77 protein-coding genes, 1 pseudogene and 1 riboswitch are annotated in these 87,623 nt (G+C 69.0%); of the genes and pseudogenes, 20 read left to right on the top strand and 58 right to left on the bottom strand.

Translation table 11 applies throughout. From position 1 onward, the window contains the following. Positions 1–118: 118 nt before the first annotated feature. The 6 genes from I4U41_RS13760 to I4U41_RS13735 all read right to left on the bottom strand — a co-directional run bounded on the left by I4U41_RS13760 (position 119) and on the right by I4U41_RS13735 (position 5,438). On the bottom strand, positions 119–2,062 hold the full coding sequence (locus tag I4U41_RS13760) for an acetyl-CoA hydrolase/transferase C-terminal domain-containing protein (RefSeq protein WP_206861743.1): 1,944 nt from the start codon (positions 2,060–2,062) through the stop codon (positions 119–121). A 28-nt stretch (positions 2,063–2,090) separates the two neighbouring features. Next, entirely contained in the window at positions 2,091–2,507 is a 417-nt protein-coding gene (locus I4U41_RS13755) for a DUF6691 family protein (RefSeq protein ID WP_206861742.1), read from the bottom strand. Then, positions 2,504–2,929, bottom strand: a complete 426-nt coding sequence (locus I4U41_RS13750; protein ID WP_206861741.1) for a YeeE/YedE family protein — start codon at positions 2,927–2,929, stop codon at positions 2,504–2,506. The genes I4U41_RS13755 and I4U41_RS13750 overlap by 4 nt, the downstream gene beginning before the upstream one ends. Before the next feature lie 12 nt (positions 2,930–2,941). Continuing rightward, positions 2,942–3,808, bottom strand: a complete 867-nt coding sequence (locus I4U41_RS13745; protein ID WP_206861740.1) for an MBL fold metallo-hydrolase — start codon at positions 3,806–3,808, stop codon at positions 2,942–2,944. A gap of 112 nt (positions 3,809–3,920) precedes the next feature. Beyond that, positions 3,921–4,721 (bottom strand): S1/P1 nuclease, encoded by an 801-nt coding sequence (locus I4U41_RS13740; RefSeq protein WP_206861739.1) that lies wholly within the window; start codon positions 4,719–4,721, stop codon positions 3,921–3,923. Between the two features lie 93 nt (positions 4,722–4,814). After that, on the bottom strand, positions 4,815–5,438 hold the full coding sequence (locus I4U41_RS13735; RefSeq protein ID WP_206861738.1) for an OmpW/AlkL family protein: 624 nt from the start codon (positions 5,436–5,438) through the stop codon (positions 4,815–4,817). 201 nt (positions 5,439–5,639) lie between these two features. On the opposite strand from I4U41_RS13735, the gene gap reads away from it, so the two are divergent. Both gap and I4U41_RS13725 read left to right on the top strand, forming a co-directional pair. Next, a complete protein-coding gene (gap, locus tag I4U41_RS13730; protein ID WP_206861737.1) occupies positions 5,640–6,641 on the top strand; it encodes a type I glyceraldehyde-3-phosphate dehydrogenase in 1,002 nt (333 codons plus the stop codon). A 127-nt stretch (positions 6,642–6,768) separates the two neighbouring features. After that, the gene (locus tag I4U41_RS13725) at positions 6,769–7,221 is read left to right on the top strand and encodes a group III truncated hemoglobin (RefSeq protein ID WP_206861736.1); all 453 of its coding nucleotides are present in this window, start codon (positions 6,769–6,771) and stop codon (positions 7,219–7,221) included. Positions 7,222–7,245: 24 nt separating this feature from the next. Here I4U41_RS13725 and I4U41_RS13720 read toward each other — a convergent pair whose 3' ends face one another. The 3 genes from I4U41_RS13720 to I4U41_RS13710 form a co-directional block, all read right to left on the bottom strand. Further along, positions 7,246–7,734, bottom strand: coding sequence for a DUF4019 domain-containing protein (locus I4U41_RS13720; RefSeq protein WP_206861735.1), 489 nt, complete (start codon positions 7,732–7,734; stop codon positions 7,246–7,248). A 127-nt stretch (positions 7,735–7,861) separates the two neighbouring features. After that, a complete protein-coding gene (locus I4U41_RS13715) occupies positions 7,862–8,881 on the bottom strand; it encodes a ribonucleotide-diphosphate reductase subunit beta (RefSeq protein ID WP_425492588.1) in 1,020 nt (339 codons plus the stop codon). 194 nt (positions 8,882–9,075) lie between these two features. Then, positions 9,076–11,439: a ribonucleoside-diphosphate reductase subunit alpha gene (locus tag I4U41_RS13710; protein ID WP_242525252.1), complete on the bottom strand. Its 2,364-nt coding sequence runs from the start codon at positions 11,437–11,439 to the stop codon at positions 9,076–9,078. A 318-nt stretch (positions 11,440–11,757) separates the two neighbouring features. Further along, a riboswitch (cobalamin riboswitch) is annotated at positions 11,758–12,047 on the bottom strand. 188 nt (positions 12,048–12,235) lie between these two features. On the opposite strand from I4U41_RS13710, the gene I4U41_RS13705 reads away from it, so the two are divergent. From I4U41_RS13705 to I4U41_RS13655, 11 genes are all read left to right on the top strand, one after another. Further along, entirely contained in the window at positions 12,236–13,408 is a 1,173-nt protein-coding gene (locus tag I4U41_RS13705) for a phosphoglycerate kinase (RefSeq protein ID WP_206861732.1), read from the top strand. 230 nt (positions 13,409–13,638) lie between these two features. Beyond that, positions 13,639–14,277, top strand: coding sequence for an HAD hydrolase-like protein (locus I4U41_RS13700; protein WP_206861731.1), 639 nt, complete (start codon positions 13,639–13,641; stop codon positions 14,275–14,277). Positions 14,278–14,558: 281 nt separating this feature from the next. Further along, on the top strand, positions 14,559–16,040 hold the full coding sequence (gene pyk, locus I4U41_RS13695; protein ID WP_206861730.1) for a pyruvate kinase: 1,482 nt from the start codon (positions 14,559–14,561) through the stop codon (positions 16,038–16,040). Between the two features lie 366 nt (positions 16,041–16,406). After that, positions 16,407–17,108: a hypothetical protein gene (locus I4U41_RS13690; RefSeq protein WP_206861729.1), complete on the top strand. Its 702-nt coding sequence runs from the start codon at positions 16,407–16,409 to the stop codon at positions 17,106–17,108. 136 nt (positions 17,109–17,244) lie between these two features. Beyond that, positions 17,245–18,255, top strand: coding sequence for a class I fructose-bisphosphate aldolase (locus tag I4U41_RS13685; protein WP_206861728.1), 1,011 nt, complete (start codon positions 17,245–17,247; stop codon positions 18,253–18,255). Positions 18,256–18,527: 272 nt separating this feature from the next. Further along, positions 18,528–18,692: a periplasmic nitrate reductase, NapE protein gene (locus I4U41_RS13680; protein ID WP_206861727.1), complete on the top strand. Its 165-nt coding sequence runs from the start codon at positions 18,528–18,530 to the stop codon at positions 18,690–18,692. A gap of 1 nt (position 18,693) precedes the next feature. Further along, positions 18,694–19,197 carry a ferredoxin-type protein NapF gene (gene napF, locus I4U41_RS13675; protein ID WP_206861726.1) on the top strand — a complete coding sequence of 168 codons (504 nt, stop codon included), beginning with the start codon at positions 18,694–18,696 and terminating at the stop codon, positions 19,195–19,197. Beyond that, positions 19,194–19,502: a chaperone NapD gene (locus I4U41_RS13670; RefSeq protein ID WP_206861725.1), complete on the top strand. Its 309-nt coding sequence runs from the start codon at positions 19,194–19,196 to the stop codon at positions 19,500–19,502. Before napF ends, I4U41_RS13670 begins: the two co-directional genes overlap by 4 nt. A 22-nt stretch (positions 19,503–19,524) precedes the next feature. Further along, the gene (gene napA / locus I4U41_RS13665; RefSeq protein WP_206861724.1) at positions 19,525–22,017 is read left to right on the top strand and encodes a periplasmic nitrate reductase subunit alpha; all 2,493 of its coding nucleotides are present in this window, start codon (positions 19,525–19,527) and stop codon (positions 22,015–22,017) included. A 10-nt stretch (positions 22,018–22,027) separates the two neighbouring features. Further along, complete coding sequence (locus I4U41_RS13660; protein WP_206861723.1) at positions 22,028–22,645, top strand: nitrate reductase cytochrome c-type subunit; 618 nt, start codon at positions 22,028–22,030, stop codon at positions 22,643–22,645. Continuing rightward, entirely contained in the window at positions 22,645–23,253 is a 609-nt protein-coding gene (locus I4U41_RS13655; protein WP_206861722.1) for a cytochrome c3 family protein, read from the top strand. Before I4U41_RS13660 ends, I4U41_RS13655 begins: the two co-directional genes overlap by 1 nt. A 105-nt stretch (positions 23,254–23,358) precedes the next feature. On the opposite strand, the gene I4U41_RS13650 is transcribed toward I4U41_RS13655, so the two are convergent. Together I4U41_RS13650 and cysK are read right to left on the bottom strand one after the other, a co-directional pair. After that, a complete protein-coding gene (locus I4U41_RS13650; RefSeq protein WP_206861721.1) occupies positions 23,359–23,880 on the bottom strand; it encodes an O-acetyl-ADP-ribose deacetylase in 522 nt (173 codons plus the stop codon). 51 nt (positions 23,881–23,931) lie between these two features. Continuing rightward, the gene (gene cysK / locus I4U41_RS13645; RefSeq protein ID WP_206861720.1) at positions 23,932–24,888 is read right to left on the bottom strand and encodes a cysteine synthase A; all 957 of its coding nucleotides are present in this window, start codon (positions 24,886–24,888) and stop codon (positions 23,932–23,934) included. A gap of 336 nt (positions 24,889–25,224) precedes the next feature. Here cysK and I4U41_RS13640 point away from each other — a divergent pair, with 336 nt between their 5' ends. The 6 genes and pseudogenes from I4U41_RS13640 to I4U41_RS13615 all read left to right on the top strand — a co-directional run bounded on the left by I4U41_RS13640 (position 25,225) and on the right by I4U41_RS13615 (position 33,776). Continuing rightward, positions 25,225–26,346 (top strand): efflux RND transporter periplasmic adaptor subunit, encoded by a 1,122-nt coding sequence (locus I4U41_RS13640; protein WP_425492587.1) that lies wholly within the window; start codon positions 25,225–25,227, stop codon positions 26,344–26,346. A 100-nt stretch (positions 26,347–26,446) separates the two neighbouring features. Continuing rightward, positions 26,447–29,587 carry an efflux RND transporter permease subunit gene (locus tag I4U41_RS13635; RefSeq protein WP_206861718.1) on the top strand — a complete coding sequence of 1,047 codons (3,141 nt, stop codon included), beginning with the start codon at positions 26,447–26,449 and terminating at the stop codon, positions 29,585–29,587. A gap of 153 nt (positions 29,588–29,740) precedes the next feature. Continuing rightward, entirely contained in the window at positions 29,741–31,297 is a 1,557-nt protein-coding gene (locus I4U41_RS13630) for an amino acid carrier protein (RefSeq protein ID WP_206861717.1), read from the top strand. A 103-nt stretch (positions 31,298–31,400) separates the two neighbouring features. Then, positions 31,401–31,970, top strand: a complete 570-nt coding sequence (locus tag I4U41_RS13625; protein ID WP_206861716.1) for a GNAT family N-acetyltransferase — start codon at positions 31,401–31,403, stop codon at positions 31,968–31,970. 66 nt (positions 31,971–32,036) lie between these two features. Next, positions 32,037–32,970 (top strand): annotated as a pseudogene (locus I4U41_RS13620) (TrmH family RNA methyltransferase). Next, on the top strand, positions 32,967–33,776 hold the full coding sequence (locus tag I4U41_RS13615) for a class I SAM-dependent methyltransferase (RefSeq protein ID WP_206861714.1): 810 nt from the start codon (positions 32,967–32,969) through the stop codon (positions 33,774–33,776). Before I4U41_RS13620 ends, I4U41_RS13615 begins: the two are co-directional and overlap by 4 nt. A 45-nt stretch (positions 33,777–33,821) precedes the next feature. Here the strand turns inward: I4U41_RS13615 and I4U41_RS13610 are convergent, their stop codons facing one another. From I4U41_RS13610 to I4U41_RS13585, 6 genes are all read right to left on the bottom strand, one after another. Beyond that, complete coding sequence (locus I4U41_RS13610; RefSeq protein WP_206861713.1) at positions 33,822–34,856, bottom strand: sensor histidine kinase; 1,035 nt, start codon at positions 34,854–34,856, stop codon at positions 33,822–33,824. A 14-nt stretch (positions 34,857–34,870) separates the two neighbouring features. After that, positions 34,871–36,043 carry a methyl-accepting chemotaxis protein gene (locus I4U41_RS13605; protein ID WP_206861712.1) on the bottom strand — a complete coding sequence of 391 codons (1,173 nt, stop codon included), beginning with the start codon at positions 36,041–36,043 and terminating at the stop codon, positions 34,871–34,873. 366 nt (positions 36,044–36,409) lie between these two features. After that, positions 36,410–37,477, bottom strand: coding sequence for a protein-glutamate methylesterase/protein-glutamine glutaminase (locus I4U41_RS13600; RefSeq protein ID WP_206861711.1), 1,068 nt, complete (start codon positions 37,475–37,477; stop codon positions 36,410–36,412). Further along, a complete protein-coding gene (gene cheD / locus I4U41_RS13595; protein ID WP_206861710.1) occupies positions 37,477–38,079 on the bottom strand; it encodes a chemoreceptor glutamine deamidase CheD in 603 nt (200 codons plus the stop codon). Before cheD ends, I4U41_RS13600 begins: the two co-directional genes overlap by 1 nt. Positions 38,080–38,090: 11 nt before the next feature. Continuing rightward, positions 38,091–38,945 (bottom strand): CheR family methyltransferase, encoded by an 855-nt coding sequence (locus tag I4U41_RS13590; protein ID WP_206861709.1) that lies wholly within the window; start codon positions 38,943–38,945, stop codon positions 38,091–38,093. Between the two features lie 260 nt (positions 38,946–39,205). Next, the gene (locus tag I4U41_RS13585) at positions 39,206–41,905 is read right to left on the bottom strand and encodes a methyl-accepting chemotaxis protein (RefSeq protein ID WP_305062455.1); all 2,700 of its coding nucleotides are present in this window, start codon (positions 41,903–41,905) and stop codon (positions 39,206–39,208) included. Positions 41,906–42,199: 294 nt separating this feature from the next. On the opposite strand from I4U41_RS13585, the gene I4U41_RS13580 reads away from it, so the two are divergent. Continuing rightward, complete coding sequence (locus I4U41_RS13580) at positions 42,200–42,511, top strand: energy transducer TonB (RefSeq protein WP_206861708.1); 312 nt, start codon at positions 42,200–42,202, stop codon at positions 42,509–42,511. 300 nt (positions 42,512–42,811) lie between these two features. On the opposite strand, the gene I4U41_RS18540 is transcribed toward I4U41_RS13580, so the two are convergent. From I4U41_RS18540 to I4U41_RS13375, 41 genes are all read right to left on the bottom strand, one after another. Beyond that, entirely contained in the window at positions 42,812–44,983 is a 2,172-nt protein-coding gene (locus I4U41_RS18540; RefSeq protein WP_305062454.1) for a methyl-accepting chemotaxis protein, read from the bottom strand. Between the two features lie 296 nt (positions 44,984–45,279). Next, on the bottom strand, positions 45,280–47,175 hold the full coding sequence (locus tag I4U41_RS13570; RefSeq protein WP_206861707.1) for a methyl-accepting chemotaxis protein: 1,896 nt from the start codon (positions 47,173–47,175) through the stop codon (positions 45,280–45,282). A gap of 230 nt (positions 47,176–47,405) precedes the next feature. Then, a complete protein-coding gene (locus I4U41_RS13565) occupies positions 47,406–47,888 on the bottom strand; it encodes a chemotaxis protein CheW (RefSeq protein WP_206861706.1) in 483 nt (160 codons plus the stop codon). A gap of 121 nt (positions 47,889–48,009) precedes the next feature. Then, entirely contained in the window at positions 48,010–50,016 is a 2,007-nt protein-coding gene (locus tag I4U41_RS13560) for a chemotaxis protein CheA (protein ID WP_206861705.1), read from the bottom strand. Between the two features lie 116 nt (positions 50,017–50,132). After that, a complete protein-coding gene (locus I4U41_RS13555) occupies positions 50,133–50,498 on the bottom strand; it encodes a response regulator (protein WP_115844924.1) in 366 nt (121 codons plus the stop codon). Between the two features lie 45 nt (positions 50,499–50,543). Continuing rightward, positions 50,544–50,825 carry an STAS domain-containing protein gene (locus I4U41_RS13550; RefSeq protein WP_206861704.1) on the bottom strand — a complete coding sequence of 94 codons (282 nt, stop codon included), beginning with the start codon at positions 50,823–50,825 and terminating at the stop codon, positions 50,544–50,546. Positions 50,826–51,124: 299 nt separating this feature from the next. Beyond that, positions 51,125–52,252: a chemotaxis protein CheW gene (locus I4U41_RS18535; RefSeq protein ID WP_206861703.1), complete on the bottom strand. Its 1,128-nt coding sequence runs from the start codon at positions 52,250–52,252 to the stop codon at positions 51,125–51,127. Between the two features lie 157 nt (positions 52,253–52,409). Then, positions 52,410–53,189 carry a ParA family protein gene (locus I4U41_RS13540; protein WP_206861702.1) on the bottom strand — a complete coding sequence of 260 codons (780 nt, stop codon included), beginning with the start codon at positions 53,187–53,189 and terminating at the stop codon, positions 52,410–52,412. Further along, a complete protein-coding gene (motD, locus tag I4U41_RS13535) occupies positions 53,189–54,301 on the bottom strand; it encodes a flagellar motor protein MotD (RefSeq protein ID WP_206861701.1) in 1,113 nt (370 codons plus the stop codon). Before motD ends, I4U41_RS13540 begins: the two co-directional genes overlap by 1 nt. 16 nt (positions 54,302–54,317) lie before the next feature. Next, positions 54,318–55,058 carry a flagellar motor protein gene (locus I4U41_RS13530; protein WP_206861700.1) on the bottom strand — a complete coding sequence of 247 codons (741 nt, stop codon included), beginning with the start codon at positions 55,056–55,058 and terminating at the stop codon, positions 54,318–54,320. Between the two features lie 141 nt (positions 55,059–55,199). After that, positions 55,200–56,918: a chemotaxis protein CheA gene (locus I4U41_RS13525; protein ID WP_206861699.1), complete on the bottom strand. Its 1,719-nt coding sequence runs from the start codon at positions 56,916–56,918 to the stop codon at positions 55,200–55,202. A 211-nt stretch (positions 56,919–57,129) separates the two neighbouring features. Next, the gene (locus I4U41_RS18580) at positions 57,130–57,768 is read right to left on the bottom strand and encodes a protein phosphatase CheZ (RefSeq protein WP_206861698.1); all 639 of its coding nucleotides are present in this window, start codon (positions 57,766–57,768) and stop codon (positions 57,130–57,132) included. Continuing rightward, a complete protein-coding gene (cheY, locus tag I4U41_RS13515; RefSeq protein WP_206861697.1) occupies positions 57,765–58,157 on the bottom strand; it encodes a chemotaxis response regulator CheY in 393 nt (130 codons plus the stop codon). Before cheY ends, I4U41_RS18580 begins: the two co-directional genes overlap by 4 nt. 120 nt (positions 58,158–58,277) lie before the next feature. Continuing rightward, positions 58,278–59,045, bottom strand: a complete 768-nt coding sequence (locus tag I4U41_RS13510) for an RNA polymerase sigma factor FliA (protein WP_206861696.1) — start codon at positions 59,043–59,045, stop codon at positions 58,278–58,280. After that, entirely contained in the window at positions 59,042–59,944 is a 903-nt protein-coding gene (locus I4U41_RS13505) for a MinD/ParA family protein (protein WP_206861695.1), read from the bottom strand. The genes I4U41_RS13510 and I4U41_RS13505 overlap by 4 nt, the downstream gene beginning before the upstream one ends. Continuing rightward, positions 59,928–62,168, bottom strand: coding sequence for a flagellar biosynthesis GTPase FlhF (gene flhF / locus I4U41_RS18700; protein ID WP_206861694.1), 2,241 nt, complete (start codon positions 62,166–62,168; stop codon positions 59,928–59,930). The genes I4U41_RS13505 and flhF overlap by 17 nt, the downstream gene beginning before the upstream one ends. Positions 62,169–62,312: 144 nt before the next feature. Beyond that, the gene (gene flhA / locus I4U41_RS13495; RefSeq protein WP_206861693.1) at positions 62,313–64,391 is read right to left on the bottom strand and encodes a flagellar biosynthesis protein FlhA; all 2,079 of its coding nucleotides are present in this window, start codon (positions 64,389–64,391) and stop codon (positions 62,313–62,315) included. Then, a complete protein-coding gene (gene flhB / locus I4U41_RS13490; protein WP_206861692.1) occupies positions 64,388–65,542 on the bottom strand; it encodes a flagellar biosynthesis protein FlhB in 1,155 nt (384 codons plus the stop codon). Before flhB ends, flhA begins: the two co-directional genes overlap by 4 nt. 116 nt (positions 65,543–65,658) lie before the next feature. Beyond that, positions 65,659–66,447, bottom strand: a complete 789-nt coding sequence (gene fliR / locus I4U41_RS13485; protein WP_206861691.1) for a flagellar biosynthetic protein FliR — start codon at positions 66,445–66,447, stop codon at positions 65,659–65,661. Positions 66,448–66,585: 138 nt separating this feature from the next. Then, positions 66,586–66,855 (bottom strand): flagellar biosynthetic protein FliQ, encoded by a 270-nt coding sequence (locus tag I4U41_RS13480; RefSeq protein ID WP_206861690.1) that lies wholly within the window; start codon positions 66,853–66,855, stop codon positions 66,586–66,588. Positions 66,856–66,859: 4 nt separating this feature from the next. Beyond that, on the bottom strand, positions 66,860–67,675 hold the full coding sequence (fliP, locus tag I4U41_RS13475) for a flagellar type III secretion system pore protein FliP (protein WP_206861747.1): 816 nt from the start codon (positions 67,673–67,675) through the stop codon (positions 66,860–66,862). Positions 67,676–67,851: 176 nt separating this feature from the next. After that, on the bottom strand, positions 67,852–68,646 hold the full coding sequence (fliO, locus tag I4U41_RS18695) for a flagellar biosynthetic protein FliO (RefSeq protein ID WP_206861689.1): 795 nt from the start codon (positions 68,644–68,646) through the stop codon (positions 67,852–67,854). Beyond that, positions 68,643–68,972, bottom strand: coding sequence for a flagellar motor switch protein FliN (fliN, locus tag I4U41_RS13465; RefSeq protein ID WP_206861688.1), 330 nt, complete (start codon positions 68,970–68,972; stop codon positions 68,643–68,645). The genes fliO and fliN overlap by 4 nt, the downstream gene beginning before the upstream one ends. Before the next feature lie 3 nt (positions 68,973–68,975). Next, on the bottom strand, positions 68,976–70,013 hold the full coding sequence (gene fliM / locus I4U41_RS13460; RefSeq protein ID WP_206861746.1) for a flagellar motor switch protein FliM: 1,038 nt from the start codon (positions 70,011–70,013) through the stop codon (positions 68,976–68,978). A 24-nt stretch (positions 70,014–70,037) separates the two neighbouring features. Continuing rightward, the gene (locus I4U41_RS13455) at positions 70,038–70,532 is read right to left on the bottom strand and encodes a flagellar basal body-associated FliL family protein (RefSeq protein ID WP_206861687.1); all 495 of its coding nucleotides are present in this window, start codon (positions 70,530–70,532) and stop codon (positions 70,038–70,040) included. 286 nt (positions 70,533–70,818) lie between these two features. Next, complete coding sequence (locus I4U41_RS13450; protein WP_206861686.1) at positions 70,819–72,129, bottom strand: flagellar hook-length control protein FliK; 1,311 nt, start codon at positions 72,127–72,129, stop codon at positions 70,819–70,821. Next, positions 72,129–72,572: a flagellar export protein FliJ gene (locus I4U41_RS13445; protein WP_206861685.1), complete on the bottom strand. Its 444-nt coding sequence runs from the start codon at positions 72,570–72,572 to the stop codon at positions 72,129–72,131. The genes I4U41_RS13450 and I4U41_RS13445 overlap by 1 nt, the downstream gene beginning before the upstream one ends. Next, positions 72,569–73,966, bottom strand: coding sequence for a flagellar protein export ATPase FliI (gene fliI / locus I4U41_RS13440; RefSeq protein ID WP_206861684.1), 1,398 nt, complete (start codon positions 73,964–73,966; stop codon positions 72,569–72,571). The genes I4U41_RS13445 and fliI overlap by 4 nt, the downstream gene beginning before the upstream one ends. 154 nt (positions 73,967–74,120) lie before the next feature. Then, positions 74,121–74,726 carry a FliH/SctL family protein gene (locus I4U41_RS13435; RefSeq protein ID WP_206861745.1) on the bottom strand — a complete coding sequence of 202 codons (606 nt, stop codon included), beginning with the start codon at positions 74,724–74,726 and terminating at the stop codon, positions 74,121–74,123. A 26-nt stretch (positions 74,727–74,752) separates the two neighbouring features. Beyond that, positions 74,753–75,739, bottom strand: coding sequence for a flagellar motor switch protein FliG (gene fliG, locus I4U41_RS13430; RefSeq protein ID WP_206861744.1), 987 nt, complete (start codon positions 75,737–75,739; stop codon positions 74,753–74,755). 10 nt (positions 75,740–75,749) lie between these two features. Further along, the gene (gene fliF, locus I4U41_RS13425) at positions 75,750–77,450 is read right to left on the bottom strand and encodes a flagellar basal-body MS-ring/collar protein FliF (RefSeq protein ID WP_206861683.1); all 1,701 of its coding nucleotides are present in this window, start codon (positions 77,448–77,450) and stop codon (positions 75,750–75,752) included. 122 nt (positions 77,451–77,572) lie between these two features. Continuing rightward, a complete protein-coding gene (fliE, locus tag I4U41_RS13420; RefSeq protein ID WP_206861682.1) occupies positions 77,573–77,941 on the bottom strand; it encodes a flagellar hook-basal body complex protein FliE in 369 nt (122 codons plus the stop codon). Between the two features lie 646 nt (positions 77,942–78,587). After that, a complete protein-coding gene (locus I4U41_RS13415; RefSeq protein ID WP_206861681.1) occupies positions 78,588–80,063 on the bottom strand; it encodes a sigma-54 dependent transcriptional regulator in 1,476 nt (491 codons plus the stop codon). Beyond that, the gene (locus I4U41_RS13410) at positions 80,060–80,443 is read right to left on the bottom strand and encodes a response regulator (RefSeq protein WP_206861680.1); all 384 of its coding nucleotides are present in this window, start codon (positions 80,441–80,443) and stop codon (positions 80,060–80,062) included. Before I4U41_RS13410 ends, I4U41_RS13415 begins: the two co-directional genes overlap by 4 nt. A gap of 7 nt (positions 80,444–80,450) precedes the next feature. Further along, complete coding sequence (gene rpoN, locus I4U41_RS13405; protein WP_206861679.1) at positions 80,451–81,833, bottom strand: RNA polymerase factor sigma-54; 1,383 nt, start codon at positions 81,831–81,833, stop codon at positions 80,451–80,453. Positions 81,834–82,334: 501 nt separating this feature from the next. Continuing rightward, positions 82,335–82,964 carry a response regulator transcription factor gene (locus tag I4U41_RS13400; RefSeq protein ID WP_206861678.1) on the bottom strand — a complete coding sequence of 210 codons (630 nt, stop codon included), beginning with the start codon at positions 82,962–82,964 and terminating at the stop codon, positions 82,335–82,337. Between the two features lie 214 nt (positions 82,965–83,178). Next, complete coding sequence (locus I4U41_RS13395; RefSeq protein ID WP_206861677.1) at positions 83,179–83,745, bottom strand: PilZ domain-containing protein; 567 nt, start codon at positions 83,743–83,745, stop codon at positions 83,179–83,181. Next, positions 83,742–84,044, bottom strand: a complete 303-nt coding sequence (locus tag I4U41_RS13390) for a hypothetical protein (RefSeq protein WP_206861676.1) — start codon at positions 84,042–84,044, stop codon at positions 83,742–83,744. Before I4U41_RS13390 ends, I4U41_RS13395 begins: the two co-directional genes overlap by 4 nt. After that, entirely contained in the window at positions 84,044–84,439 is a 396-nt protein-coding gene (fliS, locus tag I4U41_RS13385; RefSeq protein WP_206861675.1) for a flagellar export chaperone FliS, read from the bottom strand. Before fliS ends, I4U41_RS13390 begins: the two co-directional genes overlap by 1 nt. 18 nt (positions 84,440–84,457) lie before the next feature. Beyond that, positions 84,458–85,792, bottom strand: a complete 1,335-nt coding sequence (gene fliD, locus I4U41_RS13380) for a flagellar filament capping protein FliD (protein ID WP_206861674.1) — start codon at positions 85,790–85,792, stop codon at positions 84,458–84,460. Positions 85,793–85,958: 166 nt separating this feature from the next. Continuing rightward, the gene (locus I4U41_RS13375) at positions 85,959–87,167 is read right to left on the bottom strand and encodes a flagellin (protein ID WP_206861673.1); all 1,209 of its coding nucleotides are present in this window, start codon (positions 87,165–87,167) and stop codon (positions 85,959–85,961) included. Positions 87,168–87,623: the final 456 nt, after the last annotated feature.

The raw sequence follows: 87,623 nt of genomic DNA, 5'->3' as shown, positions 1-87,623 counted from the left end.
TGATTCGTGATTCGTGATTCGTGATTCGTGATTCGTGATTCGTGATTCGTGATTCGTGATTCGTGATTCGTGATTCGAAAGAAGCGGCTTCGGCCGCTTCTTTCGTTTGGGCTTCGCGCTACGACCCGCGCCCGCTCTCCACCAGCGCCAACGACACCAGCCGCGCTTCCAATCGCTCGCCAAAGCCCTGCGGCGACGCAAGGTCCATGCGTTCCAGCGCTTCGCGATCAAGCGCCTTCGCGCCCAATGCGCGCCATACCGTGCGCAGCTTCGCGCCACGCGTCGCGGTGTTCGACTTCAACCACGCCAACGCCTTCACCAGCCGCTGCTCGACCGGCGTGAAATCGCTCCCCAGCGGGTAGTCCGGCAGCGCGCCGCTCTTGTGGAACGGGCGCAGCGCCGCGGCGAGGCGTTCTGGCGTATTGCGCGCCGCGGAAGCCGGCAACGCGAAGTCCGCGCGCAGCTTGCCTTCGCGCTTGGCGACATCGATCAGGCCCTGCTGGAAACGCGCATCGGCGATGGCCGCCATCGCCATCACGCAATCCTCGTCGCAACGTCCGCGGATGTCGGCGATCCCGTACTCGCTGATGTACACGTCGCGCAGGTGGCGCGGGATCGTCGTGTGCCCGTAATTCCATACGACATTCGACGTGACCCGTCCACCCGATTCGCGCGCGGCGCGCAGCATCAGCACCGAGCGCGCATCCGGCAGCGCGTGCGCCATCGCCACGAAGTTGTACTGGCCGCCGACACCCGAGACGACGCGACCGTCCTCAAGCGCGTCGGATACCGCCGCACCCAGCGCGGTCGCCATCATGCAGGTGTTGAAGAAACGCGCATCGCGACGCTGCAGGCGTTCCAGTTCGATGTCGCCGACCAGATCGTTCACTTCGCCGACACGACGCATGCCGATCGCGCGGCGCGCGTCCGGCGGCAGGTCGCGCAGCCACTCGTAGAACTCGGGCGAACCAAGATAGAACGCGCCGTGCAGGAACTCGCCCTCCCGTTCGAGCAAGGCAAGGTCGTGCGCGCTCGGGCCGCCGCGTTCGATGCGCTGCATCGCGGCGAGATCGTCCACCACGCGCCGCTTGATCACGCCCACTTCCACCAGCCGGCGGAAGCCTTCGTTGATCATCTCGCTGCAACCATAGAGGCCGCGCCCGAACGGCGCGAGCGCGGCATCGTCGGCGTGCGCGGAGCCGAGCGCGCGCAACACCTCGCGATACGCATCGTTGTCGACGTGACGCAGCACCAGCGCATGGCACAGCGCATCGGCGAGCGCGCCGATGCCGATCTGCAGGGTTCCGCCGTCGCGCACGAACGTGCTGGCGTGGAAGCCGATCGCGTAGTCGGCGTCGGTCACCGGTTGGCGCGGCAGGCCGAAGAGCTTCGGATACGGGCCTGGCGGAGTCACGATCGCATCGAAGAATTCAGGCGCGACCGCCGCGCTGCCGCCGAGCCATGGCAGGCGTGGATCGATCTCGGCGATCAGCACCGGACGCGGCAGGCCGCGCGCGGCGAGGGCGTCGATCGCATCGAAGGTGAGGTCGGTGTTGCACGACAGCGACAGGCGCGTGCCGTCGGGCGATCGCGCGACTTTCTGCACGATCGCGTTGAGTCCGCGGTCGGCGAGCGCGCGGGCGACGTGCGTGTAGTTCAGGCTCGCGTAGCGGCGCTGCACCGGCGCGGAGTTCAGCATCGCGCCGGATTGCAGGTAGAACTCCTCGATCTCGACGTGCGCCGGCAGTGCGTTGCGCTTGAGCGCCTGCACATACGCCAGGCGCGGGAAATCCGCGCCGAAGTGGCGTTCGACGAACGGCTTCACGAAGCGCGCTTCGAGCCCCTTACCGCCGCCGGGTGGATCGAGCGAGAGCGCGGTGTACAGATGCAGCGGGCGCGAGGCGTCGTTCTCGACGCGTGCATACAGGGCATTGAGCAGCCGGTGCGGTTTGCCCAGACCGAGCGGCGCGCCGACGTGCAGCGGGCCGCGGACGCGCGCGAGCAGGAACTCGACGGCGGCGTCGAGCGAGTCGAAGGAAAGGGGAGCGGGTCGGGGTTCCATGGCGCAAAGCCTAACCGCTGGCGACGGCTCAGCGCGCGGGGAGGAGCGTTCGCGCCAGGCGCGAACCGGCGAGCATCGCGACGACGAACACCACGGCCTCCAGGCTGCCGTGCGCCAGGTTCGCCAGCGCCGGTCCCGGGCAGTAGCCGGCCAGTCCCCAGCCGATGCCGAACAGCACGCTGCCAAGCAGCAGGCGACGATCCACTCCGCCCGACGGCTGCGGCGGAAGGGCCGAACCGTCCAGCGTGCAGCCGCGCCGGCGCAGCCACGCGAATCCCGGCACGGCGACGGCGAGCGCCGCGCCCATCACCAGCGCGAGCGAAGGGTCCCAGCGTCCGCCGACGTCCAGGAAGTTGAGCACCTTGTCCGGATCGGTCATCGCGGACACGGCCAGTCCGAGGCCGAAGATCGCTCCGGCGATGAGCGCGTGCGCGACCTGCCTCATGGCCCGGCCCCGAGCACATGGCGCATCACGTAGACCGTCGCGATGGCCGTGCCCATGAACACCATCACCGCCCACAGCGAGCGCTTCGAGAAGCGTGCCAGTCCGCAGATGCCGTGACCGCTGGTGCAGCCGTTGCCGAGCCGCGTGCCGAAGCCCACGAGTGCGCCGCCGATGACGAGCCAGGTCCAGGAGAAGCCGACGCGCGGGGCCGCGCCGGACCAGGCGAACCACGCGCCGGCGGCGATCACCATGCCGGCGAGAAAGGCCAGCCGCCAGCCGCGTCCCTCGCGCGAATCGATCGCGGCGTTAGCGATGCCGCTGATACCGGCGATGCGGCCCAGCGTTGCCAGCAGCCAGACGGCGGCGAAGCCGATGAGTGCGCCGCCGAGCAGCGCGGAAACCGGTGTGAAGGAAGTAGGCATGCCGGAGTGGAATCAGATGCGGTCGAGCGGGATCCGGAGGTAGCGCACGCCGTTGGATTCAGGCGGCGGCAGCGCGCCGGCGCGGATGTTGGTCTGCACCGCCGGCAGGATCAGCGCCGGCATCGGCAGCGTCGCGTCGCGCGCGGTGCGCTGCGCGACGTAGTCGTCCTCGGTCGCGCCGTCGCGCACGTGGATGTTGTCGCGACGCTGTGCGCCGATCGTGGTCTCGCACGCGACCTCGCGTCCGCCCGGACCGTAGTCGTGGCAGACGAACACGCGCGTGTCGTCGGGCAGCGTTTCGAACAGGCGGCGGATCGAACGGAACAGCGTGCGCGCATCGCCACCGGGGAAGTCGCAGCGCGCCGTGCCGCCGTCGGGCATGAACAACGAGTCGCCGGTGAACAGCGCATCGCCGATCAGGTAGGCGCAGCTGTCGCTGGTGTGGCCCGGCACCGCGATGACGCGCGCGTCGAGCGTTCCGATGCGGAAGGTGTCGCCGTCGGTGAACAGGCGATCGAACTGCGAGCCGTCGGTGCGGAATCCGTCTTCCAGGTTGAACACCGGCGCGAAGGACTTCTGCACATCGCGGATGCCTTCGCCGATGGCGACCGCCGCGTCCGGCCATTGGGACTTGAGCCATTGCGCCGCGCTCAGGTGATCGGCGTGCGCATGTGTTTCCAGGATCCACTGCACGTCGAGGCCGCGTTCGCGCGCGGCATCGGCGACCTTCCGCGCCGACGTCGTCGACGTGCGTGCCGCCTTCGCGTCGAAATCGAGGACGGGGTCGATGATCGCCGCCGCGCTGCCGGCCGGATCGCGGACGAGGTACGTCCACGTGTTGCTGTCGGCGTGGAAGAAGGGATCGACGTCGGGCTTCATCGCGGTCCTCCACGCGGGGCGGGGAGCCCGCACGGGCCCAATCTAGCGGATCGGCGCGAGCGGCGTGATCGCGGCGCGTTAAACCGCAGTGGTTTCCGGCTTCGACCGGAACTCAGCGCGACAACGCGGCGTTCAGCGTGGCGGCCAGTTCGGCGCCGCCGCGTCGCAGCTGTTCCTCGGCCAGCGGGCGCCAGGTCTGCACGTAGGCGTCGCCGATCTTCGCCCTGGGCGGATAGAAGCCCGGCTGCAGCACGATGCGGCACGAGGCTTCCGCCCACAGCGCCGATGGCGGCGGCAACGCCGGGCCCGACCGTTCGACGGCCAGCGGCATCGCGCGAAGGCGCTGCAGCCAGGCGGCTTCCTCGAGGTCGGCGGCGTTGAGCATGCCGCTGTCCCACAGCGAGTGCAGGTTGGTGCCACGACCGTCGAACTGGACCTGGAAATCGTTGCCGCCCTTGTCGTGCCCGAAGCCCGCGTGCAGCGGCTGGTGCACGTCGCCGACGAAGTGCACGACGAACTTCAGCGCCTGCAGGCGTTCGGCGCGGCTGCGCGACGCGTCGGCGAGGATCGCGGTCTGCGCGCGGATCGCCTCGACCACGCAGTCGCCGCCCTTGCAGTGCTTCGCCGCGTCGTAATGGCAGTCGTCCTCGGCGATGTTGACGTAGTGCCAGCGGCTGCTGCGCTTGCCCAGGTCCGGATCGTGTTCGCGCAGCTCGTCCGCCCAGCTGGCGATGCCGGGCAGGGTCGGGTCGGCTTCGCCTTCGAGCAGTTCCGTAATGCGAGCGCGAACCTGCGGCGTGAGCTCGTCCCACGCCAGCGCGGCAACGAGGCGATGACCAAGGCGGCCCCACGCGTGCGCCGGTTGCGGCACGAGGAGGAAGGCGAGAACGAGGGTGATGAGAACGCGGGCCATGCCGGCATTCTAGCCGGCACGGCCTGTTCGCAGGATTGCGGTCCGAGCGCATTCGCGGGTCGGAAAACACCGCGGCGTGCACCGGAAGTCGGCTCAGAACTTCATCACGTACGCCGCGCCGTAAACGATCGGGTCGATGTCCACGGTGCCGACCCCGGCGCCGTCCAGCGTCACGTCGGTGTCGATGTCGATCCAGCGCGCATCCACGCGGATCGCACTGCGCTCGTTCAGCGCAAAATCGATGCCGGCGTGCGCGGCGAGGCCCCAGGAGTCGTCCAGCTTGAGCTTGGAACCCGCCAGCGCGCCGCGCGTGTCCTCGCTGAAGAAGGCGGTGTAGTTCATGCCGGCGCCGAGGAACGGCGAGACCTTGCCGCGGCTGTTGAAGTGGTACTGCAGCGACACGGTCGGCGGCAGCTGCTTGGTGCTGCCGACCGTGCCCAGGCCGTCGATCGAGATGTCGTGTTCGAACGGCCACGCGGCGATGACTTCCACGCCCAGGTTGTCGCGGACGAAGTACTCGAAGGTGAGGGTCGGCTTCACGTCGGAGTCGACGTGGGTCGGCAGGCTGCCGTCGACCAGGCGGCCGTTGCCGGACTTGGGGTCGACCGCATGGACGCCGACGCCGAGGGTCCAGTCGCCCTTGGACTGGGCGAGGGCGGGCAGGGCGGCGCCGCCCAGGGCGACGGCAAGAGCGCAGGCGATGAGGGGTTTTTGCATGGAAGTGCCTCGTTTGGGAACGCTTCCAGTCTCCTCGGCGGTTCAAACGCGCGCTTGATCATGATCAATTCAGTTCCTGCCGCCTTGGTGGAGCCTGTGGCCGGGGCGGTCGCGGTAGAATGGGCATTCGCGGTTTTCCCCTTGTCCGGGCTCGTCCCGTCCACCCGCCGCGCGCGACGCGGCCGCAGGAGCTTGCAACTCATGACCATCAAGGTTGGCATCAACGGCTTTGGCCGCATCGGGCGCAACGTGCTGCGCTCGGCCGTGCAGAACTTCGCTGGCGAGATCGAGATCGTCGCCATCAACGACCTGCTGGAGCCGGAGTACCTGGCCTACATGCTGCGTTACGACTCGGTGCACGGCCGCTTCAAGGGCGATGTGTCGGTCGAGGGCAACACGCTGATCGTCAACGGCAAGAAGATCCGCCTGACGCAGGAGAAGGACCCGGCGGCGCTGAAGTGGGACGAGGTCGGCGCCGAAGTCGTCATCGAATCCACCGGCCTGTTCCTGACCAAGGAAACCTGCCAGAAGCACCTCGACGCGGGCGCGAAGAAGGTCATCCAGTCGGCGCCGTCGAAGGACGACACGCCGATGTTCGTCTACGGCGTGAACCACACGACCTACAAGGGCGAGGCGATCATCTCCAACGCTTCGTGCACGACCAACTGCCTCGCGCCGCTGGCGAAGGTGCTCAACGACAAGTGGGGCATCAAGCGCGGCCTGATGACCACCGTGCACGCCGCCACCGCGACGCAGAAGACCGTCGATGGTCCGTCGAACAAGGACTGGCGCGGCGGTCGCGGCATCCTGGAGAACATCATTCCGTCGAGCACCGGCGCGGCGAAGGCCGTGGGCGTGGTGATCCCGGAACTGAACAAGAAGCTCACCGGCATGTCGTTCCGCGTGCCGACCTCGGACGTGTCGGTGGTCGATCTCACCGTCGAGCTGGAAAAGTCCGCCACCTATGCCGAGATCTGCGCGGAGATGAAGGCGCAGTCGGAAGGCGCGCTGAAGGGCATCCTGGGCTACACCGAGGACAAGGTCGTCGCCACCGATTTCCGCGGCGATGCGCGCACCTCGATCTTCGACGCCGAAGCCGGCATCGCGCTCGACGGCACGTTCATCAAGCTCGTCAGCTGGTACGACAACGAGTGGGGCTATTCGAACAAGTGCCTGGAAATGGTCAAGGTCGTCGCGGAGTAAGCCGCGACGCACGCGAACCGACAGGGGCCGGCGCAAGCCGGCCTCTGCCTTTCCGGGCTCCGGCCAGCATCCATCGATCGGGCCGGAAGCCCTTGTTTTCCCGGCGTTCCGGCCGCACTACACCGCCATGAACGACACGCGCGACACGCCGCCAGGCGACCTCCCGGATCCGGCCGCCGCCGAAACCCTGACCGAACAGCACCTGGCCGAACTGGTCGACCGCTTCTACGAGAAGGTCCGCGCCGACGCCGAGCTCGGCCCGGTCTTCAACGCCGCCATCGACGACTGGCCCGAGCACAAGCGAATGCTCACCGCGTTCTGGTCGTCGGTCGCGCTCGGTACGAAGCGTTATCGCGGCAACCCGATGGCCGCGCACCGGCCGCACCCGATCCGCGTCGAACATTTCGACCGCTGGCTGTCGCTGTGGCGCGAGACCGCGCGCGAAGTGCTGCCCGCCCCGCACGTGGACACCGTGTGCGCATATGCGGAGAAGATCGGCTACAGCCTGCGTTACGGACTCGGGCTGATGGAGCGCAAGGGGGCGTTGCCGCTGGGATTGCCGATCGCGCCGGAGCGCTGATGCAGCGCCACGTTCCGTGCCCAGTCAATTGACCGTATAACCCGCCAGCCGCCAGGTGTTGTCGTCGTCGTAGTGGAGCGAGACCAGCTCCTCGGCAACACGGTTGGCGAAGCGTGTCTGGAAGCGCGCGCTGACGTACATCCCGGCCGGCACGTTGTCGCCGGCGGGAACGACGTTCCTCGACACCGACATCCATTCGCGCGACACCGGCGCGCCCAGCGCGTTGCGCTTGGCGGCGATGCCGTCGACGAACTGCTTCTCGGTGGTCGTGCCGCGTGCGACGGGCGAGGCGCCCTTCCAGACGTCGGCGGCCTGGCCGCGATCGATCACCTGTGCGATCGCGAGCGCCGCCTGCACGACGCTGTTGGGATCGACCTGCGGCGCCACGGCGCGGGATGCGGCCGGAGCCTGCTGCGCGGGCGCGGCCTGCGGCTGCGCCGGGCGTGTCTGTGCGGAAACGGTCATCGCGGCGCAGGACAACAACGCGATGGCGAGCGGGGTGCGTGCGTTCATGGCCGTGACTCCAACGTCGGTGGCGCGCGGAACTGGAGTCTGGACCTTGCGATGTAAAGGCGCCGCGACAGGCGACGCGGTTGCATCGCCGTCGGTCGCACGAGCCATCCCGTCGCCACGTCAATGATCAGAACGCCGCGTCGAACGCCACCTCGCCTTCCACGCCGACCTGGTACGCCGATACGCGGCGTTCGAAGAAATTCGTCACTTCCTGCACGTCCTGCAGGTCCATGAAGGCGAACGGGTTGCTTGCATTGAAGTGCTTCGGAAGCCCCAGCTGCGCAAGTCGCTGGTCGGCGCAGTACTGCAGGTACTGGCGCATGTCCTTGGGCGACAGTCCCGCAACGCCGCCGGAGAGCACGTCCTGCGCGAACTGCATCTCGCACTCGACCGCGTCCTCCAGCATGCGCACGACCTGCGCCTTCAGTTCGTCGTCGAACAGATGCGGATCCTCGCTGCGCGCGGTGCGGATCACCTCGAACGCGAAGGCCATGTGGCAGCTCTCGTCGCGGAATACCCAATTCGTGCCCGACGCCAACCCGTGCAACAGCCCGCGCGAACGCAGGTAGTAGACATAGGCGAACGCGGCGAAGAAGAACAGGCCTTCGATGCAGCACGCGAAGCAGATCAGGTTGAGCAGGAACTGCCGGCGCTGTTCGACGGTTTCGATGCGCTTGAGGTCCTGGACCGAATCGATCCACTTGAAGCAGAACTCCGCCTTCGCGCGGATCGACGGGATGTTCTCCACCGCCGCGAACGCCTTCGCGCGCGCGACCGGATCGGGCAGATAGGTGTCCAGCAGCGTGAGGTAGAACTGCACGTGCAGCGCTTCCTCGTACAACTGGCGCGAGAGGTACATGCGTGCTTCTGGCGCGTTGATGTGCTGGTAGAGGTTCAGCACGAGGTTGTTGGCGACGATCGAATCGCCCGTCGCGAAGAACGCGACGAGGCGTTCGATGAGGTGGCGCTCGGCCGGCCCGAGCTTGTGCTTGAGGTCGTTGACGTCGAGCGAGAAGTCGACTTCCTCGACGGTCCATGTGTTGCGGATGGCGTCGCGGTACATCTCGTAGAACTGCGGATAGCGCATCGGTCGCAGCGTGAGGTCGAAGCCGGGATCGAGCAGGCGGGGCGTGTGCGACATGGTCATTCTCGTCTGGGACCTTGCCCTTCAGCGGCAGCCGTTCCGCGACCCTGCGGAAGGGGAGGGAGGCAGGCCACGCATCGGCTGCCGGCTGAAGGGAAGGTTGGGGTTTCGTCATTCCCGCGGAGTCGGGAATCCAGTGCCTTGAGGCTTTCGTTCGAAGTCGCTGGATCCCCGCGTTCGCGGGGATGACGATGGGATCACTGGCACGCCTCGCACGCTTCCGGATTCTCGAGCGAGCACGCCACCGCTTCGGTAGGCGTGACTTCCGGCTTCGGCGCCTGCGTGGTGGCGCCACTCACCGTCGCCTTCGCGATCTTCGTCGCCGGTCGCGAGCGCAGGTAGTACGTCGTCTTCAGGCCCTTCTTCCACGCGTACATGTACATCGACGACAACTGGCCGATGTTGGGGCTCTCGATGAACAGGTTGAGCGACTGGCTCTGATCGATGAAGGCGCCGCGGTCGGCGGCCATGTCGATGAGCGAACGCATCGGCAGTTCCCACGACGTGCGATAGACCGCGCGCAGCGATTCGGGAATCGCGTCGATGCCCTGGATCGAGCCTTCCGACATCTTGATGCGGTCGCGCAGTTCCGGCGTCCACAAGCCGAGCGCCTTCAGTTCTTCCACGAGGTAACGGTTCACCACGAGGAAATCGCCCGACAGCGTCTCGCGCTTGAACAGGTTCGACACCTGCGGCTCGATGCATTCGTAGCAGCCGGCGATCGACGCGATCGTCGCCGTCGGCGCGATCGCGACCAGCAGCGAATTGCGCAGGCCGTGTTCGCGGATGCGCGCCCGCAGCGCCTCCCAGCGTTCGCCGTCTTCGGGTACCACGCCCCACGCATCGAACTGCAATTCGCCCTGCGCCGCGCGCGTATCGTCGAAGCCCGGATGACGACCGCGTTCAAGAGCGAGTTCGTTGGATGCGGACAGCGCGTGGAAGTAGATGTTCTCGGCGATCGCCCGCGACAACGCGCGTGCTGCTTCCGAATCGAACGGCAGGCGCAGTTTGAAAAACACGTCCTGCAGGCCCATCACGCCGAGGCCCACCGGCCGCCACTTCAGATTCGCGCGGCGCGCGGTTTCGATCGGATAGAAGTTCAGGTCGATCACGCGATCGAGCTGGCGAACGGCCAGTCGCACGGTTTCGGCGAGCTTGTCGAAATCGAAGCGTCCGGCCTCGCCGTGCAGCGGGCCGTCGTCGAACACCTCCACATGATGCGACAGGTTGATCGAGCCCAGGTTGCACACCGCGGTTTCGTCCTGCGAGGTGACTTCGAGGATCTCGGTGCACAGGTTCGACAGGTGCACGACGTTGCCGTCGCGCAGGGTCTGGTTGCAGGCGCGGTTGGATTTGTCCTTGAAATTCATCCAGCCGTTGCCGGTCTGCGCGAGCGTGCGCATCATCCGCGCGTAGATGTCGCGCGCCTTCACCTGCTTGGTCGCCAGTCCGGCGACTTCCGCCGCGCGATACGCGCGATCGAACGCCTCGCCCCACAGGTCGGTCAGTTGCGGCACCTTCGCCGGATCGAACAGCGACCATTCGCCATCGTTCTCCACGCGACGCATGAATTCGTCGGGAATCCAGTTCGCCAGGTTGAGGTTGTGCGTGCGGCGCGCCTCGTCGCCGGTGTTGTCGCGCAGTTCGAGGAATTCCTCCACGTCCGCATGCCACGGCTCCAGGTACACGCACGCGGCGCCCTTGCGCTTGCCGCCCTGGTTCACCGCGGCCACCGACGCATCGAGCGTCTTCAGCCACGGCACGATGCCGTTGGACAAACCGTTCGTCGAACGGATCAGCGAACCGCGCGAACGGATACGCGTGTACGACAGGCCGATGCCGCCGCTGAACTTCGACAGTTTCGCCACGTCCATGTAGCGCCTGTAGATGCCTTCGAGCGAATCGTCCGGCGAATCGAGCAGGAAGCAGCTGGAGAGCTGTTCGTGCGTGGTACCGGAGTTGAACAGCGTCGGCGAGGACGGGATGTAATCCAGCTGCGCCATGCGACGGTACAGCGCGAGTGCTTCGCCGACGTCCTCGCTCAGCGCGCAGGCGATGCGCAGGAAAAACTGCTGCGGCGTTTCGATCACGGTGCGCGCGGTCGGATGGCGCAGCAGGTAGCGGTCGTAGAGCGTGCGCAGGCCGAAGTAGTCGAAGCGCTGGTTGTGCGCGTTGTCGATCGCGTCGTTGAGCTTGCGCGCGTGCGCCTGCACGAAGGCGAGCAGGCGGTCGTTGATCAGGCCCAGCTCGTGGCCGCGCTGCACCGACTGCGAGAACGCGTGGATCTCGATGCCGGCGACTTCCTTCTCGATCACGCCCGCGAGCAGGCGCGCGGCCAGGCGGCCGTACTCGGGCTCCTCGGCGGTGAGCAGCGCGGCGGTGCGGATCGACAGTTCGTCGAGTTCGCGCGTGCTGGCGCCGTCGTAGAGGCCGGAGATGGTGCGCGTCGCCACGCGCATCGGGTCGATCGCGAAGAGGCCTTCGCTCGCGCGCGTCACGGCGCGCACGATCTTGTTGAGGTCCACCGGTTCGCGATGGCCGCTGCGCTTGGTCACCGTCATGGTGAGGTTGGCGGCGGGCGGCGTGAGCGCGAATCCGGACTCGTGGTCGGACGGACGCGCTTCGGGCGCGCGTGCGGCGGGCTCGCGGACGGGCGTGGCGACGGGGGCTTGCGTGGTGGTGGTCATCGGCGACTCCGGTGCGTGGGCGCACGTCTGGCCGTCCTCTCCCTCGAAGGACGACGCGGGCGCGGGAGTCAGAGCGTGAATCCGGGGTGTCGCTCAGCCCGAGACGGCGGGCGGGCGACGGCGCGAACCGTCGCGTGCAGCGACACCGACCGTCTTCCCTCCGAAGACTCCGTGGCCGGTCACCGCGCGGTGTGCGACGCGCGGCTGTCGGCAGGTCTTCGGACTCGGGACCTGGAGCCGGAAACGAGCGGGGCAGGAACGAGAACCTGGAGAAAAGCGCTGCGAGCGCTCACTCGTTTCCCGTTCCTCGTCCTCGTGACTCGTTTCCCGTCTCCACCTACCAGCAGCCGCTTCCCAGGCGCGACGCCCAGTGCCATGGCCACCTTCGTTTCCCATACCGCTGCGGGGCAGTGCTGGATTCCCACCAGCTTCCCGTTTTAAGCCAGCCCGCGAGGGCCGGCACCGACGGGCCACAACATATGCGGGCTCACCGGATCCGTCAACGCAAAATGTTGTGGATAACCGCAGAACCGCAATCGCGTTCGATTTGCCCGCGCCCGTGTCGGGGAGGACAATGCACGGCTTCGCGGCGGCGATCGCACGCCGGCCCGCGCCTTCCCGTCACTCCCATCCCACCCCTTCCGCAGGAAGGGCAGCAGAGGAAGCACCCATGTCCATCGTCCGCATGTCCGACCTCGATCTCACCGGCAAGCGCGTGCTCATCCGCGAAGACCTGAACGTGCCCATCGAGGGCGGCCGGATCACCTCCGAGCAGCGCATCACCGCCGCGCTGCCGACGATGAAACTGGCGCTGGAGAAGGGCGCCGCCGTGATGGTCACCTCGCACCTGGGTCGCCCGAAGGAAGGCACGTGGACGCAGGAGGACTCGCTGGCGCCGGTGGCCAAGCGTCTTTCCGAGCTGCTCGGCATCGACGTGCCGCTGGTGAAGGACTGGGTCGATGGCGTCGACGTGAAGCCCGGCCAGCTCGTGCTGCTCGAGAACTGCCGCATGAACGTCGGCGAGGGCAAGGACGACGAGGCCCTGTCGAAGAAGTACGCCGCGCTGTGCGACGTGTACATCATGGACGCGTTCGGCACCGCGCATCGCGCGCAGGCGTCCACGCACGGCGCCATCAAGTTCGCGAAGGTCGCCGCCGGCGGCCCGCTGCTGATGGCCGAACTCGACGCGCTCGCCAAGGCGCTCGACAACCCGGCGCGCCCGCTGCTCGCGATCGTCGCCGGTTCGAAGGTCTCGACCAAGCTCGAACTGCTGTCGTCGCTGGTGTCGAAGGTCGACCAGCTGATTGTCGGCGGCGGCATCGCCAACACCTTCATCGCGGCGATGGGACACGGTGTGGGCAAGTCGCTGGTGGAGATGGACCTCATCGACACGGCCAAGAAGATCATGGCCGACGCGAAGGCACGCGGTGCCGACATTCCGGTGCCGGTCGACGTGGTCGTCGCGCCGGCGTTCGCCGCCGATGCGCCGGCGACCGTGAAGGCCGTCGATGCGGTGGGCGCGGACGACATGATCCTCGACATCGGTCCGCAGACCGCGGCGCGTTACGCGGAGCTGATCAAGGCCGCCGGAACGGTGGTGTGGAACGGCCCGGTCGGCGTGTTCGAATTCGATGCGTTCGGCAAGGGCACCGAAACCCTGGCGCGCGCGATCGCCGCGTCCAAGGCGTTCTCGATCGCAGGCGGCGGCGACACGCTGGCGGCGGTGGACAAGTACGGCATCGAGGACGACGTTTCGTACATCTCCACCGGGGGCGGTGCGTTCCTGGAATTCCTGGAAGGCAAGGAGCTGCCGGCAGTGGCGGCGCTGAAGGCGCGCGCGTAAGCACCGCCGTTGTGGCCCGGGTATGCGAAGCGCACCCGGGCCAAATGCACCATCACGCATCACCCCGGGTGCGCTTCGCTTACCCGGGCTACACAAGCCGAAAGCATTCGCGTAACCACCGCGTCTGTAGCCCGGGTAAGGTCGAAGACCGCACCCGGGTGGCCCGCACCATCACGCATCACCCGGGTGCGCCTCGCTTACCCGAGCTGCAACAGCAATCGAGTACCCGCATGACCACGCTCTTCTTCGACATGGACGGCACCCTCATCGATTCCGCCGTCGGCATCACGCGCTGCGTCGAGCATGCGATGGTGCAGATGGGCCTGCCGGTCCCGCCGCAGGAGGAACTGCGTCGCTGGATCGGTCCCGCGCTGCGCACCAGTTTCGGCCCCCTGCTCAACGACGAGGCGAAGGTCGAGCAGGCCGTGCTGCATTATCGCGACCGTTTCGAAACGCACGGCTGGGCCGAGCACGAGATCTATCCCGGCATCGGCGAGACGATCGAGGCGCTGCACGCCGCCGGCCATCGCCTGGCCGTGGTCACCGCGAAGAACGAGCCGCACGCGCGCAAGATCGTCGACCATCTGCCGTTCGGCCATCGCTTCGACGACGTCGTCGGCGCCACGCTCGACGGCCGCATCAGCCACAAGGACCAGCTCATCGCCGAGGCGCTGCGCCGTTTCGAACTCGACGCCGATGCGTGCTGGATGATCGGTGATCGCCGCATGGACATCGAAGGGGCGCGCCATCACGGCATGCGCAACATCGGCGTGCTGTGGGGCTTCGGCGGCGAAGTCGAGCTGCGCGAGGCCGGCGCGCTTCACCTGGCGTCCACGCCGGGCGACTTGCCGGCGCTGCTGGCCGCGTGATCCGCTTTCCGCGCGTGTAGCGCGGCGGCCGGTGCTTCACGAACGGCTTCATCCGTGTTCATCCGTGTCGGAGGCACCCGCGCCGACCGCCCACACTCCGCGCGCGACCCGCCACGCGAGCCTCTCCACACGGTCTTGCGCCTCGCGGTGGTCTGCTTTCGGGTAGGTGTTTGCAGACCACTTGGAGGAATGCGATGCGGTATGGCGGCGCGGCAGGAGTGCTCGAACCGAAACGGCGGACGTCTGTGCTAGCGTCGCGGGGTTCCAGGGACCCGCACTCGATGACGACGCACTCGATCACTGCCGCAAAACGCCGCACCAAGATCCTCGCCACCCTCGGCCCGGCCACCGATCCGCCGGGCGTCCTCGACGCACTGCTCTCCGCGGGCGTCGACGTGGTCCGCCTCAATTTTTCCCACGGCGATCCGTCCTCGCAGATCGCCCGCGCGCAGGCCGTGCGCGACGCCGCGCAGCGCGTCGGCGTGGAAGTCGGCATCCTCGCCGACCTGCCCGGCCCGAAGATCCGCATCGAACGCTTCGCCGAAGGCCGCGTGCTGCTCAAGACCGGCGACCGCTTCGATCTGGTCGCCAGCGCCGACGCGCCGCCCGGCAACCTGCGCGAAGTCGGCGTGAGCTACCTCGGCTTGCCCAATGACGTGCGTCCCGGCGACGTGCTGCTGCTCGACGACGGCCTGCTGCAGCTGCGCGTGGGCGCGGTCGAAGGCGAGCGCATCGTCACCACCGTGCTCAACGACGGCGCGCTGTCCGATCGCAAGGGCCTGAACAAGCAGGGCGGCGGCCTGTCGCTGGGCGCGCTGACCGAGCGCGACAAGGAGCTGATCAAGGTCGCCGCCGAACTCGGCGCGGATTTCATCGCCGTGTCCTTCTGCCGCAACGCGCAGGACATGAACGATGCGCGCGCCATCGCACGCGCGCACGGCAGCGATGCCGCGCTGGTGTCGAAGATCGAACGCGCCGAGGCGATCGAGAACCTCGCCGAGATCGTCGACGCCAGCGACGTGGTGATGGTCGCGCGCGGCGACCTCGGCGTGGAAATCGGCGATGCCGAACTGCCGGGCCTGCAGAAGAAGATCATCCGCGAGGCGCTGGAGCGCAACAAGGTCGTCATCACCGCCACGCAGATGCTGCAGTCGATGGTCGACAGTCCGATCCCGACGCGCGCGGAAGTGCTCGACGTCGCCAACGCGGTGATCGACGGCACGGACGCGGTGATGCTGTCGCAGGAATCGGCGGCCGGGCGCTATCCGATCAAGGCGGTCGAGGCGATGGCGCGCATCTGCCTGGGCGCCGAACGCCAGTTCGTGCACGACACCGATTTCGAGGCCGCGCCGCGCAACCTCGAACGCGCCGACCAGGCCATCGCGATGGCGGCGATGTTCCTGTCCGAGCACATCGGCGTGCGCGCGATCGTCGCGATGACCGAGTCCGGCGGCACGGCGCGCTTCCTGTCGCGTTTCCGCGCGCAGGTGCCGATCTACGCGATGTCGCGCCACGACGACGCACGTCGCCGCATGGCGCTGATGCGCGACGTCGTTCCGTACAACTTCGACAGTCGCGGCCTGACGTCGCGCGACGCCGCTCGCAAGGCGGTGAAGCAGCTGTTCGAACAGGACCTGCTGAGCGTGGGCGACCGCGTGATGTTCACCAGCGGCGACCACATGGAACGTCACGGCGCCACCAACACGCTGCGTCTGCTGGTGGTGGGCGAGGACGGCGTCGCCGAGGGCCTGGGCGAGCTTTAACGGCCGTTGATGTTGCTTGAGCCCCTCTCCCAGCGGGAGAGGGGTTGTGGGGAGGGGCAACGAAGCTGAAGCGGCGAATCGCCGTTGCCGTACAGTGCTGCGCTGTTGCCTGAGCGCGCCTTGAAACAATTTCAAACTCGAAATGGATTCCAGCTTTCGCTGGAATGACGGTGACGCCCGTTGATCGCGTGACAGACTGGCTCCCGGCCTTCGCCGGGATGACGGACTCCGGGATAACAGACTGCCGAATGACGGCCTCTCGCGTTCCCGCACAGCCCCACGCACGAGCGCACCGCCTCCGACCCTGGCCGGACACCTCCTCCCGCACCGTTCATGCCATGGCCATCCCAACGCAAGGGGATCGTCATGGCACACCATCCTGCCGGCGGCATCGCCGCGCGGTGTTTCGCGATCGCATTGGGATGTCTCGCGCTGTCCGGCTGCACCAGCGTCGGCGTGCAGACCGGCATGCGGCACGCGCTCGACTACGGCCCGCGGATGCAGCTGCGCGTATGCGTGCTGCACACGCCGGACGTGAAGCCCGCGCGCGTCGATGCACTGATCCGCGCCGTCAACGACGAATTCGCGGACTACGGAATCGAGGTCGTGGTGCCGTGGTCGCGCCCCTGGCAACGCGCCGGATTCAGCCATGAGCGCCTGTTCGACGACATCGCGCGGCGCGAGCTCGAAGCGCCGTGCGACCGCCTCGTCGCCTTCGTCGACCGCAATGCCGGCGACGCGCTGTGGGGCCTGCTGATGCCGGAAGTGCTGGGCATGGTCGACGAGGCCACGCACACGCGCGGGTACGTCGTGGCCACGCGCGCTTCGCTCAACCAGTTGTTCGTGTCGCCGGCGAAGGCCACCGTGCACGAGTTCTACCACCTGCTCGGCTGCCCGCATGCGGAGTCGATGGACGCGTGCTACCAGCGCATCGCCGCACTGAAACAGGCACGCGCGGAAGGCGCGGACTTCGTGCCGGGCGTCGACGGGGAGGGCGAATTCGTGATGACCCGCGAAATGGCCAACCGCACGCTCCATCTCGCCTTGGCCGGACAGCCGGGCATGTAACCGCATACATGCGAAGTGGTATTGGATTCGGGGGTGTCCGGTCTGCAAGTGGTTGATTTTCTTTCGCGTTGACCGGCCCTTTGCACACCTGCGCGGCTATAATGTCGGGCTTCCCACCGCTCCCGCAGGACGACCCATGAGCATCGAACAGCTTGCCGAAACCGCCCAGGCCATGGTGGCCCCGGGCAAGGGCATCATCGCCATCGATGAGTCCACCAGCACCATTGCCAAGCGCTTCGCCGGTGTCGGCATCGAGAACACCGAGGAAAACCGCCGCCGCTACCGCGAGCTGCTGCTCACCACGCCGAAGCTGAGCGACTACATCTCCGGCGCGATCCTGTTCGACGAGACCATCCGGCAGTCCACCAGGGACGGCGTGCCGTTCGCCAGGTACATGAGCGAGAACGGCATGATCCCGGGCATCAAGGTCGACAAGGGCACGCACAATCTCGCCGGCTTCCCGGGCGAAGTGGTGACCGAGGGCCTGGACGGCCTGCGCGCGCGCCTGGAGGAGTACTACAAGCTCGGCGCCCGCTTCGCCAAGTGGCGCGCGGTGATCAACATCGGCGACGACATCCCGTCGGGCACCTGCATCGACGCCAACGCCCATGCGCTGGCCCGCTACGCCGCGCTGTGCCAGGAGCAGGGCCTGGTGCCGATGGTCGAGCCGGAAGTGATCATGGACGGCAGCCACGACATCGAGACCTGCTATGAGGTCACCGAAGTCACGCTGCGTTCGCTGTTCGCCTCGCTGTACGAGCACAGCGTCATGCTGGAAGGCACGATCCTGAAGGCTTCGATGGTCGTTCCGGGCACCACCTGCGCCGATCAGGCCTCGTACGAGGAAGTCGCCGCCGCCACGTTGCAGTGCCTGAAGTCCACCGTGCCGGCGACGCTGCCGGGCATCGTGTTCCTGTCGGGCGGCCAGTCGGACGAAGCCGCCACCGCGCACCTCAACGCGATGAACCAGATGGGCCCGAACCCGTGGCCGCTGTCGTTCTCCTACGGCCGCGCGATGCAGGCCGCCGCGCTGAAGCTGTGGTCGCAGGACCTGGTGAACAACTTCGCCAAGGCGCAGCAGACCGTGTACGACCGCGCCCGCGACAACGGCCTGGCCGCGCTGGGCCAGTGGAAGCAGGCCGCGTAAGCGTCGCTTCCATCGCAAGCGGAAACGGAAAGCCGGCCTCGTGCCGGCTTTCTTTTTGTGCGCCGCCGCGCTGGAGTACGGTCGGCCGCGTGTCCACATCGCGTCCACGCAGCGTGCACACGGCGCAGACGAGGATGCGGGCGGGTGGGGAACACGGGGCGCCGGGACAGGTTGATCCGGATCAAGTCCCGCTCCGGTCCCGCCAGCAGACTGGACGTGAGGGCCGCCATCGCGGCGGCCCGCACGAGCGACTGCAGCCACGGGAGCCGGCCATGGACCAGCCAGACGACACCGTCGTCAAGCGAAGAGAACGCACGGCCTTCCTGCTTCTCACGGCGGTGGTGTTCCCGCTGCTCGCGGTGCTGATCGTCGCCAGTTACGGTTTCATCGTGTGGTTCTGGCAGATGTTCGTGTCCGGTCCGCCGACGGGGCACTGAGATGGCCGTCGCGCCGGATCCATCGCGACGCGCCCTGCTGTTCGGCCGCCGGGCCGCGGCCACGCCGCTGCGCCCGCCGTGGGCGCTGGGCGAGGACGATTTCCTCAACGCCTGCACCGCCTGCGGCGCCTGCATCGAACGCTGTCCCGAACGCGTGCTCGTGCGCGGCGCGGGCGGGCATCCGGTGTTCGATCCACGCCTGGGGGAATGCACCTTCTGCGGCGAATGCGACACCGCCTGCGCGCCGCGCGCGCTGGATCGTTCGGCTTCGGACGAACCCTGGACCCTGCGCGCCCTCGTCGGCGACGCCTGCCTGCCGCGCCACGGCGTGGTGTGTTCCAGCTGCCGCGATGCGTGCCCCGAACGCGCCATCGCCTTCCCCCTGAACGCGCGCGTGCCGACGCCAACCATCGACGCCGCGCGCTGCACCGGCTGCGGCGCGTGTGTGGGCGTATGCCCGGCGCAGGCGATCGCGCTCTCCGCGCGGGCCACGGAGGCCGCATGAACCCCGAAGCCAGCCCGAACGCCGACATCCACATCGCCAGCCTCGTCGTGCAGCACCGCGCCGAGGCGGGCGAGGCGCTGGCCGCGCACGTCGCCGCCGACGACGCCCTCGAACTCGCGTTGCAGGGCGGCACGCGCAGCGTCGTCGTGTGCGAATGCGCCGACCAGTACGCGGTGCTAGACCGCATCGACGCGTTGCGCGCGCTGCCCGGCGTGCTGAACGTCGCGCTCGTCTACCACCATGCCGAACCGCGCGAGGCGCTCGATGCGCCGGCGCGGCCGGCGTCCGATCTTCCCGTCCTTTGACCGTACGACCTGGAGTCGCGCCATGACCACGCGCCGCGAATTCATCCGCAACACCGCCGTCGCCACCGCCGCGGCCGCCGCCGGCCTGCCGTTGCCGGGCGGCACCGCCAACGTGACGACCGAAGGCGACCTCACCGCGCTGAAGTGGGACAAGGCGCCATGCCGCTTCTGCGGCACCGGTTGCGGCGTCAACGTCGCGGTGAAGAACGGCCGCGTCGTCGCCACGCACGGCGATGTGCATGCCGAAGTCAATCGCGGCATCAACTGCGTGAAGGGCTATTTCCTCTCGAAGATCATGTACGGCGCCGACCGCCTCACGCTGCCGCTGCTGCGCAAGAAAAATGGCGTCTACGCGAAGCACGGCGAGTTCACCGAAGTGTCGTGGGACGAGGCCTTCGACGTGATGGCCGCGCAGTTCAAGCGCGTACTGAAGGAGAAGGGCGCCGACCACATCGGCATGTTCGGCTCGGGCCAGTGGACGGTGTGGGAAGGCTACGCCGCCAACAAGCTGATGAAGGCCGGCTTCCGCAGCAACCACATCGATCCCAACGCGCGCCACTGCATGGCCTCGGCGGTGATGGGCTTCATGCGCACCTTCGGCATGGACGAGCCGATGGGCTGCTACGACGACATCGAGGCGGCCGACGCGTTCGTGCTGTGGGGTTCGAACATGGCCGAGATGCATCCGATCCTGTGGACGCGCGTCACCGACCGCCGCCTCACGCATCCGCACGTGAAGGTCGCGGTGATGTCCACGTTCGAGCACCGCAGCTTCGAGCTGGCGGACATCCCGATCGTCTTCAAGCCGCAGACCGATCTGGTGATCCTCAACTACATCGCCAACCACATCATCAGCACCGGCAGGGTCAATCGCGATTTCGTCGACCGGCACACCAGCTTCAAGCGCGGCAACGACGACATCGGCTACGGCCTGCGTCCCGACAATCCGCTGGAGATGAAGGCCAGGAACGCGAAGGACGCGAACGGCGGCCAGGTTATCGACTTCGAGCAGTTCGCCGCGTTCGTGAAGCCGTACACGCTGGACAAGGCGGTCGAGATGACCGGCGTGGAGCGCGGCTGGCTGGAGAAGCTCGCCGAGCTGTACGCCGATCCGAAGATCAAGGTGATGTCGTTCTGGACCATGGGCTTCAACCAGCACACGCGTGGCGTGTGGGCCAACAACATGGTCTACAACATCCATCTGCTGACGGGAAAGATAGCAACGCCCGGCAACAGCCCGTTCTCGCTCACCGGCCAGCCGTCCGCATGCGGCACCGCGCGCGAAGTCGGCACGTTCAGCCATCGCCTGCCGGCGGACATGCTGGTGGCCAATCCGGAGCATCGCAGGCACGCCGAGGAGATCTGGAAGATCCCGCACGGCATCATCAATCCCAAGCCCGGTTACCACGCGGTCGAACAGAACCGCATGCTCAAGGACGGCAAGCTCAACGCGTACTGGGTGCAGGTCAACAACAACATGCAGGCCGCGGCGAACCTCTACGAGGAAACGTGGCCGGGGTATCGCAATCCGGAAAACTTCATCGTCGTCTCCGACGCGTATCCGACGGTGACCGCGCAGGCCGCCGACCTGATCCTGCCCGCCGCGATGTGGGTGGAAAAGGAAGGCGCCTACGGCAACGCCGAGCGTCGCACGCAGTTCTGGCACCAGCTGGTGAACGCGCCGGCACAGGCGCGTTCGGACCTGTGGCAGCTGATGGAATTCTCCAGGCGCTTCACCACCGACGAATGCTGGCCGGCGGAGATCCTCGCGGCGAATCCGCAGTTCAAGGGCAAGACGCTGTTCGACGTGCTGTATCGCAACGGCAACGTCGACCGCTATCCGCTGTCCGACATCCAGGAAGGCTACGCGAACGACGAATCGCAGCACTTCGGCTTCTACGTGCAGAAGGGATTGTTCGAGGAATACGCGGCCTTCGGGCGCGGCCACGGCCACGACCTCGCGCCGTTCGACGCCTACCACCAGGCGCGCGGCCTGCGCTGGCCGGTGGTGGAAGGACGCGAGACGCGCTGGCGTTATCGCGAAGGATCCGATCCGTACGTGAAGGCCGGAAGCGGCTTCCGGTTCTATGGAAATCCCGACGGCCGCGCGGTGATCTGGGCGTTGCCGTACGAACCGCCGGCCGAGTCGCCCGACGAGGAATTCGACCTGTGGCTGGTCACCGGGCGCGTGCTGGAGCACTGGCATTCGGGTTCGATGACGATGCGCGTGCCGGAGCTGTTCCGCAGCTTCCCCACCGCGGTGGTGTTCATGAATCCCGAGGACGCGCGCAGGCGCGGCTTGAAGCGCGGCGACGACGTGCGCGTGGTGTCGCGTCGCGGCGAGATGCACACGCGCGTGGAAACGCGCGGTCGCAACCACATGCCGCCGGGCGTGGTGTTCGTGCCGTGGTTCGACGCGGGGCAGCTGATCAACAAGGTCACGCTGGACGCGACCGATCCGATTTCCAAGCAGACCGACTACAAGAAGTGCGCGGTCAAGGTGCTGGGCGCATAGGAGGCCGGCCATGAGCAACGCATTCACGCGAAATCGCCCGTTGTGGATCGCCGGCGCGCTCACCGTCGGGCTGCTGGTCCTGGTGTTCGTCGCCGGCTGGCTGTTCGGGCGCGGCAGCGAGCGGAAGCATGAAGCGCAACGCGAAGTCGCCGCAGTGACGACGCCGGTCGTGCGTGCGGATTCGGCGCTCGGCCGCACCGATCTCCGGCAGGTCGATGCGCTGCGCCGCGGTATTCCGGTCGACCAGGAAGCCGCGCCGCAGCCGCTGTGGCACGTGCAGAACATGGACGTGAAGCGCGAGCGCGCGTATCCGATGCAGCCGCCGACGATCCCGCACGCGATCGATGGCTACCAGGTCGACATGAACAGCAACCGCTGCATGCTCTGCCACGCGCGCGCGAACGCCGAGAAGTTCCAGGCGCCGCCGGTGAGCGTCACGCACTACATGGACCGCGACGACCAGTTCCTCGCGACGATTTCCTCCCGGCGCTACTTCTGCAACCAGTGCCACGTCGTGCAGACCGATGCGCCGCTGCTGGTGAACAACACCTTCCAGACCATCGACGCGGTGCTCGCGGCGGCCGAAGCCGGCACGGCCACTGCGGAAACCGCGCAGGGGAGGCCGTGATGCGTCGTCTCCGGGAACGCGTGTGGTCGTGGTTGCGGCCGATATGGCTCACGCTGCGCCGCCCCAGCGTGCATTACAGCCTGGGGTTCCTGGTGGCGGCGGGCTTCGTCGCGGGCATCGTGTTCTGGGGCGGCTTCAACACCGCGCTGGAAGCGACCAACACCGAGGCGTTCTGCACGAGCTGCCACGAGATGCGCGACAACGTGTACCAGGAGCTGCAGACGACGATCCACTACACCAACCGTTCCGGCGTGCGCGCGACGTGCCCGGACTGCCACGTGCCGCATCGCTGGACCGACAAGATCGCGCGCAAGATGCAGGCATCGAAGGAAGTGTGGGGCAAGGTGTTCGGCACGGTGAACACGCGCGAGAAGTTCCTCGATCACCGCCTGGAACTGGCGATGCACGAATGGGCGCGGCTGAAGGCGAACGATTCGCTGGAATGCCGGAACTGCCATCAGTACGACTCGATGGACCTCACCCGCCAGGGTTCGCGCGCCGCGCAGATCCACAAGCGCTGGCTCGGCACGGGGGAGAAGACGTGCATCGATTGCCATAAGGGCATTGCGCATCGGCTGCCGGACATGGCGGGGGTTCCTCAAGGATGAGGGCCCCGTGCGGCCTTCGGCCTTACCCGGGCTACCAGCGCCCGGCATAGTTCGCCTTTGTAGCCCGGCCAGGCGCAGCGCACCCGGGAGGACGCGCAGAACGCCTCAACCTCCCAGCTCCGCGCGATACAACCGCGCCATCGTCTCCCCGAAGCACGCGAACACCACGCGCATCGGCGCTTCGTGTTGCGCCAGCCAGTCGCGCACTTCGCGCACCGCGACCGGCACCGCCGACTCCGGCGGGTAGCCGTAGATCCCGCAACTGATCGCCGGAAACGCCATCGACGCGACGCGCTGCTCCAGCGCCAGCCGCAGCGACCGGCGATAACACGACGCCAGCAGCGCCGGCTCGCCCGAAGCGCCGCCGCGCCACACCGGCCCCACCGTGTGGATCACGACACGCACCGGCAACCGATGCCCGCCGGTGGCGCGCGCCTCGCCCGTCGGGCAGCGCACGCCGGGGCGCACTTCGGGCAGCGAACGGCATTCGGCGAGCAACCCCGGCCCCGCCGCGCGGTGGATCGCGCCATCCACGCCGCCGCCGCCGAGCAGGCTCTCGTTGGCGGCGTTGACGATGGCGTCGACGTCGAGCGTGGTGATGTCGGTCTGGATGACTTCGATGGGCATGTGGAGCCACTTCGATCGCCCTCTCCCGACGGCAGAGGGGCTGAACGCGCGTCACCCCAGCGACGCCAGCCACTCGTCATCCGACCCTTCGTTGACCCCTTCGAACAGGAACGTCGAGAGGTAACGCTCGCCGGTGTCTGGGAGCATCGCCAGGATCACCGAGCCTTCCTCGGCATTGCGCGCGACTTCCAGCGCGGCGGCGGCGGTGGCGCCGGCGGAAATGCCGACGAACAGGCCTTCCTCCTGCGCCAGGCGACGCGCGGTGTCGCGCGCGAGCACGTCGTCGACCGGCAGGATCGCATCGGCGACGTCGCGATTGAGCACTTCCGGCACGAAGTCCGGGGTCCAGCCCTGGATCTTGTGCGGCTGCCATTCCTTGCCGGCCAGCAGCGAGGCTCCCGCCGGTTCGCACGTGGTCACGCGCACTTCCGGGCGCGCGACCTTGAGCACTTCGCCCACGCCGGTCAGCGTGCCGCCCGTGCCCCAGCCGGTGACGAAGTGGTCGAGCCGGCGGCCGGCGAAATCGCGCAGGATCTCCGCCGCCGTGGTCTGCCGGTGGTACGCGGGATTGGCCGGGTTGGTGAACTGGCGCGCGAGGAACCAGCCGTGCTTCTCCGCCAGTTCGGCGGCGCGGCGCACCATGCCGCTCCCGCGTTCGGCGGCGGGCGTGAGGATGAGTTTCGCCCCGTAGGCGCGCATGAGCTTGCGGCGCTCCATCGAGAACGAATCGCTCATGACCGCCACGAACCTGTAGCCGCGCGCGGCGCAGACCATCGCCAGCGCCACGCCGGTGTTGCCGGACGTGGCCTCGACCACGGTGTCGCCCGGCTTGAGCTGGCCGCGCGCTTCGGCGTCGAGGACGATCGCCAGCGCCAGGCGGTCCTTGACCGAGCCGCCGGGGTTGAAGGCCTCGACCTTGGCGTAGAGCGTGACGTGTTCCGGCGCGAGGCGGTGCAGGCGCACCACCGGGGTACGGCCGATGGTGTCGAGGATGCTGTCGTGGATCATGGGGGGAACTCCTGCGCGAGTGGGCTTGGAGCGGGACGGACGGAGCCGCCGGAAGCGGCCAGCCGCGGGCGCCGGACAGGTGCGTGGCGGGCCCCTGGCGCCTGTCGCGGCCCTGCACGAGACCGTCATCGGAGAGTGCCACAGTCGGGTGTCAGATCCCGTTCGGCCCCGGCCAGGCGCCGGCCGACCGACGGCCTTGCGCGATCTGGCGCGTGAAGGCGTTTGCGCAATCGGTTGTCAACCAATGGGCTAGGCGACCGTTGAAGATCGGCCGCTAGAATCCCCGGGCTTCACAGCGCGTCCGCTCCACCTTCGTCGTTTCCTTCCAGGCCCCGCATGCGACCTCGCTCCAGCTTCAGTTTTCGCGTCCTCCGAGCCGGCCTCGTGCTGGCCCTCGCCGGCGCGACCGTCGCATGCGGCAGCAATGGCGCCGAGCAGCGCCAGGACGGCGGCGAGCGCCCGATCCCGGTCACCACGCAGCGCGTGCGCCTGCAGCCGTTCAGCGACACGGTGCTGGCGCTGGGCAACGTGAAGGCGCGCGAATCCATCACCGTAACCGCCAAGGTCAGCGAGACGGTGCAGCAGGTGCATTTCGAAAGCGGCGACGTGGTGGCCGCGGGCGCGCCGCTGGTCACGCTCACCGGCCGCCAGCAGGAGGCCGCGCTGAAGCAGGCCGAAGCCACCGCCAACGAAGCCGAACGCCTCTACCAGCGCCAGCGCGAACTCGCCGACCAGCAGCTCGTCGCGCGTTCCACCCTCGACACCCAGCTCGCCCTGCGCGATGCCGCGCGGGCCCGTGTCGCGCAGATGCGCGCCGACATCGGCGACCGCGTGATCCGCGCGCCGTTCTCCGGCGTGCTCGGCATCCGCCAGGTCAGCCCCGGCGCGCTGGTCCAGCCGGGCACGGCGATCGCCACGCTCGACGACACCGCCCGCGTCTACGTCGATTTCCCGGTGCCCGAGGCGCTGATCGCCGCGCTCGGCGTCGGCCAGCAGGTCGCCGGGACCAGCGCGGCGTATCCCGGCCGCACGTTCGAAGGCCAGGTCAGCACGATCGACGCGCGCGTGGACGAAGCCACGCGTTCGGTCGTGGTGCGCGGCGATTTCGCCAACCCCGACCGCGCGCTGCGCCCGGGCATGCTGATGCAGGTCACGCTGTCGCGCCCGCAGCGCGAGGCGCTGCTGGTGCCGGAAATCTCCATCGTGCAGGTCGGCACCGATTCGTTCGTCTACCGCGTCAAGCCCGACTCCTCGGTCGAACGCGTGGACATCAAGGTCGGCAGCCGTCGTGACGGCCTCGCCGAAGTGGCGCAGGGCCTGAACGTCGGCGACCGCATCGTCGTGGACGGCACCGGCAAGCTGCGCGTGGGCGCGCGCATCGTCGACGCGGCGGGCGACAAGGCGCCGGCGGGCGAAGTCGGCGCCGCCACGAAGAACGGCACGGCCAAGGCCGGCTGAGCATCGCAAGCGAGCGAGGAGGAGTGGGAAGTGAGCGGAAGCGCTTCATCGCCGGTCCCACGCCCCGCTTCTCGTTCCTCACTCCTCCACGGGTGACGTCATGAATCTGTCCGACCTCTCGATCCGCCGTCCCGTGTTCGCCACGGTGATGAGCCTGCTCATCATCGTGCTGGGCGTGATGGCGTTCTCGCGCCTCACCCTGCGCGAACTGCCGGCGATCGATCCGCCGATCGTCTCGGTGGACGTGAACTATCCCGGCGCCTCGGCGGCGGTGGTGGAAACGCGCATCACCCAGATCCTGGAAGACGCGCTGGCGGGCATCGAAGGCATCGAGACGATCGAATCGCGCAGCGTCAACGGACGCGCGGCGATCAGCATCGAATTCACGCTCAACCGCGAGATCGAAGCCGCCGCCAACGACGTGCGCGACGCGGTCAGCCGCGTGCTCGACCGCATGCCGGAAGAGGCCGATCCGCCGGAAATCGAGAAGGTCGAGTCCGACGCCGACCCGATCCTGTGGCTCAACATGAGCTCCACGCGCATGGACACGCTGCAGCTGTCCGATTACGCCGAACGCTACGTGGTCGATCGCCTGTCCTCCGTGGACGGCGTGGCGCAGGTGCGCATCGGCGGCCAGCAGCGCTATGCGATGCGCATCTGGCTGGACCGCGACGCGCTCGCCGCGCGCGGCATCACCGTCAACGACGTGGAGAACGCGCTGGAAGCGGAGAACGTCGAGCTTCCCGCCGGCCGCATCGAATCCAACGCGCGCGACTTCACCCTGCGCGTGGCGCGCAGTTACCAGCGGCCGGAAGACTTCGCGCAGATCCCGCTGGGCAAGGGCGTGGACGGCTACGTGGTGCGCATGGGCGATGTGTCGCGCATCGAGCTCGCGTCCGCCGAACGCCGCGCGTACTACCGCAGCAACGGCGAGCCGAACATCGGCCTGGGCATCGTCAAGACCTCCACCGCCAACAGCCTCGACGTCGCGCGCGCGGTGCGCGCCGAAGCGGAGAAGGTGCAGAAGACGCTGCCGGAAGGCACCAAGATCTTCGTCGCCTTCGATACCACGATCTTCATCGAATCGGCGGTGGAACGCGTGTACCACACGCTGATCGAGGCGATCGTGCTGGTGCTGGTGGTGATCTGGCTGTTCCTGGGCAGCTTCCGCGCCGCGCTGATCCCGGCGGTGACGGTGCCGGTGTGCCTGATCGCCGCGTTCATCCCGCTGTACCTGTTCGGCTTCTCGATCAACCTGCTGACGCTGCTCGCACTGGTGCTGGCGATCGGCCTGGTGGTGGACGACGCCATCGTCGTGCTGGAAAACATCCAGCGACGCACCGACCTGGGCGAGCCGCGCCTGGTCGCGGCCAAGCGCGGCACGGCGCAGGTGGCGTTCGCGGTGATCGCGACCACCGCCGTGCTGGTCGCGGTGTTCCTGCCGGTGGGCTTCATGGAAGGCAACACCGGTCGCCTGTTCCGCGAGTTGTCGGTCGCGCTGGCCGGCGCGGTGGCGATCTCGGCCTTCGTCGCGCTGACGCTCACGCCGATGATGTCCTCCAAGCTCGTGCGCCCGCACAGCCAGGAGAAATCCAACGTCGTCCACCGCTGGGTGAACGCGCGCCTGGACGGCGTCACCTCGCGCTATCGCGGGCTGCTCTCGCGCGTGACCGACCACAAGCCGTCGAAGCTGTGGATGCTCGTCGTCGGCGTGATGCTCGCGACGATGGTGGTGAGCGGCTTGCTGCTGAAGCTGGTTCCGTCGGAACTGGCGCCGGCGGAGGATCGCGGCTTCTTCTCGATCTCCATCCAGGGGCCGGAAGGCGCCGGTTTCGACTACACCGTCGGCCAGGTGCAGCAGGTCGAGAAGATCGTCGCCGCACACACCGGCGAGGGCGAGACCATCCAGCGCTACAACCCGCGCGTGCCGGGCGGCTTCGGCGCCAGCGAGGAGATGCACACCGGTCGCATCTCGGTGTTCCTGCAGGACTGGAAGAACCGCACCACCTCCACCGCCGACGTCGCCGAATCGTTGCGGTCCGAACTGGGCAAGCTGCCCGGCGTGCGCGCGATGCCGCAGGTGTCCGGCGGCCTGGTGCGCTCGCGCGGCCAGCCGATCAACATCGTGCTGGGCGGCCCGGAATACGCCGAACTGGCGCAGTGGCGCGACAAGCTGATCGCGAAGATGGAAACCAACCCGGGTTTCTTCTCGGTCGATTCGGACTACAAGGAAACGCGCCCGCAGATGCGCGTGGAGATCGACCGTCAGCGCGCCGCCGACCTGGGCGTGCCGGTGACCGACATCGGCCACGCGCTGGAAACCATGATGGGCAGCCGCCGCGTCACCACCTTCGTGCAGAACGGCGAGGAGTACGACGTGGTCGTGCAGTCCGACCGCGAACTGCGCGCTTCGCCTGAAGACCTCGCGGCGATCCAGGTGCGCGCGCGCGACGGCGCGCTGATCCCGCTGTCGAACCTGGTGACGCTGCGCGAACTCGCCGAGCCCGGCAGCCTCAACCGCTTCAACCGACTGCGCGCCATCACGATCAGCGCCGGCCTCACGCCGGGCTATCCGATGGGCGATGCGATCACCTGGTTGCAGGACACCGTGCGCGCGGAGCTTCCGGATCATGCGCAGATCGACTGGAAGGGCGAGTCGCGCGAGTACATCCAGGCCGGCGGTGCGGTGCTGCTGACCTTCACCCTGGCGCTGCTCGTCGTGTACCTGGTGCTCGCCGCGCAGTTCGAAAGCTTCATCCATCCGTTCGTGATCATGCTCACCGTGCCGCTGGGCGTGCTCGGCGCGCTGATCGGCCTCGCCGCGACGGGCGGCACGCTCAACCTGTTCAGCCAGATCGGCATCGTGATGCTGGTGGGCCTGGCGGCGAAGAACGGCATCCTGATCGTCGAGTTCGCCAACCAGCTGCGCGACGAAGGCCGCAGCATCCGCGAGGCGATCGTCGAGGCCTCCTCGGTCCGTTTGCGCCCGATCCTGATGACCTCGATCGCGACGGTCGTCGGCGCGATCCCGCTGGTGCTCGCCGGCGGCCCGGGTTCGGCAAGCCGCGCGACCATCGGCATCGTGGTGATCTTCGGCGTCTCGTTCTCGACGTTGCTGTCGCTGTTCGTGGTGCCGGCGTTCTACATGCTGCTGGCGAAGTACACGCGATCGCCCGAAGCGGTGGGCCAGGAGCTGGAGAAGCTGGAGGCCACGACGCCGTCGGTGGGCGGGCACGCGTAACGCGTGCCCTTCGTGCCGGGGCGAGCATGACGGCGCAGGTTCGAACCTGTCTGCGCGGATCGCCGGCAGGCACGCACGGCGCCGCGCTTTCATGCAGAATCGGGCGGTTCCCCCACGACGGGGCGACGCCCTTTCCTCCGTCCGGGAGCCTGCGTGGAAAACATCCTTAGCGCCGTCAACGGCATCGTCTGGAGCCAGGCACTGATCTTCATGTGCCTCGGCGCCGGCCTGTACTTCAGCATCCGCACCCGCTTCATGCAGGTGCGCGGCTTCGTCGAGATGTTCCGCCTCACCGTCGCCGGGCAGAAGTCAGAGGCGGGCGTGTCGTCGTTCCAGGCGCTGGCGATGTCGATGGCCGGGCGCATCGGCATCGGCAACATCGCCGGCGTGGCCACGGCGATCGCGTTCGGCGGGCCGGGCGCGATCTTCTGGATGTGGGTGATGGGCTTCCTCGGCGCGTCGACGTCGTACGTGGAATCCACGCTCGCGCAGATCTACAAGACCAAGGACGCCGAAGGTCGCTACCGCGGCGGTCCGGCGTACTACATCGAGAAGGCGATGGGCCTGAAGTGGTACGCGATGGCCTTCGCGATCGCGACGATCGCCGCCGCCGGCTTCCTGATGCCCGGCGTGCAGGCCAACGCCATCGCCGACAGCGCCGCCAACGTGTGCCACGGCTCGGCGCTGTGCGGTTCGCTCGACGGCCAGTGGTTCGGGCTGGATGCGCGCGTCGCGTTCAAGCTCGGCATCGGCGCGGCGGTGTCGGTGCTGCTGGCGATCATCATCTTCGGCGGCGTGAAGCGCATCGCGAACTTCGCCGAGATCGTCGTGCCGTTCATGGCGATGGGCTACATCCTGATGGCCGTGGTCGTGATGGCGATGAACGCCGGGCAGGTGCCGGAGATGTTCGGCATGATCTTCTCCAGCGCGTTCGGCGGCCACGCGGCGTACGGCGCACTGCTCGGCCTGGCGGTGGAGTGGGGCGTCAAGCGCGGCATCTACGCCAACGAGGCAGGCCAGGGCACCGGTCCGCACGCGGCGGCCGCGGCGGAGGTCTCGCATCCGGCCAAGCAGGGTTACGTGCAGGCGTTCGCGATCTACTTCGACACGATGATGGTGTGCACCGCCACCGCCTTCCTGATCCTCTCCACCGGCCGTTACAACGTGGTCGCCGCCGACGGTGCGGCGCTGTATTCGGGGCTGGCGGGCATCGAGGCGGGACCGGGCTTCGCGCAGGCGGCGGTGGAATCGGTGCTGCCGGGCTGGGGCGCGGGCTTCGTCGCGGTGGCGCTGTTCTTCTTCGCCTTCACCACGATCATGGCCTATTACTACATGGCCGAAACCAACCTGGCCTACGTCAACGGCGGCCGTCGCCGCCCGCTGACCGTGCTGCTGCTGCGGCTGGGCATCATCGCCATGGTGATCTTCGGCGCCTCGCACAACGCGACCGTGGCCTGGGCGCTGGGCGACATCGGCGTGGGCCTGATGGCGTGGCTCAACATCATCGCGATCCTGATCCTCGCCAAGCCGGCGATGATCGCGCTGCGCGATTACGAACGGCAGAAGAAGCTGGGCCTGGACCCGGTGTTCGATCCGGACGCGCTGGGCATCCGCAACGCCGATTTCTGGCGTGGCCGTCGCGGCGCGCAGCCGGCGGACGAGTCCGCCGCCGCCGCGTCCGCGCAGCCCTCGCTGCAGGGCGAAGGCTGAATCCGCCGGTTCCGCCGCCTTCGTCCCGGCAACGGGCAGGCGGCGGGGCCCGACTGAACACGCCGTTCGGATTCCCGCGCCCTCGCGCGGGTACCCTGTGCGCATGCTCGCCAGCCCGCCCGTCCGCGATCCACGTTCCGTCCGCCTGCAGGGCGACGGCTTCGTGCTGCGGGCGTGGCGCGCGGACGATCTCGAACCGCTGCTGCGCCACGCCAACGACGCGGAGGTCGTGCGCGGCCTGAGCAGCCGCTTCCCGCATCCGTACACGCGTGAGGACGGCGAACGCTTCCTCGCCGGCGAGGTCGTCGATTTCGACGATCCGGTGTTCGCCATCGAAGTGGACGGACAGGCGTGCGGCGGCATCGCCGCGCGGCCGGGGCAGGCGGAACGCGGTCAGTCGGCGGAGCTGGGGTACTGGCTCGGCCGGTCGATGTGGGGTCGCGGACTGATGACGCGCGCGGTCGCGTTGTACGTGCCGTGGGCGATGCAGGCGCTTTCGCTGCATCGGCTGCAGGCGAATGTGCTCACGTTCAACGAGGCGTCCGCGCGCGTGCTGCTGAAGAACGGTTTCATCGAGGAGGGCGTCGCGCGCTGCGCCCTCGTGAAGGACGGCCATGCGCACGACCTGCGCGTGTTCGCCAAAGTACGAAGGAGTCTGTGTGACGCACCGTGATCCGCCCAATCGTCCGCCCCGTGGTCCGCGCCCGCCCGGCCCGCCTTCGCGCGACGCAGCGTCGCCGTGGGGTGGCACGCACGTGCGCAGCCGCAAGGAGCGGTTCGAGGAGCACACCGCGCGCTTCCGCCGCGACCGCGATGCGCACGACGCACAGGCGCGCGGCAGCCGTGCCCAAGACGCCCGTCCGCACGAAGCCCGCGTGCACGATGCAGCCCACGACGCGACCGGCCACGAAGGCGAGCACGTCGCGCATCCCGCGCGCGAACGCCGCAGCGCCGAGCTGCGCCTGTACGGCCTCAACGCGATCCACGCGGTGTTCTCGCGCCGGCCGCAGGCGATCCGCAAGCTGTACCTCGCCGAAGCGCGCATTCCCGCGTTGCAGCCGCTGCTGAAGTGGTGCGTCGCCAACCGCGTGGGTTATCGCGTGGTGGACGAACTCGACCTGCACAAGCTCGCCGCCAGCAGCCATCACGAAGGCGTGGTCGCCGACGTGCTGCGCGAGGAACCGCTGCCGTTGTCGACGTGGCTGCGCGATCTGCCGTCCGGTCCGCAGTGCGCGATCTGGCTCGACGGCGTCGGCAATCCGCACAACTTCGGCGCGATCCTGCGTTCGGCGGCGCACTTCGGCGTGTCGGCGATCCTGCTGCCGAAGCATTCGAACCTGTCGTTGTCCGGCGCCGCCGCGCGCGTGGCCGAAGGCGGCGCCGAAGCGGTCCCGCTGGTGCGCCTGGGCCGCGAGGACAACGCCATCGCCCAGCTGCGTGGCGCCGGCTTCACCCTCGCGGCCACGGTGGTGAACGGCGGTACCGACGTGTTCGCCACGCCACTGCCCGATCGCACGATCTACGTGCTGGGCGCGGAAGGCGAGGGCATGGACCGTGAACTGGCGGCGGCCTGCGACCTGCGATTGTCGATTCCGGGGACGGGGCTGGTGGAAAGCCTGAACGTGGCATCGGCTGCGGCGGTGCTGCTGGCGGCATGGCGCGCGAAGCGATGAGCGGGTCTGCGTTGCAGTGGTCCACCGCCGCCGCCTGGAGGGCGGACGCGGGCTCGCCCGAGCCGCTGCCGCACGACTTCGTCGTCGATGGGCGCTGTCCCCTGTGCGGAGACGCCATCCGCGTGGAAACCACCGGCCGGAAGATCTGCTTCCGCGAGGGACTGGCATGCCCGCGTTGCAGGACCAACGCGCGCCATCGTGCGGCCGTCGTTACGCTGCTGGAGGAACTGCATGGCCGCGACGACGCGCGCGTCTACGCGACCGAGCAGGCCACGCCGTTCTACGTCGCGCTGAAGCGCCGTTTGTCCAACCTGAGCGGTAGCGAGTACGTGCGCGACCTTCGCCGGCGTCTTCGGCTGACCGGCTGGCTGTGGTGGCACGGCGTGCGGGAATGCCTTCACTTCGCCGACCTGACCGCGCTGAAGCGGCGCGATGCGTCGCTCGATGCGATCGTGTCGCTGGACGTGCTCGAACACGTCTCCGAGCACCGCCTCGCCCTGCGCGAGTGCGCGCGCGTGCTTCGACCGGGCGGCACGCTGGTGCTGACCGTGCCGTTCCAGGAATCGATGCTGCAGTCCCGTCGCCTCGCACGCGTCCGCGGCGACGGGACGATCGAACACCTGATCCCCGAGCCCGAGTACCACGGAGATCCCGTCTCCGGCGGCGTGCTGTGCTTCCACCACTTCGGCTGGGACCTGCTGGACGACATGCGCGAGGCCGGGTTCGCCGAAGCGTGCGCAAGGCGCGTGCACGCGCCGGGCGCCGCGATACCGCAGCCGCTGTGGGTGCTGGTCGCCACGCGCTGACGGACGCCCGCATTCCGCATCGCCTCGTGGGCCGTGGCGGCTGCGTCAGGGCCGCGCAATGCGCATCGGCAAGCACGCACGAACGCACGTCCCCGCATCCGCCACCGTCTCCACGTCGAACGTGCCGCCCAGGTGCGTCGCGCGTTCGCGCATCGCGATCAGGCCCAGGCCGTGGACGTTTTCGGGATCGAAGCCGCGCCCGTCGTCGATGATCGACAGCAGCAGCTGGTCGCCACGCGGTGCGAGCAGCACCGTCACCTGCGTCGCGCCGGAATGGCGCAGCACGTTGGTCAGCGCTTCCTGCGCGATGCGGAAGCATGCCAGTTCCACCGGAGCGTCCGGGCGTTCGGCCAGCGGCGACAGATCGAGTTCCAGCGCCGGCGCGCCGCCGCGGAACAGCCGCTCGCATTGCCAGCGCAATGCCGCGACCAGGCCCAGCGCATCCAGCTGCGGCGGGCGCAGCAGGATCGAGATGTCGCGCAGCTTGGCGATGGTCGCGTCCGCGATGCCGACGATCTCCTCGACGATCTCGCGCCGCCCGGCTTCGTTCTCGCCTTCTATCGAAGTGGCCGACATCTTCATCGCCGAGATCGCCTGGCCGATGTCGTCGTGCAGTTCGCGCGACAGCGTGCGGCGTTCGGCTTCCTGCACGTCGATCAGGCGGCCGGTGAGCGCGTGCAGTTCCTGCTGCTGGCGATGCAGGTGTGCGGTCAGTTCGACCTCGCGCGCGTCCGAACAGGTGCGGCGCAGCATCAGGAACATCAGCACCGCGACCAGTGGCAGCGAGAGCGCGTTGGCGATCCAGTGCGCGGCGTCGCCGAAGAAGCGGCGCAGTTCCAGCGCGAGGGCGGGGGCGATCAGCGCCATCCACGCGATCGCCAGCGCGGCCATCGCCAGCGAGAGCAGGAAACCCCGGCGTCCGCGCAGCCGCGCGCGCAGGCCGCCGCCGTCCAGCCGATCCGCCGGTCCGTCCACATCGGGCGAAGCGGGCTCGACACGCGCACGGGCGCGCTCTTCAGCGCGCCCGTGGGCGGGGTCCTGGCCGGTGGAGCCGGCCGGCGATGGAGGGATCGCGTTCATCCCGTCATGGAAGGTCAGAAGAGTTCGACGCTACCAGCATCCATCGACTGCTGCATCACGGCCTTGTGAGGCGGACGCTCCCACTCGGACTTCATCTGCGCGATGCGCTGGCCGAGCTGCTGCAGGGCCTGGCGTACTTCGGCGTCGGCGCGGTCGGCGTTGTGCAGCAGCTGGTGCAGGGCGGTGGCCTCGCGGTTGATCGCGCTCAGGCGGTCCAGGTGCGTGGTGGCCGCGCCCAGGGCCTGGGTGGCGATGTCCTCGAACTGCAGCGAACGCACGGCTTCGGCGACGGAGCCGTCGATGGCGCGGCCGCAGTCGGCGATCTCGCGCATGCCGTTGCCTAGGCCGCGGTTGATGCCGTCCACGCGTTCCAGCATCGCGGCGGCTTCGGCGCGGGCGCCGCGGGAGCGGTCCATGTCGCGGGACGCCATCGTGGTGACGGTGTCGCGGACGCGGGCGATGGCGTCCTTGGAGCTGTGCGCGAGCTTGCGGATCTGTTCGTTGAAAGCGGTGGAGCGCTCGGACAGGTTGCGCACCTCGTCGGCGACGACCGCGAAGCCGCGGCCCGCCTCGCCGGCACGCGCCGCTTCGATCGCGGCATTCAGCGCGAGCAGGTTGGTCTGGTCGGCGATCGACTTCACGTCTTCCAGCAGCGCGAAGATGCCGTCCAGGTGATCGGCCATCGCGTCGATGTGCGTGACCGTCGTGGTGCTCTGGCCGCTGACGGCTTCCAGCGCTTCCACCAGCTGTTCCATCTGCTGGCTGGCCTGCAGCGCGAAGCGCGAGACGTCCACGCCGCCGTGTTCGCCGTCGGTGCGGTCGATGATGCGCGAGACCACTTCGCTCTGTTCGCGCGACTTGCGGTTCACCGCCTCGAAGCTGGTGCCGAGCTTGGCGACCGACTCGCGGATCAGCGTGCGGGTGCGCTCGATCTCGCCGCGCGAACCCTGCACTTCGGAATTGACGAAGTTGCGCAGGTCGTCGAGCAGGCGCGTCTGTTCGCGCAGCATCGCCGCATCGTTGTGGCTGGGACGCTGCATCGTCCAGGCAAAGCCCAGCCACGCGAGCGTCATGGCGACCAGCGCGCCCCATTGCACGGCGGAGGGCCAGCCCATCGCTTCGGCGGCGATGAGCAGGGTCGTCAGCGCCACGGGCGCTGCAAGGCGAATCAGTACGCGGGAATCCATCTTCGATCTCACCGAATGGGGCAACTTAGATAACGGCGGGGGTTGCGGGTGCTTTAGAGCGAGGAACGAGGGCAGAGGAGCCAGAAGTGAGTAAAAGCGTCAGTGCGTCACGGTTTTGGTTGGGGCGAAGGTGCGGGCGGTCACTGGGTTCTCGTTTCCCTTCACTCACTCCTCGCCGCGACGTGCGGGCTCCCTCCCCTGCGTGCAGGGGAGGGTCGGGGAGGGGTGACGTGCACGGCGCCGCATCAGTCGGTTGTCGGCTCCTGCAACCCGGGTAAGCGAAGCACACCCGGGGTCGAACGTCGCGGCGACCTGTTTCCCGGGTGCGGCCTGCGGCCTTACCCGGGCTACAAACGCAGGCGTTCGTTACTCGTGCGCGGTGCCCGACAACAACTTCTGCGCGACCAGCGACAGCGGCACGGTTTCCTGCGCCGCGCCGAGTGCGACCGCCGCGCCGGGCATGCCCCAGACGACGCTGCTGGCCTCGTCCTGCGCGATCGTCGCCGCGCCGGCCTTGCGCAAGGCGAGCAGGCCACGCGCGCCGTCGTCGCCCATGCCGGTCAGCAGGGCGGCGCTGGCGTTGGCGCCGACGTGTTCGGCCACCGAATCGAACAGCGCGTCCACGCTGGGACGATGACGGCGCACCGGATCGTCGTCGCCGAGCCGGCAATGCCAGCGCGCACCGCTGCGGAACACGCGCAGGTGACGACCGCCCGGTGCGACGTACGCATGCCCCGGCAGCAGTTCCTGGTCGCGTTCGACGTGGATCACCGTCATGCGGCTGTGCCGATCAAGCCGATCGGCGAAGGGCGCGCTGAATGCGCCCGGGATGTGCTGCGCGATCACCGTCGCCGGCGCATCGGCCGGCATCTGCGAGAGCACTTCGCGGATCGCCTCGGTGCCGCCGGTGGAGGCGCCGATCGCGATCAGCCGGTGCGTCGTGCGATACGCCACCGCCGGCATCGCCGACGCCTCGGCGACGCGGGCCGGCGAGGGCGGCACCACGCGCGCCTTCGCGGCCTGCTTGACCTTCTCGATCAGCAGCCCGGCGTATTCGGTCAGCCCGCGCGCGACGTCGAGCTTGGGCTTGGCGATGAAATCCACCGCGCCCAGCGCGAGCGCGTCCAGCGTCACCTGCGCGCCGCGCTCGGTCAGCGTGGAGACCATCACCACCGGCATGGGCCTGAGGCGCATCAGGTTGCGCAGGAAGGTCAGGCCGTCCATGCGCGGCATCTCGACGTCGAGCGTGAGCACGTCGGGTTCGAGCTGCTTGATCTTGTCGCGCGCGATGTACGGATCGGCCGCGCTGCCGACGACCTGGATGCCCGGATCGGCCTCCAGCAATTGCGTCATCAACTGGCGCACCAGCGCCGAGTCGTCGACCACGAGCACGCGGATGGGACCGCGTGCGGGAGTACGTACGGCCGCGTTCATCAGAACAACTCCACGCTGCCGCTGGCGACCGGCTCGCGGGCGAGGCGACCGTAGTAGGCGCGTTCGGCGTCGACGATCACGTCGTTGCGTGCCGACGGCAGGCGCTTGACCAGCGTGCGCCCGGTCTGCGCGAAGAAGCAGACCTTGCGCGGGTGGATGTCGCCCAGGTCCTGCGCCATCACCGGGATGCGCTCGGCGGTGAGGTATTCCAGCACGAAGCTCGCGTTGCGCGTGCCGATCGGATCGCTGTAGAAGCCCGACAGCACGTTGCCGCCGCCGAACACCTTCGCCATCAGCCGCGCACGGCGCGCGCCTCGCTTGAGCAGGTCGTTGATCAGCAGTTCCATCGCGTGCGCGCCGTAGCGCGAGGACACCGAGCCCGCTTCGCCGCCGGGCAGCATGAAGTGGTTCATGCCGCCGACCTGCAGCATCGGGTCGTACAGGCACGCGGCCACGCACGAGCCCAGCAGCGTGACCAGCGCGATCGGGCGATCGGTGACGCGGTAATCGGCCGGAAGCAGCTTGATCGCCTCGGTCTGCAGCACCGGATCGAAATAGCTGCCCGGCTCGATCGCGGGACGGGCGGGAATGGCGGCGTTCATGGTCGCTGCGTCTATCGGCGGGGGTCGGTGCGGGAGGCGGGGCGGTAGGTGGTCCGGCCGCAGGGCGTGATCAGGTCGTGCGCGTGGCCGAAGCTTTCCGAATGCCCGGCGAAGAGCAGGCCATCGGACGCGATCAGCGGTGCGATGCGCGTGAGCACCTGGTACTGCGTGGCCTTGTCGAAATAGATCATCACGTTGCGGCAGAACACCGCGTCGAAACCGCCGCGTAGGCCGTAGTCGGCATCGAGCAGGTTGAGCGGGCGGAATTCGATCAGCGCCTGCAGCTCCGGCTTGACCCGGCACAGCCCCGCGTTGGGCCCGTCGCCGCGCTGGAAGAACTGGCGGCGCCGTTGCAGCGACAGCGCGTTGATGCGCTCCACCGGATACACGCCGCGCGCGGCGGTCTGCAGCACGTTGGTGTCGATGTCGGTGGCCAGGATGCGCACCGGCGGCGTCATCGTGCCGTACGCCTCGCAGGCGGTGATCGCCAGCGTGTACGGCTCCTCGCCGGTGGAGGCGGCGTTGCACCAGATCGACGCGCCGTCGCGGCAATGCGCGCGCAGGTGGTCGGCGAGCAGGTCGAAGTGGTGCGACTCGCGGAAGAACGAGGTGAGGTTGGTGGTGAGCGCGTTGATGAAGCCCTGCAGCTCGGCGTCGGGATCGGCCTCGACGTAGTCGAGGTAATCGCCGAAGCGTTCCATGTCCAGCGCACGCACGCGCCGCGCGAGGCGGCTGTAGACCATGTCGCGCTTGTGCGGGTGCAGGTGGATGCCGGCGTGGTCGCGGATCATCCGGCAGACGCGGCGGAAGTCGCGTTCGTCGAAGGTGAACTCGCGGTCGTCGGAGGTGCGCGGGGAAGGACGCATGGGGCCAGGGGCGAGTGAGGAGGAACGAGGGTGAGGAGTGAGAAGCGAGTGCTTCGGTTCGCTGGGCGCCCGCCTTGGCTTCTTGCTCCCTCCCCTGCTTGCAGGGGAGGGTTGGGGAGGGGTGAAGTGCACAGCGCGGTTACGCCAGTGCACTTGCATTGAGCTCGGCGCTCTCGCGCCTCACGACCCCCTCCCAACCTCCCCCTGCAAGCAGGGAGAGGAGCTCACCCCGAAGGGAGAGGGCTTCACGGCAATACGGCTCAGAACTCCTGCCAATCCCCATCCGCATTCGCCGCCGCCGTGGCGCGCACCTTGCGCGTTGCGGGCTTGGCGGGCGATGCGGAAGCGGCCGGCGCGGCGGGCTTGGCGCGCGGCGGCTTGGCCGCCGGCATCTCCACCACCGTCGCCTGCGCGGCGCGTGCGGCCTGCGTGGCACTGGCCTGCGCGAGGCGGAACACCGCGACGGTCTGCACCAGCTGCTCGGACTGCTGTTCCAGGCTGCGCGCGGCGGCCGACGCCTGTTCGACCAGCGCCGCGTTCTGCTGCGTGCCCTCGTCCATCTGCGTGATCGCGTTGTTGACCTGCTCGATGCCCGAGCTCTGTTCCTGCGACGCCGCCGAGATGTCGGCGATGATGTCGGTGACCTTCTTCACGCTGGTCACGATCTCGTGCATCGTGCGGCCGGCCTGGTCGACCAGCTGGCTGCCTTCCTCGACCTTGCCGACCGAGTCGGTGATCAGCTGCTTGATCTCCTTCGCCGCATTCGCCGAACGCTGCGCGAGCGAGCGCACTTCGGCGGCCACCACCGCGAAACCACGGCCCTGTTCGCCGGCGCGTGCGGCTTCCACCGCCGCGTTCAGCGCCAGGATGTTGGTCTGGAAGGCGATGCCGTCGATCACGCCGATGATGTCGGCGATCTTCTTCGACGACTGGTTGATCGCGTTCATCGTCTCGACCACTTCGCCCACCACCGTGCCGCCCTGGCCGGCGACTTCGGCCGCGCTCTGCGCCAGCTGGTTGGCCTGGCGCGCGTTGTCGGCGTTCTGGCGCACCGTGCTGGTGAGCTCTTCCATCGACGAGGCGGTTTCTTCCAGCGACGCCGCCTGCTGCTCGGTGCGCTGCGACAGGTCGTTGTTGCCGGCGGCGATTTCCGCCGCGGCCGAGCTGATCGCATCCGAACCCTGGCGGATCTGGCCGACGATCTGCGCGAGCTGGTCGACGGTGCGGTTCGCATCGCCGGCGAGGCGGCCGAACTGGCCCGGCAGTTCCACTTCGACGCGGCGGTTCAGGTCGCCGTCGGCGACCGCCGACAGCAGCGTGCCGACTTCGTGCAGGCCTTCCTCGGCGGTGGCCATCAGCTGGTTCAGCGACTGCACCACGTCGTGGTAGACGAACTCGAACGCCGACGCATCGCCGCGACGGCTGAAATCGCCCGCGACGGCGGCGTCGACCAGCGTCTTGATCTCGGCGTTGATCGCGTTCATGCCGCTCTTCACCGAATCCACGGCGTCGGTGATGCGCGCCTTCTGGCCCGGCAGGCGGTCCATGTCGCGCGACAGGTCGCCGCGCGCGTAGGCGGCGACGATCTCGATCGCGCGGGTATTCACCTGGATGTGCGAATCCACCAGCGTGTTCACTTCGCCGGCCATCTGGCCGTAGGCGCCGGGGAAGTCGTCGCTTTGCAGGCGGCGGTCGATCTCGCCGGCCTGGTGCGCTTCGAACAGTTCACGCTGCGCGCCCGCGAAGTTGCGCAGCGTGTTGATGGCGCGTTCCAGCCCGCGCGCGATGTCGCGCACTTCGTCGCGGCTGTCCACGCGCACCGCGTCGGGGAATTCGCCGCGTGCGAGCAGATCGGAGGCGTCCTGCACTTCCTTCAGCGCGGCGCGCGTGCTGCGGCTGAAGCCGAGGAACAGGTAGGTCGCCAGCGCGAGGATCAGGATGCACGAGCCCAGCGTCCACGCGGTGCGCTGTTGCAGGCGCGAGATTTCCGTCGAGGCGGCGTGGTCGAGCGAGGCGTTCGCGGCCGACAGCGCGGAGGCGAGCGCAAGGCGCGTGGCCTCGGTGCGCGCGGCCATGATCTTCACCGGCAGCACCGGCGTTTCGGCGTCGAGGATGTGCTTCTGGATGTCGGCGTTCTGCTTGGCGACCGCATCGAGCGCCTTGCGGAACGGCGCGCCGATGGTCGCGGCCAGCTCGGCCATTTCCTCTTCGGCGTCCTTGATCTCGATTTCCGAACGCGTGCGCACGTAGTCCTGCATGTTGCGCGAGACAGCCAGGCCGGTGCGGTCGTCGACCCAGATCGCGCCGTCGCCCAGCACGCGCAACGCGGTGGCGCTCTGCTGCTGGGTGTATTCGGCCAGCGTCGGCACCCACACGGTCGCGGCGCGGCCCATGTAGAGCACGGCGGGGTTCTGGGCCTGCGCCAGGCCGGTTTCGTCGGCGATCAGGCCGTGCACTTCGCCCAGCTTGCGCACCGCGACACCGTGGTCGGTCGCGGCGGCGGCCGAATCGCCGTGTTCGCCGTTGGCCTTGTCCCACGCGGCGCGGGCGTCCTTCAGCGCGGCCGGCAGGGCCGACGCGGGCAGGTTGCGCGCCTGCCAGGCAGTGAGCGCGTCGAGTTCGCGCGCGACCTGCGCGGCCGATTCCTGCAGCGCCTGGTCGGACACCTCGTCCTTGGCGAACTTGCGCACGACCTGCAGCTCGTGCTGCTGGATCGCCAGCATCGCGCGATGCAGGTGGCCCAGGCCCACGACCGCGTCGCGTTGCTTCGTCGCGGCGCTGACCTCGGCGTTGGAACGCACCACGAGGATGCCGGCCAGTACGCCGCAGGTGAGCATGAAGGCCGCGCCGATGACGATGGCCTTCTGGTTGAAGCGCAACTGCGACATCAGGCGGGTGGCCGGACCCAGGAAGCGGTCCAGCAGGGTGGCCGACGGCCGACGGTGTGCAAGGGTGGACATGGATCCTCTCGTGCGGAACGGACCCTTTCGGGTCGACATCCGTTGCATCGGCGCGGGGGAGGGAAACTTTAGGTGAGGGACTTTGCGGGTCCGGCCCTTACCCGGTGCGAGGGCGCACGGCTCCTGTAGCGGGTAAGCGAAGCGCACCCGGGGGCGCGTCTGCGGTGGCGTTGCCCCGGGTGCGGCCTGCGGCCTTGCCCGGGCTGCAACCGCCCGGAATTCGAGGGCTAAAGATTCCGCGGAACCGGCCGATGACCCCGGTGTCGCCAGACACCATCCCCAAGGAGCCATCCCATGCGCCGTTCCCTCCTCACCGCCGCCGGCATCGCCGTGCTGGCCCTGTCCTTCGCCGCCCCGGCCTCGGCCGACCTCAAGCCGATCAAGCGCGTCGAGCCGCAGTACCCGGCCGAAGCGGCCCGTGCCGGCACCCAGGGCTTCGTCGAAGTCGAATTCACCGTGGACCCGGCCGGCAAGGTCGCCAGCGTCTCGGTCGTCAACGCCAAGCCGGCCCGCGTGTTCGAGCAGTCGGCCGTGCGCGCCGTGAAGCAGTGGGAGTTCGCTCCGGGCGGCGGCAAGGGCAAGGTGCGCCTGGACTTCTCGCTGTAAGCACCGCTGCATCCGCCATCGCGGGGAGGAAGACGCGCCGGAGACGGCGCGTTTTTCTTTTGTGGGGCGCAGGGAGGCCGATGTTGCTCTTGTAGCCCGGGTAAGCGAAGCGCACCCGGGGATCGCCAAGAGAATGGCCGCTTTATCGATGCAACGCGCTGCGGCGCGGTCATCGCAACCACAACTGAATTACACAATGGCGCGGTGCGCTTCGCTTACCCGGGCTACAACAGCGCGACGGCGTCGTCGCACCGCTTGCCCCGACCCTCACCCACAACCCTCTCCCGGAGGGAGAGGGGCTTACCGCCGCCGCGCGATCCGCGCCAGCTCCGTATCTACCGTCGCACCCGCTGCTGCACCCGATCGCGACAGCCGGAACACCGCCACCGTTTCCACCAGCTCGGCGGCCTGCTGCTCCAGGCTGCGCGCCGCGGCGGAGGCCTGCTCGACCAGCGCGGCGTTCTGCTGCGTGCCCTCGTCCATCTGCGTGATCGCGCCGTTGACCTGCTCGATGCCCGCGCTCTGCTCGCGCGAGGCGGCGGAGATGTCGGCGATGATGTCGCTGACCTTCTTCACGCTGGTCACGATGTCCTCCATCGTGCGCCCCGCCTGGTCGACCAGCTGCGTGCCCTGCTGCACTTCCACCACCGAATCGGTGATCAGCTGCTTGATTTCCTTGGCCGCATTCGCCGAACGCTGCGCGAGCGAACGCACTTCGCCGGCGACCACCGCGAAGCCGCGGCCCTGTTCGCCGGCGCGCGCGGCTTCCACCGCGGCGTTCAGCGCCAGGATGTTGGTCTGGAACGCGATGCCGTCGATCACGCCGATGATGTCGCCGATGCGGCGCGAGGATTCGCTGATCGCGCTCATCGTGCGCACCACGCGGTGCACGATCGCGCCGCCCTGCGAGGCCACTTCCGCCGCATCGCGCGCCAGGCCGTCCGCCTGCAGCGCGTTGTCGGCGTTCTGGCGCACGGTGGAGGTGAGTTCCTCCATCGACGAGGCGGTTTCCTCCAGCGACGCCGCCTGCGACTCGGTGCGCTGCGAGAGGTCGTGGTTGCCCGCGGCGATTTCCGCCGCCGCGCTGCCGACCGCGTCCGAACCTTCGCGGATGCGGCCGACGATCTGCTCGAGGCGGTCGACCGTCTCGTTCGCGTCCACGCTCATGCGCGCGAACACGCCGCGGAAATCGCCGTGCATGCGCTGGGCGAGATCGCCCTTCGCCACGCCCTGCAGCAGCGTGGACAGCGCGGAGAGGTTCTCGTCGGCGGTGGCCATCAGGCGGTTGAGCGTGTCGACCATCGCGCGGAAATCGTGGTCGAAGCGCGACGCGTCGCCGCGCGCGGCGAAATCGCCGTCGGCCGCGGCGGCGGCGAGGCGGCGGATCTCGCCGTTGATCGCGCGCAGGTTCGCCTTCACCGAATCCATCGTCCGCGTCAGCACGGCCTTCTCGCCGGGCAGGCGGTCCATGTCCTGCGAGAGGTCGCCGATCGCGTAGCGTTCCATGATCTGCAACGCGCGCTGGATCGAATCGATGTGCGAGGCGACCAGCCCGTTAGTCTCGCGCACCATGCGGCCGTACGCACCGGGGAAGGCGGATTCGTCGATGCGGAAGCTGATCTGGCCTTCGTCGTGTCGGCGCGCCATTTCGCCCTGCGCGCTGGAATAGTCCTCCAGCCGGCGGCACATGCGCTCCAGCGCCTGCTGCAGCTGGCCGATCTCGTCGCGCTGTTCGGTGTGGATGACCAGGTCGAAGCGGCCGTCGGCCACCGCCTGCGCGGCCTCCGTCGCGCCGCGCACCGAGGCGGCGATGCTGCGCGCGATCACCAGGCACAGCACGATCACCGCGGCCAGCGCGATCGCCGCCGCCACCAGCAGCATGCCGGCGAAGCGCCACGCGCGCGCGGCGATGTCGTCGGTGTATTCGCCGCTGCCGACCACCCAGCCCCAGCGCGGCAGGTGCTCGACGTAGGAGATCTTCAGCACCGGTCCTTCGACGCCCGGCTTGGCCCACTGGTAATCGACGAAGCCGCCGCCGTCGCGCGCGACCTTCACCATCTCCACGAAGATGTGCTTGCCGTCGGGGCTGACGTAATCGGTGAGGTCCTTGCCGACGAGCTGCTTCTGGTGCGGGTGCATGAGCATGCGCGGATGCTCGTCGTTGACCCACAGGTAATCGGTGCCGTCGCGGCTGCGCAGCGTGGAGAGCACCAGCAGCGCCTCGCGCCGCGCGACGTCGTCGGCGAGCTTTCCGGCCTGCGCCAGGTCGGCGTAGCGCCGCACCACGGTCATGGCGGCGGCGACGCGCGTGTGCAGGCGGGCGCGCTCGTCGGCGATCTGGCCGGTGTAGTTGCGCTGCACCGCGATGCCGGTGAGCACGACCAGCCCGAGCGCGAGCACCGCGATCATCCACGCGAAGCGCGCGCGCAGGGAGAGGGAGGAGAAACGGAAAATCGAAAGGACGTTCGGCATGGGGCACCGCGACAGGGACTCGACGCGGAAGCGCGTCTTGCCGTCGTTATCGGCGCCGCGCGTTTTTGATTCAGATCGAAGTTGCGGTATTTGCCGGGATTTATTGCTGAATGGGGGAAGTGGGATGTCGGTCACTTGTGGCGAGGTGATGCGGCTTTCGTAGCGGCTTTCGTAGCCCGGGTAAGCGAAGCGCACCCGGGGTCACGCGTCTCCGGCGGCGTTGCCCCGGGTGCGGCCTGCGGCCTTACCCGGGCTACAAGAGCTGCAGTCGCATCGCTGCATTGATCGGGAGGGGCTCAATCGTTCGCCGGCAACCGCGACGGCACCTGCCGCAGCGTCCCCATCGTCCGCGCGTCATCGCGCACACCGCCCGACCCCTCGTTCGCAGCCACCCGCCGCGCATCGCTCGACCCCAGCCGGAACGCCGCCACCGTCTGCATCAGCCGCGCGGCCTGTTCCTCCATGCTGCGCGCGGCGGCGGAGGCCTCCTCGACCAGCGCGGCGTTGCGTTGCGTGCTCTCGTCCATCTGCGCGACGGCCTGGTTGACCTGCTCGATGCCCGCGCTCTGTTCCTGCGAGGCCGCGCTGATCCGCGCGACGATCTCGCCCACGCGCTTCACGCTGCCGACGATCTCGTCCATCGTGCCGCCCGCGCCGCGCACCAGCCGCGTGCCGGTGTCCACGCGCTCGCTCGAATCGCCGATGAGGTGCTTGATCTCCTTCGCCGCGTTCGCCGAACGCTGCGCGAGCGAACGCACTTCGCTGGCGACAACCGCGAAGCCGCGGCCCTGTTCGCCTGCGCGCGCCGCTTCCACCGCGGCGTTCAGCGCGAGGATGTTGGTCTGGAACGCGATGCCGTCGATCACGCCGATGATGTCGGCGATCTTCTTCGACGAGTCGCTGATCTGCGACATGGTGGCGATCACCTCGCGCACCGCCTCGCCGCCGCGCGCGGCGATCTGGGTGGCGCCGATCGCCAGCTGGTTGGCCTGGCGCGCGTTGTCGGCGTTCTGGCGCACGGTGTGGGTCAGCTCGTCCATCGACGAGGCGGTTTCCTCCAGCGACGCCGCCTGCGATTCGGTGCGCTGCGACAGGTCGCTGTTGCCCGACGCGATCTCGCGCGCGCCCAGGCCGATCGTGTCGGCGGCGAGCCTGATCTGCCCGAGGATGCCGGCCATCGTGTCCACCAGCGCGTTGATGCCTTCGCACAGCTGCGCGATCGAGCCGGACTTGTCGGCCATGTCGATGCGGCGGGTGAGGTCGCCCGCCTGCGCGGCGCCGACCACTTCGTGCGTCTGTTCGACCGCGCGCTGCAGCGCCTGGGTGTCGCGCACCTGCGTGGTGATGTCGGTGGCGTACTTCACGACCTTCACGACCCGGCCGTTCATGTCGAGGATCGGGTTGTACGACGCCTGGATCCACACCTCGCGCCCGCCCTTGCCCAGGCGGCGGTACACGCCGGCGTCGTATTCGCCGCGGCCGAGCTTGTCCCAGAAGCCGCGATATTCCGCGCTGTGGCGATACGCCTCCTCGGCGAACATCGAGTGATGCCGGCCGCGCACGTCGTCCAGCGCATAGCCCATCACCGCGAGGAAGTTGTCGTTCGCCGCGAGGATGGTGCCGGTGAGGTCGAACTCGATCACCGCCTGCGACTTGCCGATCGCCGCCAGCTGGCCGGCGGAATCGGCCGCCTGCATCTTCTGCGCGGTGATGTCGGTGGCGAACTTCACCACCTTGCGCGCACGTCCCGCGCGGTCGAACACGGGGTTGTACGACGCCTGGATCCAGATTTCGCGGCCGTCCCTGCCGAGGCGCCGGTACTGGCCGGCATCGAACTCGCCGCGCGCGAGCCGCGCCCAGAACGCGCGGTACTCCTCGCTCTTCGCATGCGCCGGATCGACGAACATCGAATGGTGGCGGCCCCGGATCTCGTCGAGCCGATACCCCAGCGTGCCCAGGAAGTTCTCGTTGGCGTGGACGATGGTGCCGTCGAGATCGAACTCGATCACCGCCTGCACGCGGTCGATCGCGGCGATGCGGCCCTCCAGGTCGGCGACGTGCGCGTCCTGGATGCGGTCGTCGGCGGCGGGGGAGAAGAGGGCAGCCAGGCGGCGCCAGAACGGCGCGGGCGTGGCGGCGCGGCGCGACAGGGGACGGTCGGCGAAGGCGGCCGGGGTCCTTGCGGTGTCCATCGATGTGGTCCTCGGGTGTCGTCAAATCGAAGACGCCGCGTGCGATGCGGCGTCCATCACTACGCTGATTCGTGACTCACGAAAGATCGCCCGGGGGGACGGCGGACCTTGGGTGCGACTACAACTGCGCTGGCTTGGCGGATGCGCTCCGCCTGGCGTGCGTTTGCGGAAACCCCGATGCCGCGCGCGATGTGCGCCCGCGGCGACCGGTTACTGCTTCGATGTTGCGATCAGGCGGCGTCCGCGTGAGAGACCAGGCCCATTTCCGCGCTGGTCATCAGCCTCTCGATCTCCAGCAGGATCAGCATGCGCTCGCCGTGCGTGCCGATGCCGGTGATGAACTGGCGGTCGATCGTCGCGCCGATTTCCGGCACCGGGCGGATCTGCTCGGCCTCCAGGCGGACCACGTCGGAGACGCTGTCCACGACCATGCCCACGACGCGGTCGGCGACGTTGAGCACGATCATCACCGTGAGCGCGTTGTATTCGGCCTTCGCGAGGCGGAACTTCAGGCGCATGTCGATGACCGGCACGATGGTGCCGCGCAGGTTGATCACGCCCTTGATGTAGTCGGGCGCGTCGGGCAGGCGGGTGACGGTGTCGTAGCCGCGGATTTCCTGGACTTTCAGGATCTCCACGCCGTACTCCTCCTCGCCCAGGGCGAAGGTGAGGTACTCGTCGGCCGATTCGATGGTGGCGGTGATGTCGTTCATGTCGGGCTCTCGCTGGTTCTTTTGTAGCCCGGGTAAGCGCAGCGCACCCGGGTATTGCGTTTGTTGGGGCGTGCACCCCGGGTGCGGCCTGCGGCCTTGCCCGGGCTGCAACATCGGGCGGTCAAGCCGCCTGCGGCATCCGCTGCGCCTGCACCAGCCCGCCGACATCGACGATCAGCGCGACGCGCCCGTCGCCGAGGATCGTCGCGCCGGAAATGCCCTGCACGCGGCGGTAGTTCGCTTCCAGGTTCTTCACCACCACCTGCTGCTGGCCGAGCAGTTCGTCGACTTCCAGCGACAGGCGCTGGCCGTCGGCTTCGACCACCACCGCGATTCCGTTGCCCGGATTCGCGCCGGCATGCGCGTGGGCGGACGCGCCGGCGGACAGGCCGTACTGCGAGGCCAGGTCGATCAGCGGCAGGTAGTCCTCGCGCACGCGCAGCACGCGCGCCTCGCCGGCGATGGTGCGTACATCCCCCGCGGCCGGCTGCAGCGATTCGATCACCGAATTCAGCGGCAGGATGAAGACTTCGCCTCCGACCGCGACGGTCATGCCGTCGAGGATCGCCAGCGTCAGCGGCAGGCGGATCGACACCGTGGTGCCGGCGCCCTTCTTCGACCGGATCTCGACCTGGCCGCCGAGCGCGGCGATGTTCTTCTTCACCACGTCCATGCCGACGCCGCGACCGGACAGGTCGGTGAGCTGTTCGGCGGTGGAGAAGCCCGGATGGAATACGAGGTCCCACACCTGCGCGTCGGTCGGGTTGTCGCCGATGGGCAGGTTGCGTTCGGCGGCCTTGCGCAGGATGCGCTCGCGATCCAGGCCGCGGCCGTCGTCGCTGATCTCGATGACGATGTGCCCGCCCTGGTGCTGCGCGTTGAGCGAGATCGTGCCGGTCTCGTCCTTGCCGGCCGCGCGGCGCTCGGCAGGCAGCTCCAGGCCGTGGTCGATGGCGTTGCGCACCAGGTGCACGAGCGGATCGACGATCTTCTCGATCACGCCCTTGTCCAGCTCGGTGGCTTCACCGCTGGTGCGCAGGCGCACCTTCTTGTCCAGGCGCGCGGCGAGGTCGCGGACCATGCGCGGGAAGCGGCTGAAGGCGAATTCCACCGGCAGCATGCGCACGCCCATCACCGCTTCCTGCAGGTCGCGGGTGTTGCGGTCGAGCTGTTCCAGGCCCGACAGCAGCAGTTCGTTGGCGACCGGGTCCAGCTGCGTGGAGCGCTGGCGCAGCATCGCCTGGGTGATGACGAGCTCGCCCACCAGGTTGATCAGCGCGTCGACCTTGTTGACGGCGACGCGGATGGACGAGTCGGCGGCGTCGCCCGCGCCGGCCTTGCGCGCGTCGTTGCCGCCGTTGCGCGTGTCGATCGCGACGACGTTGTCGGGCGTTTCCGGCAGCGGCGACGGCGGCGGCGCGACGGCGGACGTGGCCGGAATGCCTTCGATGGCGAGTTCGCACTGGTCCTCGACCCACGCGAACGCGTCGTCGATCGCGCTGCGCGGCACGCTGCCGGGCAGCATCAGGTCCCAGGCGAGGTAGGCCTCGTACGGATCGAGTTCGGAGAACTTCGGCAGCGTGTTGTCGAGCGCGGTGACGCCCAGTTCGCCGTGGCTGGACAGCTCGCGCAGGATGCGCAGCGGATCGTTGCCGGACAGGAACATCGACGGCGCCGGCTTGAAGCCGATGCGCCATTCGGCGATTTCCGGCGCCTTCGCTTCGGTCTTCGCGGCGGACGCGACTTCGCGGCCCATCATCTTCGCCAGGCCGTCGTGCGCGCGCTTGAGATTCGCCTCGTCGATCGCATCGCCGTGTTCGGCCGCGCCGAGCAGGCCGCGCAGCGCATCGCCGGCGACCAGCAGCGCGCCGATCGCATCGGCGTCGAGCTGGCGGCGGCCGCTGCGCGCTTCGTCCAGCAGCGTTTCAAGCTGGTGGGTCAGTTCGCTGATCGCGGTGAAGCCGAACGTCGCCGCGCCGCCCTTGATCGAATGCGCGGCGCGGAAGACGACGTTGATGGTCTCGCCGTCTGCCGAACCGGACTCCATCGCGAGCAGGCCCGCTTCCATGGCGTCCAGGTTTTCGCGGCTTTCCTCGAAGAAGGCGGCGTGGAAGCGGGTGATGTCCATGGGCGAGTGATGAGTGAGTAGGAACGGGAAACGAGAGGGAAGGGCGCGGCGGTGGTGGGTCGAATCAACTAGCGCAACTGGCCAGGTTCTGGGTCCTCACCACTCGTTCCTCGCTTTCAGCCCAGGACCTTGCGGACCGTCGCCAGCAGCTGTTCCGGATCGAACGGCTTGACCAGCCAGCCGGTCGCGCCGGCGGCCTTGCCTTCGGCCTTCTTGTCGCCGCCGGATTCCGTGGTGAGCATCAGCAGCGGGGTGAAGCGGTAGTCGGGCAGCTGGCGCAGCTGGCGGATCAGTTCGATGCCGTCCATGCGCGGCATGTTCACGTCGGTCACCACGGCGTCGAAACGCTGGGTCTTGGCGACGTCGAGCGCGGCCTGGCCGTCCTCGGCTTCGCGCACGTTGAAGCCGCCGCCGGTGAGGGCGAAGGCGACCATCTGCCGCATGGAGGTGGAGTCGTCGACGATCAGCAGGTTCTTGGACATCGTGGCCGGCTTCTGTTGGAAGTGAAAGGAGAGGTGGGGATGGGGTCAGGCGGTCGGCGCGTCGACGCCGAGGCTCTTGGCGAGCGCGAGCTGGCGCGCGGCGTCGGCGAGCACCGGCGATGCGCCGGTCACGACGGTGGCGAGGCCAAGCGCGGCGCGTTCGCGCACGAAGGCATGGAGCATCTGCAGCCCGGCCGTGTGCACGCGCTCGACGGCGTCGCCGGTGAGCGAAAGCGGTTCGGCGTCCTCCAGGTGCGGGCGCAGCGCGGCCTGCAGGTCGGCGACGTGTTCGATGCCGAGGTCGGAGGGAAGGGGCAGTGCGTTCATGGCTGTGTGCGGTTCGCCGTGGTCATTCGAATGGGATAACGGCGGGGGTTGGGAGGACTTGAGTGCGTGGCGTGGCGGGCGTTTGTAGCCCGGGTAAGCGAAGCGCACCCGGGAACATCGTCTCCGGCGCCGTTGCCCCGGGTGCGGCCTTCGGCCTTACCCGGGCTACAAGAGCCGCTTCGATCGGACGCACCGCTGCCATCCATGGCGGGACGCTTCAGCTCCCGGAACGCCCGGCCCGTCCATCCATGGCCGGTCGTTCGTCTCGACGCGCGCCAGTGGCGCGCAAGCGTCGCTCCTCACCCGAACAAGGCATTGGCGTCCAGCAGCACCGTCGGCTTCGCCACCACGCGCGCGACACCCACGATCGCCCGCGACGGCGACGCCATCAGCGGCGGTTCGATGCGATCGGGGCCGAGCGTCACCACGTCGTCGACCGCGCTGACCAGTGCGCCGATCAGTTCGTTGTCGCGTTCGACCACGACGATGCGCGCGCGCTCGTCGGGCGTGACGCGGCCGGTGCCGAGCCACAGCCCCAGGTCGAACACCGGCACGATCCGCCCGCGCAGGTTCATCGCGCCGAGCACCGACGGCGCCGCGCCACGCATGGCGACGATGGGCGCGGTGCGGCCGACTTCCTGCACGCGCAGCAGTTCGATCGCGTAGCTGTCCTCGCCCACGGCGACGCGCAGCCAGCGGTGCGTGGTGGTGACCGACGGCGGCAACGCGGGCGGGGTGAATTCGACCGGACGCAGGCCGGTGCGGGCGTCGGGTTGCGCGCTGGTGGGGCGGTGGGCGGGTGGTTGCGGGGGTGTTGCGGGCGCGGGTGCGGCGATGGGAGCGGAAGCCGGTATCGACGCCGAAGCAGAAGCCGCGGCGCTCGACATGGACGGCGCAGCCGGTGCGGCCATGGCCGCGGCGAACAGCGGATCGGAGTCGAGTTCGGCGAGCAGCCCGGGATCGATCTGCGGCGCGGCGACGTCCGGCGCAGCGAACAAGGGGTCGGAGTCGAGCTCGGCGAGCAGGCCTGGATCGATCTGCGACGCCGCGACTTCGGGCGCAGCGAACAGCGGATCGGAGTCCAGTTCGGCGAGCAACCCCGGATCGATCCGCGACGTGGCCGGACTTGCCGGAGCATTCGTCGCGAACAACGGATCGGAGTCCAGTTCGGCAAGCAGACCCGCGTCGATCAACGTCGTCGAAACGTCGTCGTGAGCTGCAGCCTCAACGCTCCCTCCCCTGCCTGCAGGCGAGGGTTGGGGAGGGGTGACGTCCACAGCGCGGTCGTGCCCGGAGCCCGGCACCTGCGCGCCGCGTAGCTGTCCGGCGAACAACGGATCGGAGTCCAATTCCGCAAGCAACCCCGCATCGATCACCGACGGCGCAGCGTTGCCGTCAGCGACAGCCTCACCGCTCGCCAGCGCCATCACCGGCGCATTCGCCGCCACAGGCGCAGGCGCCACCGCATCGACCGTGAGGTCGAGCAGTTCGTCGAGGTAGGCGTCGAGGGCGGGATGGTTCATGTCGGTTCCGTTACGGGCGCATCGCCGCGCGCGAAGGCGGCAACGCAGGGCCCTGCAAATCTCAAGCCGCTTCCTTGTGCTGATCGCCGGCGGCTTCCTGCTCCAGCAGCCACTTCAATGCGCGCCGGTACATGTCGACGCCGCGACCGTCCGGCGGATCGGCCTTCACCAGCGAGGCCGCATCGCGCAGGCGCGTGTCCATCGGCACGGCGTGCGTCCAGACGCGGTCGCCGTAGCGGTCCTGCAACTCGTACAGGCTCGCCACGCCCGTGCGCGTGCGGCGGTCGAACAGCGTCGGCAGCACGTGGCGCGGCAGCGGGCGGCGGCGCGAACGCTCGACCATCTCCGCCGTGCGCAGCATGTCGGCCAGGCCGTGCAGCGCGAGCGGGTCGGTCTGCGTCGGCACGATCAGGCGATCGGCCGCCGCCAGCGCGTTGACCATCAGCAGGCCGAGCGTGGGCGGGCAGTCCATCAGCACGTAGTCGTAGACCTCGCGCACGGTGTGCAACGCGCGACCGAGCGCCAGGCCCAGGCCCGGCTGCGTCGCGCCGCGGCGTTCCAGCGTCGCCAGCGCGGCCTGCGCGGCGACGACCTGCAGGTCGGGCACGTGCGTGTAGCGCGCCAGTTCGAGCAGCCCGGCACCGCTGCCGCTGAACAGGTCGTGGGTGCCGGATGGCGGCGGATCGGCGGGGATCTCGAAGGCGCGCGTCAGCGACGCGTGCGGATCGAGGTCGAGCAGCAGCACGCGGTTTCCCGCGGTCGCGAGGCCGCGTGCAAGCAACAGCGACGTCGTGGTCTTGCCGACGCCGCCCTTCTGGTTGGCGATTGCCCAGGCGCGCATCAGCCCGCTCCCGGTTGGGTGGTGGTGGAATTCGTTCGTGCCGCCGCCGCACGCGCGGCGTCGGCGGCGGTGCGATCGGTTTCGGCGGCGATGCCGTCGTTCCCCGCGCCATGCGCGCGCGCGGCGGCCGCGGCGGCGCCCGGCGCCTTCGCGGCGGGGTAGAGGTCGGCGGCGACGTCGTCGGCCGTGTCGTCATCAGCCGCGTCGTCGTCCATGGCGATCGTCGGCGGCGAGCGGTCCTCGACCGCGTCAGGGCCCTGCGGACTGGCGAGGATCACCAGCAGCACGCGGCGGTTCGCGTTGCGGCCTTCGGGCGTGGCGTTGTCGGCGACCGGCTGGTATTCGCCGTAGCCGACCACCGCGAGGCGCGCCGGCGAAATGCCCGCCTGCGCCATCACGTGGACGATGCTCGCCGCGCGCGCGGTCGACAGTTCCCAGTTCGACGGGAACTGCGCCGTCGCGATCGGCATGTTGTCGGTGTAACCCTCCACGCGCAGCGCGTTGGGCTCGTCGGCCAGCACGGTGGCGATGCGGCGCACGGTGTCGACCGCGCGCGGGTTGGGCACCGCGACGCCGCTGGCGAAGAGGATGTCGCTCTGGATCTCGACTTCCAGGAAGTTGTAGCTGCGCCGCACGGTGACCAGCTTCTGCTTCACCAGTTCCGACAGCGCCTCCTGGATGCGCCGGCCGATCGAATGCAGCTGCGCGCCCTGCGCCGACTCGCGTTCGCTCACCTGGCGCGCGGCCTCCTTCGCGCTGCCGCTGGCGCCGAAGGTCGGCATGTCGAGCACCTGCTTCATGCGCGGCGAGGCGATGGGCGTGGACGAGGACGGCCCGGATTTCGAACCCGGCGTCACCAGCGAGGGACGATCGAACGCCGAACCGCGCAGCTGGTGCATGCCCAGCTGGATCGGCGTCACCGTGCGCGGCGGTCCGCCGAACGCGGACGACAGCGCATCGGCCAGCACGCGGTACTTGCCCTCGTTGATCGAGGAAATCGCGTACATCACCACGAAGAAGGCGAGCAGCAGCGTGATCAGGTCGCCATAGGGGATCGCCCACGCTTCGTGGTTGGCGTGCTCCTCGTGCTGGTGTCGGCGGCGACCGGCCATGATCGTGCGCGCTCCGTCAGACCACGAAGCCGTTGAGCCGCGCTTCGATGTTGCGCGGGTTCTCGCCCTGGGCGATGCCGATGAGGCCTTCGATGATCATCTCGCGCTCGTCGGCCTGCTGGTTGATCAGGCCCTTCAGCTTGGCCGCGATCGGCAGCAGCATCAGGTTCGCAAGGCCGATGCCGTAGATCGTCGCGGTGAACGCGGCGGCGATGCCGTGGCCGAGCTTGCTCGGGTCGGCGAGGTTCTTCATCACCGCCATCAGGCCGAGCACCGCGCCGATGATGCCCAGCGTCGGCGAATAGATGCCGGCGCCCTCGAACACCTTCGCCGCGGCGAGGTCGCGCTGCGACTGGCCGTGCAGTTCGATCTCCAGCATCTGCCGGATCGATTCGGGCTCCACGCCGTCGACCACCATCTGCAGGCCCTTGCGCACGAACGGATCGTCCTGCGCCTGCACTTCCGCTTCCAGGCCGAGCAGGCCCTGGCGGCGCGCGACGGTGGACCACTCGACCAGGCGCGCGATCATCGCCGGACGGTCCTGCACCGGCGGGCGGAACACCCAGCGCACGATCGCCAGCGCACGCTTGAACGTCGCCATCGGCGTCTGCACCAGGATCGCCGCGCACGTGCCCAGGATCACGATGACGAACGCCGCCGGCGACCACAGGCCGGAGAGGCCTGCGCCCTTCAGGATGCTGCCGCCGACCAGGGCGACCAGCGCGAGTACGATGCCGATGACGGAGAGTCTGTCCATGGGTCGATGGTCCTGGCTCAGGAACGAGGGAAGAGCAGCGGGAAACGAGCAGGGACGTCAGCGCTCACTCGTGTCTCGTTCCTGTTCACCCGTTCCTAGTTCTTAACGGTTGCCGCCTGCCCGACTTGAGCCGGCCTGCCTTCACTCGTTCCTGGTTCCCCGGCCTTCGTTCCTGGCCCGCAGGCCGGTCCTGAGCAGCGCGTCGACATCCAGGATCAGCGCCATGCGGCCGTCGCCGACCAGGCTGGCGCCGGCGTAACCGGCCAGGCCGCGCAGCGTGCGGGGCAGGGCCTTGATGACCACTTCCTCGCGACCGCGCACGCGATCCACCGTCAGGCAGAAGCGCGAATCGCCCGACTGCAGCACCACGCAGGTCGTCGCCGCGCCGGGTTCCGGCGGCAGGCCGAGCCAGGTGCGCAGCTCGATCAGCGGCAGCGGTTCGTCGCGCAGGTCGAGCATGCGCTGGCCGTCGACCCACAGCGGTTCGATGCGCTCGTGCGCGAGCACTTCGACCACGCGCACCAGCGGCAGCGCGTAGACGTCCTCGTCCAGTTCGATCAGCAGCGTCGGCAGGATCGCCAGCGTCAGCGGCACGCGGATCGCGAAGCGCGAACCGCGCCCGACCTCCGAATGGATCTGCACCTGGCCGGACAGTTCGCGGATCTTCGACTGCACCACGTCCATGCCGACGCCGCGCCCGGACAGGTCGCTGACTTCGCTGCGCGTGGAGAAGCCGGCCATGAAGATCAGGTTGAGGCATTCGTCCGAGGTCAGCCGCGCGGCGGCATCGGAATCGATCAGGCCCTTCCTGATTGCGCTGCGGCGGATCTTTTCCGGATCGATGCCGGCGCCGTCGTCGCTGACTTCGATCGAGACATGGTCGCCTTCCTGCTGCGCCGACAGGCGCACGATGCCCTGTTCGGGCTTGCCGGCGGCGCGGCGCGCCTCGGGCGATTCGATGCCGTGGTCGATCGCGTTGCGCACCAGGTGCACGAGCGGATCGGCCAGCGCTTCGACGAGGTTGCGGTCCAGTTCGGTTTCCGCGCCGATGATCTCCAGTTCGACCGACTTCTTCACCTGCCGCGCGACGTCGCGCGCGAGCTTGGGGAAGCGCGCGAACACGCGTCCGACCGGCTGCATGCGCACCATCATCACCGCCGATTGCAAACGCGAGGTGGCGACGTCGAGCGCGGTCACGGCGCGGTCGAGGTCCTCGTCGCGCAGGCGCGGGCGGATGGTCTTCAGGCGGTTGCGCGCGAGCACCAGTTCGCCGACCAGGTCGACCATGGCGTCCAGGCGGCGCACGTCGACGCGGACGGTGGGGTCTTCGGCGGCTTTTGAAGGAGCCGCGGCTTTTGCTCCTCCCGCTGCCTGCGGGGAGAGATGGGGAGGAGGTGAAGTCCGTGCGATTGCGTCGCCCGCAGGGGCCGGCTTCGCGACCGGCTTCGCCGAAATCGTCGGCACGTGCGTGACGAAACCCTTCGCGCCGTCGCGCAATGACTGCAGCAACCCGGCCGGTGCGTGTTCGGGTTCCTCGCCGTTCGACACGGCCGCGAGCATGTCCACCAGCAGGTCCAGCGACTGCTGCGCACCGTCGAACGCGTCCGCGTCCATCGGCACGGTGCCGTCGCGCGCGACGTTGAGGCGATCCTCCACCGCGTGGCAGATCTCCACCATCGGGCCGAAGTCGAGGAAGCCCGCGCCGCCCTTGATGGTGTGGAAACCGCGGAACACGGCGTTGAGCGCGTCGCGATCGGTCGGCGCGTGTTCCAGCGCGACCATCTGCTCGCCGAGCTGGTCGAGGATCTCGCGCGCTTCGATCAGGAAGTCGGCGGCGATGTCGTTGGCGATGGCGCTCATGAGCAGGAAACGAGAGGAGAGGGGTGAGGAACGAGTGACGCGGTCACGCGGAGCCCGGCGTTGGTAGCCCGGGTAAGCCAAGCGCACCCGGGGTTTGCGGCGCCGGAGACGTTGCCCCGGGTGCGGCCTTCGGCCTTACCCGGGCTACAAGAGCGACGCGCGCCGCGATTTGCTTCATCCGTTCTCATCGGCATGACTCGCGTCGAACGCCTCAAAGCCCCAGCGACGACAGCAGATCGTTCGCGTCTTCCTGCGTCGCGGGCGTCGGGTCCACGCCCGCCACCGACGGGCCGTAACCGCGGTTGTTGTGGTTGAGGTGGCTAAGGTGGATTGGCGTCGCCTCGCCGTCGGTGATCTCGCCCAGACCCGCATGCACCGCACGGACGAGTTCGACGACGCGGCGGATGATCTGGCCGGTGAGGTCCTGATAGCCCTGCGCCGCGGTCATTTCCGACATGCGCGAGCGGATCGCGGCGATGGTCGCGGCTTGTTCGTCGGTCGATGCATCCGGCAGCGTGCCCAGCAGGACGCCGCATTCCTGGATCAAATCGAGCGTGCGATGGCTCGCGTCCTCGCTCACGTGCACGACGTGCTCGAGGCGCGCGCAGGCTTCCGGCAGCGATGCGTTCGGATTCGCGCTGCCGTTGCCCAGCGCGGTGTCCAGTTCGCGCGCGAGCTTCGCCAGGCCCTGCACCAGCGGCTGGCTGCGCCACTGGATCAGCGCGTCGACGTTGCTGCGCCAGCCGGCGAGGTCGTCGTGTTCCAGCGCCCACAGCGCCGCGTGCAGGCGCGCGATGACGGCCTGCCGATCCTCGCTGAGCGCCTTCTCGAAGGAGGGCGCGTCGGTCACGCGGCGGCTCCCAGGCGCTCGAACACCTTGTTGAGCTTGTCTTCCAGCGTCGCCGCGGTGAACGGCTTGATGACGTAGCCGTTCACGCCGGCCTGCGCGGCTTCGATGATCTGCTCGCGCTTGGCTTCGGCGGTGACCATCAGCACCGGGATCTTCGCCAGCGACGCGTCGGCGCGGATCGCCTTGAGCAGGTCGATGCCCGGCATGCCCGGCATGTTCCAGTCGGTGACGACCAGGTCGAACGGCGCCTTCTTCAGCTCGATCAGCGCGGTCGAGCCGTCGTCGGCCTCGGCGGTGTTGTGGAAGCCCAGATCGTTGAGCAGGTTCTTGACGATGCGGCGCATGGTCGAGAAGTCGTCGACGATGAGGATGCGGATGTTCTTGTCCATGTGGGCTTGCTCGATACGAAGTGGTTCAAAAGGGAAGATCAGGCGGTTGCAGCCCGGGCAAGCGGAGCGCACCCGGGTCGTGCGCGTGGGTCCCCGGGTGCGCTGCGCTTGCCCGGGCGGTCAGAACTCGTCGTCGTCATCGCCGTGCGTCCCGCGCCATTCGCCCAGGCGCGAGCGCAACCGCAGCATCGCCTGGCCGTGGATCTGGCACACGCGCGATTCGGATACGTTGAGTACCGCGCCGATCTCGCGCAGGTTCAGTTCCTGCTCGTAGTACAGCGACAGCACCAGCTGTTCGCGCTCGGGCAGATGGCCGATGGCCGCGCCGAGCGCTTCCTTGAAGGCGACCTGCTCGAACTCGCGCGCGGGCGTCGCGCCGGCGTGGTGCGCCAGGTGCGGTTCGCCGTCGTGTTCGTCCAGGTGCGCTTCCAGGCTGATCAGCTGGCCGCGCGCGGCGTCCTCGAGCATGCGGTGGTATTCGTCGAGCGGGACGTTGAGCGCGACCGCCACTTCCTGCGCGGTCGCGGCGCGGCCGGTGCGCTGTTCGACCTCGCGTGTCGCCGCGACCACGTCGCGATAACGGCGATGCACCGAACGCGGCACCCAGTCGCCACGGCGGATCTCGTCGATCATCGCGCCGCGGATGCGGATGGATGCATATGTTTCGAACGCGGCGCCTTGATCGGCCTGGAAATTCCGCGCCGCGTCGATCAGGCCGAGCATGCCGGCCTGGATCAGGTCGTCGATCTCCACGCTCGCGGGCAGTCGCGCGGCGAGGTGGTGCGCGATGCGGCGCACCAGTTCGCCGTGTTTCTCGACGATCTCCGTGGCGTTGCCGTGGTCGGCCGCGCGCTGGGTCGCCTTGTATTGGGCGGCGGCGGCGTTCATGCGACGGCGCTCCTCAGCGGGTCGTTGGCGTTGGCGGCATTCGCGCCATGGGCGACGAGGCGTTCCATGAAGAACTCCACGCCGCCGCGCGGGCCGAGCGGCGACTGCCAGCTGCCGGCGCGTCGCGCGATGTCGCGGAAGGCCAGCGCCGACGGGCAGCCGGGAAAGGCCTCGACGACGGCTTCCTGACGCTGGATCGCGCGGCGCAGCCATTCGTCGCGCGGGATCGCGCCGAGGTAGTGCAGGGTGACATCGAGGAAGCGCGCGCTGACGCGTTCGAGCTTCTCGAACAGCTGCTTGCCCTCGATCGCGTTGTTGACCTGGTTCGCCAGCACCTGCACGCGGGTGACGCCGCGCTCGCGGCTGAGCACCTTGATCAGCGCGTAGGCGTCGGTGACCGAGGCCGGCTCGTCGCAGACCACCACGATCACGTCCTGCGCGGCCTGGCAGAAGGTCAGCACGCTGTCGGAAATGCCGGCGGCGTTGTCGACCACCATCGCGTCCAGCGGCAGGTCGAGCTGGCAGAAGGCGTGCACCAGGCCGACGTGCTGCTGCGGCAGCAGTTCGGTCATGTGGCGCTTGCCCGACGCGGCGGGGACGACCCACAAACCGCGCGGGCCTTCCAGCAGCGTGTCCTGCAGTTCGCAGCGGCCGGCGAAGACGTCGGCAAGGGTGAACTGCGGCGACAGGCCGAGCATCACGTCGACGTTCGCCAGGCCCAGGTCGGTGTCCAGCAGCAGCGTGCGCTGGCCGGCGTGGACCAGCGACATGGCGAGGTTCACCGACACCGAGGTCTTGCCCACGCCGCCCTTGCCGCTGGCCACCGCGATGACGCGTACCGGCGCGCGCGCGCTGCCGTTGGCGGCGGAGGTGGCGTTGAGATCAGCTGGCGAATGCATGGCGGTCCTCGGTGGGGAGGGTCACAGGGCGGGAATCGAGAGACCCGAGGGGGTTATCGGCAGCACGTCGCACTTTCTCGAGGGTCGAAACGAGGCGATGTGCATCGGCGGCGGCGATGTCGGCCGGAACCGCCTGTCCGTCGGTGGTGTAGGCCAGGCTCAGGCCCTGCTGGACCAGCACCGACAGCGGCGAACCCAGGCGGCCGGTCTCGTCCAGCTTGGTCAGCACCACGCCTTCCGGCGAGGCCGGGCGGTAGCGGCGGACCACTTCGCCCAGGTCGTGGGCGTTGGTGTTGGCCGGCAGCACCAGCAGGCTGCGCACGCGCTTGGCGGCGCGCAGCCAGAGGATCTGGCCGAGCAGCGCCCGGTCGCGCAGGCCGTGGCCGGCGGTATCGACCAGCACCAGCGGGTAGTCGGCGAGCTGGTCGAGCGCGTCGTTCAGCGCCTCCGGGCCGGCGGCTTCGCACACGGTCACGCCGAGGCGGCGGCCGAGGATGTGCAGCTGCTCCGTGGCGCCGGGGCGTTCGGTATCGGTGGTCACCAGGGCGACGTCGCGGGCGCGGTGGCGCTGGGCGAAGCGCGCGGCGAGCTTGGCGGCGGTGGTCGTCTTGCCGGCGCCGGTCGGGCCGACCAGGGCGATCACGCCGCCGTCGTCGATGGGTTCGTGGCGGGCGACGGAAATCGCGCGCGCCAGTTCTTCCAGCACCGGTTCGCGGATCTGCGCCGGCTCGAGGCGGGCGTCGATGCGGCCGGCGATGGTCTGCGCCAGATTTTCGTCGCAGCCGTAGCGCAGCAGCATGTCGAACGCGGCGGCCCGCGCCGGCGATCCGCGCAGGCGTTCGACGGTGAGCTGGCCGAGTTCGCGCTCGATCAGGGCGCGCATGGTCGCCAGTTCGTCGCGCATGGCGATGAAGGCGGGGTCGCGGTTGTCGGGGACGGCGTGGAGGTGGGGGGCTTCGGCTTTCGCAGCGGCGCTGTTCGGGGCGACGTTCGAGATCGCGGCCGACTGGGCCGCTCTCCCCACGGGAGAGGGGTTGGGGTGAGGGGCAACGGAGGGATTGCTCAACAGATCGATGTAGGAGGCAGAACCCCCTGCGGCAGCGACCTCTTCGACGTGATCCCGACCTCCAGGAGAAGGAAGCAACGCGTCATCGCTCCACAGATCCGCAAGGCTGCGGTACTCGCCCGCACCACTCGCCGAAGCGTCGGAAGAGAGGACAGCGCCACCGATCGGAGAGGCGGCCGTGGGCGCGGCCTCCTCCCGATCGGTGGCGCTCTCCCGCATTGCCTCGTTGCTGGCGGCGACCTTGCCGGCGTTCGCAGCCGCTTCGGCGATGGCGGCATTCGAGAAGGCCGCCGCCGTCGCTTCGAACTTCTCCCCCTGCGGAATCAGCGCCGCCATCATCGCGTCGAAACGCGAGGTGTCCGGCGGCGGCAGCGGCGAGGCCGTCACGACCGTTTCGGACTTCGGCATGCGCGGCGCGGTCTGCAGCGGCGTGCCGTCGCCGATGGCGAACACGGCGCGGCCCCGGATCGGCGATTCGGCGATCTTCGCGCGCGGCTGCGCGCCGGCGGACAACGTGACCACGGCCGGTTCGTCGCGTTCGAGTTCGACGCGCGTGGCCTGCGCAGGTTCCACGTTCTTCATTTCGATGCGCTCCATGTGGGCGCGCGCGTCCTCGCGCGGCGCTTCGCCGACCGGCGCGGTCCAGGCGGGCTTGGACTTCGATGGCTTGGTCAGCAGCGCGGCGAGCGAGCCGAAGCGCGATTTCTCTTCCGAGTTCGCCGCGGAGCGGTTTTGCTCCTCCCCCTCCTTGGAGGCCGGGGTTGGGAGGAGGGAGCCCGGCGCGGTAGCGCCGAGCCCTGCGCGGTTGGTTGTATGGCGTGCAAGCTCGCCGCTGCGCGGCTTCGCGACCCCTTCCCAACCCTCCCCTGCACGCAGGGGAGGGAGTCGATCGGCTTCGGGCTGCTTCGCCACCGGCACCGCAGCCACCGTCGCCGGCGTGCTCGGCGACGCCACCGGCGCCGGCGTGGCCGGCAGCGACGGCAAGGCGGCGCGCAGGGCCTGCTGCGCCAGCGATTCGTCGTAGTCGGTGGCGGCGACGATCTCGATGCCTTCCTCGACCGGACGGTTCGACAGGATCACCGCGTCGGGACCCTGTTCGTCGCGCACCATGCGCAGCGCGGTGCGCATGTCGGGGGCGGTGAAACGTTTGATTCGCATGGTGAGAGCCGTGATTCGTGATTCGTGATTAGTGATTCGTCAAAGCGGTGAACAACTGCGGCGGTGATGTGGTCGGTACCTGTGGGCCATCGGCGTTTGCTCCTGACGAATCACAAATCACGAATCACGAATCACGGATCGAAATCACCCCACCGCCCCCACCAACCGCAACCGCTTGTCCTCCGGCACCTCGCCGTAGGCCAGGACGGTCAGCGCGGGGACGCTGTGCCGCACGAGCCGGGCGATCGCCGAACGGATCCCGCCGGGGACCAGCAGCACGGCGGGTTCGCCGCGGCTTTCCTGGCGGGTGACGCACTCGCTGAGGTTCTGATGCAGACGCTCGGCGAGTCCGGGTTCCAGCGCGGCGCCCTGGCCGCTGACGGAGTCCTGCAATACCCGTTCCAAAGCCGGCGCCAAGGTATAGACGGGCAGTTCGGCGCCCAGTCCGTTCAGTTCCTGGACGATGAAGCGGCCCAGCGCGGTGCGCACCGCGGCCGTCAGCAGCGCCGGGTCCTGCGTATGCGGGCCGTGCTCCAGCAGCGCTTCGACGATCTGCCGCAGCTGGCGTACCGGCACGCGTTCGGCCAGCAGCGACTGCAGCACGCGCACGATGGTCGACAGCGGCAGCAGCTTCGGCGTCAGGTCTTCGATCAGGCGCGGCGAGGCGCGGCCCAGCGTCGCCAGCAGCTGCTGCACTTCCTCGTGGCCGAGCAGTTCCGCCGCACGCTCGCGCACCAGGTGCGACAGATGCGTGGCGATCACGGTCGCCGCATCGACGACCGTGTACCCCAGCGATTCGGCCTGCGCGCGCTGGCTCGGCAGGATCCACACCGCATCCAGCCCGAACGCCGGGTCCTTGCCGGGAATGCCGTCGACCTTGCCGAACACATGGCCCGGATCGAGCGCGAGGTGGCGGTCGGGATGGATCTCGCCGCTGGCGATCGGCACGCCGTGCACCAGCACGCGGTAGCTGCCGGGCGCGAGTTCCAGGTTGTCGCGCACGTGCACGGCGGGAATCAGGAACCCCAGGTCCTGCGTGAGCTTGCGACGCACGCCCTTCAGGCGCGCCAGCAGTTCGCCGCCCTGGTGCTTGTCGACCAGCGCGATCAGGCGGTAGCCGACTTCCAGGCCCAGCGGTTCGACCGGGCGCAGTTCGTCCCAGCTCAGTTCCGGCTGCGCGGCGGCGGTGGCGGCGGCCTCGCCTTCGGGCGTGTCCTGCGGCGGCGCGAGCGATTTGCGATGCAGGCGCCACGCGGCGAAGCCGAGCAGCGCGGCCAGCGTCAGGAACGGCAGGTTCGGCATGCCCGGCACGACACCGACCAGCCCGAGCAGCGCCGCCGACACCGCCAGCGCACGCGGATGCAACACCTGCGTGCTCACCGCCTGGCCCATTTCCTGCTCGCGCGTGGCGCGCGTGACCAGCATCGCGACCGCGGTGGAGATCAACAGCGCCGGCAACTGCGCGACCAGGCCGTCGCCGATGGCGAGCAGCACGTAGGTGGTGCCGGCGTCCTTCAGCGCCATGTCGTGCTGGAGCACGCCGATCAGCACGCCGCCGATGATGTTGATCGCCAGGATCAGCAGGCCCGCGATCGCATCGCCGCGCACGAACTTGCTGGCACCGTCCATCGAGCCGTAGAAGTCCGCTTCGGCGCGCACTTCCTCGCGGCGCAGCTTGGCGTCCTCGCGCGACAGCAGGCCGGCGTTGAGGTCGGCGTCGATCGCCATCTGCTTGCCGGGCAGGGCGTCGAGGATGAAGCGCGCCGACACTTCCGAGATGCGCCCGGCGCCCTTGGTGACGACGACGAAGTTGACGATGGTCAGGATCGCGAAGACCACGATGCCGACCGCGAAGCTGCCGCCGATGACGAACTGGCCGAAGGATTCGATGACGTGGCCCGCCGCCGCAGGGCCCTGGTGGCCGTGCAGCAGCACCACGCGGGTGGAGGCCACGTTCAGCGCCAGGCGCAGCAGCGTGACCAGCAGCAGGACGCTGGGGAAGATCGAGAACTCAAGCGGCCGCCGCACGTACACCACCGCCAGCAGCACCACCAGCGACATGGCGATGTTCACGGTGAACAGCGCGTCCAGCACCAGCGGCGAGAGCGGGACGATGACCATCGCCAGCATCGCGAGGACGACGACCGGCGTCGCCAGGCCGCTGCGGATGGCGTGGCCTACGTTCGCGATGGAGAAGCGGCTGTCGGACGCCTGGCTGCTCATGCCGACGGCTTTCCGTCACCCGCGGGATCGATGTCCGCCAGGCCCTTCTCGACCGACACATCGCCCAGCGTCGGCATCGGCCCATGCGCCGGGTGCCAGCGCTTGAGCTGGTAGACGTAGGACAACACCTGCGCGACGGCGGCGTAGAGCTTCACCGGGATCTCCTGGTCGATCTGCGCATGCCGATACAAGGCGCGTGCCAGCGGCGGCGCCTCGATGATCGAGACGCGGTGCTTGCCGGCGACGTCGCGGATCGCCAGGGCGATCTCGTCCACGCCCTTGGCCACGACCTTGGGCGCGCGCATCTTCCCGGCCTCGTACTTCAGCGCCACGGCGTAGTGGGTCGGGTTGGTGACCACCACGTCGGCGGTGGGCACCGCTTCCATCTGCTGGCGACGCGACAGCTGCGCGGCGACCTGGCGCACGCGCGCCTTCACTTCCGGGTTGCCCTCGCTTTCCTTGTATTCGTCGCGCAGCTCCTGCTTGCTCATCTTCAGCCGGTTGCGGTACGACCAGTGCTGCCACGGCACGTCGATCAACGCGAGCAGGCCGAGCGCGCCGACCATCGCCAGCACCGCCCTGGTGATCAGCGAAAGACCGACGGACACGGCTTCCTGCAGCGACATGCCGGCCATGCCGGTGAGATGCGAGAACGCGCCGTACACGACCATCCCGGCGAGGCCGCCGATGAGCAGCACGCGCAGCAGCGAGCGCACGAGTTCGGCGGCGCTCTCCTTGCCGTACATGCGCTTGAAGCCGTTGAGCGGGCTCAGCCGTGCGAAATCCGGCGCCAGCGACTTGCTCGCGAAGCGCAGCCCGCCCATCACCATCGGCGCGATGAAGCAGGCGCCCAGCGCGGCGAGCAGCACCGGCAGCATCGGCTTGAGCAGGCCGAGCAGCAGCGAGGCGGCGTGCGGGAGGAGGCGATCGGGCTGGTCGAGAATGGCCGGATCGATGATCAGTGCGTTGCGCAGCCAGTCCTGCGACGCGCTGCCGATGCCCGAACCGGTCGCCACCAGCGCCATCGCCGCGCAGCCGAGCACCGCCACGTTGCCCAGTTCGCGCGATCGCGGAACGTCGCCGCGTTCGCGCGCCTCGCGCAATCGTTTCTCTGATGGCTGCTCGGTCTTGTCTTCCTGGTCTTCGCTCATTGCGTGCGGCCCTGGCTTTTGTAGCCCGGGTAAGGCCGAAGGCCGCACCCGGGACCGGAGTCGAGGCGGCGCCCGGGTGCGCTTCGCTTACCCGGGCTACAACAGCGAAGGAACCGTCAGGCCGTCACCGCGCGCGCCGCTTCGAACGCCTGATCGAACAGACGCTCCACCGGCCCCTGCATCTCGCGTGCCAGCAGCATCAGCAGCACCAGCCCCACCAGCAGCGCGACCGGCAGGCCCAGCTGCACCGGATTGAGCTGCGGCGCCGCGCGCGCCAGCACGCCGAAGGCGAGGTTCACCGCCAGCATCGCCACGATCACCGGCAACGCCAGCAGCAGGCCTGCCTGCAACGCGGCGGAGAAGAACGTCGGCACCACCGACAGGAACTGCTGCACGTCCGGGATGGGCGTGCCCAGCGGCAGCGCGTGATAGCTGTCCAGCAGCAGTTTCACCAGCGCCAGATGACCGTCGAAGGCGAAGAAAAGCAGCCCGAAGACGAGGTAGAACCACTGCGACAGCACCGGCGAGGACGCGCCGGAGAGCGGATCGGCCATCGTCGCGAACGACAGGCCCATGCCTTGGGATACCAGCTCGCCCGCGAACTGGCCCGCTTCGAACGCGAGCCGCAGGATCGTGCCGATCGCCAGGCCCACGGCGAATTCGCGCACGACGGTGAGCACGGTGGCGGCATCCACGCCCGCGGCGGGCGGCGTCGGCAGCAGCGCGGAAAGCGCGCCCGACAGCGCCAGCGTGATCATCAACCGCGCCCGCATCGGCACGCCGCGCCCGCCGATCATCGGCATCGCCTGCATGGCCGCGCCGATACGGATCGCATGCCACAGCACCGTGGCGAGCATGCCGAACAGGTTGAGGCCGTCGATGACGGTGGCGGAGGTGGGTTCCATCTCAGCGACGCGATGTTGCGGTTGCCGTGGTAGCCCGGGTAAGCGAAGCGCACCCGGGGCTTGCGTCTCCGGAGGCGTTGCCCCGGGTGCGGCCGTTGGCCTTGCCCGGGCTACAAACGCCGGTCCTGCGCGATGCGTTCATCCGACGATGTGCGGAATGCGATGAAACAGATCCGTCGTGAACGCGACGAGCTTCCCGAGCAGGAAATGCCCCGTCAGCGCCAGCGTCGCCACCAGCGCGATGGCCTTCACGACGAAGCCGATCGTCGGTTCGTTGAGCTGCGTGGCCGCCTGCACGATGCCGACGACCACGCCCACCACGAGCACCGCGATCAGCGGCGGCGCGCCGAGCACCAGCGCCATTTCCAGGCCACGGCCGATTTCGGTGAGGGCGGTTTCCGGCGTCATGGCGTCAGACCGGGTTGAACGACGCGGCGAGCGAGCCCACCACCAGCACCCAGCCGTCCACCAGCACGAACAGCAGGATCTTGAACGGCGCCGACACCAGCATCGGCGAGAGCATCATCATGCCCATCGACATCAGCACGCTGGCCACCACCAGGTCGATGATCACGAACGGGATGTAGATCAGGAACGCGATCTCGAACGCGGTCTTCAACTCGCTGGTGAGGAACGACGCGGCCAGCACGCTGAACGGCACGTCCTGCGGCGTCGCGTACGGGCCGCTGTTGGAAAGACCCGCGAAGGTCATCAGGTCGTTCTCGCGGATCTGCGCGAGCATGAAGCCGCGGAACGGCTCCGACGCGGCGGTCCACGCGCTGCGGAAATCCATCTGGTCGTTGAGGTAGGGCGCGATGCCGGCGGCCCAGGCCTGGTCGAACACCGGCATCATCACCATCGCGGTGAGGAACAGCGCCAGCGCCAGCAGCACCTGGTTGCTCGGCGTCTGCCCGGTGCCGAGCGCCTGCCGCAGCAGGCCCAGCACGATGATGATGCGCGTGAACGCGGTGAGGCCCAGCAACGCCGCCGGCAGCAGCGTGATGCCGGTCATCAGCAACAGCACCTGCATCGGCAGGCTGACCGGTTCGCCGCCGACCTTGCCGACCGTCACCGATGGCAGCGGCTTGTTGAGCGACGGGAGGCCGGGGGCGGAGAGCGGGGCGGCGGGCTGTGCGGTGGGTGCCTGCGCCGGGACAGGGTCGGGCAGGGCCTGGGCGTTGGCGGGGTGGACGACCGCAAGGCTGGCGACGAACAGCGCCAGCGACATCGCGAACGCCGAAGCGATGCGCTTCACGTTGGTCCGTTGAAACAAGGACAGCGTCATTCCGGCGAAGGCCGGAATCCAGGCCGTCATGGCCTGGGTCCCGGCCTGCGCCGGGACGACGGTTTCCCCAAACGATGCGGCGGCATCATGCGCCGCCGTGGAATCCTGATTCGCGAACGTCACGGCTTCTTCCCAAGGTGTTTCTGCAGCAACTGCGCGAACGGCGTCGCGAGGTTCTGCAGGCTGGGCGTTCCCTGCGAAGGCTGTGCCACGGGAAGCGGTTCGGTGAGCGTGTGCAGCGCCGTCATGCCGTTCTGGCCGACGCCGAGCAGCAGCTGCGTGCCGCCGACATCGACCACCACCACGCGATCGCGCGGGCCGAGCGTCAACGAGCCGACGATGCGCAGCGCGTTGCCGCCGCCGGTCGCGCGCGTGAAACCGGGCATGCGCCTGGCGAGCCAGCCGAGCGCGAGGATCAGCGAGACGACGAGGATCAGCGCGAACAGCGCGCCGCCGATGCCGGGACCTTCGGGTTGTTTGGCGAAGGTTTGGGGTTTGGACGGGTGGCCGACGGTGGCTGTGTGCTTTGCGGTGGACGCAGCCGGAGTCGACGCCGCACCGAAGTCCGACCCTGCTTGCAGGGGGAGGTTGGGAGGGGGTAGCGAAGCCGCGCCAGCGGCTGAGGCCTCTTGCGGGGGAAGCTGCGAAGAAATCGTCTCCGAAGAGCCCGCCGCAAGCGGCGCGCACCCCTCCCCAACCCTCCCCTGCGAGCAGGGGAGGGAGCTGTCCGCCGCAGCGGCGAGGCTCACGGCAGTGCCTGCACTCTTCGCAGGAATAACGCCAGCGGAAGTGGCATCAGCAGAGGCGACAGAAGCAGCGGAAGCAGCAGGAGCAGCAACCGGCGCCGAAGCCACCACGAACGCCGCATTCCCGACCGCGACCGTCGCCTCGCCAAGCGGAACCGGACCGCTCATCGCAGCCTCTTGATCCGCTCCGCCGGGCTCACCACGTCGGTCAGCCGCACGCCGAAGCGGTCGTTCACCACCACCACTTCGCCCTGCGCGATCAGCGTGCCGTTCACGTAGAGGTCCAGCGGTTCGCCCGCGCCGCGTTCGAGTTCCACCACCGAACCCTGGTTGAGCTGCAGCAGGTTGCGGATCGGGATGCGGGCGCGGCCGACTTCCAGCGACAGCGTCACCGGCACGTCGAGGATCACGTCCAGGTTGAGGTCGCTGGCCGCGCCGGTCTCGGCGGTCAGCGGGTCGAAGGCGGCGCGTGCGGCGTTGTCGGAAGTGTTCATCGGTCAGGCCTGGGTGAGCGCGGTGGCGCTGATGGTGTCGAGTTGGTTCGGGTTGTGCGGATCGAACACCGGCGCGCTGCGGACCGCGTGCACGGCGTTGACCTTGATGGCGTTGCGGCCGTTGTGCGTGCCGAATTCGCCGGAAAACAGCGGCATCTGCTCCACCTTCAGCATCGCCGTGCCGGGCAGTTCGATCGGGATCACGTCGCCCACGCGGAGCCGGCACAGCTCGCGCAGGCTGATCGAACGCTGCGCCAGCACGCTGGACAGCTCGATCTCCGCGTCGTGCAGCTGCGAGCGCAGCGCGATCGTCCAGCTTTCGTCGCGTTCGATGCGGTCGCTCTGCACGCCGGCGTCGAGCTGCTCGCGGATCGGCTCGAGCATCGCGTACGGGAAGGAGATGTGGAACTCGCCGCCGCCGCCTTCCAGTTCGACGTGGAAGCGGCACACCACGATGTATTCGCGCGGGCTGATGATGTTGGCGAAGTGCGGGTTGACCTCGGAATTGAGGTATTCGAACTCCACCGGCATCACCGGCGCCCAGGCATCGACCAGGTCGGAGAAGGTCTGTCGCAGCAGCAGCTGGATCACGCGCATCTCGGTGGGCGTGAACTCGCGGCCCTCGATGCGCGTGTGGTACTTGCCCGAGCCGCCGAAGAAGTTGTCCACCACGGTGAACACCAGGCGCGGCTCGAACATCACCAGCGCGGTGCCGCGCAGTGGCTTCATCTTCACCAGGTTGAGGTTGGTCGGCACCTGCAGCGAGTGCATGTACTCGCCGAAGCGGATCAGGTCGATGCCGCGCACCGACAGGTCCGCCGAGCGGCGCAGCAGGTTGAACAGGCCGATGCGCCAGGTGCGCGCGAAGCGCTCGTTGATCATCTCCAGCGTCGGCAGCTTGCCGCGGACGATGCGGTCCTGGCTGGCGAAATCGTAATTGCGGGCCTCGCCGGGCGCCGGCGGCGGCTCGGTCTCGACCGCGCCGCTGTCCACGCCGTGGAGGAGGGCGTCGATCTCGTCCTGTGAAAGCAGGTCGGTCATCATCGAAGTCGCGCTCCGGCGGGGTTACTGCGTGACCAGGCTGGTGAAGAACACGGCTTCGACCTTGTCGGGCGCGTGTTCGGCCTTCAGCACGCCGCGCACTTCGGCCAGGGCCTGCTGCTGCAGGCGTTCCTTGGCCGAGCGCTGCGCGAGCTGGGCGGCGGTCTGCTGCCCGAACAGGAGCAGGAGGCGGTTGCGGATGGCCGGCGTGTGCAGTTCGAGCGCGGCGCCGGTGGCTTCATCGCGCGTCATGACCTGCACGTCGGCCTGGAGGTAGCGCACGGCCGTGGTGTCGGCGAGGTTCACCACGAACGCCGGTTCCAGCGCGTAGTAGCGCGCCGGCTGCGAGGCGGCGGCGGGTTCCTTCTGGGCGCCGGCCGATTCGCCGCCGCGCCCCTGCATGAACCACCACGCCCCGGCACCGGCCAGACCGATCGCCAGCAGGGCGATCAGGATCCACAGCGCGAGGTTGTTGCTCCTGGGCGCGGGCGGAGCGGCTTGGGCAGCGGGCTTGGACATTGCGGTGGAGCTCGGCGTGATGGGGATGCCGGGTCCGTGCAAGGCGTGTGCCGGTGGTTAGCCGCTCTCCCGAGGGGAGAGGGGCTCAAGAGTGTTTGTAGCCCGGGTAAGGCCGCAGGCCGCACCCGGGACGCCGGCGCCGGAAACCTCGACCCGGGTGCGCTTCGCTTGCCCGGGCTACAAGGGCAAATGGATCGCCTGGTTCAAGCCCCTCTCCCGCGGGGAGAGGGGCTTAACAGCGTCGGCCTTTTGACAGGAGCCGGGCGTCAGACTCCCGACAGCCCCGTTAGGCGTACTCGTCCAGCAACCCGCGCGACGCCCTCACCGCCGGGCCGCGCGACCAGCCGGCATCGTTCCCGGCATCGGCGCGATCGGCGCCGCCGGCAAACGCTGACGACGCCTGCCCGTTCGCCCCCTGCTGCTGCGCCTGGCGCTGGCCGACGTCGGCCTGGCCAAGTTGCAGCCCCTGCTGCCCCAGCATGTCGCGCAGGCGCGGCAGGCTCGATTCCAGCGCATGCCGCACGTCCGGCTGGGCGCTGTTGAATTCGGCGTTCACGCGGTTGCCGTCGATCTGCAGGCGCACGTCGATCGCGCCGAGGTGATCCGGCGTGATGCGGATTTCGGCGTGACCGATCTTCTGGTCGGCCAGCCACGCGATGCGCGAGGAGAAGCCATCGTCGAAACCGTTGTCCAGCGGAATCGGCGTGTTCGTCTGGACCGTCGCTGCGACACCGCGCGGAAGCGGATGGTTCGTCATCGTCGATACCGAGGGCAGCGACGCGGACGTCGAAGCCGTATCGCCCATTCCGATCGAATCCAGCGTGGCGTCGGTAGCGCCCGAGGTCTTCGTGTCCGCCGAAGCGGCGGCGCCCATCGCCATCGCGAACGCAGCCGTGGCGCCGCCATCGGTCGCCGCAGCGGTCGCGGCTTGCGCGCCGGGCAGCGTCGGCAGGACCGGAGCGGTGGCATTGCCGCCGCGCGGATCGGAAGCCGTCGCCACGGCAACGTCACGCAGCAGGCCGGGCGGCTGCGCTTCGGGGGCAACGGCGAACGGCGTCGCGGCGGCACCCGTGCTGGCGCCCGCCAGGCCGTTGAGCAGCGCCAGCATCTGTTCGGGAAGCGCCGGCGCCGTTGCATCGCCGGACGCCGTCGTCGCAGCGGGCGCGGACGTGTCGCTCGCAGCCGTCGTGTCTTCCGAAGCGGTCGCAGCGGTGTCGGACTCGGAAGCGCCATCGCTCGCGTCGCGCGGTGCATCGTCCCTGGACTCGGCACGCGCGGTCTCGCGCGACGCGTCGTTCGATTTCGCCTCGCCGGACTTCGTTTCCGGCGACTTCGATTCCTCCGACGCACGCGGCGATTCCGCATGGCGCGGCGACGCGTCCTTCGCCTTCGCCTGCGCGGACGCATTCGGCGATTCGTTCATGCGCGACGCCGGATTCGACGCGATGTTGCGCGCCCCCTGCGCCTGCAGCATCCGGTCGAACCCGCCCGACGAAGCTGCGCCGTCCTGCGCGTTCGAAGAGCGCGACGCATCCGGAGTCGTGTTGCGCGCCGAACCCGCGCGCTGCCCGCCGAAGAGGGCGTCGAACGCCTGCATCACTCCGCTCCGTCGTTGCCGTTGGTGCGGCGCCGTCCGCCGAGGTCGTCCAGTTCGCGCTGCACGCGCTGTTCGGCCACGCGCGTTTCCTGCGCGCGGTAGCTGTCGGCCAGCTGCCCGAGTACCTTCGTGTCGCGGCTGGCGAGCATCAGGCGCGCGCGCTCGACGTCGCGGTTCTGGCGGCTGGAATCGACGATGCGCGTCTGCTGGTCCACGGCGGTTTCGAGCTTGGCGCGGAAGGCGATGCGGTTGGCGAGCAGCGCCGGCGCGATGGTCGCCTCGCTCGGCGTGATCGCGTATTCCTCGGCGTAGCGGCGCAGCGCGTCCAGGCGCTGTTCCTGCTCGGCGAGCTGGCGGTCGCGCTCGGCGACCTCGCGCGCGGCGGCGTCCTGGCGCTGCTGCATCAGGTTGAGCAGGGGATCTAGGCGTTGGGAGCGGGTCATGCAGTCTCCATCGGTCGGGCGACAACGGGTTCACGGACATCGTCAAGCAGTCGGGCGAGCGCATCGCGACTGGCGGCGACATCCGCCGCCTCGCTCACGTCCTGGCCCAGGAAATTCAGGATCGCCGGCCAGCGCGCCAGCGCTTCGTCGACGACCGGATCGTTGCCGCGCTGGTAGGCGCCGATCGCGATGAGGTCGCGCTGCGCGTTGTAGGCGGCCATCAGGCGCTTGAGCTTGCGGATGCGCTCGCGCCACGGCGCGTCGGTGATGTCCTGCATCACGCGGCTGACCGAGACTTCCACGTCGATCGCCGGGTACTGGCCGGCATCGGCGATGCGGCGCGTCAGCACGATGTGGCCGTCGAGGATCGCGCGCGCGGCGTCGGCGATGGGTTCCTGCTGGTCGTCGCCTTCGGTGAGCACGGTGTAGAACGCGGTGATCGAACCGCGCCCGTCGGCGCCGTTGCCCGCGCGTTCGACCAGCGCCGGCAGTTTCGCGAAGACCGACGGCGGATAGCCGCGCGTGGTCGGCGGCTCGCCGACGGACAGGCCGATCTCGCGCTGCGCGTGCGCGTAACGCGTGAGCGAATCCATCAGCAGCAATACGTGCAGCCCCTGGTCGCGGTACCACTCGGCGATAGCGGTCGCACGCAACGCGCCGTGCAGTCTCGCGAGCGGTGGGCGATCGGCGGGTGCGGCGACGACGACGGCGCGGCGCAGGCCTTCCTCGCCGAGCGTGGCTTCGACGAAATCGCGCACTTCGCGGCCTCGTTCGCCGATCAGCCCCACCACGATCACGTCGGCGGCGGTGAAGCGCGTCATCATGCCCAGCAGCGTGGATTTACCGACGCCGGAGCCCGCGAACAGGCCCACGCGCTGGCCGCGGCCGATGGGCAGCAGCGCGTTGATCGCGCGCACGCCGACGTCGAGCGAACGCGTGATCGGTTCGCGCATCAGCGGATTGACGGATTTGCCGGCGAGGCCGACCCAGTTCTCCGCGCGGATCGGCCCGCGTCCGTCGAGCGGCACGCCGTCGCTGTCGATCACGCGGCCGAGCAGGCCTTCGCCCACCGCGACTTCACCGCGTTGCCGCGACGGGACGACGCGCGCGTTCGGAAGCAGCCCTTCCAGGTGTGCGCTGGGCATGAGGAAGGTGCGGTCGCCGGAGAAGCCGACGACTTCCGCATCGACCCACACGCCGCCCTGCGTTTCCACGCGGCAGCGCGAGCCCAGCGGCGCGCTGCAGCCGGAGGCTTCCAGCGTCAGGCCGACGGCGCGACGCAGCACGCCTTCGCGCGCCAGCCCCATGGACGTGGGCTGCGGCGCGGCTTCGTTGAGGCGCGCGGCGAGGCGGAGGTTGCGCGCGTCCTGCCAGTGGGAGGCGGGGGTGGTCATGCCTGGGCCGTGCAAATTCCGGACCGTTTGCCGGGCCAGGCGTTCGTAGCCCGGGTAAGCGAAGCGCACCCGGGGCGTACATCCCCGGAGCCGTTGCCCCGGGTGCGGCCTCCGGCCTGACCCGGGCTACACGAGCGAGGCTTCAAAGGCGCGCTCACTTCACCGCCCCATGCGCCGCGATCGTGCTCTCCAGCACCGCCTGCAGCCGCGCCGCGAGCGTGCCGTCGATGCGCACGCTTTCGCTGTGCACGCGCAGTTCGCCGCGAGCCAGCGTGCTGTCGTTGGTGAAACGCACGCCGTCCAGGCCGGCCAGGTGCGGGTAGAGCACGCCCATGTCGTCCGGATGCAGGCGCAGTTCGACCGCGCGCTGGTCGGTGCCGACGGCGTCCAGCGCTTCGCGCACCAGGTCGGCCAGCAGCGACGGATCGGCCGTGTAGGCAGGCCCCAGCAGCGATCCCGCCACGCGCACCGCGAGTTCGGCGAGCGCTTCCGACACCTCGTCGTCGAGCCGCGACAGCGGACGCGTGAAGCCGTCCAGGATGCCCTCGATCTGCGCGATCAGCCGGCGCACTTCCGCCTGGCCCGTCGCGAACCCTTCCGCATGCCCGCGCGCGAGGCCGTCGGCATAGCCCTGGTCGTGCGCGGCCTGCTCGATCGCCTGCAGTTCCTCCACGCTCGGCGGCGGGGGCGGCGGTTCGACGATCGGTTCCGGCGGTGGCGGTTCCAGGCCCGGCGCGGTCCAGCGCACGGCGCCGGCCATCTCGGTGTTCCAGGCCGAGGTGAGGCTCATACGAACGCCTCGGCCTTCGCCGCCAGCTGGATCGTGCCCGCGTCGGCCATCTTGCGGACCATCGCGAGGATGTCCTTCTGCGCCGCCTCGACTTCCGCCAGCCGCACCGGGCCGCGCGCCTCCATGTCCTCCAGCAGGATTTCCGCCGCACGCTGCGACATGTTGGAGGTGATCTTCTCGCGCACCCGCGCCTCGGCGCCGCGCAGCGCGACGGAGAGCTTGTCGTTGGGCACCTCGCGCAGGATCGCCTGCATCGCGCGGTCGTCGATCTCGGCCAGGTTGTCGAACACGAACATCAGGTCGCGGATGCGCACGCCGAGCTCGCCGTCGATCTCGCCGATGGTGCCCAGGATCTGCTCGTCCTGGCCCGAATCCATGAAGTTGAGGATGTTCGCCGCGACCTTCACGCCGCCGACCGAGGACGACTTCAGGTTCTGCGCGCCGGCGAACTGGCGCGCCATCACGTCGTTGAGTTCGTTCAGCGCGTTCGGCGGGATGCCGTCGAGCGTGGCGATGCGCAGCAGCACGTCGGCGCGCACGCGGTCCTGCAGGCACTTGAGCACTTCCGCGGCCTGGTCGCTGTCCAGGTGCGCCATCACTATCGCGATGATCTGCGGGTGCTCGTTGCGCACCAGGTCGGCGATCGCGCGCGGCTCCATCCACTTGAGCGTGTCCAGGCCGGAGGTGTTGCGGCCCAGCAGGATGCGGTCGATCAGGCTGCTCGCGCGCTCCTCGCCGAGCGCCTGCACCAGCACGGCGCGCACGTATTCGTCGGCGCCGGCGCCCAGGCCGCTGGGCTGGGCGAGGGTGTCGACGAACTGGTCGATCACCCGGCCCACGGCATCGCGCGAGACGCCGCTGACGGACGTCATCGCCAGGCCCAGTTTCTGCACTTCCTTGGCGCTCATGTGCTTGAGCACCTCGGCGGCCTGCTGCTCGCCGAGCGAGAGCAGCACCACCGCGGCGCGCTGCACGCCCGTCAGTCCGGTCGGATCAGCCATCGGATTCCACCCACTCGCGTACCACCTGCGCCACGCGCTTGGAGTCGTTGCTGACCGCCGCGCGCGCCACTTCCAGTTTGTCGTCGAAACTCATCGTGCCCGGCGGCAGCGCGGCCGGCGCGGCTTCCTGCGGCGGCGCGGAGAGCGCGACCGGAATCTCCTCGTCCTCCACCGGCACGATGGTGGCTTCGGCGATCTGCTTCTTGTTCTTCTTCGGCTCGGGCTTGACGCCCATCAGCTGGCGCAGCATCGGGCGCAGCACGAACAGGATCAGCGCGAGCACCGCCAGCCCCCCGACGACGATGCGCAGGAACTCCATCGCGCGCGGGTGCTCCCACAGCGGCACGTTGTCTTCCTCGCCCTGCGCGGCGACGTCGCGCGCGAACGGCGCGTTGACCACCGACACCGCATCGCCGCGCTGCGCGTCGAAGCCGATCGCCTGCTGCACCAGCGCCTCGATGCGCTTGAGTTCCGGATCGGTGAGCGCGCGCAGCGACGGCTTGCCGTTCTTGCCGGCCGCGCCGGGCACGTTGTCCACCAGTACCGCGGCGGTCACGCGGCGCACGCGGCCCGGGCCCTGGCGGGTGTGGGTGAGCGTGCGGTCGATCTCGTAATTGCGCACCGAACTGCGCGAGGACGGGCCGCTCGGCGCGGCCTGCTGCTGTTGCTGCGCGGCGGCGGTGGCGTTCGCGGGCGCGTTCGCATTCGCGGCGGCATTCGCCGGCGGCGGTGCGGGCGGCGTGTTGCTCGCGCTGCCCGGCACGCCCTGCGGCGCGTTGCCGCCGCCGGCGCTGGATTCGGACAGCTGTTCGCTGCGGATCATCGGCTGCTGCGGGCCGTAGACCTCGCGCGCCTCCTCGGTCTGCGCGAAGTCCATGTCCACGCTGACCTGCGCGCTGACGCGGCCGTTGCCGGTCATCGGTTCGAGCAGTTCGTGGATGCGCTGGACGTAGGTCGCTTCGAGGCGATGCTGCTGGTCGAACTGCTTGGCGCTGATGGCGGCGTCGGAATCCGGATCGACGTTCGACAGCATGCGGCCGTACTGGTCGACGACGGTGACGCGTTCCGGCGGCAGGCCGGGGATGCTCGAGGCGACCAGGTGCACGATGGCGTCGACCTGGCCCTGTTCCAGCGCCGCGCCGCTGTGCAGCTGCAGGACCACCGACGCGCTGGCCGGCTCCTTCTGCCGCGTGAACGCGGACGGCTTGGGCATCGCCAGGTGCACGCGCGCCTCGCGCACCGGGCGCAGGTTGGCGATGGTGCGGGCGAGTTCGGCTTCCAGCGCATGCTGGTAGCGGGCGTTCTCGATGAACTGGCTGGTGCCGAAACCCTGGTCGCCCTTGATGGCGTCGAAGCCCGAATCGGTCTTCGCCGGAAGCCCGGCCGCGGCGAGCGCGAGCTTGGCGTTGCCGAGCTGGTCCTGCGGGACGGCGAGCGCGCCGGAACCCGGATCGATGCGGAACGGGATCTGCGCGGTGCCCAGCAGCTCCGACGCTTCGCTGGTGGACTTCGGATCGAGCCCGGCGAACACCGGCACGTAGTCGGGCTTCTGCGTCCAGAAGAACATCCACAGCCCCAGCGCGATGACCGCCGCCACGAGCGCGAACAGCCCCAGCTGCCGCACCACCGGGATGTCCTGCAGCCCGCGCAGTTCGCGCAGTTTGGTCTGGTTGGGGAGGGTGATGACGGCCATGGGCGTGGTTCGTGATTTGTGATTCGTGATTGGTGTTGCGGGCGCGAGGTGGTGGGCTGGCGATCAGGTTGTCGTGCGGTGGCTCTTTCGAATCACCATTCACGAATCACCAATCACGGTCATCAGACCGGCATGTTCATCACGTCCTGATACGCCTGCACCAGCCGGTTGCGCACTTCGACCGTCGCGCGGAAGGCGACGGAGGACTGCTGCATGGCGACCATGACGCGGGCGAGGTCGGCGCGCGGGTCGCCGAGTTCGAACGCCTGCTGCAGCGCGCCGCTGGTGTTCTGCGCGCGGCTGACGCTGTCGATGGCGTTGCTGAGGGTCTGCTGGAATCCCGGCGCACCCTGCGTCCCCGACGCGCCGCTGGCGGCGCCCGGCGCGAGCGCGGACGGCGAGATCGCGTTGCCCGGCGCGGCATCGGGCCCGCGCATGCGCATTTCATGCGCGCGGATCTGCGACAGGATGGAAGAAATGGCGTCGGTCATGAGGCGTGACGTACCGGCACGGAGGTCCTGCCGGGTACAGGCAAGCGGCGTGCCACGGATTCATGAACGGGTTTCTGGCGCGGGGGAGGGGAGGCGCCGCAATTCCGGCGCGTAGGCGCTTCGGGTACTCCGTCTGTGGCGTCCCGCACCACACCGTCAACCCGGCGGAGGATGGGGTGACGATCCTCCTTGGAATCACGGTGTTCTCCGGCGGCGATGTGTCTTTGTAGCCCGGGTAAGCGAAGCGCACCCGGGTTGGAGACGCGACCGCGCCCGGGGTGCGCTTCGCTTACCCGGGCTACAAGAGCGTTGGCAAACGCAATGGGTTCCAGCTTTCGCTGGAATGACGGTGGGGTGGTTTGCCGGTGAGAAAGTGCCCGCGCATTACGGGCCTGGGCCTTCGCCGGGATGACGTCCTGTTGGGATCACGGCGTTCTCGGGCGGCGATGTTCTTTTGTAGCCCGGGTAAGCGAAGCGCACCCGGGTTGGAGACGCGACCGCGCCCCGGGTGCGCTTCGCTTACCCGGGCTACAAGAGCGGTGGCAAACGCATGGGTTCCAGCTTTCGCTGGAATGACGGTGGGGAGGTTCGCCGGTGTTTCCCGATTACCGAACAACGCGCGAGCGCTAACACCCTCCGCGCGAAATCAGAACTCCGACGCCAGCTCCATCGAATCCCGCTCGATCCCGTACTTGCGCAGCTTCTCCACCAGCGTGGTGCGGCGCAGGCCGAGCAGGGGGGCGGCATGGGCGACGACGCCGCCGGTCTGGGCCAGCGCGGCGCGGATGAGGTCCAGTTCGATGTTCGCGATGTGCCCGCGCAGGTCGATGCCCTGCGGCGGCAGCGTGGTGGTCGGCGAGAGCGTCGCCGGGTCGGGCGCGGCTTCGGCTTCGCGCAGCAGCGCCATCACCGGCGCGGGTTCTTCCGGTTCGATGCGGTCGATCGACGCCAGCGTTTCCGCCGGCAGCTGGCAGCGGTAACGCGCCGGCAGGTCGTCGGCGCGCACCAGGCCGTTCGGGTGCAGCACCGACAGGCGCTCCAGCAGGTTGCTCAGCTCGCGCACGTTGCCCGGCCAGGCGTACTGCTGCAGCATCGCGACCGCATCGCCGGCCAGCGTCACGCGGCCACGGCCGCTGTCGGACAGCTGGCGCGAGATCGCGTTGATCAGGTCCGGAAGATCCGCCGCGCGCTCGCGCAGCGACGGCATCTCGATGGGGAACACGTTGAGGCGATAGAACAGGTCCTCGCGGAACTTGCCCTCGGCGATGTGCGATTCCAGGTTGCGGTGCGTCGCGGCGATCACGCGCACGTCGCACTTCATCGTCGCGCCGCCGCCGACGCGCTCGAAGCAGCGCTCCTGCAGCACGCGCAGCAGCTTGACCTGCATCGCCATCGGCATGTCGCCGATTTCGTCCAGCAGCAGCGTGCCGCCTTCGGCCATCTCGAAACGGCCCTTGCGCTGCGTCAGCGCGCCGGTGAAGGCGCCCTTCTCGTGGCCGAACAGTTCGCTTTCCAGCAGGTCCGGCGGGATCGCGCCGCAGTTGATCGCGACGAACGGCTTCTCGCGACGCTTCGAACGCGCATGGATCGCGCGCGCGGCGACTTCCTTGCCGGTGCCGGATTCGCCAAGGATCAGCACGGTCGTATCGAAGTTGGCGACCTGGTCGATCATGCGGTTCAGGCGCAGCACGGCGGCGCTGCGGCCGGTCGGGCCGACCTGCGGGATCTCGCGGCGCGCGTCGTCGTCCAGCCGCTTGAGGCTCGCGCGACGCAGCACGTCCTGCAACTGCGTGCGACGGATCGGGTAATCCAGCGCCCAGACCTGGTCCGGATGCAGCTGCACGCGCCACGCGGCGTTATCGGCATGGCCCGGCAGTTCCAGCACCGGCGGATGCAGCGGATGCGAACCCAGCCACGCGGCGAAGCGCTCCCACGCCTGCGCGTCGCCGCTGGTGTCGCCGGCGATGACGGCGACCCAGTCGGTGGCGCGCGCGCGGTCGAGGTTGATCTCGCCGGCGTCGCTGGCGATGCGCGGGGTGAAATCCATGAACTCCAGCAGCGTGGCGACGCGTTCGGCGCGCGCCATGTCGGTGTCGATCAGGAGGATGCGGGACTCGCTCATGGGGTGTCTTCCGAAGCCAGGCGCTCCAGCAGCGGGAGCACGTCCTGGATGTAGGCAAGCTTGCTGACGAAGGCATCGGCGCCGGCGCGCAGGGCGTGCTCGCGGTGCTCGGTGTCGTCGAAATGGCTGGCGATGACGATGTAGGGCAGCGGTTCGTCCTGCGCCTTGATCAGGCGCGCGGCCTGCAGGCCGCCCATTTCCGGCATCGCCATGTCCATCAGCACCACGTCCGGACGCAGCGTCTCGCACTGGGTGATGGCTTCGATGCCGTTGCCGGCGGTGCCCACGACGTTCGCCCACGGCTGCTTGCGCAGGTGGCGGATCGCCGCGCTGATGAAGCCGGGGTGGTCGTCGACGATGAGGATCTTGAGTTCGCGCATGTTCGGATCATCCAGCCTTGGCGAGGGCCGGGCGGCGGCGCTGGCGCGCCGGCGCGATGGCCAGCTGGTCACGGTACTTCGCGACGGTGCGGCGCGCCACGCGCACGCCCTGGCGGGCGAGCAGGCCGGCGATGGTGTCGTCGGCGAGCGGCGCGTGCGAGGGTTCGGCGTCGATCAGGCGCTTGACCATCGCCTTGACCGCGCTGCCGGAGACTTCCGCGCCGTCCAGGCGCACGGCGAACAGGCGCTTGAGTTCGATCGTGCCGCGCGGCGTCTGCAGGTACTTGCCGCTGGTGATGCGCGAGACGGTGGATTCGTGCATGCCGATGGCGTCGGCGACCTCGCGCAGCGTCAGCGGGGCGATGGCTTCCTCGCCGCGCTCCAGGAACGCGCGCTGGCGTTCGACCAGCACCTGCGTGGTGCGCAGCAACGTGTCGTTGCGCATCGCCACGCCGCGAACCAGCCAGCGCGCTTCATCGAGCAGGCCGCGCAGCGCGGACACGTCGCCCGGCGCATCGGCCAGGGCGCGTTCGCAATGCGGCGCGATGCGCAGGCGCGGGGCGGTGCGCGAGTTGAGCGCGACGTGCCAGCGGCCGTCGGCGCGCCAGGCGACGACGTCGGGCACCACGACGTCGCGTTCGTTCACCGCGCTGTCTTCGATGGGATGCGCGCGCAGGGTGAGGATCAGGGCGATGGCGTCGCGAACGTCGCCGGGGTCGGCCTTCAGCGCCTTGGCGAGCGCGGCTTCGTCGTGCATCGCGAGCAGGTCGATGTGATCGGCCAGGATGCGCGCGGCGAGCGTGCGCGTGGCCGATCCGGGCGCAAGCGAGAGCTGCGCGCGCAGGCATTCGGCGGCATCGCAGGCGGCCACGCCCGGCCATTCGCCGTGGAGCAGGCGCTGGCGGACGATTTCCAGTTCGCTGGCATCGGCATTGCACGTGCCCGCACCGAGCGCGTGCAGTTCGTCGAGCGGGGCTTCCAGGTAGCCGCGGTCGTCGCACTGGTCCAGCCACCACGCGGCCAGTTCGACGTCGCGCGGCTTCCACTGCAGCGACAGCGACTGCAGCAGGCGCACGCGCGGATCGCTCGATTCCCCGTCGGCGATCCGCGACGCGGCGTCGTCGTCGAACTCGCCGCCGCCGTTGCCGCCGGACAGGAACGACGGCTCGGGAAGCTCGTCCCACGCGGCGGTTTCCTGCTGCGCGTCGGCCGTGGGTTCGGTGCCGTCGTCCTCGACGTCGTCCTGCTCCAGCAGCGGATTGCGCTCCAGCGCCTGGCGGAGCTCGAGTTCGAGCTGCGGCGCGGTGAGCTGCAGGAGCCGGATCGATTGCAGCAGTTGCGGCGTCAGGTTGACGCCGAGTCCGAGCTTCGGACTCAAGGTAGCTTTCACTGTCGTGTCCCCATCCGCCGGAGCCGGCGGCCACGGAGGTAATCGTGGTGTGAAGGTGACGGCAAACGAATCGGGGCATCCCCGGACATGAGCCGGGGAATTCCTGTCGGTTTGTCGGGGCGTCCCCTACATTGCGACGTGTTTCCGACTGGGGTTGTTCGCGCGCGTCAGGCAGTGACGCGGATGGGCACGTGGATACGGGTCACTGTCGGGGGATGTGACGACGCTTTGGCGTTGGCGCGATGTCGGGTTTGTGGCGTTGGGGGTGTTGCAAGGGGTGGGCCACAGGGGCGGCTGGGCGTGACGTGTGGCGCTCGCTCGCCGGTGAGCCACCCAGCCGTCATTCCAGCTTTTGCAGGGACCACGATCTTCCAGGGAGGACGATGCTGCTCTTGTAGCCCGGGTAAGCGAAGCGCACCCGGGAAGGGGAGGTGACCGCGTTCCCGGGTGCGCTTCGCTCACCCGGGCTGCAAAGGCTCGCTACAAGGGCAGCGCCTTTCGTTATCCCGCCGGCCGATCGTGCAGCCGCATCGCCATGCGCAGCAGTTCGATCGCGTTGCGGCAGCCCAGCGTGGCCATGATGCGGGCGCGGTGGGTTTCCACCGTCTTGACGCTGATCCCCAGGTCGGCGGCGATCTGCTTGCTGGTGCGGCCGGCGCCAAGCGCGGCGAGGATTTCGCGCTGGCGCGGGGGCAGGGCGTCGACGCCCTCCTCGGTGCGCGGGCGCGCGAACAACTGCGGTGCGGAGACCTGCGGGCTGAGGTAGGTGCGGCCGGCGGCGGCGGCGCGGATCGCGATTTCCAGCTCCGCCGGCGCGGCTTCCTTGACGACGAAACCGCTGGCGCCGCGCGCCAGCGCTTCGCGCACGTGGGTCGGATCGTCGTGCATCGACATCACCACGACGCGGCAGGCGGGTTGCTCGCGGCGCAGTTCGACCAGCGCTTCGAAGCCGCTGCGGCCGGGCATGGAGAGATCGAGCAGGACGATGTCCGGCTGGTGCTGGCGCGACCCGATGACGGCCTGGTCCGCGTTGGCGGCCTCGGCCACGACCTCGATATCGGCGAACGACTCCAGCAGGCGCCGCAGCCCCGCACGGACCAGCGTATGGTCATCGCAGATCAGTACGCGCAACAGCCCCGAGCCCAACTCCGTTCCCCAGAAACGCCAACCCTTCGTCGGGCACCTTATCCGAGGTGACGTGGAGGGACCATTCGTTCACGTCCGGAATGTGACGGGGGCTGCAAATGTGTCGTCGGAGCGCCGGGGACCGGACGCGACGGTATGGGTGCACGGCTCCATTCCTCCCTGCACGCAGGGCCGGAGCTTTCGGCAAAAGCTGCAAGCGCTACAAGTCCTTCAGGCGCCTGCTTTCCGCCACCTGCTTGCGATGCAGGCGGAACAGGTGACGCTCCAGCGCGTCGGCCAGCGTCGGCGGCAAGGGGTCGAAGGCGAGCCACGCACGGGCGCCTTCGACGGCGATCGCGTGCGCGGGCAGTTCGATGCAGTCGGGGAGCCATTCGGCCGGCTGCACGCGCAGCACGCCGCGCGCGCCGGGGTGGATCGCCAGCGCATCGCCGAGCACGTCGATGCACGCGCCGCGCGTGGACCAGCGCAGCACCGTGGGCGGCGGGAGGTCGCCACGCTCGCGCAGCATCGCGCCGAGCAGGCCGAGCACCAGGTCGAGCTTGGCTTCCACGCGTTGCAGCGACGACGACGGTTCGACGTGTTCGTCGCCGTCCTCGCTGCGCGCGTTTTCGCTCAGCGCGAGCGAGGTCAGCAGCATTTCCGCGCGCGCCGCGGCCAGATGCGCGGCGGCGGGATCGGCCGGGCCGGGCACGAAGGCCGCCGGGCGCCGGTCCTGGTAGGCCAGCACGTCGCCGAACAATTGCGCGTCGGCGGCCGAAGAGGTCATCCGGCGAAGGTCCGGTAGGCGAGGGCGCCGCGACGCTCGCGACCCATGCGCGCGAGGATCTCCGCGGTTTCGTCGCGCAGCGCCACCAGGTCGCCGAGCAGCGCGGCCTGCTGGTCCAGCAGTTCGCGCCACGGCGCCGACGGCAGTTGCGACAGATCGGCCGATCCCAGCGCCTCGCGCAGGGCGCGGTCGTGGTCGGCCAGCAGTTCGAACGCGCGCTCCCACTGCTGCGCGTGCATGGCCGCGCGGATGTCGGCTTCGGGCAGCGCGGGCACGGTGGGCGACACGGAACCGGACATCACGGCGACTTCGGCGCGATCGCCAGCCAAGCCGATTCGATCTCGCCCAGCAGCGAATCCACTTCGTTCAGGGCCTCGGCGTCGTTGTCGCTGTTGGCCAGCAGCAGGCGCTGCTGCGCGTAGTCGTACAGCGACTGCAGGCCCTGCGCGATCTCGCCGCCGGCTTCCAGGTTGAGCGCGCCGTTGAGGCCGGTGATCAGGCCGCTGGCGTCGCTGATGGCCTTGGCCTTGCGCGGGATGTCGCCGCGTTCCAGGCACGCGCCGGCCAGGCGGATGCGATCGCGCGCGCCGGCGAGCATGAGCGCGACCAGGCGGTGCGGATCGGCTTCCAGCACGGCGGCGCTGACGCCGGTGCTGCGGTACTGGTTGGCGTAGTTGCGGTGGGCGCCGAGCATGTGGATGGGCTCCAGGGATTACGACATCGAAACGAGTTGCTGCGAAAGGAAGCCGCTGGAGCTCTGCAGCTGCGTGACCATCTGCTCCATCGCGGTGAACTGCGCGGTGTAGCGGGCCTGCAGCGATTCCATGCGGCGATCCAGGTCTTCGTACTGCTTGTTGTAGGTCTTCAGGCGCGCGTTGAGGCTGTCGGTGCGCGAGTCGAACAGGCCTTCGTTCTCCAGCACGTCGCCGAGCATGGTCTCCAGCTTGGCGCCGTAGCTGGTGTCGTCGCCGGAGAACAGGCGCGACAGCGCGCCCGGGTCCTCGGCCAGCGCCTTGGTCAGCTCGGAACTGTCGAGCGTGAGCGTGCCGTCGGTGTTGATCTTCACGCCCAGCTCCTTCAACGCGACGACCTGTTCGCTGGCCATGTTGCGCAGCTGCGCCTGCAGGCCGCGCACCATGCTGTCGCCGGTGAGCGCCGAGCCGGTCTGCGTGTCGGCGTTGTAGGCGGTGAGCGACTTGGTCAGCCCGATCGCCGCGTTGTACGCGCTGATGAAGCCCGACAGCGTGGTCTTGAGCGCGTCGTTGTCGGTGGACACCTTCAGCGTGAACGTCTCGTCCGGCTTGGCTTCGGTCAGGGTGAGCGTGACCCCGGGCAGCAGGTCGGTGATCGAGTTGCTGGACGAGGTGCGCGCCAGGCCGTCGACGATCACCTTCGCGTCCTTGGCCTGCACGGTCTCGGCCATCGCGGTGCTGACGCCCGGATCGAAGGTGAGCATCGACAGGCCGCCGTCGCCGCCGGTCGTGGTGATGCGCAGCTTGCCTTCGGTGCCGGTGTCGGTGGCGGTCAGCACCAGGTGCTGGCCGTCGTCGGCGTTGACCAGGCTGGCGCTCACGCCCTTGCCGGCGGCGGCGGTGTTGATCGCGCTGCGGATGTCGGCCAGCGTGTTGCGGCCTTCCTCGATGGTGACCTCGATGGTCTCGTCGCCTGCCTCGATGACCAGCGTGCCGGTGCCGATCTTCGTGTCGGCCGGCTTGCCCGCGGAGGTGAGCTTGTGCGCGGTGGCCAGCTCGCGCACCTGGATGTCGTACTCGCCCACCGCCGCCGTCGTGCCGGCGCTGGCGGTGAAGCCGGCGTCTTCGGGCACGTTGGTGACGCGCGCGTTGGTGCCGTCGTCCTTGCGCAGCTTGTCGAGCGCGGTCTTGAGATTGGAGAACGCGCTCTTGAGCGAACCGATCGCCGAGAGTTCGGTCTTCGCCGCGTTCTCGCCGCGCGCGATGCGGTTCTCCACCGGCGAACGCTCGGCCGCGACCAGCTGCGCGACGAGCGAGGGGATGTCGATGCCGGAACCGAGCGTCGAAATGGCCATGACCGCTCAGCCTCCGTGTCGACCGTGGACCGCGTTGCGCGGCGTGGGACGGAACGAACGATGAGCGGTCATGGCGACTCCTGTCGGAAAGAACCGGCGGGATGCGTTCGCGCGCATCCCGCCGGGGTGCCATCGGGGCGCGCATCGCGCCCCGTCTGGCGGTGGATCAGCCCAGCAGGCTGAGGACGTTCTGCGGAACAGCGTTGGCCTGCGCGAGCATCGCGGTGCCGGCCTGGCTCAGGATCTGAGTACGGGTCAGCTCGGCGGTTTCCTTCGCGTAGTCGGCATCGCGGATGCGGCTGCGCGAGGCGGTCAGGTTCTCGCTCGTCGCCTGCAGGTTGGCGATGGTCGAGGTGAAGCGGTTCTGGATCGCACCCATGTCGGCGCGGGCCGAGTTCACGCTGGTCAGCGCCTTGTCGACGATTTCCATTGCCTGCTGCGCGCCGGTGAACGAGGAGATGTCCAGGTCGTTGGCGTACTTGGCGGCCGGAGCGGTGGCGGTGGCGGTCGGGGCCGTCGGGGCGGTCGCGCCCGTCCAGGTGCCCATGTCCACGTCGATCGCGTTGAACGTGCCGTCGGAGCCGACGCTGTGCTTGATCGACGTCATGTTGATCTGGCCGGCGGTGCCGCTGTCGACTTCGGCGTAGACGCCGGTCTGGTCCATCTTGGCGTTGATCGCGGCGGCCACGGCCTTGGCGGTGGCTTCCTGCGTGGCGGCGGCATCGGCGCCCATCTTCACTTCGATGTCGTCCAGCGTGACTTCCACGCCGTCGGTGCCGGTGATCTTCATGCCGGTGATCTTGACGTCGGCGTTGGTGCCCGGCGCGGCGATGGTGAAGTCGTTCTCGTCGAACACCGCACCGCCCAGCGCGTTGGCGTTGGCGTCGACGATGTTGTTCACGGCGATGGTCTGGCCCGAGTTGGCGCCGACCTGGAACAGCGCGCCGGCGAAGGAGCCGTCGAGCAGCTTGGTGCCGTTGAAGTTGGTCTGGTTGGCGACGCGGTCGATTTCCGAGACCAGCTGCGAGACTTCCGCGTTCAGCGCGTCGCGGTCGGACTGCGAGTTGGTCGCGTTGGACGACTGCACGGCCAGTTCGCGGATACGCTGCAGGTTGTTGCCGATCTCGACCATCGCGCCTTCGGCCGACTGGGCCAGCGAGATGCCGTCGTTGGCGTTGCGCACGGCGACGTCGAGGCCGCGGATCTGCGTGCTGAAGCGTTCCGAGATCGCCAGGCCGGCGGCGTCGTCCTTCGCGCTGTTGATGCGCAGGCCCGACGACAGGCGCTGGATGGTGGTGCCGAGGCTGGCGCTGCTGGTGCCCAGGTTGCGCTGGGCGTTGAGCGACATCACGTTGCTGTTGATGACTTGTGCCATGGTGGTTCTCCGTGGGTTTCCGTTAGGGCACCGGCGAAGCGCTCGCCGGCCGGCAATTACCGCAGTGGTTGGTCGGTGGTGCCGGCCCTTGCCGCTGCTGAACTAGGTAGCGGCGCGGCGTGGGAAACCTTTAGCTCCTGGTTGACAAGTCTTTGGAAGTGGGATGGACGTCTAGAAGCGGGGGCGTGATTCGTGATTTGTGATTCGTGATTCGTGATTCGTGATTCGTGATTCGTGATTCGCAAGGGCCGGGCGCCCGGTCGGACCCGGCTCCTGTAGCCCGGGTAAGCGGAGCGCACCCGGGGTTTACCTCGCCGGAGCCGTTGCCCCGGGTGCGGCCTTCGGCCTTACCCGGGCTACAAACGCTGGGTTCTCCCATCGTCCCGGCCCCGGAGCCGTGCCCCGGGTGCGGCCTTCGGCCTTACCCGGGCTACAAACGCCCGGCTCACGGCTCAC

Source organism: Lysobacter changpingensis (assembly GCF_017308985.1).
Taxonomy (GTDB): Bacteria; Pseudomonadota; Gammaproteobacteria; order Xanthomonadales; family Xanthomonadaceae; genus Lysobacter_J; species Lysobacter_J changpingensis.
This window is presented reverse-complemented; position numbering and strand designations above follow the sequence as displayed.

Excerpts from the sequence above, each read along its gene's own strand:
- I4U41_RS13760 (WP_206861743.1), bottom strand. The coding sequence starts at position 2,062 with ATGGAACCCCGACCCGCTCCCCTTTCCTTCGACTCGCTCGACGCCGCC.
- I4U41_RS13755 (WP_206861742.1), bottom strand. The coding sequence starts at position 2,507 with ATGAGGCAGGTCGCGCACGCGCTCATCGCCGGAGCGATCTTCGGCCTC.
- I4U41_RS13750 (WP_206861741.1), bottom strand. The coding sequence starts at position 2,929 with ATGCCTACTTCCTTCACACCGGTTTCCGCGCTGCTCGGCGGCGCACTC.
- I4U41_RS13745 (WP_206861740.1), bottom strand. The coding sequence starts at position 3,808 with ATGAAGCCCGACGTCGATCCCTTCTTCCACGCCGACAGCAACACGTGG.
- I4U41_RS13740 (WP_206861739.1), bottom strand. The coding sequence starts at position 4,721 with ATGGCCCGCGTTCTCATCACCCTCGTTCTCGCCTTCCTCCTCGTGCCG.
- I4U41_RS13735 (WP_206861738.1), bottom strand. The coding sequence starts at position 5,438 with ATGCAAAAACCCCTCATCGCCTGCGCTCTTGCCGTCGCCCTGGGCGGC.
- gap (WP_206861737.1), top strand. The coding sequence starts at position 5,640 with ATGACCATCAAGGTTGGCATCAACGGCTTTGGCCGCATCGGGCGCAAC.
- I4U41_RS13725 (WP_206861736.1), top strand. The coding sequence starts at position 6,769 with ATGAACGACACGCGCGACACGCCGCCAGGCGACCTCCCGGATCCGGCC.
- I4U41_RS13720 (WP_206861735.1), bottom strand. The coding sequence starts at position 7,734 with ATGAACGCACGCACCCCGCTCGCCATCGCGTTGTTGTCCTGCGCCGCG.
- I4U41_RS13715 (WP_425492588.1), bottom strand. The coding sequence starts at position 8,881 with ATGACCATGTCGCACACGCCCCGCCTGCTCGATCCCGGCTTCGACCTC.
- I4U41_RS13710 (WP_242525252.1), bottom strand. The coding sequence starts at position 11,439 with ATGACGGTGACCAAGCGCAGCGGCCATCGCGAACCGGTGGACCTCAAC.
- I4U41_RS13705 (WP_206861732.1), top strand. The coding sequence starts at position 12,236 with ATGTCCATCGTCCGCATGTCCGACCTCGATCTCACCGGCAAGCGCGTG.
- I4U41_RS13700 (WP_206861731.1), top strand. The coding sequence starts at position 13,639 with ATGACCACGCTCTTCTTCGACATGGACGGCACCCTCATCGATTCCGCC.
- pyk (WP_206861730.1), top strand. The coding sequence starts at position 14,559 with ATGACGACGCACTCGATCACTGCCGCAAAACGCCGCACCAAGATCCTC.
- I4U41_RS13690 (WP_206861729.1), top strand. The coding sequence starts at position 16,407 with ATGGCACACCATCCTGCCGGCGGCATCGCCGCGCGGTGTTTCGCGATC.
- I4U41_RS13685 (WP_206861728.1), top strand. The coding sequence starts at position 17,245 with ATGAGCATCGAACAGCTTGCCGAAACCGCCCAGGCCATGGTGGCCCCG.
- I4U41_RS13680 (WP_206861727.1), top strand. The coding sequence starts at position 18,528 with ATGGACCAGCCAGACGACACCGTCGTCAAGCGAAGAGAACGCACGGCC.
- napF (WP_206861726.1), top strand. The coding sequence starts at position 18,694 with ATGGCCGTCGCGCCGGATCCATCGCGACGCGCCCTGCTGTTCGGCCGC.
- I4U41_RS13670 (WP_206861725.1), top strand. The coding sequence starts at position 19,194 with ATGAACCCCGAAGCCAGCCCGAACGCCGACATCCACATCGCCAGCCTC.
- napA (WP_206861724.1), top strand. The coding sequence starts at position 19,525 with ATGACCACGCGCCGCGAATTCATCCGCAACACCGCCGTCGCCACCGCC.
- I4U41_RS13660 (WP_206861723.1), top strand. The coding sequence starts at position 22,028 with ATGAGCAACGCATTCACGCGAAATCGCCCGTTGTGGATCGCCGGCGCG.
- I4U41_RS13655 (WP_206861722.1), top strand. The coding sequence starts at position 22,645 with ATGCGTCGTCTCCGGGAACGCGTGTGGTCGTGGTTGCGGCCGATATGG.
- I4U41_RS13650 (WP_206861721.1), bottom strand. The coding sequence starts at position 23,880 with ATGCCCATCGAAGTCATCCAGACCGACATCACCACGCTCGACGTCGAC.
- cysK (WP_206861720.1), bottom strand. The coding sequence starts at position 24,888 with ATGATCCACGACAGCATCCTCGACACCATCGGCCGTACCCCGGTGGTG.
- I4U41_RS13640 (WP_425492587.1), top strand. The coding sequence starts at position 25,225 with ATGCGACCTCGCTCCAGCTTCAGTTTTCGCGTCCTCCGAGCCGGCCTC.
- I4U41_RS13635 (WP_206861718.1), top strand. The coding sequence starts at position 26,447 with ATGAATCTGTCCGACCTCTCGATCCGCCGTCCCGTGTTCGCCACGGTG.
- I4U41_RS13625 (WP_206861716.1), top strand. The coding sequence starts at position 31,401 with ATGCTCGCCAGCCCGCCCGTCCGCGATCCACGTTCCGTCCGCCTGCAG.
- I4U41_RS13615 (WP_206861714.1), top strand. The coding sequence starts at position 32,967 with ATGAGCGGGTCTGCGTTGCAGTGGTCCACCGCCGCCGCCTGGAGGGCG.
- I4U41_RS13610 (WP_206861713.1), bottom strand. The coding sequence starts at position 34,856 with ATGAACGCGATCCCTCCATCGCCGGCCGGCTCCACCGGCCAGGACCCC.
- I4U41_RS13605 (WP_206861712.1), bottom strand. The coding sequence starts at position 36,043 with ATGGATTCCCGCGTACTGATTCGCCTTGCAGCGCCCGTGGCGCTGACG.
- I4U41_RS13600 (WP_206861711.1), bottom strand. The coding sequence starts at position 37,477 with ATGAACGCGGCCGTACGTACTCCCGCACGCGGTCCCATCCGCGTGCTC.
- cheD (WP_206861710.1), bottom strand. The coding sequence starts at position 38,079 with ATGAACGCCGCCATTCCCGCCCGTCCCGCGATCGAGCCGGGCAGCTAT.
- I4U41_RS13590 (WP_206861709.1), bottom strand. The coding sequence starts at position 38,945 with ATGCGTCCTTCCCCGCGCACCTCCGACGACCGCGAGTTCACCTTCGAC.
- I4U41_RS13585 (WP_305062455.1), bottom strand. The coding sequence starts at position 41,905 with ATGTCCACCCTTGCACACCGTCGGCCGTCGGCCACCCTGCTGGACCGC.
- I4U41_RS13580 (WP_206861708.1), top strand. The coding sequence starts at position 42,200 with ATGCGCCGTTCCCTCCTCACCGCCGCCGGCATCGCCGTGCTGGCCCTG.
- I4U41_RS18540 (WP_305062454.1), bottom strand. The coding sequence starts at position 44,983 with ATGCCGAACGTCCTTTCGATTTTCCGTTTCTCCTCCCTCTCCCTGCGC.
- I4U41_RS13570 (WP_206861707.1), bottom strand. The coding sequence starts at position 47,175 with ATGGACACCGCAAGGACCCCGGCCGCCTTCGCCGACCGTCCCCTGTCG.
- I4U41_RS13565 (WP_206861706.1), bottom strand. The coding sequence starts at position 47,888 with ATGAACGACATCACCGCCACCATCGAATCGGCCGACGAGTACCTCACC.
- I4U41_RS13560 (WP_206861705.1), bottom strand. The coding sequence starts at position 50,016 with ATGGACATCACCCGCTTCCACGCCGCCTTCTTCGAGGAAAGCCGCGAA.
- I4U41_RS13555 (WP_115844924.1), bottom strand. The coding sequence starts at position 50,498 with ATGTCCAAGAACCTGCTGATCGTCGACGACTCCACCTCCATGCGGCAG.
- I4U41_RS13550 (WP_206861704.1), bottom strand. The coding sequence starts at position 50,825 with ATGAACGCACTGCCCCTTCCCTCCGACCTCGGCATCGAACACGTCGCC.
- I4U41_RS18535 (WP_206861703.1), bottom strand. The coding sequence starts at position 52,252 with ATGGCGCTGGCGAGCGGTGAGGCTGTCGCTGACGGCAACGCTGCGCCG.
- I4U41_RS13540 (WP_206861702.1), bottom strand. The coding sequence starts at position 53,189 with ATGCGCGCCTGGGCAATCGCCAACCAGAAGGGCGGCGTCGGCAAGACC.
- motD (WP_206861701.1), bottom strand. The coding sequence starts at position 54,301 with ATGGCCGGTCGCCGCCGACACCAGCACGAGGAGCACGCCAACCACGAA.
- I4U41_RS13530 (WP_206861700.1), bottom strand. The coding sequence starts at position 55,058 with ATGGACAGACTCTCCGTCATCGGCATCGTACTCGCGCTGGTCGCCCTG.
- I4U41_RS13525 (WP_206861699.1), bottom strand. The coding sequence starts at position 56,918 with ATGAGCGCCATCGCCAACGACATCGCCGCCGACTTCCTGATCGAAGCG.
- cheY (WP_206861697.1), bottom strand. The coding sequence starts at position 58,157 with ATGGACAAGAACATCCGCATCCTCATCGTCGACGACTTCTCGACCATG.
- I4U41_RS13510 (WP_206861696.1), bottom strand. The coding sequence starts at position 59,045 with ATGAACGCCGCCGCCGCCCAATACAAGGCGACCCAGCGCGCGGCCGAC.
- I4U41_RS13505 (WP_206861695.1), bottom strand. The coding sequence starts at position 59,944 with ATGCATTCGCCAGCTGATCTCAACGCCACCTCCGCCGCCAACGGCAGC.
- flhF (WP_206861694.1), bottom strand. The coding sequence starts at position 62,168 with ATGCGAATCAAACGTTTCACCGCCCCCGACATGCGCACCGCGCTGCGC.
- flhA (WP_206861693.1), bottom strand. The coding sequence starts at position 64,391 with ATGAGCAGCCAGGCGTCCGACAGCCGCTTCTCCATCGCGAACGTAGGC.
- flhB (WP_206861692.1), bottom strand. The coding sequence starts at position 65,542 with ATGAGCGAAGACCAGGAAGACAAGACCGAGCAGCCATCAGAGAAACGA.
- fliR (WP_206861691.1), bottom strand. The coding sequence starts at position 66,447 with ATGGAACCCACCTCCGCCACCGTCATCGACGGCCTCAACCTGTTCGGC.
- I4U41_RS13480 (WP_206861690.1), bottom strand. The coding sequence starts at position 66,855 with ATGACGCCGGAAACCGCCCTCACCGAAATCGGCCGTGGCCTGGAAATG.
- fliP (WP_206861747.1), bottom strand. The coding sequence starts at position 67,675 with ATGTCGCTGGCGCTGTTCGTCGCCAGCCTTGCGGTCGTCCACCCCGCC.
- fliO (WP_206861689.1), bottom strand. The coding sequence starts at position 68,646 with ATGAGCGGTCCGGTTCCGCTTGGCGAGGCGACGGTCGCGGTCGGGAAT.
- fliN (WP_206861688.1), bottom strand. The coding sequence starts at position 68,972 with ATGAACACTTCCGACAACGCCGCACGCGCCGCCTTCGACCCGCTGACC.
- fliM (WP_206861746.1), bottom strand. The coding sequence starts at position 70,013 with ATGACCGACCTGCTTTCACAGGACGAGATCGACGCCCTCCTCCACGGC.
- I4U41_RS13455 (WP_206861687.1), bottom strand. The coding sequence starts at position 70,532 with ATGTCCAAGCCCGCTGCCCAAGCCGCTCCGCCCGCGCCCAGGAGCAAC.
- I4U41_RS13450 (WP_206861686.1), bottom strand. The coding sequence starts at position 72,129 with ATGCAGGCGTTCGACGCCCTCTTCGGCGGGCAGCGCGCGGGTTCGGCG.
- I4U41_RS13445 (WP_206861685.1), bottom strand. The coding sequence starts at position 72,572 with ATGACCCGCTCCCAACGCCTAGATCCCCTGCTCAACCTGATGCAGCAG.
- fliI (WP_206861684.1), bottom strand. The coding sequence starts at position 73,966 with ATGACCACCCCCGCCTCCCACTGGCAGGACGCGCGCAACCTCCGCCTC.
- I4U41_RS13435 (WP_206861745.1), bottom strand. The coding sequence starts at position 74,726 with ATGGCCGGCGCCGTGCGCTGGACCGCGCCGGGCCTGGAACCGCCACCG.
- fliF (WP_206861683.1), bottom strand. The coding sequence starts at position 77,450 with ATGGCCGTCATCACCCTCCCCAACCAGACCAAACTGCGCGAACTGCGC.
- fliE (WP_206861682.1), bottom strand. The coding sequence starts at position 77,941 with ATGACCGACGCCATTTCTTCCATCCTGTCGCAGATCCGCGCGCATGAA.
- I4U41_RS13415 (WP_206861681.1), bottom strand. The coding sequence starts at position 80,063 with ATGAGCGAGTCCCGCATCCTCCTGATCGACACCGACATGGCGCGCGCC.
- I4U41_RS13410 (WP_206861680.1), bottom strand. The coding sequence starts at position 80,443 with ATGCGCGAACTCAAGATCCTCATCGTCGACGACCACCCCGGCTTCATC.
- I4U41_RS13395 (WP_206861677.1), bottom strand. The coding sequence starts at position 83,745 with ATGACCTCTTCGGCCGCCGACGCGCAATTGTTCGGCGACGTGCTGGCC.
- I4U41_RS13390 (WP_206861676.1), bottom strand. The coding sequence starts at position 84,044 with ATGTCCGGTTCCGTGTCGCCCACCGTGCCCGCGCTGCCCGAAGCCGAC.
- fliS (WP_206861675.1), bottom strand. The coding sequence starts at position 84,439 with ATGCTCGGCGCCCACCGCAACTACGCCAACCAGTACCGCAGCACCGGC.
- fliD (WP_206861674.1), bottom strand. The coding sequence starts at position 85,792 with ATGGCCATTTCGACGCTCGGTTCCGGCATCGACATCCCCTCGCTCGTC.
- I4U41_RS13375 (WP_206861673.1), bottom strand. The coding sequence starts at position 87,167 with ATGGCACAAGTCATCAACAGCAACGTGATGTCGCTCAACGCCCAGCGC.